The organism is Leifsonia sp. Y878 (assembly GCF_057669685.1).
This window is the reverse complement of the sequence record NZ_JBYHFS010000005.1, coordinates 114,274-223,754: the sequence shown is the minus strand read 5'-3', so window position 1 is coordinate 223,754 and position 109,481 is coordinate 114,274. Positions and strand designations below refer to the sequence as shown.

Below are 109,481 nucleotides of genomic sequence, written 5' to 3'. Positions count from 1 at the left end.
AGGGTCTCGAGACGCTCGCTGGCGCTCGCTCCTCGACCAGCGGGGGCGGCGAGCGCCGCGGCCTGTTCCGGTACGCGGCACAGTTGTAACGTTGATTGGGGCGGCACAGACAGCAGCGGTACGCAAACAGCAGCGGCACACAGACAGCAGCAGCACGCAGAGAGCAGCGGCACGCGGGGCCGCATCCGATTGCAGGCGATCGAGCGCACGCCATCCGAAAGGACGAGGACATGGCCACGGAACTCGTACTCCTCGGTACCGCCGGCGGACCAGTCCCCATTCCGCACAGGGCCGGCACATCCTCAGCGCTCGTCGTTGATGGCGTCGTCTATGTCGTTGACTGCGGCCGCGGCTCCCCCACCCGCTTCGCCGAAGCCGGTCTGCACTTCACCGCCCTGGGTGGCATCTTCCTGACGCACCTGCACGTCGATCATGTGGGCGACCTCCCCGGTATGCTGCTCTACCCATGGGGCACGTCGCCAACGCCCGTGACGGTGTGGGGTCCCGGCAGCCCGAAGACGCTCCCACAGGGCGAGCCGCCTTTCATCCGTCACACGCTGATGACTCCTGACCAGCCGGTGCCGGGTACGAGTGATCTCGTCGCCGGAATCCTCGCGGCCTACAGCTATCACCTGAACGTCATGCCCCTCGATCTTCAGCTGCCTGATGCAGCCACACTCGTGCAGGCCCACGAGATCCTGACTGACCGCCCGGACGAGCCTGCCGATGATGGGTCAGAGGAAGCCCAGGTGATCCTGCAAACGGATGCCGTCACCATCAGCGCCATCACGGTGGCCCACGGTCACGCCCACCCAGCCCTGGCCTACCGTTTCGATACAGCCGACGGCTCTGTGGTCTTCTCTGGCGACACTCGCGCTCATGGCAACCTCGTCACGCTCGCCCAGGGAGCCGACATCCTGGTGCACGAAGTAGTTGACCTCGATTTCCTGGCCGAGCACGGTACCCCTCCTGCCGGTCTCGCGTTGCTGAAGCGGTTGCACACCGACGTCAACGACATCGGCGCGATTGCGGAACGGGCGGGCGTCGCCACTGTTGTCCTCAACCACTACCTGCCTGCTATGCCAGGGACGGTCCCGGCCGACGCCTGGACCTCGCGAGCCTCCGCAGGCTTCAGCGGCAGTGTTATCGCCGGTGAAGACGGAATGCGGCTGACGCTGTAGCGCGCGTCTCACCCGCATCTCACCCGCATCTCACCCGCATCTCACCCGCGTCTCACCCGCATCTCACCCGCATCTCACCCGCAGGGCGGCCCCGTACGCGCAGCACTGTGCGCACGCCACAGTGGCGTGCGCACAGCTGATTCGTTGAAGAGTCGAAAAGACGTTAGTCGGTCAGCTTGTCCTTGATGTCTTCGCCGGCCTTCTTCACTTTCGCGCTCGCCTGATCGACCTTGCCTTCAGCGACTTTGGAATCGTCATTCGTGACGTGGCCGACTGTTTCCTTGGCCTTTCCCTTCAGCTCTTCGGCCGCGTTCTTGATCTTGTCCGTTCCGCTCATGACGTGCTCCTTTTCATTTTCGTGGTTGGTCTGTTGGCCCGAGCCAGTGGTCAGAGTCCACCAGGCAGATTCAACCGGCCCAGACGCCTTGCGTTCGTGTGGCAGAGCGTCTCCGACAGCCGGTCGGCACCGGCGATGCCCGTGTCACGCCACTTGGGGCAGGATCGCAGTGCCGTCCGCACAGGTACGGCGCACATCCTCTGCGCCGCCGTATGCACGATCAGGAAGCATCGCAAAAACAACCACATCGTCATCATGGAACCCGTCGCGAAGCGCCTCCCGAATCAGATCATCAGGATGCGCCGGGTACTCCATGGTCCACAAAAACGCACTCAAACGGCTGCCTGGTTTCATCGAACGACCTTTCAGTTCGCACTTGATACTCGGGGGCATGCACCATCACGGATTGTTCAACCGCGCCGGAGAATCTCACAGCGTCGGGAACCAAGCGTGGGGGCATAGCCCTTTACGTCAAGAACAGTAATCGGACTCCGAGCCCAGCGTTAGGGGGTTGCCGCTTCTTGTCAGTTGAGATACAGCAACCGAGATATATCGTGTGTCCCTAAGCTGGTCTGGGCGTGTTCGACGCCGCTCACGACAGTTCGCGCAACCAGGAAGAGCACATGCCCCACACATTCGTGAAGATCTGCGGTATCACCACGACGGATGCCGCCGAAACTGTCGCAGAGGCCGGCGCAGACGCGATCGGTTTCGTGTTCGCACCCGGCAGTGCGCGCGCGGTCAGTGCCGAGCAGGCCACGTCCCTGGTTGCCGCCGTGGCCGGCCAGCTGGAAACCGTTGGCGTCTTTCGCAACCAGCCCATCGACGAGGTGCTCAGAACCGCGGACCTGGCCTCGCTCACCACTGTCCAGCTCCACGGGGATGAACCAGACAGCGACGTCGACGTGCTGCGCTCTGCAGGGTTTCGCACGATTCGTGCGGTCTCCATCGACGCGTATCGTGCGCTGCGCTCTCGTGCGGAGAAGAGCACTGCCCGTGCGGCTGCAGATTCAGATTCAGATTCAGATTCAGGCGAGACAGATCCGACGCGAATCCTCATCGACGCCGTCTCCCCCGGCGGCGGAACCCTCTTCGACACGTCTGAGCTGGAGACCACGCCGCCTGCCGGCTTCTGGATCCTGGCCGGCGGCCTCACTCCAGACAACGTCGGCGCTCTCGTGAGCAGTCTGCGCCCTGGTGGGGTCGATGTGTCCAGCGGCGTTGAGTCACGCCGCGGGGTCAAAGACCTCGCACTCATCCGCGACTTCGTCCAGGCGGTCCGCTGATCGCAGCGGTGACTGCAGCGGTGACTGCAGCGGTGACGGCGACTGTGACCGCCGCGCGCTAACTCGTGAGCAGCTGGGTCAGCTCGGCATCCAGCTGGATGACGTCGGGTACAAACGAGGCCAGGGTTCCATCTATGTCGATGAGTTGGCCCCTGTCATCCTTCGCGTGACCCGGGATACTCAGCTTCACGTCGGTCTCGACACGATTCATGTGCAGCCCCTGGAGCACGGTGTGCAATTGGATAGCCGCCTTGCCGCCCCCGTGGGTTCCGTACGTGACGATCCCGCCGACCTTGCCCGCCCATTCCGCATACAGAAAATCGAGAGCGTTCTTCAGTACGGCGGGGTACCCCCAGTTGTACTGCGGGAAGACGAAGACGAACGCGTCGTACGAGTTCACCTGTGCACTCCAGGCTCTGGTGTGCTCGTGGACATAGACGCCAGTGGATGCCATCATCGGCTCGTCGAGGAATGGCAGGCCGACCTCGGCGAGATCGATGAGGTCGTAGGCGAGAGCGGTGTTCGGCTGGCTCACGCGGAGGTACCACTCGGCGATATCGACGCAAATGCGATCCGGTCGAGTGCTGCCGATAATCACCCCAGTGGATGCCGGGCTTCCAGCCACTGCATGGTCAGTCACTATGCCACTCCTCCCACACCGCGCTCTCACTACCGCGGGCAGCGGGCCCTAGCTCTCCAGCTGCGGGAGCACCTCGTCGCGCACGGTCTTTCGCAAGACCTTGCCGAGCATGGAGCGCGGCAGGTCGGCGATCTGCACGATTCGACGCGGCACCTTGTACGCGGCGACGAATTCGCGGCAGTGGTCGCGCAGTGCCTTCTCGTCGAGGGTGACATTCGGCATCAGTTCAACGGCTGCGACGACCATTTCACCACCGCGTTCAAGCGGCTTGCCGAAGACAGCGGCATCCACGACGTCGGGGTGCAGACGCAGCGCTGCCTCGACCTCAGAGGGCGACACATTGAAGCCGCCCGTGATGATGAGTTCCTTCGCACGGTCGACGATCGTCGTGAAGCCGTCTTCGTCGACCGTCACGATGTCTCCCGTGCGGAGCCATCCCCCAGGCAGAAGTGTCTTCGCCGTCTCGTCAGCGTTGTTCCAGTAGCCCTGGAAAATCTGCGGCCCCTTGAGCAACAGTTCGCCTGGCTCTCCCTGCGGCACGTCGACAGTGGGGTCGTCGAGTGTGACCACTCTCATCAGGGTCGACGGGAACGGCACGCCAATCGTGCCGGTGCGACGCGTGTGATAGAACGGATTTCCCATGGCAACCGGCGACGACTCCGTCATGCCGTACCCCTCGACGAGCAGGCCGCCAGACACCGATTCCCATAGCTCGACAACGTGGTCAGGCAGGTTCATCGCACCTGAGATGCAGAACTTGCACGAGCGCAGCGAGACGCCGCGTTCCTTCGCCGCGAGCGCTGTGCGCTCATAGATGGGCGGCACGGCGCAGTACACCGTCGCCGGCGACTTCTTCATGGCGTCGAGAATGAGCTTGGGCTCGAATTTCGGGAACAGCACGAGCATGGCCTGCTTGCGGATGCCATACGTGAGATAGAGCGTCATGCCGAACGCGTGGAACATCGGCAGGATCGCATAGAAGATCTCCTTGCGATACTCGGCCCCGTGCATCCACGCCTCACCCTGCAGGGCGTTCGAGTAGAGGTTGAAGTGGGTGAGCATGGCGCCCTTGGGGTGGCCCGTCGTTCCCGACGTGTACTGGATCGCCGCCAGGTCGTCCACGCTCGGACGCGGGTGCTCCGGATCGATGGGCCCGTGACTGAGCAGATCCTTCCACTGGATCGTCCCCGGGGCCGCCGCTGTCAGTGACTTCCGCGATTCGCGGAGGCTCTTCACCGGAAGGTGCATAGCGAGGCGCTTGATCGTCGGGAACGCGTCGAGAAGGTTCACCGCGACGACGTGGTCGATTCTGATATCGCCGGGGAATGCACGAACGGATGCCGCAGCCTTGTCCCATGCGATGACCACGCGGGCCTGGTGGTCCTCAAACTGGTGACGCAGCTCGCGCGCGGTGTAGAGCGGGTTGTGCTCGACGACGACGGCTCCGAGCCGGAGCACCGCGTAGAACGCGACCACGTGTTGTGGGCAGTTCGGCAGGATGAGCGCTACCCGGTCACCGGCGCGCACGCCAAGGGCACGCAAACCTTCTGCTGCGCGATCGACCTGATCACCCAGCTCTGTATACGTCGTCCGACGGCCGAAGAACTCCAGTGCGGGGTGGTCGCCGGCCTCGGCCACTGACCGTTCCAGCATGTCAACCAGTGACTCCGTCGGCAGCTCTATATCGGCGGGGACACCCGGCTGGTAGTTCTTCAGCCAGGGCCGCTCATCTGTAATCGCCATTGTTATATCCTGCCACTTGCCGGGACTGGTGACTCCGGCTACGCCTCAGCGAGAGCCTGTTCTCCCTGTTGCGTCTCATACGCCTGCTGCGCCTGCCGTGCCTGCCGTGCTCGCTTCACCAGGTACATCTCCGCATCCGCGAGACGGAGTGCGTCTTCCGCCGTCCCCGAGTTCACCGCGACAACGCCAACGCTGGCTCCGGAGTAGTCGACGGTGTGGCTGTTCAGCTCGTACACACCAATGGTGCAATCCTCGAGGCGCGTGGCCAGTGCTGCCGCGGCCTCCTGATCGGAGGTTTCTGCGCCGCCTGGCGTCGGGCCGAACCCGATCACGACGAACTCGTCGCCGCCGATCCTGGCCAGCAGGTCGCCCTCGCGAAGGATCGTGCCGAGTCGCTGCGCCATCGACACGAGGAAGTCGTCGCCGGCCTCGTGCCCGTGCCGATCGTTGATCGACTTGAAGCCATCGAGGTCGATGAAGCCGACGAGAATGCATCGAGCGTCTCGTTCACCGATGGCCAGCATCCGTCGCAGGGCAGTGAGGAGTGACCGTCGATTCGCCAGGCCTGTGAGCATGTCAGTTGAGGCATGCGACGCCAGTTCAGCGTTGGCGTCCTGCAGCCGTTGCATGAGGTGCTCGCGCTCAATGTGCTGGGCGATCAGTTTGGAGAACAGCGTGAGCACAAGCTCAGCATTGGACTGTTCTGGCAGCACCGAGGTGCTGACCCCGCACAGGGTTCCGTAGAGGTCACCGTTCTCGGTGGTGATCGGCATACTGAAATAGGTCTGGACGTTCAGCGCCACGGCCAGGCCGGCATCGGCCCACCGCGTCGCTGCGTCATCGCAGTACACGCGCCTCTCGTCATAGGCGCGGCTGCACAGGGTGTCTTCCCACGGCACATCAAGGCCTTCGGCGATCTGCACGAGTCCGACGTTCCGCGAGTACAGGATGTGTTGCACGCCAGCGCTGCGATCGATCGTGGTGAGGTAGGTGGATTCGAGCCCGGTCACCGCCTCGAGCATTTCAAGCATCGGGCGGGTGAGGTCCTCCAGCGACTGTGCAGCAGAGACAGTTTCAGAAATCTGGGCGAGCAGTGAATCCATCTTTCCATTCTGGCTCAATCCTCACCCACTCCGCGATGAGACCCCGCCGCCCCGAATGCCGGAGCACGGGTGCCGGAGCACAGATGCCGGGCGCGCTCAGTGCTTGCGGGTGCGCCAGGCCTTCCATGCCCCAGTGCTCCAGAGCGCCCACGCTACGAGAAGAGGCTGAAACAGTAAGCGGATGCCGCGAGCGCGGTCAGAGTCGAGACCGAACGCATCGCTGTGCGTGACGTACTGCGAGATGTTGCCGGGGAACACCGCAACGAAGAAGGCAGCCACCACCCAGCCAACGCCAATCCGGCGCTGCCGGAGCAACAGGAGGGCTGCCCCGAGCGAGATCTCGACGACACCCGACCCGACCACGACGACGTCATCGTTGGCCGGAAGCCACTCTGGTACCTGAGCGGTGAACTCCTGCCGAGCGAAGGTGAGGTGGCTGATCCCTGCGAACACCAGGAACACGCCGAGGACCACCCGGCCAATGGTGCGCGGGACTGAGCGTGCGGGGGCTGTCGTACGGTGCGTTCGACTCATCTACGGAGGGTAACACCGCACTTGCTCGAGGGAATAGCCAAGCGAGGGATCTAAAAACGACGTCGTCGCCCCGGCGTGACAGCCGCCGCGACGACAGCGGTCTTGGCGATCGGCGATGGCCCTGGGCTCACAGCCGCTCCCACTACTGCCGCGCGTGCGACGGGCGCACCAATGACTCCGACGCGGCCTACTCGTGCAGCTCTCAATGGCATCTCAGTCTCCTCTGCTCTCGGTGCCCGTGAGGACGTCATCCGCTTCATCAGCTTCATCCGCTTCGACGGCGGCGATGATGGCCTGGATGGGAATTCGGCCGTTGGCGATCAGCTGGCCGCCTGCGCGGCGCGCGGCGGATGCGAATGGCGCTGCCCACTGGTTCTCGTACACCAGAACGCCGCCGACGCTACCTGGTTCAAGCGCAGCTGCAAGGTGATCGATGTCTGCTTCTGCCAGCATGTCCCCCAGCTCGGCTTCCAGGACTTCAAGACCCTCTAGCTCTTCGAGGTCAGCGAGCTCGGTGACCTCAATGCCGCCGTCTGCGTCCTTGGCAACGATCAGGAGGTCGATGACTCGGATGATTCCGGCGTCGACAAGACGGAGGAGTTCGGCCGCCATTTCACCGCTGAAACGGGACTCGCCCGCCGGAAACTCAACAATGATGAAGTCAATCGGCCCCAACTCATCCAGTGATTTCTCCGCCATGATTCGTCCCTTCGCCTGGGTGACTCACGCTGGTTGGCAGAGTCTGCGGGCCACAGTACGCCGGGATCGCCGGCGCGAGGCCGAAAAAATCAATCATCGGTAATGGGACCCAGCGCGATCCCCGTCGGCTCACCGGCCGCAGCGCCCTTGAGTTCTATGAAAATGGTGTGCGTGGGCGTCTGGCCGATGTTTTCACCCGTATGGCGCTGGGCAGGAAGCCACACGGCCTGGCCGGCAGCGAGTGAGGTTTCGAACTCGCGACCGTCCAATGAAAGCCGCCGATCAAACGCGGAGAGCGTTACCATCACGCTGTTCGGATGCTCGTGCGGGCTGGTCTTGTCGCCCGGGTCATCGGTGTACTCCAATACCCGCACGAACTCGTTCTCCCAGAGCATCCGATAGTGGTCGGGGTTCGTCACCGTCGGATCGTCGCTGATCATGCGATGACACTACTCGCCACCTGGCCGCCGGGCCTAGATCCGGCGCAGCAGTTCTGAGCAGACACAATTCGTCAGGCAAACAATGGGCGTCGTCAATCATCACGCGCAGGCATCGGGTGAGATTGCCGATGCCTGCCTGCCTGGGGCAGCCTGGTTAGCCTGGGTCAGCCACCCGGATGACGACGTTGCCGACCTTCACTCCCGACTCCACGTAGCGGTAGGCCTCGGCGATCTCATCCAGTGAGTATGTGCGGTCGATGACCGGCCTGAATGCGCCGATGTCCATCAGACCCTTCAGGAAAACGATGTCGTCCCTGGTGTCTTTCGGGATCGGAAAGAGCACCTGTTTGCGCCTGAACAGTGGGGTGCTGAGTGCGAGTATCGGGTTCTGCCACCCTCTACCGAGATCCGTTGAGACGTAGTAACCGCGCGGTTTCAGCAATGCCTTGCACCGGCCGAATGAACTCTTGCCGACGGCATCCAGCACCGCGTCGAATTGCTCGTCGAGACGGGTGAAATCCTCCCGGGTGTAGTCGATGACCCGGTCTGCACCGAGCGACGTCACCAGGTCGAGGTTCTTCGTGTCGCAGACGGCAGTGACGCGCGCACCGAGGTGCTTGACGAGCTGCACCGCCGCCGTTCCGATGGCGCCGGTCGCACCGTAGATGAGCACGTTCTGCCCAGCGACGATGCCGGCTGCTCGAATGATGTTCAGTGCATAGTGGGCGCCCTCGGTACTGGGAACGACCTCGAGGTAGGTCATGCCTGCGGGGATGAGCGCCACCATGCCGGTCTCGCGGATCGTGGTGTACTCGGCCTGGCCGCCGAAGTTCACCCCGTCGTAGCCAAAGACGTCCTGGCCGACCGAGAATTCGGTCACGCCATCCCCCACCGCGTCAATGCGACCGGCAAATTCGTTGCCGAGCGTCTGCTGCTTCGGCGCCGTGAGGCCGCTGAACAGCTTGACGATCGCCGGCTTGCCCCGCAGGAATCCGCAATCGGTGCGGTTGACGGATGCCGCGAATACCCGGATGCGCAACTCACCGGATTGCGGACTCGGGATCTCGACATCCTCGACCCGAAGCACATCGGGTGACCCGTACCGCGTATGAATCGCTGCTCGCATGCGCACAATCTACTGCGGCCAGCGTTCGCAGGGCAGCGCCAGAGGGAACGCGTGTGAGTGAGCGCCACTCACCGCGGCACGAACCTACGCCGGGACGTCGATCCACTCGTACCCGGCGGCCTCGAGCGACGCTCCCCCGGCCGTGACGCCGGCGACGATCGTGGCCAGCTGGCCGGCATCCGCTGTGGCCAACTGGAGCACGGCGTCGCTGCCGTACTCCGTGCCGAGCACCAGCACGCCACGCTGTCGCAACTCTGACTCGATACGACCGGCATCCGCGTGGCCGAGTGAGAGCGTGAAGAGTTCCCGCCGCTCTCGCGCCACCACCAGCCCGTCAGCCTGCGCGGTGTCGATCGCCGTGAGGACGGCCTCGGAGTACGCCCGAACCAGGCCCCCTGCGCCAAGGAGCGTGCCCCCGAAATAGCGGCTGACCACCGCGACGCAGTCCACGAACGAGCGACCGGTGAGCGCTTCGAGCATGGGTCGGCCAGCGGTGCCTGACGGTTCGCCGTCGTCGTTGGAGCGTCGGACCTGTTCTGGGGCGGATGACGGACCGATCACGAAGGCAGAGCAATGGTGCCGCGCGGCCCAGTGTTCCTTGCGCGCGTCGTCGATCGCGGCACGGGCGGCGTCCTCTGTGTCCACCCGCACCAGCCGGCACAGAAACCGTGAGCGCTTGATCTCGATTTCGGCCTCGACCCGGCTGCCAATTTCACCGGAAAGTGTCAGGTCTGCCATCGTCCCAGTCTCGCGCATCCGCTCTCACCGAGTGCTGGCCCCACCGCTCCGGCCGATTCGACGGCGAATCTCGGCCAAAATCACCCGAATAGAGGGGGTGTTTCGTGCTTATTTCGGGGAATATGTTGTGATGTTGGTCATTAGGAGGTATACGCGCACCTGCGTCGGCTACCGTTAGAGGATGACGTCACCCGAAACATCCCCGCAGAGCGAGGCAGAAACTGCCCGCGAAGCGAAGCCCTTCTCCGAACTCGGGCTCTCCGACGCAGTATTGAAGGCGCTTAAAGACGTCGGCTACGAGACCCCCTCGGCCATTCAGGCCGCCACTATTCCTCCCCTTCTGTCTGGCCGCGATGTCGTAGGACTCGCCCAGACTGGAACCGGCAAGACTGCAGCGTTCGCGTTGCCGATCCTGTCGCGCCTCGACATGGCACAGAAGAGCCCTCAGGCTCTCGTGCTCGCGCCTACACGCGAACTCGCACTCCAGGTCTGTGAGGCGTTCGAAAAGTACGCGTCACACATGAAGGGCGTCCACGTGCTGCCGGTCTACGGCGGACAGGGCTACGGCGTTCAGCTGTCGGCCCTCCGTCGCGGAGTCCACATTGTCGTCGGTACGCCCGGCCGCATCATGGACCACCTCGAAAAGGGCACGCTCGACCTGTCGCAGCTGAAGTACCTGGTGCTCGACGAAGCCGACGAAATGCTCAAGATGGGCTTCGCCGAGGATGTCGAAACCATTCTCGCCGACACCCCAGAAGACAAGCAGGTCGCACTGTTCTCGGCAACCATGCCGGCACAGATCCGCCGCATCTCCAAGCAGTACCTGCACGATCCAGAAGAGATCACGGTCAAGAACAAGACCACGACCTCTGCAAACACGACCCAGCGCTACCTGATGGTGTCGTATCCGCAGAAGGTCGATGCGCTGACCCGCATCCTCGAGGTGGAGAACTTCGAGGGCATGATCGTCTTCACCCGCACCAAGAACGAGACAGAGACGCTCGCCGAGAAGCTGCGTGCGCGTGGCTACTCTGCTGCCGCGATCAACGGTGACGTTCCCCAGGTGCAGCGCGAGCGCACCGTCGAGCAGCTGAAGAACGGCAAGCTCGACATCCTGGTCGCAACGGATGTCGCAGCTCGCGGCCTCGACGTCGAGCGCATCAGCCACGTCGTCAACTACGACATCCCGATCGACACCGAGTCGTACGTGCACCGCATCGGCCGCACCGGCCGCGCTGGCCGCAGTGGTGCTGCTATCAGCTTCGTCACGCCGCGCGAGCGTCGCCTCCTCACCGCTATTGAGAAGGCAACCCGCCAGCCGCTGACGCAGATGCAGCTGCCGAGCGTCGAAGACGTGAACGTCACCCGCCTGGCTCGTTTCGATGACGCGATCACCGAGGCACTCGGCCAGTCCGAGCGCCTTGACATGTTCCGCGACATCGTCAATCACTACATCCAGCACCACGATGTTCCTGAGGCCGATGTGGCCGCAGCCCTCGCGCTCGTCGCACAGGGTGAGACCCCGTTGCTGCTGTCTGCTGAGGACGTACGCGCCGCACAGCGCGTCGACCGCGAAGAGCGCGACCGTCAGCGCGAAGCACGCGACGACCGCCCGGCTCGCAGCCGCGACGACCGCTGGGGAGACCGCAACGACCGTGGTTCAGACCGCGGTGACCGTGGTGACCGTGGTGGACGCCCAGAGCGCGCCGAGCGTCCTGAGCGTCGCTCGCGCGACCACTCACGTCCCATGGCCTCCTACCGCATCGAGGTCGGCAAGCGCCACAAGGTCGAGCCGCGCCAGATCGTTGGAGCGCTCGCGAACGAAGGTGGCCTGAGCCGCGAAGACTTCGGAGCGATTCAGATCCTCCCTGAGTTCTCGCTCGTTGAGCTGCCCGTCGACATGCCGAAGGACGTCTTCTCCAAGCTGGAGAACACCCGCATCAGCGGCAAGCTCATTGAGATGCAGCCAGACACCACCGGTGGGCCGAAGCGCGCAGAGCGTGCAGAGCGCACCGAGCGCGCACCGCGTCGCGAGTACGACCGCAACTAGCGCTCGAAGCTAGGGTTCGCAGCTAGGCGCACCACAGAAACCGCTCCCGGGATTGTCCGGGAGCGGTTTTTTGTCGTCGTGGCGGTTCAGCGCGGCATCCTGTCGCCGGGCGCCCTATGCGGCAGGTGCCGCCGAGACCAGCGTGCTGCTGCAAGGCTGTGCGACACGGCGCGCCAGCACTGCGAGGGCGATGACCACGATGAGCGCCACGACAATGCTGACAATGTCACCGGTGGCGGCAGAGCGCGGGATCAGCACGAAGCCGGCGAAGTCGAAGACGGCGTGCAGCACGATGGCCGGCCAGATGCTGGAGGTGAGTCGCACGACGAGCGACGCCACAATGCCGAACAGCAGCGCGAAGAGCACGGTGCGGGCAATGGCCATGGAGTCCTGATCGGGAGCCAACGCCGTCACAACGTGCGCGACGGCGAACCCCACCGATGGCACGAGCACAGACACGAGCGCGCTGCGTGAACGGAATGCGTTGTACAGCACACCGCGATACAGCGTCTCTTCGACGAAGGCCACCAGGATCGCGAATCCCGCGAACATGAGGATCTCCGTGCCTCGCGCAGACACGCCGCCGGCGGTGACCAGCACGCTCAGGGGCAGAGCGGCAGCCAGTGCCATCGCGACGAGCGCGGTCCGGTTCCGTTGCACGGGCCGGAAGCCGACAGCTCCCCAGGCGCGACGCCGGGTGAGAACGACCGCGATGACGATCGCGACCGGGATGAAGCCGAAGGCGAGCGGCGCGTATCCGTCGAGACCGATCAGGTAGCAGACGGTGCCGACCAGTCCCATGAGAACCACGAGGCCAAGCGTGATGCCAACAAGCAGAAGGTATGGCCTGGCCGTGCTGCGCGTGTGAGACAACTGAACTCCTAAATTCTGCGAATACGACTGTATTCAGCAGTTGAGAAGATACAGTTGTATTCACGTCGCTGCAACCCCCAGTTTTTTGCCGCGATCCACCCCGCACATTTCTCGGAGGCACAGATGACGAGCAGTCCCCGCCAGACGGAGTTTGCCGATGCCGCGCTCCGCATCGTTGCGCGCGACGGCCTTGCGGCGCTGTCCTTCCGAGCGGTGGCGAGCGAATCGGGCTGGTCACTTGGCGCCGTGCAGAAGGCATTCGCCACCAAGGGTGCGCTCTTGCTGGCCACGCTCGAACGCGCGCAGGAACAGGTCACGAGCGTCGCATCCGCTGAACCGGCGAAGCCGACGCTCGAACGCTGGCTGGTCGGCCTCGTCGTCGCGACCCTCCCGCTTGACGCCGAGAGGCGCGCTGCCGTGATCGTTGGCGCCGCATTCGCTGACCGGGCACCGTTCGACCAGACGATCGCGGAGCGTTTGACGGCGTCGGATGAGGCTATTCGTGCCCTGCTCGTTCGGCTCTTCGCCTGGCGGAGGGCCGAGGGAGAGCTCACCACACGGCTGGATGACCTCTCCCTCTCCCGTGCCATCCTGGCCTTCGCGGCGGGACTGGCCGGGCAGCTCCTCTATGACCCGCAGCCGGCTCCGGAGGTGGAGGAACTCGTCTCAGAGACGATCGGCGCGCTGCTGTCGGCGTAGGCGCTGGCCGGGTGCCCAGGCAGCTGCAGCTAGTCGGAGTGGGCCGCACCCGACGTCGCCTTGGTATGGATGCGCACGCCATCCTTATGGAAGATGCCCAGAATCTCGGTTGAGCCTGGCCCCGCGCCATTCAGCGAGTGCGGAACGCGGGTGTCGAACTCAGCCGCCTCCCCGGGCTCGAGGATGAGGTCGTGTTCAGCAAGCCTCAGCCGAAGGCGGCCAGAAATGACGTAGATCCAGTCGTATCCGTCGTGCACCCGGCGTTCAGGCGGGTGCTCCTGAGCGGGAAAGACCATCTTGTACGTGTGTGCCGGAGAACTCGCCGGCGACAGCGCCGTGAACTGAACACCATCACGCCGGACCGGCTTCTGGAGTACCCGCGGGTCAGGAACAGCGGCGGGGATCAACTGGTCGAGGCTGATACGCAGCTCGCGCACAATGGGCAGCAGCAGTTCCAGGTTCACCTGTCTCTTTCCACTCTCCAACCGAGACAGGGTACTGACCGACAGCCCGGCTCTCGTCGCGAGCTCCGCCAGGGTGAGACCCTGCTTGACCCTGGCAGCACGGAGACGCGGTCCGACTTGCTCCAGCACAGCATCCACCGGTCCTCCTGTTGCCATTTCCGCAAACCTATTTGCTCATTCGTAATCCTATGCGCAAAGTTGGTGACATGGAATCAAGCACATGGGACGTCGTAATCATCGGTGGCGGAGCGGCAGGGCTGAGCGCGGCCCTGACCCTGGGACGCGCACGCAGACGCGTCGTCGTGATCGACGCCGGATACCCGCGCAACCGCTTCGCCGCACACATGCACGGAGTGCTGGGTCATGACGGATTGCCGCCCTCGGAGTTGCTCAGCCGAGGACGCAAGGAAGTGGCCGAGTACGGTGTGGAGATCCACCCGGGCACTGTGCGCGACGTGACGATCGACGACACGCACGCGACGGTGCTCACCGAGGGCGGTGAGCGATTCATTGCTCGCCGGGTGCTCATCACCACCGGGCTGAGCGACCGGCTTCCGGATGTCCGTGGCCTTGACGCTCGCTGGGGAAGGGATGTGTTCCAGTGCCCGTACTGCCACGGCTATGAGGTGCGCGACCAGCGGATCGGCGTCATCGCCACGAGCCCTGCCAGCGTGCATCACGCGCAACTGCTCCGCCAGTGGAGCGACCGGATCACCTACTTCAGCAGCCGCGGCGGGGATCTCTCGGATGACGACCGAGCCGCGCTCGTTGCGCGCGGGATCACAATTGAGACGGAGCCGGCCGTGCAGGTCATCGTGCGGGATGACATCCTGGTGGGCCTCGAAGTCGACGGCGGGCGGGTCATCGACGTCGACGCCATTGCGACGGTTGGAGTCTTCGTTCCAAACGACGGTTTTCTGGCACGGTTGGATGTCGAGCGCGCGGAAGCGCCGTTCGACACGTTCATCGCAGTCGACCGAATGGGAAAGACGAGCGTCGATCGCGTCTACGCCGCCGGCAATGTGACGAACCCGGCCGGGGCCGTTGCCTCGGCGATCGCCGAGGGCGTCACGGCAGGGGCCGGGCTCAATATGTCACTCGTCGCCGATGACATCGAGGCTGCGCTTCGGCTGGTCAGCGCCTGACCTGAGACTGTGGTGCAGGGCGGCGGCAAGCCGGGTCTGAAGAATGCAGCGGATGCCGACAGGGGCGTCTACGGCCAGAGGCGACGCGAGGCCCATCCATCGTCACCACGCTGGTAGTGCACCCGAAGGTGGTTGCGACTCTGGTCACCCTGCCAAAACTCAATGGACTCCGGCCGGAGCTGCCACACGACCCAGTCCCCGACAGCCAGATCGGGCTCTCGCTCCAGGCGGTCACGGGCGGCCTCCAGCAAATCATGACGCTCTGCGGCATCGCCGAAGGGCTCGCTTTGCGTTCCAGCGAGCGCAAGCGCTTTGGCCGTCGTTCCACGCTCACGGAAGTCCTTAGCGCTTTCGGCCTGCGGCGCGGCTTCGACCCGCCCGCGAATACGGACTGATCGCACCTGTTGCGACCAGTAGAACGTCAGAGCGGCCGACGGATGCGCCTGGAGCTGCCGCCCCTTCTCACTGTTTCGTCCGCTCGCAAATGCCCACAGTCCGTCATCCGTCACGTCCTTCAGTATCAGGACTCGAGCATCTGGCATGCCGTCGGTCCCAACGGTGGAGAGCGTCATCGCATGAGGCTCCGGCACTCCAGCGGCAACGGCTTCCCTGAACCAGGCGACGAACAGCTCAAGGGGATCCGCTGGAATGCTCTCCACATCAAAGGCTGGCGCGGTTCCAACCAGGCTCTTCACAGCGCTCAGTTCTGCTCGCAAATCCGTCATTTCTTGATAGTCGCACACGCCGTAGGCGACTACAGTCGGGGCTAGCCGCAACGTGGGTAAACCTCGTGCCTCGGGGTAGTCCCACCCTGGGAGGTTCACATGTCTGACACTTCGCATCTTCCCCCCGCCGGATGGTACACCGACCCATTCAACGCAGCACTGTGGCGTTACTGGGACGGCACCCAGTGGACGGAGCACACGTCACCACGGGCCGGCCACGCCGCCCGCCCGGGTGAATCGACCGCTGGTACGCCACAGAAGTCGTTCGTGGCTACCTGGCTCTTCGCCTGGCTACTCGGCTTCATTGCTGTCGATCGCTTCTATCTGGGCAAGATCGGCACCGGCATACTCAAACTGATCACGCTCTCCGGGCTCGGCGTGTGGTGGCTTGTCGACCTGATCCTCGTTTTGGCTGGGAGCCAGCATGACAAGCAAGGCCGACCGCTCGTCGGCTACGAAGAGAACAAGAAGGTCGCCTGGATCGTCACCGCTGTCGGAATCGCCGTGTCGATTATCTTCTCCAGTATCTCCACCGCGCTGCAGGCCGGGTTCGATCGCTGGTATGACATGGTGCCGCACTAACCGCACCGACTTCATCAGCCACACCGACTTCATCAGCCACACGCACTTCATCCGAATAGGATGACGCCGACTCCACCAGCCCGCGCTACGGTGTGCGACGCATTCACGACGCAACGCCGACGCACAGGCAGGTGGAGGACAGAGAAATGAGCACAGTCAAGCAAACGGGCTGGGTGGGCTGGGGTCGGTTCGCGGCCGTCATCCTGCTCCTGAATGGCGCATTCAGTTTGATGCACGGAATCGTGGCGATTTTGGCCCCCGACCGCTACTTCGCGACTGGCGGGGGCGCTCTCTTCATCCTGGATCTCGATGGGTGGGGGTGGTGGTCGCTCATCATCGGCATTCTGCTCATCGCCACGGGAGCCGCGCTCCTCACCGGAGCGATGTGGGCACGCGTCATCGCGATCATCCTCGCTTCTCTGAGCGCGATCGCGCAGCTGCTTCTCATCCCGGTGCAGCCATGGTGGGCGTTGATCATCATCGCCGTTGACATCCTCGTCATTTATGCGCTCACGGCCCACGGCCGTGAACTCGAGTCCGACATCTAGCCGGGAAGAACCTGACATGAATCCTGATCGCCACGCGCGCTCCATGCTGCCGATTCCTGACCGACCAGCGCCTGGTCTCACGACCTATGACGCTAAGGATCCCGACACTCACTACCCGCCGATCGAGCCCCTCCGCCCACCGGCCGGTGCGCCCAACGTGCTCGTCATCCTCATCGATGATGCGGGCTTTGGTGCCTCGAGCGCGTTCGGCGGGCCCTGCGCGACCCCCAACGCCGAGAAACTCGCCGCCGGCGGTCTCAGCTACAACCGGTTCCACACCACAGCGCTCTGCGCCCCCACCCGACAAGCGCTGCTCACCGGCCGCAATCACCACTCCGTCGGCATGGGCAGCATCACTGAGACAGCGACCTCTGCGCCGGGAAACAGCTCTGTGCGCCCGAACACGAAGGCGCCGCTGGCGATGACCCTGAAACTGAACGGGTATTCCACCGCCCAGTTCGGCAAATGCCACGAGGTGCCGGTCTGGCAGTCCTCCCCCATGGGTCCGTTTGACGCATGGCCGTCAGCCGGCGGCGGATTCGAAACGTTCTACGGCTTCATCGGCGGCGAGAACAACCAGTGGGATCCGGCGCTCTACGACGGAACGACACCTGTCGAACCGCCGGCGACCCCCGAGGAGGGCTATCACCTGACAGAGGACCTCGCCGACCACGCCACCAACTGGATGCGCACGCAGAAGGCCCTCATGCCCGACAAGCCCTTCTTCGTCTATTTCGCCCCAGGCGCAACCCACGCGCCGCACCACGTTCCCAAGGAATGGGCCGACAAGTACGCTGGCGCATTCGCCGATGGCTGGGATTCGCTGCGTGAGCGCACGTTCGCCAGGCAGAAGGAGCTCGGGGTGATCCCGGCTGACGCAGAACTCACCCCGCGCCACGCGGAGATTCCCGCCTGGGATGAGATGCCCGCCGAGTTGAAGCCCGTGCTTGAGCGTGAAATGGAGGTGTATGCCGGGTTCATGGAGCACACCGACTACCAGATCGGCCGCGTGATCGACACGATCACAGACCTCGGCATTCTCGATGACACGCTCATCTACTACATCGTCGGTGACAACGGCGCCTCAGCAGAGGGAACGCTCAATGGAGCGTTCAATGAAATGGCCAACTTCAACGGAATGGCCGCGCTTGAAACACCGGAGTTCATGGCATCCAAAATAGATGAACTCGGGAGCCCGACCTCGTACAACCACTATGCGGTTGGCTGGGCGTGGGCGATGGACACCCCGTTCCAGTGGACCAAGCAGGTCGCATCGCACTGGGGCGGTACCCGAAACGGCACGATCGTGAGCTGGCCGAACGGGATCACAGAAAAGGGCGGGCTGCGCTCGCAGTTCACTCACGTCATCGACATCGCCCCCACCGTTCTTGAGGCAGCGGGACTTCCAGAACCGACAATGGTCAACGGCGTGCAGCAGTCCCCGATGGAGGGCACCAGCATGCTGTACAGCTTCGACGACAAGGAGGCCGTCGAGCGGCATGACCTGCAGTATTTCGAGATGTTCGGCAACCGTGGCTTGTACTACAAGGGCTGGAGCGCCGTCACCAAGCACCGCACTCCGTGGGTGATGGTCGGCGGAAAGCTCCCGGCATTCGACGACGACGTGTGGGAGCTCTACGACGGTCATTCCGACTTCAGTCAGGCCCGAGACCTGGCCGCAGAGAATCCGGAACGGCTCGCGCAGCTGCAGCGGCTCTGGCTCATTGAAGCAACCAAGTACAACGTGCTTCCGATCGATGACCGCGGGGTGGAACGCGCAACTCCGGAGGTCGCGGGTCGACCAACGCTCATCAGGGGGAACACCCAATTGCTGTTCGCCGGCATGGGCCGTTTGTCGGAGAACAGCGTGGTGAGCATTAAGAACAAGTCGTTCTCGGTGACGGCGGAGATCACTGTGCCAGAGGGCGGAGCTGAGGGCGTGATCATTGCCCAGGGCGGCCGTTTTGGCGGGTGGAGCCTCTACGCCACAGAGGGGAAGGCGAAATTCGTCTACAACGTTCTCGGCATCCAGGAGTTTGCAACGGAAGCTGAGAAAGCGATCCCTGCCGGCAAGCATCAGGTGCGGATGGAGTTCGCCTATGACGGCGGAGGCCTGGGCAAGGGCGGGGACGTCACGCTGTATTACGACGGCACGCTTGTCGGGTCTGGCCGCGTCGGCGCCACCCAGGCCATGATCTTCTCTGCCGATGAGACGACCGATGTCGGCTACGAATCCGGCACCGCGGTCTCCGCCGACTACACGCCGGCACGCAGTCGCTTAACGGGCAAGATCGGCTGGGTTCAGATCGACCTCGGCGACGATGACCACGACCACTTCATCGACCCAGAAGAGCAATTCCGCATCACGATGGCCCGGCAGTAGGCCTGCCGTTCGTGAGGGACCGCGCCCGCACTCGGCTGGCGCGGTCTTCTCGCGCCACGCGCCTGTGCACGAAGCGCACGACCTCGATCAGGGCAACGGATGCCGCCGCAACGCTGGCCACGAGAACCTGGGTCTGCGTCGAGAGGTGAACGAGCTGCAGGAAGTTCGCAATGAGGGGCACCACAAAGATGAGCACCAGCCCGATCACCATGGCAGCGATGATGACAGCTTTGAACAGGGTGACTGGCCGTGACAACACCACGAGAATCCACAGTCCGATGACGGTGAGAAGCAGCGTCGTACCGGTGCGGATCTCAGCTATCGACGTTCCCGTGTTCACCGAGATGAGAGCAAAAACGCTGAGGCCGACAGCCACCACAATGCCCGCCGGGACCGCGAAGGTCAGTGATCGTCTGAGGAAGCCAGGGTAGTAGCGCTGGGTGTTGGGCAACAGCGCCAGGAAGAACGCGGGGATGCCGATGGTGAGCCCGTCGATCGCCGAGAGTTGTCGTGGCAGGAACGGGAATGGCAGCACCAGGACGCCGAAGATGACGGCGAGCAGAGTTGCGTACGCCGTCTTCGTGAGGAACAACATGGATACCCGCTCGATGTTCGCGATGATCTGGCGCCCCTCGGCCACTACTGCCGGCAGATGAGAGAACTTTCCGTCGAGCAGAATGAGCCGGGCGACGGCCTTGGTCGCATCCGCTCCTGAGTTCATCGCAATGCCGATATCCGCTTCCTTGATGGCGAGCGCATCGTTGACACCGTCTCCCGTCATCGCCACCGTATGGCCGGCCGATTTCAGTGCGAGCACGATGCGCTTCTTCTGCTCTGGGGTGACCCTGCCGAAGACGATGTTGTCCTCGAGCACACGCGCCAGCTCGTCCTGGTCGTCTGGCAGGTTGCGGGCGTCGTAGCCGTCGGGGGTGTCGAGGCCGACGTCGCGTGCGATTGCCGCGACGGTACGCGGGTTGTCGCCCGAGATGATGCGAACGCTGACCTCCTGTTCTGCGAAGTAGCGGAGCGTCTCCGCGGCATCAGAGCGGATGCTTTCCCGAAAGGTCAACAGAGCAATCGGAACGGCGTCGGCGGGGACGGTGACATCATTCGTCGGGGTGCCGTGAGCCAGCACAAGAGTCCGGTTTCCAGCCGCCGCGAGCTCTGCGGCGCGCTGGGCGAGCCGCTGCTCCCCCGCATCCGTCGGGGTGCGGTTGGTGAACACCATCTCCGGCCCGCCCAGAATCCACATGCCGTCGTCGAACGTGACGGCGCTCCACTTGCGGGCGGAGCTGAACCGAACAGTGCTGATGGGTGCAGCGGACGGCGGCTGCGTGAACGTGGCGCGCAGGCTGCGCGCCGTCATGTTGGCGTCGGGCTGGGCACCGAACCACGCGAGCGCCTGCTCCCACCCCTCGCGTTCTGCAAGCGGCCACGCGGCATCGAAGCTGATGTCGCCCTGGGTGAGCGTGCCGGTTTTGTCGAGGCAGATCAGGTCGACGCGCGCCAGGACTTCGACGGCGGCAAGCTCCTGAACCAGCACCTGTTCGCGCGCGAGCTTTACAGCTCCGACGGCAAAGGTGATGCTTGTCATCAAGACGAGGCCGAGCGGCACCATGGCGACGACGGCGGCGATTGTCGACACTGTCGCGTCGACCCAGACGCCGGTGGATAAGACGTAGGTCCAGCCGCCGAGCACCATGACCTGGGCGTTCAAGACCAGGAGGGTGATCGGCCCGATGACCCAGGCGACCCACCGCAAGACGCGGTCGATCGATGAGCGCAATTCAGACGTGACCAGTGAGAACTGCTTCGCCTGGCTGGAGAGGGTGTTGGCGAATGATTGCGCCCCCACCCGATCCACCCGTGCGCGCCCCTCACCCGCGACCACCACCGATCCGGAGAACACGCGGTCGTCGTCCGCCTTATCGACGGGTTCGGACTCCCCCGTGAGCATGGACTCGTCGACTTCGAGGTCGTCGGCGCTGAGTATCACGGCATCCGCTGGAACCTGATCGCCCTGGCGCAGGACGATCACATCGTCCATGACCACCTGGGCGACGTCGATCGTGCGTTCCTCCGCGCCTCTGAGCACACGGGCGTTCGGCGCGTTGAGCACAGAGATACGGTCGAGCGTGCGCTTCGCGCGATACTCCTGTGTCGTGCCGATCACCGTGTTGGCGAGAGCGCTCACCCCGAATAGCGCGTCCTGCCAGCGCCCGACGGCGAGAAGGATCACAAAGCACGACAGGATGATGGCGTTGAACAGGGTGAAGAGATTCTCGCGGACGATGCTCCAGAGGCTCCGACTCGTCGGCTGCGTGAACGCGTTCGTGAGACCCTGACTCACACGTTCGGCGACCGCGGCGTCGTCAAGACCGGTGACGTGAGACACGGTCTCCTCCATTCGCGATCGCCATCCGCGGCAGGCGAGTCAGCACCCAACCCAACGGAGTCACATCCGTATCAAACCAGCACGTAGACGCACCGACGACCCTACAGTGAAGCGTTGCGCCTCAGGAGAGTTCGCGGTCGCCCAGATGATGTCCGTAGAAGTTCGATTGTTTTTCCATGAGGTCAGCCATGGTGGCGTCAGGACCAGCCCCATAAACGGTGCCGACAAAATCGAGGGTGCGCTGGATCGCCCAGATCTCCTCATGTCGATCCGGGGAGAAGAGCTGCGCTGGGGCTCCAACGGCGACCCACCCGATCGGTACGACCGCCGACTCCGCCACCGTCGTGTTGACCTGAACGACCGCGTTGATCCGCACTTCGGCACCGGCTCCTACGATCGAGCCAGGGAACAATGACGCTCCGGTTGCGATGAACGCCCCGTCACCCACCGTCGCTCCGTTGATGTGCGTGTGCGGTCCAATCATCACTGCGTCGCCGATGCGCACGGTGTGCCCGACGCGTCCGCGAATGACCGCGTGTTCCATCACAACGGTGTTCTTGCCGATATGGATCGCTCCATCCTCGGCGCTCAGGATGGCGCCATGGAGCACGCGGGCGCCCTCGCCGATCACCACAGCCCCACTGAGAACGGCCGTGGATGCGACCCAGGCAGAAGACGCAACAGTGGGCTGGCATCCGCGGTGTTCAATCAGCATGAGTTCAGCATAGGCACCGGCTGAGGAACCCTCGGCGCTTACCGCTGCCCGGCAGAGTCCGATAGACATGAGGGATGCAAACCTCGCGATACCGGCGCGACACCTGCCAGGCTCGGAGATGATTTAGTGAAACGTGGTGTCGTAATTGCCCTGGCGGTGGTTATTCTCGTGCCGGTAGTGGTGCTCTCTGCCCGCGCCATCATCGCGACGATGCAGCCGTCGTCTGCGACCAGCGAGGAACAGACGGATCAGCCGTCACCGGCACACGACAACGTCTTCGCTGACTACCCGCCATATCAAGACCCGTCGTACCCATCGGTGGCGGCCGCGAAGTCGGCCCGCGCCGACGGCCGCTATGAAGACGCTGCCCAGCTCGACAAGATCAGCGCTTATGCAGGGTCGAAATGGATCGGCGAATGGGATTCCGCTGGGCACCCCACCCAGGTGGTCGCTGACTACGCGCAGGCCGCCATCGACACAGGGCAGACCGGCGTGCTCGTTGTGTATGCAATCCCTGGTCGATCCTGCACCGGCTATTCAGCTGGCGGATTCTCGTTCGGCGACTACGAACCGTGGATTGATGAAATCGCGGCGGGCATCGCCGGGAAGCGCCTGGCCGTCATCCTCGAACCGGATGCACTCCTGCAGCTGGGCCGCTGTCCAGACCTGGAGGGCGACAGGCTGGCGCACCTGCGCTACGCCGCAGAGAAACTCGCCGCTGCCGGCGGGACGGTGTACATCGACGCCGCATCATCGAACGTTCCTGGAGGGGCCGCTGTCATGGCCGGCCGGCTCGAGGCGGTGGGAATCGAGAACGTCCGCGGTTTCGCCGTGAACGTCTCCAACCACAAATGGGATGTCGAATCGAGAGCGTACGCCGATGAGCTCTCCGCGCTGCTTGGCGGCGCGCACTACGTCATTGACACGTCAAGGAACGGCGTCGGGTCCGTTGGCGGTGACTGGTGCAACAGCCGCGACCGTGCCCTCGGCGCAGTACCAGGCGCCGTGCAATGGGAGAACCAGGACGCGAGCCTGTGGATCAAGACGATCGGCGCCTCAGACGGCACCTGCGGTGGTGGGCCGGTGGCTGGTCAGTGGTGGAATGAGATCGCGCTCGAACTGGCACGAAACTCAGACATCTCCGGTACGAGCACGTCTCCGACAGCGATGATCACCGAATGGAACGTCGGAGCAGCCGGGTGCGAGACGATCACCGTTCCCGTGCACGGCACGATCAACGCGACGATCGATTGGGGCGACGGCACGACGGAGCCGATTGTCGGCGAGCGTCCGTCGCATACGTACGCCGCAGCATCCGGTCACCGCACCATCACCGTCGACGGCTCGTTTTCCGAGTGGGGCGGAGCATCCGGGTGGAGCGCCGCGTGCATCACCAGCGTGACGCGGTGGGGAGCCACCGAGACCACGAGCGCGGCGCACGGCTTCGCCGGTGCCACACGCCTCACCGACATTGCTGAGTTCGCCCCGACCATCACCGACATGAGCTGGCTGCTGGCTGGCAACACCACGTTTGCGGCGGATGTCGCTGCCTGGCGCCTCGGTGCCGTGACGAACACCAGCCACATGTTCGACGGCGCAACCGCATTCAACCGTTCGGTGGTGGGGTGGGATGTCAGCCACGTCACCGACATGTCTGGCATGTTCGCCGGCGCGACAGCCTTCAACCAACCGATCGGCGGCTGGAACACCGAGCGAGTCACCGATTTCTCTGCCATGTTCACGGGCGCCGTTGCCTTCCACCAGCCGATCGGGTCGTGGAACACGGGCTCTGCGACGACGTTCGCCGGCATGTTTGAGGGCGCGACGCGCTTCAACCATCCGGTGAAGGAGTGGAAGACATCCGCTGTCACCAACATGGAGCGGATGTTCGCCGGCGCGACAACCTTCACCCAGACGCTGAGCACCTGGAACACGTCTGCCGTCACCACGATGGCGTCGATGTTCGACGGTGCAGCAACGTTCAACCAGCCGCTGGCCACGTGGGACGTGTCGCGCGTCACCGACATGACACGGATGTTCGCGGGCGCGAAAGCACAGAATCAGGGGCTCAGCTCGTGGAACGTTGCACGAGTGGCCTCGATGCGCGAAATGTTTGCCGGCGCCACCGCGTTCGACCGGAATCTCCGCGGGTGGAATGTGCAGAAGGTGACGGACAGCCGGGACTTCAGCACGGGCTCAGCGCTGTCGACGTCGAATCTCCCGCAGTTCCGCACCCGGTAGCGAGTGTGCCGGCGCTCTTCCCGCGGGACGTCTGCCGGTCCTAACATCGTGTCACCGAGTCGAAACGGAGACGATCGATGGAATCCACGGACATTGGTACCGCATTCTCGCCAGACGGACGGTACTTCCAGTTCACGGCACCGACCACGTCCGCGTCGCGCGCCGGAGACGTCGTCACGCTCCGCTCGCGCGACGGCCTCTCGCAGGTAGGGCAGGTCGACGACGTCTCGTTCACTCCTGACGGGGCGTTGAGTGGCTTCGGCCGGGTGCTCGGCTCGCTGTCGGCCGGCACATTCGACGGCCTTCAATCTTTCGCCTTCACCGATGCGGTGCTGAGCCACGCGGATGCCGACACCATCGAGATCCTGCACGCCAGCGTGAAAGCGACCATGGAGATCGGCACGTATCTGGGGGCGGATGACGTACCAGCGCGCCTGCTCCCCCACCGATTCAACCGTCACACCTTCTGGTGCGGGCAGAGCGGCTCGGGAAAGACCTACGCGCTCGGTGTCGTACTTGAGCAACTCCTCATCGACACCGGCCTGCCCATCGTGATCTTCGATCCCAACGCCGACTTCGTGCGCCTGGGTGAACTCAATGACCGCGGCACGGCGAGCGCAGCCGGCGCGGTGCTGGCGAGCAGGGACATCCGGGTTCTTCGCCCCTCGTCGCCCAACCCGCAGTCACTCCGGGTGCGGTTCACTGATCTGCCATTGCGGGCGAGAGGAGCCGTCCTTCGCCTGGATCCGCTGCTCGACAACGCCGAATACAACGAGCTCTTGCATCTGGAGGAGACGCAGGGGGCGCTAACCCAGGAGAACATCGTGCTACACCTTCGCGAACGGGGCACTCCGGCCGCCGTCGCACTCGCCGCCCGCATTGAGAACCTCACGGTGACGGATTGGTCAGTCTGGGCCGGGGGGCAGTACGACGCGGTCACCGACATCATCGAGACGCGTCCAGACGCAACTGTGCTCGACCTCGGCGGCTTCTCCTACCCCGATGAGTCGCTGGTCGTGGCGATGGCCGTGCTCGATGACCTGTGGGAGAAGCGCGAACAGCGACGTCCAGTGCTGCTCGTGATCGACGAGGCGCACAACCTCTGTTCCCCCGACCAGGACAGCCCGCTTCACATTGCGGTACGCGAGCGGATCATCCAGATCGCCGCTGAGGGACGGAAGTTCGGCCTCTGGCTGCTGCTCTCGACCCAGCGTCCGTCCCGCGTGCACCCGAGCATCGTCTCGCAGTGCGACAACCTGGCCCTCATGAAGATGACGTCGCCGGTCGACCTGGCTGAGCTCGGGACGATCTTCGGATTCGTTCCCGGCGCCATGCTGGCGCGCTCGCCTAGTTTCCGGCAGGGCGAGGCCCTGTTCGCCGGTGGATTTGTGCCGACTCCCACCATGGTGAAAATTGGTGCGCGGCTCACCCAGGAGGGTGGGGCTGACGTGGGGGTTCCGCTTCGTTGAGGAGCGCACGCTGGTTGAGACGGCTGGCGGTGCTAGGCCGCGATGTGCTGGGCGGTCGGGACGTGGTGGGCCTCGATCTAGCTGGCTGAGATCGTTGCGGTCTCCTCGGCGACCGGTTCGCTGCCGGTCGGCGACTCTGCGGCGATCCGCTCTACTTTGCTGTACACGACCATTGATGGCCCGCGCAGGAAGCCGACAATGGTCAGGCCGATCTCTGTGCCGAGTTCGACCGCCAGAGACGACGGTGCCGATACAGCGGCAAGAATCGGGATGCCGGCCATCGACGCTTTCTGGGCCAGCTCGAAGCTGGCGCGGCCAGACACCATCAGCACCATTCCCCGCAGGGGCACCCTGTCGTTCGTGACGGCCCACCCGATGACTTTGTCGACAGCGTTGTGGCGGCCGACATCTTCCCGAAGCACGAGCAGCTCGCCGGTCGCAGCGTCGAAGAGGCCGGCGGCATGCAGTCCCCCGGTCTTCTCGAACACGTCCTGACCGGCACGCAGCGCATCGGGGAAGGTCGCCAGCAACGCTGCCGGCACGCGCACCGGATCGTCGGCGACCGGAAACCGTGAGAGCGTGCGAACGGCGTCGATGCTGGCCTTGCCGCACAGCCCACACGAACTGGTGGTGTAAAAGTTGCGTTCGAGACTGGGGTCTGGGGCTGGCACTCCTGCGCCGAGCGTCACATCGAGGACGTTGTACGTGTTCTCGCCGTCCACCGTCGCACCGGCACAGTAGCGGGCTGTCGCAAAGTCGTCGCGCCGGGAGATCACCCCTTCGGAGACGAGAAACCCGGCCGCAAGCTCGAAGTCGTGTCCTGGGGTGCGCATGGTGATGGCCATCGCCCTGCCGCCGACGCGGATCTCAAGCGGCTCCTCGGCTGCGAGCACGTCGTCGCGGCGCGTGGGTGGCGACCCCACGGTGATTCGAGTGACTCGGCGTCGTACCGTTACCCTGCCCATGGTTCATGCTTAGCATCCGGCGTGCATGGGCACAATGAGCCACCTGGCTCCGTGTTTTCGCCCATGACCCACGCGCAGCTACGTAGCCCGTGTGATCGGCGCAGCTGGACGCCCCCGCGCGCACAGCCGCGACACGCTCTAAGGTTGCTCGCATGTACGTAGCCGCCATCGTGCTCGCGGGCGGCCGCTCCAGCCGTCTGGGCGGAGTGGCCAAGTCGGGCCTGCTCGTCAACGGTCAGACACTCCTCGCCCGCACTCTCGCTGCGGTGTCGGCGGCGCAGCAGGTCGTCATCGTCGGGGATGTGACCGTGCCGGGCGCCGTGGCTGCCGGCGCCGTGGTTCCAGGCGCTGTGTCCTCGGGTACCTCGCCCCCAGGCGCCGGGGCTCCAGGTGCCGTGGCTCTGGCCGCCGAGTCTGCTGACATCCCGGCATCCGTTCTCGTGACGCGCGAAGATCCGCCATTCTCCGGACCAGCTGCAGCCATTGCGGCTGGGCTCGACGCGCTGGTGGCGACGGGCGCCGGGCTTCCCGCCTTCGTCGTGGTGCTCGCCTGCGACATGCCGGGCGTAGCGGATGCCGTCACCCCACTGCTCGACGCGGCAACCCGCACCCTCGCGGAGGAGAGCGCCGGCGTCATCGCCATCGATGAGCATGGCCAACGGCAGTTTCTCGTCGGCCTGTACCGCGGCGCGGCCCTCCTGCGCGCGGTTGAACTGGCCAGGGCGTCTGGATCGTTGGAGAACCTGTCGGTCAGGCGGTTGCTCGCGCCGCTCGCCCTCACCGAGCTGGAGCTGCCGGCCCATGCCACCGCCGATATCGACACCTGGGAACAGGCCAGCGCCTATGGCATCGCCCTGCCGCCGGACGTCTCCGGACTCCCCGATAACGGAGGGCACTCGCCCCGCAGGGCGCCGGAATCCGGGCCCAGCGCCATGTCCGGATCAGGAACGGGATCAGGATTAGGACCACGACCAGGGCCGGGAGCGGGATCGGGATCGGAATCGGGAACGGGAACGCCACCAGATCCACTGAGTTGGCGGGACGCAAGACGGCTGGCGGCTGAAACGCTTGCGCCGAACGATGCAGAATCTGTGCCGCTGCCCGACGCGTGCGGCCGGGTGCTCTCCGCCGACCTCACCGCTCCGCAGGACGTGCCGCACTACCCCTCTGCCGCGATGGACGGCTGGGCGGTTGCTGGCCACGGGCCGTGGAGCATCGTCGCCGCGAGCGACGTCGATGCAGATGGGCTGGAGTCGGGCACGGCCGCACCCATCGTGACGGGCGGCCTCGTGCCGCGGGGCGCGACGGCGGTGCTCCGGAGCGAGCTCGGCACAGTCGACCCCGCGACCGACGGTGACCGGGTGGGCGCTGGGCCGGCATCCGCTCGCCTGCGGGTGAGCGAGGATGCTCGGCCAGGAGAACCGTTTGACGGCCAGCACATTCGGCCAACCGGAGAGGAAACGCGCCGAGGTGAGGTCATCATTGCGACGGGTGCCCTGCTCAACCCCGCGCATATCGCGGTTGCCGCGTTGGCCGGGTATGACGAACTGAGCGTGACGCGGCGTCCACGGGTGAGGTTCGTGTTCACCGGTGACGAAGTCGAGGAATCAGGAGTTCCGTCAGCCGGCAGGGTGCGAGATGGCTTCGGGCCGCAGTTTCCCGGGCTGCTGCGCCTGATGGGTGCCGAGGTACTCGGGCAACGGCGAGCTGCAGACACGCTCGCCAGCACTGTGACCACCCTGCGCGCGAGCATCGCCGATGCACAGGTGGTGATCACCACGGGTGGCACGGGGCATTCATCGGCCGACCACCTGCGCGGCGCACTTCATGAGATCGGCGCTCAGATGCTGTTCGATGGCATCAGCATGCGCCCAGGTGGTCCGACGCTGCTCGCCGAGGCGCCTAACGGTTGCCTCGTGGCCTGTCTCCCCGGTAACCCGCTCGCTGCCATGATCGGGCTCCTGACCGTGGTGGAGCCCATGGTGCGCGCGGCATCCGGCCGTGTCCAGCGCGAGCTGCACGAGGTCGTCGTGGACAGTGACCTCGTCGGCCGGCGGGGAACCACCATTCTCGTTCCGTACACCGTGGTCAGTTCGCACGCGCATCCGAGCGCCTGGCGCGGCTCAGCGATGATGCGCGGCCTCGCCGACGCTCAGGGGGTCATTGAAGTGACAGAGCACGGACTCGTTGCCGGTGATCACGCCTGGGCGATCGCCCTGCCATGGATGTAGGCGCGGCGTTGCCGTTGGGTTCAGTGCGAATATGCGCGGATCGGTGCTGGTCTGCTGCGCTGCTGGGCTCTCGGGTTGCTCGGCTGACTCGGCTGCTCGGGTTGCTCGACGCTTAGGCGCCGTACGACTCGATGACCTCGCGCATGTGCGGCATGCCGAACTGGTCGGCAATCTGCAGGCCGGAGTGGGAGCCGAGGCTCGGATCGGCGCCGGCATCCAGCAACGCACGCAGGATCTGTTCGTCGTCGCGGAATACGGCACACGAGATCGCTGTCTGCCCCATCCCGTTCACGACTGAGGTGTCTGCACCGCGACGCAGCAGGTCGGCGACCGTGTCGGCGTTCTGCTGGTACGCGGCCACGATCAGGAGCGTGTCGCCACGGCCGTTGCGGGTGTCGATCGGCACGCCAGCGTCGATCATCTCGCCCAGCTGACTGGTCTCTCCTTCGCGGGCGAGGTCGAAGACTCCCTCAACGACCTGGGCGCTGAGGTTGTCGCCGGGCAGTCCTGGTGTGTCATTCGTCATGAATCCATTATTCAATGGTTTCGCACGCGCAGTCGTGCTGAGGGCGCAATCCCCTGTCGGTCGAGGCATCGCGGCGAGCTCGGCAGTCCTTCTAGTCGCTGAGAATCGCCGTTAGCGCCGAGAATCGCTGTTGCAACGGCGACTCTCGGTCGAAACAGCGACACTCGGCGAGCGGATGTCCGTTCCGCGTCCGGAAGTTCGAGGTCGAATCCGGGGCCCACGAGAACGGTTACGTGGGTCTCGAGACGCTCGCTGGCGCTCGCTCCTCGACCAGCAGGTGAGTTCAGGCGGAGAAAATGCGAAACGCCGCGGGAAGGCGCCCGTTACACGCGGCGTGTTGCAAAAACTCCGCCTGGAGTTGCGTCGGCCGGCGGGGCACGGGGGTGCGAGGTGCGGAGGTCTCGAGACGCTCGCTGGCGCTCGCTCCTCGACCAGCGAGGGTGACACTTCCTGAGGGTTTTCGGGGCGGATGTTGAGTGTCCCCTTAAATGTCGACTGGTCGCATCCGCTGTGCGTCCCTAGCCTCCTAATACCGTCCCGGCCCGTTTCACAGCGGGTCAGCCGCCCAGGATCAGGAGCACGATGTTCACTCCCCCCACTCGTACACACCCCAACCGCAGGCGCGGTCTCGCTGCCGGCGTCGCATTGACCGCCGCACTCTGTGCAACAGTTCTCGTGCCAAGCGTCGCGAACGCCGCGCCGGAATCGAAAGGCAAGCCGCCGGTCATCCAGCCGGTTCCCGGCCCGCTCATGAACTACGCCGTCAACGTCACCAAGGCCAACCGCGGCCAGACGCTCAAGGTTGAGCGTGCGGTCGAGGCTGCCGGTGGAGCTGTCATCGAGTCATACGCTGAGATCGGCGTGGTCATCGCGCAGTCCAGCAACGCTGTGTTCTCCCAGATGGTTGCCACAGAGAAAGCCGTGGAGTCCGTCGGTGCCACCCGCACGGCAGCTGTGAGCGAGACCGACGCGACGTTCGGCGTGAGCGACCCGCTGGCCCCCGGCGAATCAGGCCACGGCCGCGCGGCCACCGACGCTGCCGCCGAACAGGCCGCTAGCCAGGCAAAGGATGCCGGTGTCGAAGCCCTCGTCAGCGTCGTCCCCGACCCGTCGGAGAGCCGCCAATGGGACATGACGGCGATCGGTGCCGACAAGGCGCATGAGATCACCGATGGCAGCCGCGACGTGCTCGTTGCGGTCATCGACTCCGGTATCCAGGCCGATCACCCCGACCTGGCGGCGAACATCGACGTCGCCGCATCGGCAAGCTGCCTGAGCGGCGTGGCCGACAGCAGCTACGCGTCATGGCAGCCCACAAACAGCTCGCACGGCACCCATGTGGCAGGCACAATCGCCGCTGCCCGCAACGGCGTTGGCATTGTCGGCGTCGCCCCGAACGTTCGCATCTCGGCCGTCAAGGTGGTCAACGACGACGGGTTCATCTACGCCGAGTCGGCCATCTGTGGCTTCATGCACGCCGCCGCAACCGATGCGGATGTCACGAACAACAGCTACTACATCGACCCGTGGGAGTTCTGGTGCGACAACAACGCTGACCAGGCTGCCGTGAAGACGGCCGTCGACCGCGCCGTGCAGTACTCCCAGAAGATGGGCGTGCTGAACGTCGCCGCTGCGGGCAACTCGAACATCGACCTTGCCAACAAGACGGTCGACACCGGCAGCCCCAACGACACCGTGCCGACCACGCGCGATGTGTCCGCCGGGTGCGCCGACATCCCCGCTGAGCTCGATGGTGTCGTCACCGTCTCCTCCACGACGTCGACCGGCGCTCGCTCGAGCTTCTCGAACTACGGGCTCAACTCCATCGACATCGCCGCTCCCGGTTCGTCGATCCTCTCCACGATTCCTGGGAACGGATACGGCACCTCCTCTGGTACATCGATGGCCTCCCCACACGTGGCCGGCGTTGCAGCGCTGCTGAAGTCTGCGCACCCTGAGTACTCCGGCCTGAAGCTCGCCGACGTGCTCTACGGCCAGGCCACCGACGTTGCCTGCCCGGTTGGCGTGGCGCAGTGCACCGGCACCACCGCCGACAACAGCTTCTTCGGCGACGGACTCGTCAACGCACTCAAGGCAGTGAACTGATCTAAAACGGATGGGAGGGGGCGTGTCGGCACCAGCCGGCACGCCCCCTCTTTATGTGCAGTCAGGTGCAGACGTGGAGCAGGCACAGCATCCGCCGCTCAGGCAGCCGGCGCCGACGGTGACGCCTCTTCGCTCGTCTGAATCCTGTCGGCAACGTCGCGCTGCTTCCTGCTGGCCAGCAGGAACGGGATGCCGATGAGTTCAACAACACCACCGATCACCAGCGACGTGCCGTAGCCCCAGAGGTCCGCAGAGCGGCCGAGCGCCGGCTGGATGAACACCCCGCCGAGGCTGCCGAACAGCGAGTCGAACGACAGCACCGTTGCGCGCTGCTTCGACGGGATCATGTCGTTGAGGTAGGCCTGCCGCACCGGCCCTGCGACGGCGAACACGAAGCCCCAGACCACCAGCAACACCGTCGCGAGCCAGAAGAGGCTGTTGATTCCGAGCAAGATGAGTACCGCGATGCTGGTGAGCGACGCCCCGATCACCGTGGTCGTCCGCTTGGCAAACAGGCCACGGATGCGCGGCGCGAGCACGCCACCGGCCACCTGCGCCAACGACAGGATGGCGGCCGCGAGCCCCGCTACGGAGTAGGCCGATTCGTCGCCGTACAGCTCGAGCAGGTACGGCTGCAGGGCGTAGAAGGCATAGATGCCGACCCCGGAGGCAAAGGGCGCCGAGAGGATGACGTACCGCACCGACCGCTTCTTGAGCCCGTGTTCGATCGACTCGCTCAGCACGTTTCGAGTGGCCTTGATCGGCCCCATCGAGCGATCCGGCGTGAAACCGAGGTCTTTCATCACGAACAACGCGAACACGAACATGACGATCAGCACCCCGGCTCGCAGGAGGAACGGAACCCCCAGGTTGGTCGCCTGCGCAATCACCCCGCCGAGGACAGAGCCGACGAACATCGCGACACCTGTCACGACCAGCCCGCGGCCGAAGATCGTCTCCAGGCTGCCGCTATAACGCGTCGCCGTCAGCGCGTCGACGAGCCAGGCATCCACTGCACCGGAGAAAAAGGTGAAGCCGAGACCCAGCAGCACAGACACGAGAGCCCACCAGCCGAAGGACGCGTGCCAGAGCCACAGCGCCCAATACAACGCGGTGGTGACGGCCAGGGTGATGGTGCCGAGCAGGAATGACATCTTCCGCCCCACGGTGTCCGCGACAACGCCGGTGGGAATCTCGAAGATCACCATGCCGGCGGTGAAGAAGGCGTTGGCGGCAAACGCCTCGAAGTTCGTCAGGCCGGCATCGAGCAGGAACAGCGTGTTGATGCCCCAGATCAGCGAGGCCGCCAGGGTATTGCCCAGCATCAGGGTGAGGTAGATGCGCTGCACCCGCCGCGACGCCGGGTTCATCCCCCGCGACCGATCCTTACGCTCCAGCTGCACATATCAGCAATCATCGACCCGCCGGGCGGGGATTGCTAGAGCGCGGATCGCCAGAGCGCGGACGGCTGGCGAACGCACCAGCCATCCGCGCCTGTCAGGAGCGAGCCGGCCTAATGGGTAGGGACAGTCGGAACAGTCGCCATCTCGTCGGCGACAGAAGCGGATGCCGGCGGCGCGCTGTGGGAGAGCGAGAGCCCGTGACCGAGGCGACGGAAGAGCAGCGCCGCCAGCACGGCACCGAACGCGAAGAACCCGGCGCACCACCAGTACGCGGTGGCGTAGCTCTGGATCGCCGCCTCTGCAGCGACCGTCGCCGACGGAGGAACATGCGTCGCGAGGTAGTTGGTCGCCGCGGTTGCCGCCAGCGTGTTCAGCAGGGCGGTTCCGATCGATCCGCCGATCTGTTGGCTGGTGTTGACCATCGCGGAAGCGACACCGGCGAAGTGTCCGTCGACACCGAGCGTTGCGGTCTGGATGGACGCGGGCATGATCGTTCCCATAGCGAAGCCGAGGATCATCAGCGGCGGCAGGATGTTGGCTGCATAGGTGCTGTCGAGACCCAGGCGAGTCAGATAGACCATCCCGATCACGCCAAGGGACATCCCGACGGGAACCATGATCTTCGGCCCGAACCGCGGTACGAAGATATTCGTCGACAGCTGGGCCGCCAGAACCAGCATCGCGATCATCGGGAGGAACGAGAGCCCGGTCTGCATGGGCGAATAACCCAGCGATGCCTGCAGGTAGTAGGTGACGAACAGGAAGATTCCGAACATCGCGGCCCCGGCGATCAGCACTGAGCTGTATGCAGCACCACGATTGCGATCGAGCACGATCGACAGCGGGAGCAACGGATGCCGTGCCCGCCGCTGCCAGAGCACGAACGCGATCAGCAGCACGGCTGAGGCGGCGAGCATCCCCCAGGTGAGCGGCGAATCCCAGCCATCCGTTTCCGCGTTCGAGAAGCCGAAGACCAGGCCGAACAGGGCTCCGGACACCAGCGCGGTTCCGGGAACATCCAGTTTGGGGCGGGGCCCGCTGCGCTGCACGCTCGTCACGAAGATCACGGCGCCGACGACGGCGATAGCCGCGATGACGACGTTGATGTAGAGATTCCAGCGCCAGTCGAAATACTCCGTCAGATAGCCGCCGAGGAGAAGACCGATGGCTCCCCCTGCACCGGCGATCGCGCCGAACACGCCGAAGGCGCGAGCGCGCTCCTTAGGAATGGTGAACGTCGTCGTCAGCACGGCAAGCGCTGTCGGAGCGAGCAACGCACCGAACGCGCCCTGCAGGGCACGCGCGCCGACGAGCATCTCGAACGTGCCCGCAGCACCGCCGAGAGCGGATGCCCCCGCGAACCCGACAAGGCCGATGATGAACGTTCGCTTGCGACCCATCAGGTCGGAGAGACGCCCGCCGAGCAGCAGCAGGCTGCCGAACGCCAGGGAGTACGCGGTGACGATCCATTGGCGCTGGCCGTCCGTGAAGCCAAGGTCGGCCTGGGCAGACGGCAACGCAATGTTCACCACCGTCGAATCGAGCACAACCATCAGCTGGGCAAGGGCGACAACGGAGAGCGTCCACCAGCGCCTGGATGACGGCGAAGGTGCAGTAGCTGCAGCCGAGGAAATGAGAGAAGTCTGAGGCATGAGCCGACTATATGCGATACTCTGGAGTTCCGGATATACCTAGTTCCTGAATCTACGTTCAGGCAATTCGGGCAGAATAGCGGAATAAATTCGGCAACATAGAAATGGAGATCGGCGCAATGACGCAGCTCGAACTCAACGACGGCCAGGCAGCCCAGCCCGTGAAGCTTGGCCGCAAGCGGGACCACACGCGCGACCCCGATATTTTGGATGCCGCCTTGGCCATCCTCGCCGAAACCGGCTACGACGGCATGACCATCGATATGGTTGCCGCTCGCGCGAAGGCAGGCAAAGCCACGCTCTACCGCCGCTGGCCCTCAAAGGCCGAACTCGTCATCGATGCCGTCGCCTGCATGAAGAAAGCCGACCTCGACGACTCTCGTCTGCCAGACACCGGCACACTGCGCGGCGACCTGCTCGCCATGATCAAGCCACATTCCATTGAAGATGGCGAGAAGAAGCTTCAGATCATGGCGGGGCTGATGTCGATGCTCTCCCGCGCCCCGGAACTCGCGGATGCTGCCAACGCGGCGATCGTCGAACCCCGCGCGGCGGCGAACCGCGTGCTGATGCAGCGCGCCATCGATCGCGGAGAGATCTCGGCGGACTGCGACATCGACACGCTGTCGCTCATCACGCCGTCGATGGCGGCGTACCGCACGCTGATTCTTCGGAAGCCCATCGACAGGGCCTTCCTCATCTCCCTCATCGACGGCGTCCTGATTCCTGCGGTGGGCCTTCGGCCCGAATAGTTCCGGCAGGCAATTCGCGAGGCTCGCGGCATCCGCTCGCTGCCCTCCTCGAGAATCGCAGAAACGTGTGAACGGATGTCGATTCCGTCAGCTCTCGTTCGACGTCATAGTAGAAGGACGCAGACCGCGACCTCCGCAGATGAAGGAGCAGACCATGAAGTACATGCTGATCATGCGAGCGACCGAAGCCGGCAAGAAGGCCTACGAGCAGGCCGACATCGAGGAACTCCTGAATTCCATGGGCACGTACAACGAGTCCCTCATGAAGGCGGGCGTGCTGCTCGGCGGAGAGGGCCTGTCCGATGACCTCAGCGACGCATTCGTTGTGGACTTTTCGACCGACCCACCCCTCGTCACCGATGGTCCATACGGTGAGGTCCACGAGCTGTTCAATGGCTTTTGGATGATCCAGGTGGCCAGCAAGGAAGAAGCCGCAGAGTGGGCGAGCAGGTGCCCGCTTGGTCCCGGCGCCAAGCTGGAGGTGCGCCGTGTCACCGATATGAGCGACTTCGAGGAGTTCGCCGACAACGAGTACGTCAAGAAAGAAGAAGGCTGGCGCGAAGAACTCGGGCAGCACTAGCAGCCAACCCCGAGTCCGCATTCCCGCCAGGGCTGTGATCTCATGACCGATATCCGCCGTGCGGTCGACGCCGTCTGGCGCATCGAGGGTGCACGCATTATCGCCACCCTCGCTGCGCTGACGCGCGATATCGGCCTCGCAGAAGACCTCGCACAGGACGCGATCGTCGACGCGCTCGCCCAGTGGCCGCAGTCCGGTGTTCCGCGCAATGCGGGCGCCTGGCTCACGGCTGTCGCCAAGCGAAAGGCCATCGACGTGTGGCGGCGCCGCGGTCGGCTCGACGACCGCTATCACGCACTGGCCCGCGATCTGGAGGAGGCCGGCGACGACGAGTGGGAGCCCATCGACGATGACGTGCTGCGCCTCGTCTTCACCGCCTGTCACCCCGCGCTCTCGCGGGAGGCGCAGGTGGCGCTGACCCTCCGGGTGGTCGGCGGGCTGACCACGGAAGAGATCGCACGCATGCTCTTCGTGCCGGTGGCCACGGTGCAGCAACGCATCGTACGAGCCAAGAAGACCCTGGCCGCGGCGAAGGTGCCGTTCGAGGCCCCGGATCCGAACGAATGGCCAGCACGCCTGGGGGCCGTGCTCGGCGTCGTGTACCTAATCTTCACTGAGGGCTACGCTGCGACATCCGGTGACCGATTGATCCGCACAGACCTGGCGAACGAGGCGCTGCGGCTCGGACGAATACTCGCCGGGTTGATGTCGAAGGAAGCTGAGGTGCATGGCCTCGTCGCGCTCATGGAGTTTCAGGCCTCGCGTTTCGCGGCCAGAACTGCCCGCGACGGGTCCTCGGTACTGCTGGCCGACCAGGATCGTTCCCGCTGGGATCACATCCAGATCGCGCGAGGGCGAGCCGAACTCGAGCGCGCGGATGCTGTCGGCCGGGGCCGCGGCAGCTACGGGCTGCAGGCCGCCATCGCCGAATGCCATGCCGTGGCGCCCAGCGTTGCCGACACGGATTGGGAGCGCATCGTGCTGCTCTATGAGGCGCTCGGCCGGCTCGCACCGAGCCCCATGGTGGAGCTCAATCGCGCTGTCGCAGTGTCGATGGCAACAGGACCAGCGAGTGCACTGCGCATCGTCGACACACTCTCCGCCGCCGGCGCACTGCGCGGTTCTTACCTGTTGCCGAGCGTCAGGGGCGAGCTGCTCGCCCAGCTCGGGCGCGCCACGGAGGCGAAGTCGGAGCTCTTGACCGCCGCAGGGATGGCGGCCAATGATCGGCAGCGCGACGTGCTTCTCGCGAAGGCTGCGGCGCTCTAGCTCACCGCCGTCGTCACACGCCCTGTCGCGACGAGCTGAGCTACCTGAGCGCTGACTTCGGCGGTAGGGTGGCGACACCCAACCGATTGGATGTGAGATGACAAACCACTCGAAATCGCGACGCCAGCAGCATTTTGCGCCGGGCCCCAACGCACGAGCCGCATTGGGCGTCGCCGTGGTGTGGACCCTGGCCTGGAAGTCCGCCTCGCTGTGGCGCGCTGCGAAGAACGGCAGCAAGCCGTGGTTTGGTGTGCTCCTGCTCTCCAACACGCTGGGCGTCCTCGACGCCATCTATCTCTTCGGCGTCAACGGCGCACGGCGTCGCGCGGAACGCACAGAGCGGAAGATTCTCGCTGGCACCGGCGAGTCACCGCAACTCACAAACAGCTACGAGATCTGATCCACGGCGCCGCCCGATTCACCCAGCGACGGTCAGCACCATCGACCCTGATGCATGCCCAGCCCGCAGGTCGGACAGCGCTGAATCGAGGCCATCGAACGGTATCCGCGTGACGCTCGGGGACAGCTTCAGATTGTGCGCGACCTGCAGAAAGCGGATGCCGTCAGCCCGAGTATTCGCTGTCACGGTGCGCAGGTCGCGTTCGTGGAAGAGCGTCGACGAGTAGTCCAACGGCGGAACATCTGACATGTGGATTCCGGCGAGCGCGACGGTGCCGCCGGCTTTGGTCGCCGCGAGCGCCACAGGCACGAGCCCGCCGGCCGGGGCGAAGACGATTGCCGAGTCAAGCGGCTCAGGCGGGGCATCCGCTTCACCACCGACGAAGGCCACGCCGAGCTCGGTGGCCAGCTTCTGGTTCTGCGCGCCGCGGGTCATCGCGAAGACACGCGCCCCCGACGCCATGGCGAGCTGCGCGGTGACGTGGGCGCTCGACCCGAAGCCGTAGATGCCGAGGATGCCGCCCGGTGGCAGATTCGCCCGCATGAGTGCCCGAAACCCGATGATCCCTGCGCACAGCAACGGGGCGGTCTCGTAGGGATCGGCGTCGGCGGGCAACCGGTAGGCGTACCCCTCCGGAACCGTGGCGAACTCAGCGAAACCGCCATCAGCATCCCAGCCGGTGTACTCGGAGCGCGGGCAGAGGTTTTCTCTGCCCGACCGGCACCACTCGCACACCCCACAGGTGCGACGCAGCCAGGCGATGCCGACCACGTCGCCGCGACTCAGCTGTGTCACCCGCTCACCGGTGTCGATGACCGTGCCGATCACCTGGTGGCCGGGTATCACCCCAGGGAGGTGCACCGGAATGTCATGGTCAATCACATGCAGGTCGGTCCGGCAGATGCCGCACACCGTGACCTGCACGAGCACTTCGTCGGCGGCGGGCACCGGCAGGGCTCGCTCCACTCGTTCGATGGTTCCTGCGTTGTCGCCTGCCGCCCAGGCGTGCATGGTGTCTGGCATTGTCGACCTCCCTCGTGACAGGCAGCCCTCCAGAAAGTCAACACCGAATACGCGCAGTATTCATCCGCTACGTGGAAATGTGTTCACACGCGGTCGGGCGCTGCCGACGCCCTACCCCTGTGCAGTGTCCCCGTGCGCACCCCGCGACGCGGCACTGATCACCGCGGCCGCGTGCGCGCCAGCACGGCGCCCAGCGAAGATACCGTCAGCCAGCGAGAGCCCGGACAGGTAGCTGTTGGAGCACACGCCGACGGCTGTGCGTCCCGCGGCGTAGAGGCCGGAGATCACTCCCCCGTCGCGGTGCAGTACTTCCCCGCTCTGGCCGTCAACCTGCAGCCCACCGAGGGTGAGGCCGGGGATCGGGAAGAATGGCGCGTTCACCACCGAGATGTTGAATGCGTAGAACGGCGCTTTGCGTACCGGGTGGCAGACATCCGCTGCCTTGTGCGCTGGGTCGCCGGCGCCGGAGGCAAGACCGGCGTTGTATGCGTCGACCGTTCGGCGGAGGCCCCCCGCATCGACGCCCATCTTCTTGGCGAGCGATTCGAGCGTTCCGGCCTTTTTGTGGCCGAGGGTGGCCAGGTAGAACACCTGCAGCTTCTGGAAGATCTGCGCCTGGCTCTTCACCTGCTTCAGGGCCTTGCGCCAGTTGTCAGCGTCGTAGACAGCCCAGCCGCTTCCGCCGAATTCACGCATCAACACGTTGCCCTGCGTGGCTCCGTAGAGGTCTTCGTTGATGATCCGCTTGCCGTTCATGCCGACGGTGACCCCTTCGATGAATGCGGACGGCGGAGAGAGGAAGCGCCACGCCGTGACGTTCCCCATGTGCGAGACGGTGCCGCCGGCCGCGAGCCCCGTTTTGATGGCCCAGCCGTCGTCGGCCGGCGTGCCGAGCGGGGAGATCTTCTCGAAGATCGGCGCGTGTTCCTTGACCATCTCGCGGTTGTAGATGAAACCCCCAGCAGAGAGGATGACAGCGCTGGCGCGTGCCTCGAACTCCACAGCGCCCTCGTTCCACAGGCGCTCGATCTTCTTCACTGTTCCGGCGACAAGGTCGGGCGCCCAGTTGCCGAGCTTGGCGCTGCTCTTGGTGAGCTTTGCGTGCTTGGCAGCGTTCGGGTGGCTCTGGTCCAGTGCACGGTAGCGCACGCCGACCACGCGCTCGCCGTCCATCACGAGATCGCTCACCTGGGCGATCGGAACGAAGGTGACGCCCTTCTGTGCAGCGGATGCCCGCAAGTGGTTCCACAACACCTTGCCTGAGGCGAGACCCTTGGCCACTGCGCGGTGGCCGCGGGGTGCCGGTTCCGCCGTCAGGTTGTAGGGATACGCCTTCTCATTGCCCGAGTAGTACAGGTAGTAGTCGTCCGTCGGGTACGACGTTTTATACGGGGCGACAGAGCTGGCGAATTCGGCGCCCTGCTGTTCGAGCCAGGTGATCATTCCGGGGCTCTCGGCACAGAAGCGGCGCAGGGTCGCCTCATCAACCGCGTCCCCGACCTCCTGCACCAGGTAGTTGTAGAGGTTCTCTGGGGTATCGCTGTACCCGGCCTCCTGCTGCTGGGCCGTGCCACCACCGGCATATACGACGCCGCCGGAGAGCGCGCTGGCTCCACCGCCGTACCCACGGTCGAGCACGAGAACCCGCGCTCCGTTGTCGGCTGCTTCGATCGCCGCTGCGGCACCTGCGATGCCGTAGCCGACGACGATCACGTCGAATGTCTGAATGTGGGCCACGGCCGACCTCCTTGTCGTAGTAAACAACCGGTGGTCGTCCTGAGCACCGGCGTATTTTTGACAGACTATGCCTAAATTCCCCTCGTGAGCAAGAGCGCTAATCTGGGCGGATGGCGGGTGAGACGGTACGGCGGGGGCGACCTCCACTGCACGACATGGCAGAGTTGCAGCGCCGCGCGCTCGACGTGATCGCTCGCGACGGCTACGCCGACGTCACGATGGGCCAGGTGGCGGCCGAGATCGGCGTGAGCCTCCGCACCCTGCACCGCCACTTCCCCACCAAGTCCGACCTCGTCTGGGGAGCCCTCGACGATACGTTCACCCGGCTAAGCGCCAACCTGGCTGCGGCCAGCGAGCATCCGTCTGTGATTGCCGCGATCGGGACAGCCATTGTCGGGTCGTTCTCCGACGGCCAGGCGGAGGATGTCGCCGGACGCGAGCGCATGCGACTCATCGCCACGACGCCCGCGCTGCAGGCGGCCAAGTCAGAGGCGTTCCGACGCTGGCAGGATGATCTCGTTGAATTCGCCGCCGCGCGACTCGGGCTGAGCGCTGACGACGTGATCCCGCTGGCCATTGCCGCCGCGGTGCAGAGCGCGACGATGGCCGCACTCGCCTGGTGGGCGACGCATGAGGATGCCGGCCAACCGGCCGATGTGGTGGCCAGGGCTTTACGCGCGCTCGATGCGGATGCGCGCACGCCCAACTGAGCCCCAGCTGGGCCCCAAACTGAGCCCCAGCTGAGCCCCAGCCGACGAGCGGCCGTGCTGGGTCGACAGAATTATGTCATTGCGCGCCATAATACTTCGGCTCTAGCATGCCCATCATGGACACTCGAGAACTGACTGATCGCGCAGGCATCACCGATCTTCTCTACCGCTACGCCAGGGGAATCGACTCGAAGGACTGGGCACTCTGGCGCACAGTCTTCACCGATGACGCGCAGCTTGACTACAGCTCAGCCCACGGCCCCACGGGAGACCGTGAGGCCGTCGGCCAGTGGCTGGAGGCCTCCTTCGCCCACATCGAGGGCGCGCACCACTACATCACGAACATCGAAATCACCGTGGACGGCGACGAAGCCGAGGCGATTGCGCTGTTCTGGAACCCCTTCCGCGCAGCGTGGCGCGAGGAGTTCAGCGCGGCCGGAGGTTACTACCGGCACAAGCTGGTGCGCACGAGCGATGGCTGGCGGAGCCGCGAACTCTACGAGGACAACCGCTGGATCCAGAACTCGCCTGGCCTGCCGCCGGGCATGTGAGCCAACGCCCTCGGAGCCCTCGAAGCGGACCGCATCACCAACCGCGCGTCAGGACGCCACCACGAGGAAGCCGAGCACAGCGCTCACAATCGACAGCAGCGCAAGCACCAACGCAATGGTGACGGGCTCGTGGCGACGGGCGTGCACCACGACCGCGCCCACCATCACGATAGCCAGGCACACGGCGGCGATCGGGGCCAGCGCCGTCGCGACGCCGGTTACCAGCGGAAGGATCAAGCCCAGCCCACCGACCACCTCAGCTGCACCGATCAGCTTGATGCTTGACCCGCCGAAATCATCGGTCCAGCCCATTCCGGATGCCGCAAGCTTCGGCTTCGGGCTGGCGACCTTCATCGCTCCGGCGCCGACAAACGCGAGGGCGAGAAGTGCGTTGATGATCCATAGCGCAATAAGCATGAGTACTCCAGGGTGACGCCGCGGACGCGGCATGGGTGGGGATGAATTGAGGGGAGCGGCTCGACATCTTGTTGCCGCGGCAACAAGTAGACCACAACTTTTGTTGTCGCGGCAACCAATTCGCAGCTACGCAGATACAATCGAGTGATGGGGTATCAAGTTCCACGAATGGATGCGAGCGAGTCACGTGCGTGGCTCGCTTTGGTGGGCGCCATCGAGCTGCTCCCTGCAGCCTTGGACGCACATCTACAGGCCGATTCTGGTCAGACCCATTTTGAGTTCATGGCGCTCAGCCTGCTCAAAAACGCGCCGCACAACGTGTTGCGACTCACGGAGCTGGCCACAGCGTCCAACTCGACGCTCCCCCGGCTCTCCAAAGTGGTCACCCGGCTGGAGTCACGTGGGCTCGTTGAACGAAACCCCTGCGAAAGCGACGGGCGTGCGATCAACGTGCACCTGACCACCGCCGGCCGGAAGGCGCTCGTGCTCGCCACGCCAGGTCACATCGCGCACGTTCGCCGGCTCGTGATCGACGACCTCACGCCCGACCAGCTCACGGCACTTGCCAGCGCCCTGGAACCGATCATCGAGAAGCTCGATCCGCACCGGCGGCTCGGCGCGGCAGCCTGCCCCGGCTGAGCGCCGCAACGCCGTAGCGCCGTAGCGCGACACCCTTGACAGGTGACTTTTTGGTCACATAAAGTCGCGGCATGAGCGATGGATTGGTGTTCAAGGCACTCGCCGACGAGACCCGTCGCGCCTTGCTCGACTCGCTGTTCTCTCGCGGAGGGCAAACCCTGGGCGAACTCGTCAATGAGCACACAGAGATGACCCGGTTCGGCGTCATGAAGCACCTCAAGGTGCTCGAAGAGGCCGGTCTGGTCGTCAGTGAACGCCTGGGACGCGAGAAGCTGCACTACCTGAACCCCGTGCCTATCAGGCTCATCCACGACCGGTGGATCGACAAGTACACGGCCGAGCGCGTGGGGGCGCTCACCGGGCTGAAGAGCGAGTTGGAGGACGAATCATGACTGACGAGTTTCCTGTTGTCGCACCGCGCCTGCGCGACGAGCATCTGGCCGCGGCCAACCGTCGCGGCACCACACAGATCTACCAGATTGACATTGCCGCCACCCCAGAGCGCATTTGGGAGGCGATCACGGACCCCGGCTGGACGGTCCGTTACGGGTACGGCGGTCGTGCGTTCGTCGAGCCGCGGGTAGGCGGGCGCTATCAGGTCGAGAAACCACCGAACCTGCTGGTTGCCACCGAGGCCGAAGACGGCGCCGGCGGCACGGTTCCGGCGCCAGACATCATCATCGAGGGCGTTGTCACGGCCTACGATCCTCCCCGACTCCTGGCAACGAGGCTGCGATTTCTCGTCGCTCCCGATACCGCCGCTGAACCGCCGACCGAGGTCAGGTACGAGATCGAGCGCCTCACCGATGCCCGCTCCCGCCTGACCGTCACACACGAACTCCGCGGTGCTCCGCGGCTGGCCGCCGTCGTCAGCGGGGAGCTGGAGCACCTGGGTGCCGGGGGCGGACATCCGCTCATGCTGAACGAACTGAAGAGCCTTCTGGAAACAGGACACACCCTGCGCGAAGGCCGAGGACAAGGAGGCCACTGATGCCATCCCCCGAAGAACTCCCGGGGGTAACAGCTCCCGGTCGCGTCCCGACAACCACCGTCGATCCGCGGCGATGGCGAGCCCTTGGGGTGCTGGCGGCTATGCAATTCCTCCTGGTTGTCGACCTCACGGTGGTCAACATCGCATTGCCGCGCATCGGCGCTGATCTCAACCTCGGACCCGCGAATCTGGTCTGGGTCGTCGATGCATACGCGCTTACCGCTGGAGGACTGCTGCTCCTCGCCGGTCGGATCGCCGACCTCGCCGGGCGGCGCAGGATGTTTCTCATCGGAGTGTCCGTCTTCTCCGTGGGCTCAGCTCTCGCCGGCCTCGCGCCAGCCGGGTGGGTCCTCCTTGTCGGCCGTGTCATCCAGGGGGTGGGCGACGCCATTGCTGCACCAGCTGCATTGGCCCTCATTGTCGTGTTGTTCCCTGAGACCGGGGAGCGCGCCAAGGCGATCGGCATCTGGGGTGCACTGGCTGGCATCGGGGGCGTGACCGGCACTGTCATTTCTGGGGTGCTGACCGATGTGCTGAGCTGGCGGTTCGTGTTCCTCATCGCACTGCCGGTGGTCATCGCGGTTCTCGTGATCAGCCCTCGCCTGCTGTCGGAAAGCAGGATGCCGCGCGCGTCCAGGCCGGAGTTCGTCGGCGTGCTCGCCGGAACGGTTGGGCTCGCCGGTGTCATCTTCGGGTTGTTGCAGGCCGCAGAGGAAGCATGGACCGACCCACAGGTCTTCATCCCCCTGATAGGCGGAGCGCTGCTCTTCGCATTGATGTTCGTCATCGAAGCGCGAAGTCGCGATCCGCTGATACCGCTCACATTCTTCGCGAGCCGCACTCGGCTGACCGCCAACGCCGTCACGCTCGTGAACGCCGCGGCCTTCACCACCTTCCTCTTCATCCTGAGCCTCTACGTGCAGCAAATCCTGCACTACACACCACTCATCGCCGGGCTCGCCTATCTTCCGATCGGCATCGCCATAGGCGCAGGACTCGCACTCGGATCTGCCCTGATTCCCAAGGTGGGCCTACGTGTCGTTCTCGTAGCGGGGTGCGCCGTCACCGCGCTCGGGCTGGGCCTGACCGTTGCCCTGTTGGCCCCAGACGCGGCCTACTGGTGGCAGGTCGCACCCAGCATGGCGGTGGTCGGCCTCGGGCAGGGCCTGCTCCTGCCCAGCATGACCACCACTGCGCTGACGGGCGTCCATGAACGGGATGCTGGACTCGGATCGGGTGTGCAGGCCACCATGACCCACGCCGGCGGCGCCCTCGGCCTCGCGATTCTGGTCAGTATTGCGGTTCGGCACGCGGCGGATGTCGCTGTGGGCACACCATCCGTCGACGCTGCACTCGCCGGCTTCGGTCTCGCGCTGGGTATCGCGGCGGCTGGCATGGCCGTTGCAGGTGTGGCGGCCGCGGTTCTCGTGAGGGATCCGGCAGGGCACACTGACGTCGATCATGGCTAGCCGCAGCCACCGCAGCGTTCGCCCGACCGGCCCGGAAACCTGCCGACCACTATGGGCTTATGCGCGTGCCGTGGCCACCTCGCCCGCGAAGTCCGGCGCGGTGACCCGCTCAATAACATCGCTCAGCACATAGCGTTCGTCGGCACCTGTCACGCGATGCACGCCGCCCGTGATGCTGATCTCCGCTTCCGTCTCCTTCTCTGCGCACGACGGGCCAACCCACAGCTCGACAATGCCCGGCTCGACGATGCGGTCGAAACGCAGCCCGGTGAACGCCAGTCGCGCCGTCGGAACCTGGAAACGCACGACAGCCTCCTCCCCCGGCGCCAGGTCGACTCGGTGGTAGCCGAGAAGCTGGGCAACGGGTCGCGTCACGCTGGCGTGCACGTCACGCGCATAGAGCTGCACGAGGTCGGTCCCTGCACGCTCACCGGTGTTGCGGATGCGCACGCTCGCCGAGAACGTGTCGCCAGCGGTGACCTTGGTGTCGGCATCCAAATTCGTTCTCTCGAATGTCGTGTAGGTCAGGCCGTGCCCGAACGGCAGTACCGGCGTGTTGTCGACGCTCGTCACGTCGGACGGTCCGCCGAGGATCGGGTGGAGGTAGGTGAACGGCTGCGCCCCTGCGGACCTCGGTAGCGTCACGGGCAGGTGCCCGCTGGGCGAGACGGTGCCAGCGAGAATCGATGCGATCGCACCGCCGCCCTCTTCGCCGGGGAAGAAGGCCTGCAGCACCGCGGCCGGCGGGTTCGGTCCGTCGACGGCCCAGCCAATGGCGTACGGACGGCCAGACATGACCACCATGACGACAGGCGTGCCGCTGGCCACGACGGCTTCCACCAGTGCGCGCTGGATGCCGGGAAGCTCGAGGCTCTCCACGTCGTTGCCCTCGCCCATGGTGCCGCGGCCGAAGAGTCCGGCACGGTCGCCGACAACGACAACGGCGACCTCTGCGCCGCGAGCCGCTTCGACGGCAGTGGCGATGGCGGAGGCGTCATCCCCTTCCACATCGCAACCCGCTGCGAACACCACGTCGGCGCCCGGGAGTTCTTCACGGATGGCGTCAAGCACCGTGGGCATGTCGAGCTCAGCCGGCACACCGGGGTGGTGGGCCAGCACGTGATTCACGAACGAGTAGCAGCCCATCAGCGCCTCGGTTGAATCGGCGTTCGGACCGATCACCGCGACCCGGCCAGGAGCCCGCCCATCGGCATCCCGCAACGGCAGCAGCCCGTCGTTGGTGAGCAGAATCAGGGATTCTTCCGCCAGGTGGCGCGCCACCCTGCGGTGTTCTGGGGAGTCCAGGTCAATCGAGGTCGGCGGTGTGGCGAACGTTTCATCGAGGAGTCCGAGATCCTCCTTTTGTGCCAGCACGCGCAGCACAGCGGGATCGATGAGCGACTCAGCAGCCACTCCGGCCCGTATCCGCTCGAGAAGGGGCGTGACGAAGGCGTCTCCCGTTGGGAGTTCGACGTCGATCCCGGCGCGAATAGCCAGCTCCGCCGCTTCGCCCCTGTCACGGGCGACGGCGTGCATCAGGTGCAGGAACACAACGGAGAAGTAGTCGGAGACGACGACGCCGTCGAACCGCCACTGCTCGCGGAGAATCTCAGTGAGGTATTCCGGAGTCGCGCCGACCGGTGCCCCATCAATTTCGGAGTATGAATTCATCACCGACCGCACGCCACCGTCGATCACCGCCATCTCGAACGGCGGCAGGAAGACATCGTTGATCTCGCGTCTGCCGGCATGCACCGGCGCGTGGTTTCGGCCGGCCTGGGAGGCCGAATAGCCCACGAAATGCTTCAGGGTTGCGTGGACACCGGCTGCCTGGAGCCCGGTGACGTAGGCGGTACCGATCGTGCCGACGACATAGGGGTCTTCGGCGATGCACTCATCCACTCGCCCCCAGCGCGGATCGCGAATGACATCGAGCACGGGCGCGAGTCCCTGATGGATGCCGAGTTCCTTCATGGACTGCCCGATCAACTGCCCCATCTCTTGGACGAGGTCTGGGTTGAACGCAGCGCCCCACGCCAACGGCGTCGGGAAGGTGGCCGCCTTCCACGCGGCAAGCCCGGTGAGGCATTCCTCGTGCACGATGGCCGGGATGCCGAGGCGAGTCGTCTCCGTGAGACGGCGCTGCTCCGCCCACAGCCAGCCTGCCCGCTCCACGGGGTCGACCGGACGAGTGCCGTAGACCCTGGTGAGGTGGCCCAGGCCATGGACGGTGGCTTCGTCATACCGGGTGGATGACGCCATCTCCCCCGACAGGGGTGCGACGACCTCTCCGCCCTGGTCGACCCAGTACCCGACGAGTTGGGCGAGTTTCTCCTCCAGGGTCATCCGGGCATGCAGGTCACGGACGCGGTCGGAGACCGGGGGCAATTCTGGGTTGGTCACAACGTTCTCTCTCTACTTCGAAAAAAATCAGGAGCTGACGGATTCGCGGCGGGCAGATCAGCCCTTGACCGCTCCGGTCAGGCCGCCGACGATGCGGCGTTCGAACAGCGCGAAGAACACCAGCGCCGGGATCATGGACAGGGAGGTGAACGCCAGCACTTTCGCGGTATCCACCGAGTACTGCGAGGCGAAGGACTGCACGCCGAGGGGCAGCGTGAACACCGCATCGTTGTTCAGGATGAAGAGCGGGAGCAGGTAGCTGTTCCAGCTGGCGATAAACGCCAGGATTCCCACTGTGATGACGCCGGGCATGGCGAGCGGCACGATCATGCGCCAGAAGAAGCCGAGTCTGCTGCATCCGTCAATGAATGCCGCTTCCTGGATCTCGTCGGGGATGGCGCGCAGGAAAGGCACCAGGATGATGATCGTCGTGGGCAGCGCGAACGCGATTTGCGGCAGGATGACACCGCCCAGCGAGTTCATGAGTCCCAGGTTCTTGATCACCAGATACAGCGGGGTGATGGCCACGGTCATCGGGAACATCAGCCCGGCGGCGAACATCGCATAGATCACGCCGCGGCCCTTGAATGAGTACCTGGCGAGCACGTAACTGGCCATCAGGCCGAGCAACACGACACCGAATGTCGTGGCGAGTCCGGTGATGAGTGAGTTCCCGACCAAGCGCCAAAAGAGCCCGCCGGTGAGTACGTCGAGATAGTTGCCAATGTGCCACACCGATGGCAACCCTGACGGGTCGACGGTGATCTCAGAGTTCGTGCGGAATCCGCCGATGATGATGAACAGCACAGGGGCCAGCATCAACCCGACGACCACGACGGCGACGACGTAGGTGACGGGAGTGCCCCAACGGCGTGGCGCCTTGAGTGGCAGCATCGTGCTGGCCGGCACGGTCTGTAGGGCGGTCATGTGCTTTTTCCTTTTCCGGTGATGGCGCCTTCGGTGTCTCTGCGCAGCACGAAACGCTGATAGATCAGGGCAACGACGAGCGAGATCAGGAAGAGCACAACGGCGACGGCGTTTCCATAGCCGTAGTTGCCGGCATTCCGACCGTTGGCGACGAGATAGGTCGCCATGGTGGATGTGCCAGCGGTCGAGGCAATGTACTGGCCCCAAATGATGTAGACGAGGTCGAACAGCTGCAGCGCCCCGATGATCGAGAGGAACGCCCAGATGCGAAGCGTGGGCGCCAGCAACGGCAGCGTGATGTGCCGCTGCACCTGCCAGAAACTCGCCCCGTCGATCGCGGCCGCTTCGGGGAGCTCCTCCGGGATCCCCTGCAGGCCGGCGAGGAAGAGAATCACGGCGAAGCCGACGTACTTCCAGGTGAGGATCAGCATCAACGTCCAGATCGCGATGTCGGGATTCGACAACCAGTCCTGTTGAAAACTGCCAAGGCCGATCTTCTCCAGAAATCCGTTGACCGCGCCGTTGGTCTGCAGCATCAGGCTCCAGCCGGTGCCGACGACAACCTCTGAGATGACGTATGGCACGAAGATGAGCACGCGGATGATGGACTGCCCGCGCAGCTTCCGGTTCAGAAGCAGGGCAAGGAGGATGGCGACCGGCCCCTGAAGCACAATCGACAGCACAACGATGATCCCGTTGTGGGTGAGAGCATCCTGGAACGTCGGGTCCTGGAAGATCGTGACGTAGTTCTTGAACCCGATGAAGTCTGTCGGCGGTCCGTAGCCCTGCCAGCTGAAGAACCCGTAGTAGGCGGCCATGACGACAGGGAAGATGACGAAGGCGAGGAAGACCACGAGCGCCGGTCCGACCAGGACGGCAATCTCGGCTTTGGCTCCCCACGTGATTCGTCCGCGACGCCGCACGGGCGGGGACGCGGGCACAGTGCCCACATCCCCGCCTTTCGCGAGATCCACCACTGGTCGCGTCGATGTATTCTCGCGAAGTGACATATCGCGACGCCTAGGCCTTCTTGGCCGCGTCGTTGACCGCCTGGATGAGCTGCTCAGGGCTGCCCTTGCCGGCCAGCAGGTCGACAACTCCGACGTTCAGCGCGTTTCCGACGTTCTGTCCGTAGACCGTGTCAAGCCACTGGGAGACGTACGGGGCCTTGTTGTATGCCTCGATGATCTGCTTCAGGTACGGCTCCGTGACGGCTTCCTGAGCCACGGTGTTCACGGGAGGCGCATTGAAGGCTGCGTAGTACGCCTTCTGCACGTCGGCGCTGCCGATGTAGTTGAGGAAGTCGACGCACTCTTTCGGTGCATCCACCGAGCAGGAGTAGCCATCGACACCGCCGAGGATCGAGCCGGGCTCACCATCGCCGCCGTCAATCTCGGGGAACGGGAACCAGGCGAGGTCAGCCAGCGGCTGGGCGTCTGGCGTCAAGGACGCGATCACGCCAGGGTTCCATGCGCCCATCAGCTCCATGGCGGCCTGGTGGTTGGCTACGAGACCGGCCGAGCTGCCGGCACCCTGCTGGGCTGCGGTGGTCAGGAAGCCCTGGTTGAACGGTTCGGTGTCCGCGAACTTCTGCAGGTCTTCGCCGGCCCTGATCCAGCAGTCGTCGGTGAACGTCATCGTGTCTGCCGCCTCGGCCAGTACGTCTGGGCTGCACTCGCGGAGGGCGAAGAAGTAGTACCAATGCGCGGCGGGCCATGCATCCTTGGCACCCAGAGCGATTGGCGCAACGCCAGTGCCCTTGAGCTTCTCCACGGCCACATCGAGGTCATCGATTGTTGTGGGCGTCTCGGTGATTCCCGCTGCGGTGAACAGATCCTGGCTGTAGAAGAGTCCGCCAGGGAGCACGGAGACCGGCATCGCATAGACCTTGTCGTCGAGGCTGTTGGCGATGAACGACCCCTCGGGGATCTCCTCCTTGACCTGGTCTGACAAGCCATCGGTGATGTCCATCAGCTGGCCGGCCTTGACCATGGCGGCCATCTTGCCGCCACCGCGCTGCAGGAAGATATCGGGCGCGTCGCCGGAGTTGAGAGCCGTCTGGAGCTTGCCGTCGAGGTCTTCGTTCTGGATGGGCTGGATCTTGATCGTCACTCCGGGATTGTCGGATTCGAAGTCCGCGACAGTCTTTTCCCAGAAGTCCTGGCCGGGGCCGGTGCTGGAGTTGTGCCAGAGGCTCATTGTCACGTCGCCGCCGGAGGACGAGTCTCCTGAGCCGTCAGCGCTGCAGGCAGAGAGCCCCAGCGTGCCAAGGACCAGGACCGTGGAACCTGCGAAGATCTTCTTCGCCTTCGTGCGGTTCAACATCATGTGGTTCAACCTTTTCTCTTCATTGAGGAACACCATCGGGTGCCGAGGTGGGTGTGGGGCTGTGCCCCGAGGGGAGTGTGCCCCGAAGGGCGGTGCTGCTGTTTCAGGCCGAGGAGACGCTCCGTGAAGCCATGCTCCCAGACTCGAATTAGGCATCAGTGTCACAGTCGAAAAAAGTTGTGTCAAACGTTTTCGAAAACAGTTTCCATGCCCCTATGCTGAGGCCATGACGCCCCGCCCCACCATCCATGACGTTGCCGCCGCTGCCGGCGTCTCAGTCGCGACGGTGTCGAAGGCCGTCAACGGTCGCTACGGAATCTCAAGTGCGACAGCCCAGCGGGTGCTCGATGTCGTGCAGGAGCTGGGTTACGAGTCGAGCCTCGTCGCCAGCAGCATGCGCGCCAGGAGAACGGGAGTCATCGGCATCCTGGTGGCCGATTTTGAGCCATTCAGCGCTGAGATCCTGAAGGGCGTCGGCGCCGCCCTGCAGGATTCCCGCTACGACCTGCTCGCCTATAGCGGCTCCCGCCAGAACGAGACCAATGGCTGGGAGCGGCGGTCGCTCAGTCGACTGAGTGGCACGCTGATCGACGGCGCGATCATGGTGACGCCGACGGTTGACACAGCATCGTCTGAGATTCCGGTTGTCGCCATTGATCCCCATACTGGGCGGGCTGATCTGCCCACCGTGGAATCCGACAGCTTCGGTGGGGCGCTGCAAGCCACGAGATACCTCATCGAGCTAGGGCATCGGCGAATCGGCTTCCTCGCGGGTCGCCCAGACCTGCGTTCGGCGGGACTCCGCGAGGCCGGTTATCGCCAGGCACTTGCCGATGCCCACATTCCGTTCAACCCTGCACTCACCAGGGTCGGACGCTACGAGCGCGAGTCGGCCAAGGCGCCAGCCGCTTCACTGCTGTCGATGGCCGACCGCCCTACCGCGGTGTTCGCCGCGAATGACCTCTCAGCGATCGCCATCATCCAGGTTGCTGCCGAACTCGGACTTGAGGTGCCAGGCGACCTGTCGGTCATCGGGTTCGATGACATTCCAGAGGCATCGCAGATGCACCCGGCGCTTACGACGATTCGTCAGCCCATGAAGAAGCTCGGCGCCACCGCCGCGAGCATGCTCGTCACCCTCCTGAACGGAGAGTCGCTGGCGCAGAACCATGTCCGGCTCCCCACCGGGTTGGTTCGCCGTTCAACGACGGCACCACCGCGATGATCGTGACACTCTTAACTGACGATCTGTTCGCGTTCCGCGTTGTCCGAAATCTTGCGCAGGAGTGCGGCCAGGGTCGCCTGTTCGTCGTCGTCGAGACCAGCCAATAGTCGACGACTCTGCTCAAAGCAACGCAGGATCTCCACTTCCACGAGCTGCCGGCCCCGCTCTGTCAGCTCCAGCATCACGACACGGCCGTCACGCTCGGTTCGTTGTCGAACGATCAACCCGGCGCTTTCCAGCCGTGCTGTCAGCTTGGTCGTCGCCGCACCGCTCAGCATGGTCTGCGCGGTGACTTCGCTGGCGCGCAGCGCATGTTCACTTCGGGCCAGAGCGCACAATACGTCGAATTCCGACCGTGACACCCCGCTCGGCGCCAACACTCGAGCCAGCTGCTGGGAAGACTGGGCGCTGATCCGGTCAATGCGCCCCACGAATTCCATCGGCGTCGTATCGAGATCGGGCAGCGTGCGCTCCCAGCTCGCCCGCAGGCGACTGATGAAGTCGCTGCTCTGGCGCCCATCGATGGTCACGCAATTAAGCATAGTTCGCGCGGTGTTTAAGAGAAGCTTTACCCGTGAGATATCCGGGTTTTGCGCTGAACGGCGGCTCAGCTGTCAGCTATCAGCTCTCGGCTCGCTCTCGGCCTTCAGAGGAAGTTGGCGCACGCTGGTGAAACGTCGCTCCCCGCCATCGATGGGATCGGTGAATGTCAGTTCGCTCGCCAGCAGCTGCAGCGGGGTGGAGAAATCGTCAACGGCCACCCCGCGAATGATGGGGTACAACGGATCGCCGGTGATAGGCGCGCCAAGACCCAGCATGTGCATCCGAAGCTGGTGGGTGCGGCCGGTTCGGGGCGTCAGCCGATAAATGGCCGAGTCGCCTATGACGAGCTCGCGCTCGATCAGCGATTCTGAATTGGCCGGAGCATCGGGGTCAACCTCGGCCTGCAGCTGACCGCGGTGCTTGATGAGGTGGTTGCGAACGGTGACCGGCTGCTCCAGCTCTGGCCGGTTCGGTGCCAGCGCGCGATACGTTTTGCTCATCTCGCCGCGCTGGAACATCGTCTGGTACTCCCCCCGCCAACGCCGTTCCGTCGCCAGCACAAGTAGACCGGATGTCACGCGGTCGAGTCGGTGGAGCGGCGAGAGTTCTGGCAGGCCCAGCTCCGCGCGGAGGCGCACCACAACACTTTGCTGCACGTGCTTGCCTCGCGGAATGGTCGAGAGGAACGGGGGCTTGTCGATGACGACGATCCGGTCATCTCGATGGACCACGTGGATGCGCCCGGGCACAACCTCCTCCGCCGACAAATCGCGATGAAACCAGACGAAGGTGTGCGGCTGATAGGCGTCGTGCCAGCCAACCGGTTCACCCGACTCGTAGACGATGCGTTCCTGCGTGAGGAAGGCCGGCACGTCGATGTGTTCCGACAAGCGCTCGTGCAACCAGCCACCAATGTGTGGCCACGGCAGGGGCTCTGCGCTGTCACGGTCTGGAGTACGCAGCCACGCGGCATCCAGCCCATTTCGTTGCGGCAGCGGAGAGCGTGGGGGCATCACACGATCGTACGTGACTCAGCAGCAGGGCGGCGCAGCCCTGAGCTGCTAGCATCGGCACCCTCGAGCCCATGCTCTCCGCACGTAAGGACGATGCCCGTGCCTGACCAGAGAACCAACGCAGACGCACGCGCCGCAACCGATGGCGCTCCATCGGAAGTGTCGGCGGCGAATGACAACGGGTGGTACGAGATTATTGCTGCGCTCCTGGTCATGCTGGGCGGCGCGATCCTTCCCGTTGTCGGCGTCGTTGCCGGCCTGGTCATGGTCTGGTTCTCCCGGGTCTGGACGCGTGCCGACAAGTGGATCGCGACGCTCATCCCGATCGCGGTCCTCGCCCTGGTGCTCGTTGGCGGCGCCGTGTCGTCCGCGCTGTCCGGATCGCCGCAAGCGGAGCCAGTCGGCGAGGTTCGGAACCCTCTCATACCCGCCTTTTTCGATGTCGTGTGGATGAGCATCGTGCTGGTGGGTGTGGTGCAGGTGGGCGTGGGGATCTGGCTGCTGGTGGCAGCACAGCGACGACGCACCCGACGCTAGACGGCGCCCGGACAGTTTCGACCGCCGAGAGTCGCCGAGAATCGCCGGTACTGCCGAGAGTCGCCGTTCCAACGGCGACTCTCGGTACGAACGGCGACTCTCGAGGGTTGAGGGGCGACTCCCGAGGGTTGAGAGGCGACTCCCGAGGGTTGAGAGGCGACTCTCGAGGGTTATTAGTCGGCCGGCGGCCGCTTCCGTTGTTGCTTCGTCTCCGAGCGCTGGCCCTTGGCCGCCAGCCGCCGCCGCTGTGATCCCTTGGTGGGCTTGGTCGGACGGCGCTTGGGCGCATCGGGCGCGAGGCCGGCGCTGACCAGGTCGGCAAGCTTGGCCAGCGCGATCTCGCGATTGCGCAGCTGCGAGCGCCGCTCCGACGCGGTGATGGTGACCACCCCGGCGTTGAGACGGTGTGCGAGGCGGGTGAGCAGCAGCATCCGCTGACCTGCAGAGAGCACCGAGGAGTCGGCGACGTTCCAGGAGAGTTCGACGCGGCTGTCTGACGTGTTGACGTGCTGGCCGCCAGGCCCTGAGGAACGCGAGAACCGCCAGTCGAGCTCAGACGCAGGAATGGTGAGCGCGGGCGACACCTCCAGATCCATGCATCAAGCGTGGCATGGACTGGACTTGACCGACACCACAGAACGTCGGACTGCGTGCCGCGCGACTTCGGACTCCGATCTTCGATGATGTCGGCAAAACGAAAGCCCGTGGTGTACTGTCAAAGGAACATACCGGCTGGTCGGTCTGCGAGAGTGCAGCGAACTCGAAGGGGAGTCAATGCAGAGATTTGAGGGCAGGGTCGCCCTGATCACAGGCGGCAGCCGCGGCATCGGCCTCGCCATCGCCCGCCGCCTCGTCGCCGAAGGGGCACACGTTGTCATCACGGGGCGAAATCAAGACTCCCTGGACGCCGCCATTGCCGAGCTCGGCAGCGAGCACGCCAGCGCGGTGGCCGGAAAAGCCGATGACGCGGCGCACCGTGCCGCGGTCTTCGCCCACATCATCGCGCGTCACAATCGCCTCGACCACCTCGTCAACAACGCCGGCATCAATCCGGCGTTTGGCCCGGTGCTTGAGATCGACGTATCCATTGTGCGCAAGATTCTCGAGGTCAACGTGGTCGCCGCCCTCGAGTGGACCAGGGACGCGGTGGCCGTCGGCCTCAGCCGTTCGGTCGTCAACCTCGCTTCGATCTCAGCCCTGTCCGCGAGTCCGGGAATCGCCTTCTATGGCGTCTCGAAAGCGGCGCTCATCAACCTGACCACCCAGCTCGCCTACGAACTTGCCCCGACAATTCGGGTCAACGCGGTCGCTCCGGCCGTGATCAAGACAGACTTCGCCCGCGCGCTCTACGAGGGCAAGGAGGCCGCCGTCGCTGCCGAGTACCCGCTCGGACGCCTCGGCGTGCCCGACGACGTCGCGGGTCCCGTGGCGTTCTTGCTCTCGGAGGACGCGGGCTGGATCACCGGCCAGTGCCTCGTGATCGACGGTGGCGGCAGCATCCGCCCAATTGGATAAAGGAAACACGCATGAGAGAAACCAGTGTCGTAGACGACATCACCAAGGCCGCCGTTGAGCTGTTCGCGGCTCACGGCTACGCCAACACCAGCGTGCAGCAGGTGGTCGAGACCGCCGGCGTCACCAAGGGCGCGATGTACCACTACTTCCAGTCAAAAGACGACCTCTTGTTCGCGATCTACGAGCGTATTCTCACGCTGCAGCAGGCCAACCTCGACGAGATCATCGCCCGCGGCGGGCCCGTCGACGAGGTGCTGCGCGCCGCCTGCATCGACGTCATCGAGACCTCGATCGACTTCTTGCCGGAAGGAACCGTCTTCTTCCGCAGCATGAACATGCTCTCGCAGCCCAGGCAGCACGAGGTCACTCGCCGCCGCCGCGCGTACAACGACGTGTTCAGCACGCTCGTCGAACAGGGGCAGGCCGAGGGCGTCTACCGCACCGACATTCCGCGCCCCGTGCTTATCGCCCATTTCTTCAGCGACGTGCACTACCTGTCGCAGTGGTATTCGCCGGAGGGCCCAGAGAGCAAAACTCTCGTGGCGCAGCAGCTCAGCGATCTCTTCCTCGTGAGCATTGCGGCGACTCATGCTTAGCCCCGAGCAGCTTGTCCCAGTGCCGCTCATCCCAGAGCGGATGCGGGCGTGGCGAGTTGTCCGCCACGGCGAGCCCGCAGAGGTCCTTGAGTTGCATGAGGTGCCGGTGCCGGCGCCTGCGGCAGGCGAAGTGCTCGTGCGCACGCGCGCCGTGGCCGTGAATTTTCCCGACGTGCTGCTTGCGCGCGGCGAATACCAGGTGCGTCCTGAGATTCCCTTCAGCCCCGGCATTGAGCTCTGCGGCGAGATCGTCGCCCTGGGCCAGGGAACGGATGATGACACCACCGGGCTCGTGGTCGGCGACCGTGTAGTCGGCTCAGCCATCGGGGTGCTCGCCGAGTACGCCGCGCTGCCTGCAGCCGCCGTGCATCGCGCGCCCGCGAACCTCGACGACGTGCAGGCCGCCGGGCTCACGATCGCCTACCAGACGGCGTGGTTCGGATTGCATAGACGGGCAGCGCTACAGCCTGGCGAAACCCTGCTCGTGCACGCAGCAGCCGGCGGCGTCGGCAGTGCGGCCGTGCAGCTCGGGGTGGCGGCAGGGGCACGCGTGATCGGCGTGGTGGGTAGCGCCGCCAAAGCTGAATCCGCGCGGGCGGCCGGCGCCGAGATCGTTGTCGTTCGCGGCGAAGAGGACTTTGTCGCTCGAGTCAACGAGGCGACAGGCGGCCGGGGCGCCGACGTAGTCTTCGACCCGGTCGGCGGTGAGAGCTTCGAGCGATCAACCAAGTGCATCGCCTTTGAGGGGCGCATCGTGGTGGTCGGATTCGCCGGTGGCGCGATTCCAGCGGTCAAGGCGAACCATGCACTCGTCAAGAACTATGGCGTGTTGGGCCTGCACTGGGCTCTCTACCAACAGCGCCGTCCCGAGCTCGTACGCGAGGCACACGATGCGCTGGTTCGACTCGCCGACGCGGGTGCGATCACACCACTCGTCGGCGGCATCGTCGGCTTTGACGATGCGCCTGCTGCGATCCAGGAACTGGCCGGCGGTCAGACAGTCGGACGTCTCGTCATCCGTTTCGACTGACGATTTTCGACTGACTTTTTTCGACTGACTTTTTTCGACTGAACACTTTCGACCGAACACTTTCGACCAATCCACACCGACACCTCTATAAGGAGCCACCGTGACGAATCTCGAAGGCCGGGTCGCTGTCGTAACCGGCGGGGCCCGCGGGCTCGGCGCAGCCTACGTGCGCGCACTGCACGCCGCCGGTGCCCGCATAGTCGTCGCCGATGTGCTCGTGGATGAGGGTGCGGCTCTGGCTGCCGAGCTCGGTGACGACGTGATCTTCGAACAGCTCGATGTCACGAACGAGGAGGATTGGACGCGCGTCGTCGATCGCTCGATCGAGGCATTTGGGTCGCTCGATGTGCTCGTCAACAACGCCGGTATCGCCAACGCCGCCCCGATCGAGCACTACACGACAGCCAAATGGGATGCCGTAATCGCGGTCAACCTCACGGGAACGTTCCTGGGCTGCCGGGCAGTCGTGCCCACCATGAAAAGCCAATCGGCTGGCTCGATCATCAATGTCTCATCGGTGGAAGGGTTGCGGGGCAGCCCGAGCCTGCATGGCTATACCGCGTCAAAGTTCGGGGTACGAGGGCTCACCAAGTCACTCGCCGTCGAGCTCGGGCCGGCCGGCATTCGTGTGAACTCGGTGCATCCGGGTCTCATCCTCACCGATATGACGACGCGCATCGACCCAGAGGCGCTCTCCATTCCGCTCGGTCGACCTGCCCTGCCTGAGGATGTCGCCGGTACCGTCGTATTTTTGGCGAGCGATGCCTCCGCATACACGACGGGCGCTGAGTTCGTAGTCGACGGCGGCATGACCACCGCCATCGCCCACCGCTAGCGGACTCTCCAGACAGCGGATGAGTGCTGCCGACCGGTCGCAAAAGTTACCATACCGGCTAGTCGGTATCTGTTGTAGAGTGAGCTAACCCCGACACGAAGAGGTGCCGATGTCCACGCAACAACCAGTCCAGCTGAGCGACCCTCGCGACGCAGACTCCCGCGAGACCGTTTCGCCCGACGCCGCTCCACGCCTGCAGATTATGGGGCTCACGGTGCGGTTCGGCGGCCTCACCGCCCTCGATGCCGTGTCGTTCAGCGTCGGGGTGGGCGAAACTGTCGCCCTCATCGGGCCGAACGGCGCAGGCAAGACCACCGTCTTCAATGCGGTCTGTGGCCTCGTCCGCCCGACCGCCGGCGCCATCCGCCTCGACGGGCGGCCAGCGCCAGCCTCGCCGACCAGCCTCATCCGTCATGGTGTGGCCCGCACGCTCCAGGGACTCGGACTGTTCGAGGGAATGAGCGTTCTCGAGAACGTGCTCGTACCGCTCGTCGCACCAGCCCGTTTCGCCAGGGGCGACCGCAGAGCCACCCACGCAACGACAGCCGCCCACAGCAGCCCCGTCACCAAACGCGCCCCCGCTGCCGACTCCGTGACACGCGCCACCGCGATGCTCGGCGAGCTGGGCCTCGTGGCCGACCTGCACCGCCCCGTCGCCTCGCTGCCGTATCCAGAGCGCAAGCGCGTGGCGCTGGCGCGCGCCCTCGTGACGCGGCCCGACCTCCTGCTGCTCGATGAACCGGCAGGCGGGCTTGGCGCCGGTGACATCGCCGACCTCTCAGCGATCGTGCGCGACGTCGCTGCGACGGGATGCTCTGTTTTGCTCGTCGAACATCACATGGACTTCGTCATGAACCTGGCCGACCGGGTCGCGGTTCTCGACTTCGGCCGCATCATCGCGTGCGGAACGCCGGCCGAGGTGCAGGCTGATCCGCACGTCGAAGAGGCCTACCTGGGTGTGGAGGCCGCCTCGTGACCGCGCTGCTGGAGATCGAGTCGCTCTGCGCCGGCTACGGCGGATCCCCCGTGCTGCGGGAGGTGAGCTTCAGTGTGCCGAGCGGGAGCATCGTCGCCCTGCTTGGGGCGAACGGCGCTGGGAAGACCACCCTGCTGCGCAGTATCTCTGGTCTCGTCTCCCCCACGTCTGGCGGCATCCGCTTCGCAGGCGCCGAACTCAGACAGGTAAGCGTCGAGGACCGCGTGCGGCGCGGACTTGCCCAGGTCCCAGAGGGGCGCAGCGTCGTGGCCGAACTCACGGTCGACGAGAACCTGCGCCTCGGTGCGCTGTGGCGCTACTCCGCCAGGGAGCTGACAGCGGCCGTCGACGAGATCTATGCAATGTTCGAACCGCTTGCCCAGCGCCGCACCAGCTCAGGCCATCAGCTCTCTGGCGGAGAACGCCAGATGCTCGCGCTCGGCCGGGCAATCATCGCCAGGCCACAGCTGCTCGTGCTCGACGAACCGTCACTGGGGCTCGCCCCGCGGGTGGTCGCCCAGATCATGACAGTGCTGCGCAGTTTGCGCGACACAACAGGGCTCACCGTGCTGCTGGCCGAGCAAAACGTGGTGAGCGCCCTCTCCATTGCCGATCACGGGGTTGTACTCGGGCTCGGCACGCTCGTCGCCGACCGGCCGGCGGCCGAGCTCACCTCCGACGACGCCCTCCGCCACGCGTACCTGGGGTTCTGATGGATCAACTCGTCTTCCTGCTCGCCACCGGCCTCGCCCGCGGCGCGATCTTCGCCCTGTTCGCCCTGTCGCTCGTGCTCATCTGGCGTGCAGCGCGCATCGTCAACTTTGCGCAGGGCGCGATGGCCCTGGTCACGACCTACATCGCCTTCGCCGTCACCGGCATGACCGGCTCATATTTCGCGGGCCTTGCCGCTGCCATCCTCTCCGGCCTCCTGGTCGGTTTCGCCATTGAACGCGGGGTGATGCGGTTCGCCCCTGCCGGGCAACCGCTCGCGGGCGTCATCATCGCCATCGGCCTCGTCATGGTGCTGCAATCGGCGCTCGGCATCCTGTTCGGCCCGCAATATCGCCCCATGGAGGCGCCATTCGACGAAAGTCCCATCGTGATCGGCGGCGTGCCGGTGCTCTCGCCGTATGACCTGTTCGTGCTCATCGTCGCTGTCGCGGTGATGTCGCTGCTCGCGCTGCTGTTCACGCGCACGTCGCTCGGGCTGCAACTACGGGCATCCGCTTTCGCCCCAGAGGTCTCGCGGCTGCTCGGCGTTCGGGTGTCGCGCATGCTCACGATCGGCTGGATGCTCTCCTCAGCCGTTGGCGCACTGGCGGCCCTGCTGCTCGTGCCGACCGAGCTCGGCCTGAACCCGCACTCCACCGACATGCTGTTCGTCTACGCGTTCACCGTCGCCGTCGTTGGCGGCCTCGATTCGCCGGTGGGAGCGCTCATCGGCGGCCTCGCCGTCGGCATCCTCATCACGCTCGTGACTGGTTATCTCGGCGCGACCGTCGCACCCATCGCGGTGCTTGTGCTTCTGGTCGGCGTGTTGCTCGTTCGCCCCGGTGGCATCTTCTCTGCACGAAAGGTAAGAGTCGCATGAAGCGGATGCTCCCCTCCCTCACCGGCACTCCGCGCCTCATCGTCGGAGCTGTCGCGCTCACGGTGCTCGCCATCGGCTGCACCTTTCTGCTCGACCCATACCGCAACTACCAGCTGGCCCTCGTGGCCGCGTACCTCTGCGCCACAGCAGGGCTGACATTGCTCATCGGGCTCACCGGCCAGCTGTCGCTCGGCCATGCCGCCCTCATGGCAGCCGGCGGCTATGGCTACGCACTCACGGCGAATGCACTAACGGATGCCGGCATCGACGGTCTCCCCCGCTTCGTCCTCGGCCTCCTCGCCGGAGTCGGGGCAGCCGGGGTGGTTGGCCTGTTGCTTGGGCTTGCCGCGGCACGCCTGCACGGACCATACCTGGCCGGCGTCACCCTCGCGCTCGTCATCGCGTTGCCCGCGTTCACGAGCGTCTTTGTGGGAATCTTCCGCGGTGACCAGGGCCTGCAGATCGCGTACGACGGCGTTCCGGAGGCACTCTCCACCCTCATCGCCGTTGAGCAGTGGCAGGCTTGGGTCGCCATCCTCGTCGCCGGGATCACCGTCACACTCCTGACGATCGTGCGGAACGGCAGCGCCGGCCTCCGCATGCGCGCCGTGCGCGATGACGAGGTGGCCGCACGCCTCGGCGGCATTCCGGCCGGTCGAGTGAAGGTACACGCCTTCCTGGTGAGCGCGCTCGGTGCCGGAGCCGGCGGCGCCGTGCTCTGCTTCGTCACCCAGTCGGTGAGCCCAGGGGCGTACACCCTGGCCTTCTCGCTGCTGCTCGTGGTCGCCGTGGTCGTCGGCGGCCTCGGCAGCATCCTCGGCGCGGCCATCGGCTCGCTCCTCATCGTGGCGCTGCCCTGGCTGGTGCAGAGCGCCACCTCTGCGCTGGCGTTGCCAAGCGAACTCGAGCAGCGGCTCTCCGGCAACCTCGCTGTGCTGGTGTTCGGTGCGCTGCTGATCGTCGTGACCGCCGTCTGGCCAGGCGGCATCCGCGGTGCGCTCCGGATCCGTCGCCGCGCCAGCACCAGCACCCCCGATGCCCCTGTCTCGCACCCTGCACCGCAATCCATCTCCACTGCACCCGTCCACACCGAACCTGTCCGCACTGAATCCATCCACACCGAACCCGTCCGCACCGAACCCATCCCCACCGAATCAGAGAGGTGACCCATGTCACACAACAGCGCACCACCCCGCCGCGCGATCGCGGTCGCCGCGGCATCCGCCATGCTCATCGCACTCTCCGCCTGCAGCACGCCGGTGCCGGCGGCCGAAGCCGTCGATGCCCCCGGTGTCAGCGACGACACCATCACCATCGGCACCCACCATCCGCTCACTGGGCCAGCTGCGGCCGGCTACGCCTCGATCTCTGCGGCGACCGCGGCCTACTTCGCCTACCTCAACGAGCAGGGCGGCGTCAACGGCCGCACCATCGACTACATCGTCAAGGACGACGGTTACAACCCCGCGAACACGCAGACCGTGGTGCGTGAGCTCGTCGAACAAGACGGCGTGTTCGCCATCCTCAACGGGCTCGGCACTCCGACCCACACGTCTGTGCTCGACTACCTCAACCAGAAGAAGGTGCCAGACCTGTTCGTGGCCTCCGGGTCGACGAGCTGGAACCAGCCGGAGAAATACCCGTACACCTTTGCCTTCAACGTCGACTACGTCACGGAGGGCGAGGCGCTCGCGCAGTACGCCACAGACGAGTTCCCCGGCAAGAGCGTGTGTGTGCTCGGCCAGGACGACGACTTCGGCACCGAGTTCACGACTGGGCTCGAAAATGTGCTCGGGGCCGACGGGCTCGCGAGTGTGCAGAGCTACTCGGTGTCCAACCAGGACGTTGTGGCGCAGATCAGCGCTATGAAGGCGGCCGGATGCGAGATCAACATGCTCGCGACCGTCAATGGCTTCACGGCACTCGCTATCGGTACAGCGGCCAAGCTCGGCTACGCCGCGCAGTGGTTCTCGTCCTCGTCGGGAGGCGACTACCCGACCCTCGTCAGCTTCCTCGGCGAAGACCTCGCCCCCAAGCTGCTGCAGGGATTCGTCAGCACCAACTACCTGCCGTTCGGCCAGAGTGACGACTGGCGCGCCCTGTTCGAAGAGATCAACACCGACTACAACAACGGCGCCACGTTCGACGGCAACACCGTGTACGGCATGAGCGTCGGCTATCTCTTCGCCGAGGCACTGGCCGCAGCCGGCGAGAACCCCACCAGGGAGAGCCTGCTCGAGGCGGTCAGCTCCGGCGACCTGAATGGCAACGGCATTCTGCCCTTGTCATTCGGCGCAGACAGTCACGCCGCCTTCATGGGCGTCGGCATCACCTCCGTCGAGGCCGGCGTGCAGGACTTCGTGGGTGCCACCTACGTCAGTGATGGCACGGGCAATGTCTCCGCGCACGACGCCGAGGCTGTGCCCCTCACCAACAAGGGCGTGCCGAAGGTCTAAGCCAGGCATACACAAAGCGGATGCCGCGGGCCCCTATGGGTGCGCGGCATCCGCGTTGTCGTGTTCACGGATCGCGCCGGACCTCCTCGTCTTGTCGCAGATCCCATGGGTTTCGAGACGTGCAGATTACGAGACACGTGTGCCTGCGGGGGGTAGGTCAGCCTCTGCGGATCGTTGATTCGATCACGCGGGACGGCCAAGATGGACGGAACCGAGAGTGGGGACGATGAGATCCAGCGCACCAATACCGGGAAACCCGTGGCCTCACGACATGATGATCACCGTCGAGGATCGACCTAACGCACTCCTGGAGTTGCTCTGGATCCGGGAAGCGTATGCGTTGCAGCTTCAAGGCGAAGACCTCCCGCCATTCCTGTCGGACACGCCCGCAACCGTCCAGAATGCTGCGATAAGCACCGATACTCGCGACGAGTGGGAGGGCGCCTGGCCCCGCATCTGGCATGCTGCAGTGGCACACGCTGGGCCGGACATTGATCCCGCACTGTTCGACGAGATTCAAGACACTGCAATCGGTTTGACCGAACGCGCCGATCTTCTCCACCGAATTGTCGGACCCAGCTGGCGTGACGAGTTCGGAGACAGCGCGTTCGACCACGACTCGTACAGCACCTGGTCACAAGTTGGAATGGATGCTCAGTTGGCAGTGCTGCCCACGCGACTCGAAGACCAACCGGAGCGACGCGATCTACCAGCACTGATCTCCGCGTGGCATGCAGGCCTGACCAAGATCGTGACCATCCCTTGTTCGGATGAGTTCACGCGCAGAGTCAGCGAGAACGCCCTTCTCATGACTGCTGCAACGCGTGAGGACAGTGACAGCTACCGGCGCGCGTTGAGCACCTTCATCTGACTGTCTTCGGGCCCCGCATGACTCCACGCGGCATCAGATCGGCGCCGCTTCCGGCGGGTCGGTTTCAGTCGAGTGCGGCAGAGCCAAGTGCCGGGTAATCGGGCGGGAGATAGTCCCTGACCGTAAGTGTGTATATTGCGGGCATGTCCCACGCGCCGGGGACCTCAATCTCTTGGGTCGATGCTCCTGGATCAATCGAGGCAATCTCGTAACCGTCCTCGGAGGAGCCCCAGTGGCCATCTGCATCCTGAACCAGTGCGTCCTGCTTCAGGTACAGACGAAGATCCGTCGCGTCTCCGGTCCGGAAGTTCTCGAGCACGATCCAAACCGAACCGTCCTCCCTGCGCTGGATATCGACGGTGCCGGTGGTTTCTGCTGCCTGCGAGACGAACTCCCCGCTGAGAGGCAGTTGCTGCTCGAACTCGCTCAGCTCAGGTGTTTCGGCGGTTGCGGATGTAATTGGAGAGCTTGAGGCGGGCGTCGATGGCGACGAAACAGGATTGGGCGAAAACGCGCATCCGCCCAACAACAAAGCGACCGGAATTCCGACTGCGCCAATCCATCGAAATGCCCGTATCCGCCCCATGCCGTCCACTCTAGATGCCGGCGCCGCATCAAAACAGCGATTCGACGCAAGCGAGGAAGCATCAATTGTTGGTAGAGGTTATGCCCCGGCTGCAGCCTGGCGAACACGCAAACATCAACGCCGCATTGTTTTCGGTAACCAGACACTAGATCGGTTCCACCGTCTCGTATCCCTTGGGTTATGAGGCACTTAGGTTACGAGACATCACACCGACTGTCGGGCGATTTTCCTCACCATCGGTGAGCGCCCCATTCTTTTCACTACTCGATTCGTTCGTCATAATCGGAGCTCCCACCTTGATCGCTGGCGCGGTTGCCGCAATTCGTTTCGCAATATCGGCAGCCTTTTGGTCTATCGAATCGGAGACGCGATTAACAAGTGCTGAAAGAAATGCTGACAGGAACAGCCGTCAGGATCAGTAAGTTCGTTATTGGAAGGATTCTTAGTGAATGGAAAAGAACGGCCGAACCGCGCACGTCTTATTGGCGAATGGGCACTTACCATCGTTTTTGGAATTAGTAGCGGCATAAGCGCAATTCAACTTGCCACGGGGTCGGCAGACCAAGGTGAATGGTTCGCGCTGGTTCTGTCCGTCATCGTATTCGCGTTGAGTCTGACGCTTGTGATTCGAGCCCATCGCGGTCATACGGACTTCTAGGAGCGTCTCTGTTCACGCGAGCACTACCGCCCCGGCACCGCCGTCACCATCAACGACGACCAACTCGCCTTCGACGTTGACGTGCCCCTGCCCGGCTACAAGAACGCGGTCACCTCTCTCGACCTCCACGGCCGCACCCAAACCGACCTCGAACTCCGCGACCTGCGCCTGGCCGCCAGCAGCCACCAAGGCGTCTCCGTCACCGGCGAGAACCTCTGGACCTCTTCGACGTGGCCCGACAGGTCAAGCAAAGACACGCAACCGAACGCATCGCCGCGGATGCCATCGAACAGCACAGCAACGTGCACCAATTGTGGCCAGCTACTCGTCTGGCGTAGACCCCAATTCTGACGCTCTCGCGCAATAACGTCTCCAAAAACTAAGGCGAGTTCAACGGGCGAATGCACCACGATGAGACGTGGAGGTGCGTATGGAGTTCACGGCGGAGCAGGAGCGGTTGATTTGGGAGGGGCGGCGTGCGGGTGAGATGGAGAATGCGGTCCGGGCTTGGGTACCGCACGTTAGCGGCAGAATGGTGCAGTGATAAAATCTAGGGCGCTACTGCAGTTAGCCATCGCAGTCGGAAGCACCACAACGGTGCTCGTCAGCGGATGGCGTTGGCTAGACGCTCCGGCTTGGGCGCTGCTCTTCGTCGGTTGTGCTGGTGTCGCATGGGTGGTTCGTGCGCTCGTCTTCGATCGAATTAGTTCGTTTGTCGATGGCGGTCTACTGCTCGTGATGCTGATCGGTTCAGCTGCGGCCGCCGGCCCCAGCTACAGCACCAGCGTCTACCCGATGGCAGGAAGCCTTGTGATCATGCTCGGCAAGACCGATATGCCTCACTGGGTGCGATGGATGTGGCCGATCGCGGCGATCATCGCCGCGACGTTCGGTTTTAGCAATGGGCACCGCGAACTCTGGTCGATCGCAATCACAATCCTAACGATCGCGATCGCCACCCTGGCCGGGCTGGCGCGCCGAGCAGCCGCTGACGACGTATCGCGCCGATTCGAGGGGCTCGACCGTGCCTACGCCTCAGAACTCTCGAAGGTACAAGCGTCCGCGGATCGGCTGCTCACCGTGAGGACCCTCCGCGACCGGTACCCGGCACTCACACCGCGCGAGGCAGAGACTCTCGCGCTCATTTGCCGAGGACGATCCAATGAAGAGATCGCGGGCGATCTGTTCATCTCTGTGGCGACGGTCAAGGGATACGTAAATTCCTTATTCGCCAAGATGCCTGCCGCGAATCGCTCGCATGCGATCGCACTCGTCCTAGGAACTACGCGCTCAGGGATCACGACATAGCATCGCGAGCGATCCTGTCGGCGTCCTTGCTGTGTTGCACGCGTCTTCCCCTTGCCACAAGAACAACGATGCGCACCAAAACGGTGGTGCCGGCCATCAGAACCAGTGCTGCCGGCCACACATCGTTGCTGATGCTGTTCTCGTAGTCGAATTGGCCGAGGTCTTGTTGGCCCACCCCCGTAGCCCACAGCTGGAAAGCCAGCCGCAGTCCCATAACCAGAATCCAGAGGCCAGCCGCGAGAAGACCGGCACGGGTCACGACCCTGCCAGCGGAAACCTGCACCTGGGTCAACCCGCCGATAGCGACGCCAAGCGTAGCGCCAACAAGAACAGCAAGGGCGAGAACGACCTGGCTATTCCTCTCAGAGGGAACCGAATGAACGAACGTGATGCTCGCCCAGATGACGAGAACGATCGGTAACAGGATCTGCACGAGAGTCAACGGGCGCTCTCTCACTTGAAGTACCACCAAAGCGATAAAGAGAAGGTCAAAAGCCCAAATAGTGAATGTCATGACCTCAGCATCGCGACGCACACCGACCAGGCCCACCACCCCAGAGCGGGTCTGAAGCTTTCCCACCCTAGGGTGGGGAAGCAAATCCGGATCTAATGAAAGCGAGACGGACTGTGGACGAAATGACTCGCGAACCTCGCGTCGACAGGGAGCGAAACCGTCTCCGACTGACGGAAGCAGCTGCGCGAGCGCTCCAGCACAACGGGGTGGCTGTGTCGATGCGGGCCATCGCCCGCGAGGCCGGGCTGGGCATCGCCACTGCATACCGTCACTTCCCAACGAAGAACGACCATATCGCCGGAATCTCGTAGCGCAGCGAGTCTTACAAATACGTCGCATATCCTCCTGCCTGAATCGCAGTAGTCACCGTTAGTTATGCAGAGCGACGAAGTGATCGCCTACGCGCGCGCATCGACGCGCCAGTAGTCCACCGACCGGCAACCGATGCGCGGATGGAACCATCCGCGCATCGGTACCTCACGCTGGTGGTCTGGCCGGGCAATCAGCTGTGCACGGCGCTGAACTGGTCGACCAGGAGCCGCTTCAATACCTTGCCGCTGCCGCCGATGGGCAACGCGTCGACGAGGTGCACCACCCGCGGGTATTTGTAGGCAGCGATGCGCTCCTTGCAGAAGGCGATGAGAGCGTCGGCGTCGAGCTCGTGGCCGTCGAGTGCGACGACCGCAGCGTGCACCTCCTGGCCGTGGGTGTCGTCGGCCAGACCGAACACGGCGGCCATTGCCACGTCGGGGTGCCGCGCAAGCACGGCCTCGACCTCTGTGGGGTACACGTTGTAGCCATTGCGCACGATCATGTCCTTCTTGCGGTCAACGATCGTGACGATGCCCTCCTCGTAGGTGCCAAGGTCACCTGTGCGAAACCAGCCGTCGACGACGGCTTCGGCCGAGGCATCCGCTCGCCCGAGATAACCCTTGAACAGGTTGTGGCCACGCACGACGATCTCCCCGAGCGACCCTGGCTGCACAAACTCGATGCGCCCCTCGACCTCTGCCTCGGCGATCATGACGTCGACGCCCCAGAGGGCGCGGCCCACTGTGCCGGGTCGGATGGGCTCGTAAACGGTGTTGAACGACACCGTCGGCGCCGTCTCTGTGAGGCCATACCCCTCGTGCACCTCCGCACCGAATGCCGCCTGGAAGGCCTCGAGCACGGCCACCGGCAGCGCCGCACCGCCGGACACTGCGTAGCGAAGCGGCGGACGCTCGGCACTGCGGCCGGCCGCCTGGATCATGCCAACGAACATGGTGGGCACGGCGGTGAAGACGGTCGCCTGGTGGGTGATGAGCAGCGCGAGGGCCTCATCAGGGTCGAACCGCGGCAGCAGGATGATCGAGGCGCCGCGACGGAAGGCGATGTTCATGACGGCGGTTTGCCCGAAGGTGTGAAACAGCGGCAGCCCGCCGAAGATCACGTCGTCTGTGCGCATGTCGAAGGAGTCGATGAGTGAGCAGTGCACCTGCTCGACGATCGCGAGGTGAGAGCCGACAGCGCCCTTCGGGGTTCCCGTCGTCCCACTCGTGTAGAGAATGGTCGCCGGCTCCAACGGGCTCATCGAGACGTGCCGTTCGATCGGCACTGATGCCGCCGCCTCAGCCTCGAGGCGCGGCAGTTCAGGTCCCCCGGCCTCTGGCGGTGGGGCGAGCACGGTGACGAGCGGCACTCCGGCGGTGCTGGCGGCCGGAAACGCCTCAGCGAGCAGCGGAGCAGCAGCCACCAGCAGGTCGGCACCACTGTCGCGCAGCACGAAGGTGATCTCCTCGGATTTGAACAGCAGGTGGATCGGCACCACGATCGCGCCGAGCGACAGCGCGGCGTAGTACACACGCGCAAAGTCGGGCACGTTGGGCACGAGCATCGCGACGCGGTCGCCGCGGCCGATGCCACGCTCACGCAGCGCCCCTGCGTACGCACGCGTCTCTGTCCAGAGCTGCCCATAGCTGATGGTGTTGCCGAAGAAGTGGATGGCAGGGCTGTCGGGGGCGCGGCTCGCGGTCTCGGCGAGAATGCTCGCGACCGAGAGTGTGCCGAAGCCGTCGCCGTCGATTGCGACGTCGGGTAGGTGTGCCATGAGGATCTCCTTTGATCAGTGACAGGGTGACAGGGATGGAGCTGGGGATGGATTGGAGTGGACGTGGGAACGGGAGCGGTGCGGGATCGGCGACCGTGCGGCGGCTCAGCCTCGCAGTTCTGCCTTGCCGAGGGCGGCGAGGTGCACTTCGTCTGGGCCGTCGGCCAGGCGCAGCGCCCTGGCGCCGGCGAACATCTCTGCGAGGGGCTGGTCTGACGACAGGCCGGCGCCGCCGAAGAGCTGCATGGCGCGATCGAGAATGGTTTGCACCGCTCGGGGAACGGCGATCTTGATGGCCTGAATTTCGGTCATGGCCGCCCGGTTGCCCGCGGTGTCCATGAGCCAGGCGGTCTTCAGCACGAGCAATCGCAGCGACTCGATGCTGATGCGCGACTCGGCCGCCCATTCGCGCACGACTCCCTGGCTGGCCAGCGGTAGTCCGAAGGCGACACGGTTGTTGGCGCGCTCCCGCACCAGGGCCATGGCCCGCTCCGCCATGCCGAGTGCGCGCATGCAATGGTGGATGCGGCCGGGCCCGAGCCTGGCCTGGGCGATGGCGAATCCGTCCCCTTCGGCCCCGATCAGGTTCGCAGCGGGAACGCGCACATCACGGAACACGATCTCCGCATGCCCACCGTGGTCGCGGTCGTCATAGCCGAACACCGTCAGCGGTCGCACGATCTCGACGCCCACAGTGCCGCGCGGCACCAGGATCATCGACTGTTGCCGGTGCCGCGAGGCCGCAGGGTCGCTCTTGCCCATCACGATCAAGATCTCCGCATTGGGATTCATCGCGCCCGTCGACCACCACTTGCGCCCAGAAATCACGTAGTCATCACCGTCGCGACGGATGCTGGTGGCGATGTTGCTGGCATCAGAGGAGGCCACGTCGGGTTCGGTCATACAAAAGGCCGAGCGGATGCGAGCATCCAGCAGCGGCTCGAGCCAGCGCTCCTTCTGCTCGGTCGTGCCAAAGTCGGCCAGCACCTCCATGTTGCCCGTGTCTGGCGCGGCGCAGTTGAGGGCGACAGGGGCGAGCCGCGGGCTCCACCCGGTGAGTTCTGCCAACGGCGCGTACTGCAGGTTGCTCAGCTGCGCGCCGTGCTCCCCCGGTATGAAGAGGTTCCAGAGCCCGCGCTCTCTGGCCAGAGTCCGCAGCTCGTCGACGACGGGCCGGAACCCCCAGTCATCTGGCGTGGCAGCAAGCTGGCGTTCGAGCTCAGGCTCGGCGGGAATCACGTGCTCGTCGATGAATGCGCGGAGCGTCGCGGTCAGCTCGGTCGTGTGGGCGTCGGCGGCAAAATCCATGTCAGTGTCCTCGTCTCATGTTCTCAAAGTCCTCTCAGGGCCGAACGGGTGAGCCCTTCTGCGGCAAGCGGCTCCACCAGCTCCCCAATGCGATCGAAGCCATCGCCGACGGTCTCGCCGGCCTGGTAGCGGCAGTGGATGCCCTCCAGAATGACGGCGAGCTTGTAAGCCCCGAAGGCGCGATACCAGCCGAGAGCGGGCGTCACGATACCGGCGCGTGCCGCGTAGGCATCCACCAGCTCGTCGAAGGTTGGGTAGCCGGCGCCCTGGTCGACGGCACTGGGAGCCAGGCCCCGGCCGCCGGGAAGCTCAGCGATGCTCCAGTAGAGGCCAAGCATGCCAAGGTCGACGAGTGGGTCCCCGATTGTCGCCATCTCCCAGTCGAGGATCGCGGTGATGCGCGGGGTGCTCCCCGGCACGGAATCGCCGCGGCCGCCGGCAACCAGCGCGTTGTCGAGTCGGTAATCACCGTGCACGAGCGCGGAACGCCCGGCCGCCGGCATCCGCTCGCCGAGCCCAGCCTGGAGCTCGTCCAGCCTCGGCACGTCCCGCGTCCGGGAGGAGTCGAGTTGCCGACGCCAGGTCTTCAGCTGCCGTTCGAGATAGCCGTCTGCGCGACCGAAGGTGTCGAGCCCGACGGATGCCGGCGGGATGCTGTGCAGCTCGGCCAGGATGCAGGCAAGGTCGAGGCCCAGGTCATGCAGCTCGCTCTCTGAAAAACCGGCATTCTGCGCCGGGTCAGACAGCACTCGGCCTTCAACGAGCTCCATGACGAAGAAAGGTGTGCCGGTGACCAGGCCAGCTGCCGAATCGTCGACCAGGTCTACCGTCGGCGGAACCGGCACTGCGCTGCCGCGCAGCGCACGAATGACGCGGTGCTCGCGGGCCATATCGTGCGCGCTTGACAGTACGTGGCCGAGGGGCGGACGCCGCACCACGAGCGGACGACGTGCACCGTCGACGCGATAGGTGAGGTTGCTGCGACCACCTGTGATGAGCGTGGCCGACAGCGGGCCGTCTGCGAGTTCTGGATGCGCACGTGCGAGCCATTCGGTGAGTCCCACGACATCGAGCCCGGGAGAGTCGGTCATCCTTGACCACCTTTCACGCGCGATTGCCGCGCAGCGCACGGCTCGATTCGAGCCGCGTGACGCCAGCATACCGCGTGGTCGGTATGTTGCGCAGGTGGCGATCGCAATCACCCGATCAGGTCTCGTTCGATCGCCGAGCGGATGCCAGCCGGAATCGGCATGGGCACGCGCTCCGCGGCGTCGACGAACACGTGCACGAAACGGCCTGTCGCGATCGCGTCGCCCTCCCCCGGCCGCAGGATTCCAAGCGCCCAGGTGACACTCGTTGTGCCGAGCCGCTCGATGCCTATGCCCACCTCGAGCGCGTCCGGAAACGATGCAGAGGCGCGAAACTCGCACGATGAGGCCGCGCACAAGGCGATGGTCTCTCCCTGCGGATCGAGGCCGCCATTGGCCATCATCCAGATATTGATCGCCGTGTCCATCGCCTCGTAGTAGACGGTGTTGTTGAGGTGGCCGTACTGGTCATTGTCGTTCCACCGGGTGGCGAACGGCGCTCTGGCTCCGTAATGCATCAGACCACCCTCAGCAGTACGCGGAACGCCACTCTGGCCCGCTCTGTGCTCGGTTCGTCGCCGGTGATGAGGTCGGCGTAGCTGAACGATTCGGAGATCCGAACCAGCAGGTATGCCAGCGCCGCCGGGTCGATGGCGCCGCCGAGCGGGGCCTCGCCAAGTTCTCCCCGCACGAGCCATTCGGTCGTGGCGACGTAGCGCCGCTGAATCTCGCTCTCGGTCGTGGTGAGCAACCGCAGCGCCCGCGCAGGCTCCCGACGCAGGAACTGCCGAAAGTAGGAGGCGCTGATGAGATCGTTGACGAAATGGGTGAGCACGGCAGCCACTCGCTCCTCGGCGCGCAGGCCGCTCGTGGCCTCCTCCGCCTGTAGCAAGGTCGGCACCGCGAGCGACCAGAGCACTTCGGAGAGCAGCGCATCGCGATTGCCCACCCAGCGGAACAACGAGGTGCGATCAACGCCGAGGTCGCTGGCGAGCGCGCTCATGTCGATGCGGCGGCCGGCGATGAATTCCTCGCGGGCCAGCGCGTACGCACGTGCGGAACCGTCGTGGGTGCCCTGGGCCAATCGCTCGGATAGCCACGACGGGGCGACCGCGAGGCCAACCGTTCCAATGGTGGTGGGCGTTGCAGGCGTGGTCGGTGTGGCGGACTCCGCGAGGGCGCCTGTCGTCGTTGGCATGCGGGAACTCTACCGCGTGTCTGAGAGAGCACGTGCAACATTCTGCAAAATGATGCATACTACGTGGAGTTCACCGCAGTGGATTTCACCGCAATGGAGTTCACCGCAGTTGAGTTCACCGACGAACGGAGATGCAATGACGCTCACCACCCCACAGATCGAGCGGGCCGAGATACTCGACGCCGATTTCTATGGATTCCAGGAACAGCTCACAGATGAGGAGCAACGCTCCGTTACCCGCATCCGCGCCTTCCTCGATGCCGAGGTGCGGCCCTATGCGAACGATTTCTGGGAGCAAGCCCGCAGCCCCCGCCACCTCATCCCGGGTTTCGCCGAGCTCGGCTTGTTCGGGCCGTCGTGGCCAGAGACCAGGCTGTTCGAGAACAGCGCGGTCTACCGCGCCTGGATCGCCCTCGAGATCGCCAGGGTCGATCCATCGACGGCGACCTTCATTGGCGTGCACAGCGGACTGGCGATGAACGCCATCGGCGTCGGTGGCTCCGCTGAACAGCGTGCTGAGTGGATGGCGCCGATGGGCCGCGGCGAGGTGATCGGCGCCTTCGGGCTCACCGAGCCGACGAGCGGATCAGACACGGCGCGCGGACTGCAGACCACCGCAACCAGACACGGCGATGAGTGGGTGCTCAACGGTGAAAAGCGCTGGATCGGCAACGCCACCTTCGCCAACATCGTGATCATCTGGGCGCGTGACACGGCCGACGACCAAGTCAAGGGTTTCATCGTTCGTCAGCCGGCGGCGGGCTTCACGGCCACCAAGATCGAACGCAAGCAGTCACTGCGCGCTGTGGAGAACGCCGATATCGTGCTCGAGAATGTGATCGTTCCCGAAAGCGACCGGCTGGCCAACATCCACTCCTTCCGCGACGTGGCCATTGTGCTGCGCCTCACCCGCGCAGAGGTCGCGTGGCAGGCCATCGGGGTCGCGGTCGGCGCCTATGAGGTCGCCCTCGCCTACGCCAAGGAGCGGATGCAGTTTGGCAAGCCCATCGCCTCGTTCCAGCTGGTGCAGGAGAAGCTCGCAATCTCACTGTCGAACATCACCGCGAGCATTGCCCTCTGCATGCGCGTCTCGGCCATGCAAGACGAGGGCGTGCAGAAGGACCACCACTCGGCAATGGCCAAGGCATTCGCCACCGCTCGGATGCGTGAGACCGTCGCGCTCTGCCGGGAGATCCTCGGCGGCAATGGAATCCAGCTCGATCACGGGGTGGCACGATTCTTCGCCGACGCAGAGGCGGTCTACACCTTCGAGGGCACGTTCGACATGAACACGCTCATCGTCGGTCGCGCTATCACCGGCATCCAGGCATTCGTTTAGATCCAGGCATCCGTTCAGAGAGGCACGACATGGCCGAAGCATACATAGTGTCCACCGCCCGTTCGCCCATCGGTCGCGCCCGCAAGGGCTCGCTCGCCGGCATCCGCCCAGACGATCTCGCAGCCCGCATGGTGCGTGATGCGCTGGCGAAAATCCCCACGCTCGACCCTGGCCGCATCAATGACCTCATGCTGGGATGCGGCCTGCCAGGCGGAGAGCAGGGCATGAACATGGCGCGCATCGTGTCGGTTCTGCTGGGGCTCGACGAGGTGCCCGGCACCACCGTCAACCGCTACTGCTCGTCGAGCCTGCAGACCACGCGTATGGCCTTCCACGCCATTAAAGCCGGCGAGGGTGATGTCTTCGTGTCGGCGGGCGTGGAGTCGGTCAGCCACGCAATGCGCGGCTCCAGCGACTACATTGCGGGTGAGACCCTCACGAACCCGCTGTTCGATGCGGCGCTCGAGCGCACCGAGGCCAGGGCTGCCAGCGGCGAAACCTCGTGGCGCGATCCCCGGCACGACGGGCGGTTACCGGATGCGTATATCGCGATGGGTCAAACCGCCGAGAACGTCGCCTCACTGAGAGGCATCACGCGCGACGAGCAAGACGCGTTCGCCGCGCGTAGCCAGCAGCGTGCAGAGGCGGCGAGCGCAAGCGGCTTCTGGGCCACGGATATCACGCCCGTCACGCTCGACGATGGCACGATCGTGGCGACCGACGACGGGCCACGCGCGGGCGTGACCATCGATGCGCTCGGTCAGCTCGACCCGGTGTTCCGACAAAACGGCACCGTGACGGCGGGCAATTGCTGCCCGCTCAACGACGGTGCCGCTGCCGTGGTGGTGGTGTCGGACCGCGTGGTCGACGAGCTCGGGCTCACTCCGCTTGCCCGCATCGTCTCCACGGGGGTGAGCGCGCTCTCGTCTGAGATCATGGGCCTTGGCCCTGTCGAGGCGAGCCGTCGCGCACTCGCGCTGGCTGGCCTCAGCATTGATGACATCGACCTGGTCGAGATCAACGAGGCCTTCGCCGCCCAGGTCATTCCCTCAGCGCGGGAACTCGGCATCGACCCTGAGAAGCTCAATGTCTTCGGCGGTGCGATTGCCGTTGGACATCCGTTCGGCATGACAGGGGCCCGCATCACCTCGACGCTCATCAACGGGCTGCGGGAGACGGGTGGCCGCTACGGCCTCGAGACGATGTGCGTCGGTGGCGGCCAGGGCATGGCCATGGTGCTGGAGCGCGTCTGAGCTTTCGGCCCGCAGCTTTCGGCCCGCAGCTTTCGGCCCGCAACCGCATCGCGGCGTGGTTAACCCGGCTGGCGCGCATTAGATCCTGCGCCAGCCGGGTTTCCCCGCACCCCGTTGAATCACCCCACGGAAGGGCCAGGCACGAAGAGCACAATCGTGTCGGCGACGAGGGCCGGTCGGGTGGCGCCCTCGATGTCGATCGTCACCGTGATCCCCGCGCGCACACCCTGCGGCGAGGGTTCGGCGCTGGTGATGGTTGAGGTTGCCCGCACGCGCGATCCGGCCGTGACCGGCTGCAGGAAGCGCACCTTGTCGAGCCCGTAGTTGACCACCAGCGCCGCGCCGGCCACCTCAACGAGTCCGGCGGTGAGTCGCGGAATGAGCGCGAGGGTGAGGTAGCCGTGGGCGATCGTGGCACCGAATGGTCCGGATGCCGCGCGTTCGGCATCCAGGTGGATCCACTGCCAGTCTTCGGTCGCGTCGGCGAACGCCTGGATGCGGTCCTGATCAATGGTGAACCACTCCCCCGTCGCTGACTGCCCGATGGCCTCAGCGAGGGCAGCGGGTGACGAGATGGTGAGGGTCGGGGTCGCGGTCATGCTCTCGGCCCTCCTGCCACGTACAGCACCTGGCCGGAGACGAAGCTCGCCTCCTCAGAGCAGAAGAATGAAATTGCCGCAGCGATGTCATCCGGCTGACCTACCCGCCCAACGGGGATCTCCTTCGCCGCGCCAGCCAGGAAGTCGTCGAATGCGACGCCCATGCGTTCGGCGGTCGCGCGGGTCATCTCGGTCTGGATGAAGCCGGGCGCCACGGCATTCGCTGTCACGCCATAGCGGCCGAGTTCGAAGGCGAGAGTCTTCGTGAAGCCCTGCATGCCGGCTTTCGCGGCTGCGTAGTTGGCCTGCCCGCGATTGCCGAGCGCCGAGGTACTTGACAGGTTCACAATGCGACCCCATCCCTCGGCAACCTGATGCGCCTGCACGGCGCGACTCATCAGGAACGCGCCACGCAGGTGCACGCCGAGCACGGCATCCCAGTCGTCTTCGCTCATCTTGAACAGCAGATTGTCGCGCAGGATCCCGGCATTGTTCACCAGGACCGTAGGGGCGCCGAGCTCTTCAGCGACCCGCGCGACTGCTGCAGCCACGGCATCCGCTTCGGCGACGTTCGCGCCGACAGCGATGGCGCTGCCGCCCTCCGCTTCGATCGCGGCAACCGTGTCGGCGCAGTGTTCGGCGTCGAGGTCGAGAACGGCGACGGAGTAGCCGTCGGCGGCGAGTCGTCTGGCGGTCGCGGCTCCGATGCCGCGGGCTGCTCCTGTGACGATGGCGGTTCGTGTCATACGGATGTCCATTTCGTTGTGGTTACGGTCTGTCGAAGGTGATGTAGTTACGGTCTGTCGAATGTGATGAGTTGGCGCAACTGCGTGCCAGTGGCGAGGCGGTCCATTCCCTCCGCGATCTCGTCGAGGCGAATGCGTGCCGAAACGAGTCGTTCGAGGGGCAACAGACCGGCGCGCCAGAGGTCGACATAGCGCGGGATATCCCGGCTCGGAACGGCCGAGCCCAGATAGCTGCCGATGATTGTCTTGGCCTGGGCAGTCAGAAGGAGCGGTGCAATGCTCGCCCTGGCATCAGGAGCGGGCAGACCGACAGTCACCGTTGTGCCGCCTTGCGCCGTGAGTGCAAGCGCGGTCTCGAAGGCGCGGGCAGAGCCGGCCGCCTCAATCACCAGCGGCGCCGTCAACGCGGCATCCGTTGCGGCAGCCGGTGCGAAGGTCGCTGACGCACCGAGCTCAGTGGCGAGCTCGAGCTTGGCCGACAGGGCGTCGACGCCGACGACCTCGTGGCCGAGTGCCGCAGCCACAAGCAGCGCGGCCATGCCGACGCCACCCAGCCCGACGACGATGACGCGCGAGCCCGGAGTCGGACGTCCGGCGTTGATCACCGCGCCGCCGCCGGTCAGCACGGCGCAACCGAGCAGCGCCGCGATCTCGGCCGGCACATCAGCGTCCACCGGCACCACGGAGGTTCGACTGACGACGGCGTGGCTCGCGAAGCCTGATACGCCCAGGTGGTGGTGCACGGCATTCCCGTCGCGATGCAAGCGGATGCCGCCGCCCACGAGTGTGCCAACGTTGTTTGCGGCACTCCCGACGCGGCAGGGAAGCCGGCCATCGGTGAGACACTCCGGGCAGGCACCGCAACGGGGCAGGAAGGTCATCACGACACGCGTTCCAATCGCGACGTCGTCCACGCCCTCGCCCAGCATCTCGACTATTCCCGCGGCCTCGTGCCCAAGCAGCATGGGGGTCGGCCGCACGCGGTTGCCGTCGACGACACTGAGATCGGAGTGGCAGAGCCCCGCGGCCTCTATCCGCACGAGCAGCTCACCGTGACCGGGAGGGTCCAGCTCCATCGGTCCCACAGTGAACGGGCGGGACACGGCGAACGGCGTCGGCCCGCCCGAACGCTCGAGCACTGCGCCGATGATCTGCATGTGACCTCCTCGTCGAGGTGAACGGGCGTGAGCCCGGCATCCGTTTCCGATGCAGGGCCAGCATACCGACTACGCGGTATGTTGGCGAGTGCGAATACTGAGGCCGCCGCTGCGCAGCCTGGTGCTGGCCGAGAATGGCGGTTCACTCACGGTAACCAAATCCTGGCGCGCGAAAACGCGCCAGGCGCGTGCTTTATCGCGCGCCAGGCGCGTTTCCGCGCGCCCACGTGAAATCCACGAGGCCATTCGCCCATTAGACGGCCGAAAACGGCCTCCTCGACGAACGGGGAGCGAGCTAGCGGATGCCGAGCTGCGCCTGAATGACGGCGCTCGCCCCACCCAGGATCACGAGGTCTGGGTCCTGCTCGTACACCTGCACCCGGATGCTCTCGGCGTGCGCTGGCAACAGTCGCTCGCGGATGGACGTGAGCACGGCATCCGCGTAGAGCCCCTGGACGAGTCCAGAAGGGCCGACCAGTGCGACGTCGGTGATGTTGAGCATGCTCACCACGGGTGAGAGGAAGCCGCCGAGCATCGTGCCAGCGCTCGACACGAGAGCGTCCCGTTCGCCGGCTGGGCTGCTCTCGATCCGGTGCAGCAAATGCGAGGCTCCGGTGACCTGCTCCAGGCAGCCGCGGCGTCCGCAGACGCATTCCTCACCGTTGGGGTCCACGGTGACGTGACCGATCTCCCCCGCGGCGAATTGCTCGCCTGGGACGAGGTCGCCGTCGAGGATCACCGCACCACCAACGCCGTTCTCAATGGTCACGACGAGCAAGTCACGAGTTGTGCGGTCTCTAAACCGACGGATGCCGAGGGCGATCCAGTTCACGTCGTTCCCGACCACAACGCCGAGGCCCGTCGCGGCAGAGACCGCGTCGGCCACATCGATGTCGCGCAGGCCGAGGCGGTCGGAGACGCGGATGTTGCCGACGTCGTCGACGAGTCCAGGAGATGCAATGCCGATCCCCCGCACGCGTGCCGAGGTCGCGGCGACGAGTACGTCCACCGTGCGCACAGCGAGCTCGATCACCTCGTCGCCGGTCGCGCCACCCACCTCGATGCTCGTGCGCGCGATGATCTCGCCCCGCAGGTTCACAAGCGATCCGGTGAAGGTCTGGCCGCCACTCAGGTCGACGACAACGGCCGCGTTGCCCAGGGCGTCGATCTCCACCTGCGCGGCGGGCTTGCCCACGCGCGCTTCAGCCACGACGCCGAGGTCGCGCAGCATGCCGTCATCGAGGAGGTCGGCTACGAGCGCGGTCACGGTGGGCTGCGAGAGTTTCGTCGCAGTCGCCAGCTGCGGCCGAGTCATGGGTCCGCTCGAGTAGAGCAGGCCAAGAATGAGTGAGAGATTGTGGGCGCGGGCGTCTTGAGCGACGGCGGCCCGCAACGGCGACGGCGTACGCCGCACTGCCCGCAGCTCTGCTGACGTCAGCGACAGTGTGTCGTTTCCTCGCACTCCCCGGCCTCCCCTCCCGCTCACTGTAGCGTGCGGGAGGGGAGGGACCTGCTCATGCGTCATGCCACCGGCTCGTCGGCGTCAAACGCACGGGTCAGCTCGGCGACCACGGCCTCACGCTCGGCCAGGGTCTGCTCCCGCCCGCGCACGCCGGGGCGCTGCTGCCACGGCTTCGGACCGTCCGCGTGCCGGTACTCCACGCCGAACGCGTCAAGCCGGCCGAGGTGGGCGTTCAAGCGCACCTCGAACTCGGTGTCGTCGGTCACCGGTCCAGCCCACAGTGCTTCGCTGAGCCCGCAGGCCCGCGGCCACAGCATGTAGTCACGATTGCGCGGCCCATCAAGGTGCTCCGCCCACAGGTTTCCCTGTCCGCCCCTAATGAGCGCGCGAGCGCTTTCCTCGACGCCAGCGGGCATCGGGTCGAACCGGGCGACATCAGTAGCCGTCACGACGACCCCCACCGGAACCGGCTCACGGGGATCATCTGACTGGCGGTAGTCGAAATAGACCAGGTGGTCGGGGCAGGCAACGACCTCAAGGCCGGCGCGCAACGCGGCGCGAACGCCGGCCTCGCCTCGCCAACCCAGCACAACAGCATCCGGTCTGGCAGTGTGCTCAAGCAGGTCATCCCAGGCCAGCAGCTCACGATTGTGTGACTGCAGGCGTGCGTCGAGCTGCATGAGGAACCAGGCCTGCAATTCACGCGGATGCGACAACTCGCGCTCAGCGGCCAACTCAACGGATCGCGGATCTGCTTCCCACGGCGCAGACGGGCACTCGTCACCGCCGAGACCGATAACGCGCGACGGGAAGATGTCAACCAACTCGTCAATCACCGTGCAGAAGAAGTCGACCGTGGCCTGTTCCATGTTCAGGGGGAAGTCAGACACCCCGAATCGCGGCCAGACCGCGGGAGGGAAGCCCGGCGAGGTACTGATCCCGAGTTCTGGGTAGGCCGCGATAGCTGCCTGCGAATGCCCGGGAACGTCGATCTCCGGCACGATCGTCACGCCGAGGTCGGCGGCGAACGCCACCAGGTCGCGGAGTTCGTCCTGCGTGTAGAAGCCGCCGTGCGGCCGGTCGAGCTCCCCCGCCGTGGCATCGTCGGCGCCGATTTGTGTCGAGGCGCGCCACGACGCAATCTCGGTCAGCCGCGGAAACGCCAGCACCTCAAGGCGCCAACCCTGGTCATCCGTCAGGTGCAGGTGCAGCGTGTTGAGCTTGTGCATCGCCATCAGCTCGACGATGCGGCGCAGCTCACGAACCGGCAGGAAGTGCCGGGCGACGTCGATCATCAGACCGCGCCAGGCATATCGCGGTGCGTCTTCAATACGCACGTGCGCAATCTCCAGCGCACGGGGCACGGCGGCGCCGGAACGCCAGACGTCGTCGCCAGAGAGCTGCAGCAGTGTGTGCGTCGCTGCAACGAAGCCGGCGGCGCTCGATGCAGCGACGGCTGCACCCGAGTCGTCGACGGTGACCTGATAGGCCTCCTCCGCAAGCGACTCGTCGAGAGTGAAGCGGATGTCGGCGGTGTCCGCCGATCCGTCGCTCGCGTGAAGACGCAGTCCAGACCAGAGCCGAGAGCGCAGCAGAACCGACGCGGGGAGCGCGGCATCCGCTGCATGGACGGACACTGAACCGATCGGACGCCAAACGCCGGAGCCAGCTTCGACGAAACGTGGTTGGGGAATCAGAGTGATTGCCATGACTATCCCTTCACCGCCCCTGCTGACATGCCGGAGACGAGCTTGCGCTGCATCAGCACGAAGAACACGACGACCGGCAGTGAGAACAGTACCGATCCGGCCATCTGGCCGCTGATGTCGGTTCCGGTCACCGGTGAGCTGAAGGACGCCAGCCAGACCGGCAGGGTGTACATCGTCTGGTCACGCATGAACGTGTAGGCGATGAGGTAGTCGTTCCAGGCCGTGATGAAGGTGAACACGCTCGTCGCGATGACACCGGGAAGCACGAGCGGGAAGAGGATGCGGGTGAGCACCTGCCAGCTCGACGCACCATCCAGCTGGGCCGCTTCTTCAAGCTCGGCGGGAAGCGCGAGGAAGAAGCCGCGCATCACCCAGATGGCGAAGGGCAAGGTGAGTGACACGTACGCCAGGATGAGGCCGATGTAGTTGCCGAGCATGCCCGTCGCGTTGAAAACGAGGAACTGCGGCACCAGCAGGGCCGTCGGCGGGATCATCTGCAGGATGAGGATGGCGACCAGGATCGTGCGACGACCGCCAAAGCGGAACCGAGAAAGCGCAGCGGCAGCGAGCATGCCGACAACGATCGCGACGAGCACGGCGGCCAAGACGACGATTACCGAGTTGCGCAGGTTCGTGAAGAAGCCCGACTGCAGCATCGCGTTGGCGAAGTTGTCGAAGGTGAAATTCACCGGCAGGAACGACGGCGTCGTGCTGAGCGCATCGGCGCGCGGCGTGAACGCGGTCTTGACCATCCAATAGGTCGGGAAGAACCACACTATGGAGAAGACAACGGCGATCGTTGACGATCCCCAGTTGATGTTCTTGAACCGGCGAGTGCGGGGGGTGGGCATTGGTGTGCTTGTGGCGCGTTTAGTCATCACAGGTCCTCTCCGGAACGCACGAGGCTGCGGATGTAGAAGGAGGTCACGACAGCGAGCAGGATCGTCGTGATGACGGCGATCGCCGATCCACCACCGATATCGAAGCTGACGAACGCGGTGATATAGGTGAACACCCCGAGCGTGGCGGTCGCGCCATCGGGTCCGCCATGGGAGACGAGCCAGATCTGGTTGAAGATGTTGAAGTTCCAGATGGTCGACAGGATCGTGACGAGCATGATCGTGGGGCGGAGGAACGGCAACGTGACCGAGCGATAGACCCGGGAGTCGGTGGCGCCGTCGAGCTTTGCAGCCTCGATGTATTCGGCCGAGACCTGGGTCTCTGCCGCGTAGACGGTCAAGGCGATGAAGGGAACGGCCTGCCAGACGATGAGCAGCCAGATGGCGATGAAGGCGTGGAAGGGGTCAGCCGACCAGTCGGTGTCGGTCATATCGCCAAAGATGCCCACCTGGGTGAGCAGCCAATTCACGACGCCATAGCCGGGCTGGAACAACCAGTTCCAGACCAGGGAGGCGGCGACGTTGGGCATTGCCCAGGCGAAGATCAGCACGATCGTGACGATGGTGCGCAGCGCTGCGTTGATGCGGGTAAGGACGTGCGACATGCCGACGCCGATCAGCACAGAACCGAGCACGAGCGCGGCGGTGAAGAGGATCGTACGCACGAATGACGCCCAGAACTCAGGATTGCTGAGCACCGCTTCGAACTGGTCGAGCCCGACCATGTCGTAGGCGCCCGTGAAGAGCGAGCGCTGGTTGAAGTTCGTGAAGGAGGTGAAGACCATCACCACGATGGGAACGATGGTGACCGCGAGGATCACGATCCCAGCGGGAGTGAGCAGCAGCGCCGCCACACTTCGCCGGTCGGCGAATGCGCGCGCCGAGCGTTTGGAGCCGGACATCGGTGCTCTCTTTCTGTCTTGCTGATTGAGCGTGGCCCGTCAGGCGCGGGGGCGCCGGACGGGCCACAGGTATTGCGTCAGTGCTTCAGTTCCGTGCTGCGTTACGTGAGTGCTGCGTTACGTGAGTGCTGCGTTACTTGAGTGCTGCGTTGACCGCGGTGTTGAAGGTCGCGGCAGCGGCCTTCGTCGTGGCACTGCCGCTGGCAACCGAGGAGAACAGCTCCTGCAGGGAGTTGCTGCCTTCAATCGCTGACCAGCCCGATGAGGCCGGCGTTGCGCGTGAGTTCAGTGCGGCCTGGAAGAATCCGACCTTTGAATCGCTGAGCGTCGCCTGTGCGGCTTCGATTCCCTCTGCGCTGTTCGGGATCCAGCCGCTGACGCCGAAGACGTAGTCGTTCTGGATCTCAGGGCTCGCAGCGATCTGCGTCCAGATGAGCGCGAGTTCCTGGTTGGAGCTCTTCGCAGCGATTCCCCAGTCAGATCCACCGAGCATGACGGGCTGGGTCTTACCGGACTGGCCGGGCAGAGCGAAGGTTCCGATGTCGTCGGCGGTCAGGCTGGGGTTGGCCCCCAGGATGACATCGACGGCGCCGTTGCTACCCACGATTGCGGATGCCTTGCCGTCGGCGAAGATCTGCTCCTGCTCGGGGCTGTCGGTGCTCACCGTGCGGGATGATGCGGCCGAGTAAGTGTTCTGGAATTCCTTCCAGGCAGCCAGAGCATCCTGCGCCTTTGCGCTGTCAAGCGCGCCGGTCCAGGTTCCGTCGGTGTCGACGGCGATCTCTCCACCCTGATCCCAGACGAACTGCATGCCCACGTACCAGTGCTGGCCGGGAAGGTACAGCGACGAGAAGTCAGCGGCGGGGTTCACGGCCTTGACCGCGTCGAGGTCCGCGGTCAGTTCGTCCCAGGTGGTCGGAGTGGTCGTGATGCCAGCTGCGGCCCACGTTGCCTTGTTGTAGATCACCGAGCGTGCGCCAGCGAAGCCAGGGATCGCGTACAGCGAACCGTCAACGGTCGCCGGGTCAACCAGGCCGTCAAGCCAGGTCTGACCCTGCTCGAGCTGGTCGCGGTACTTCGTGACATCCATCAGCGCGCCGTTCTCGGCGTAGCTGGAGACCTGGGTGTTTCCGATGTCGACGACGTCGGGCGGGTTGTTGGTGCTGAGGGCCGTCGACAACTTCGTCGTGATGCCGTCCCACTGCTGAATCTGGACATCGGCTTCTGCGCCGGTCCGCTCCGTGAAAGTCTTGTTGATGGCGTCCAGGGTGTCCTGGCTGTAGTCATCCTGCATCACCCAAACGGTGACCTTGTCGCCTGCGGCGTCCACGGTGTCCGGGATGGATGCCGGAGCACTGCTGTTTGCCGTCGAGCTGCCGCAACCGGCGAGCGCGAGCATGAGAGCGGCGGATGCCGCGACTGCTGGTACCACTCGAGTTGTCGAGTGCATGGTGTACTCCTCATTTTCTGTGATGCGTGTGACGCTCTCAGCTGTGGGGGGACAGCACCACCCGATCGTTGGCGACCGTGCCTGGCTTCTCTCTCATAGCGAAGACGATAATTAATAAAGAATGCAGGCTTATTAAAGAGATTGCAAGTTGAGCGCCCTCTTCCCCGAAGGGGGGCCGCGCGCACAATTACCCCGCTGCCAGACTGAACGGATGCCTTCACGCCGCTCTCGCCGCACGCTCGCTGCCGCCATCGCCACGATCACGCTCACCGCCGCCACCGGCCTCTTCGTGACGGCGCCAGCTTCGGCTGCCCCAGTGGAACGCGTGAGTGCCACCAGCACGGGACTCCGCACCGGTGTTGCCGCCGACTACCTGGACCATGTCCAAGCCTTGTATGTTGCTTACTTCAACAGGCCAGCGGATGCGGCCGCCCTCGCAACCTGGCAACTGGCTCTGTCAGGGGCCGGGATCGGGATCGTCGACATCGAGCAGGCGTTTGAGGCCACCTACGCGGGCACCGATGCGACCTACGCCGGGACGGAGATTTACCTGAGTCTGTTCGGTCGCACCCCGTCGTTCCTGTCATGGTCCGCGCTGTTGGCGGTCCAAACCGCCGCAGATGAAGAGATAAAGCGTTGGGAGGGCGTGAGGGCCGAGCAGGCGAAGGCCGATGCGGCCAGCGCACTCGCACAGGCCGCCGCGGTCGATGCCACTACGGCGAGCGCAACACTGGCCAGTAGCCAGGGCGCCCTGGCCACGGCCGCGCAGGCGGCGACGACGGCGACCGGCGAGGCCAGTGCTGCTCGCGCTGCAGCCGACGCAGCCCAGACCGCCGCTACGGACGCCGCCGCGAATCCCAATCCGTCCCCCGAACTCCAAGCGACTGCCGACCGACTGGCCGCGGCCGCGCTGGTCGCAGAAATCGCAGCCACCGCCGCACGTGATGCCGAGGCCGTCGCAGCCGCCATCGCAACCGCCGCCGCGACAGCAGCCTCCGTGGCCCAGCAGAATGCCTCCGATCTGGCCGCGGCTGCGGCATCCGCCCTGGCCGCTGTGACACAGGCCAAGGCGGCGTATAGCGCCGCAGACGCTGCGACGCCGCCGGCCGTACCCGCGACACTCCCGGCCCGCGATTCCGCAGCTGTCACCGCGCCAGTGGCGACCGACGCCGGCCGAGCCCTGCTGCTGATCGCCTCCGGTTTCGCGCCAGGAACGGATGTCGCAATCGGCATCCATTCCGACCCCCTTGCGATCGCGCCGATCACCGCTGACGCCAGCGGACTAGCGGCCACCCTGTTCAGAATTCCTGACTCGTTCACCGGCGACCACAGCCTCGTGGCGGTCGGCACCGGAACCGACGGTTCGCCACGCACCGTGCGTCTGGATATCGTCGTGTCGGCCCCCGCAGCGGCCGCGTCGCCCGTCGCCGTGTCGGCCGCCCTGGCCGAGACGGGAATCGACCCGGCACTCCCGCTTGGCGCCGGCATCCTGCTCCTCATCGCCGGCTCCTTCGTCGTCTACCACCGACGCACGGTCACCGTCGCGCGGGCTAGCTAGTCGACATCCGCCCAACACTTAGCCCTTGACCTCAGTGTCGTCGCGGCATAACTTAGCTGCATGGCTCAGTATTCAGGGCAGCTTGACGCCGTGTTCCAAGCCCTCGCTGACCCCACTCGGCGCGCAGTGCTGGGCAGGTTGGGCAGGGGCTCTGCGAGTATCGGCGAACTCGCGGAGCCGTTCGACATGGCGTTGCCCTCATTCATGAAGCACATCCGCTACCTCGAGACCGCGGGCTGGATACGAACTCGCAAGACCGGTCGCGTGCGCATGTGCACACTCGAACCGGAGTCATTCGGCGCGATCGAGACCTGGCTCAGCGAACAGCGGAGCATCTGGTCGGGCCGCACTGATCGACTCGAACATTTAGTCACCACCATTCACGACAAGGAGACACTCGAATGACCACCCTCGATCTGACTTCCCTTCATCCTGAACTCGACCTCACCGTTTCCCGCGTCATCAGGGCTCCGCGCTCTGCCGTGTGGAACGCGTGGACCGATCCGACGCTCTTCGAACAATGGTGGGTCCCGGCCCCAGAGGTCTGCCGCGTTCTGGACATGGACCTGCGCCCCGGCGGGTCATTCCGCACAGAGATCAGCCAGGACGGTACCGGGTTCGCCCCGCACATCACGGGATGCTTCCTCGCGGTCGACGATCTCGAGCGCATCGTCTTCACCGACGCGCTTGTCGCCGGCTGGCGGCCCGCCGAGGCGTCATTCATCACCGCCGTCATTGCCATGCGGGATCACCCGGACGGCACCGAATACACCGCCACCGCAATGCACCGCGACGTCGCCGACCGCGACCAGCACGAACAGCTTGGCTTCCACGATGGCTGGGGCACCGTCACTCGGCAGCTCGCCGAACTCGTCGAGCCGGGTGCCTAGGCAGACCGCAACTCTGCCACCGGTCGCAATCGGAACAGCCGAACGTTACGCCCCGACTGCCGTTCGTACGAGCGATACCCCGGCCACTGCTGTTCAATCCGTCGCCAGACGTCATCACGCTCGGCATCGGGGATGAGGGTCGCGCGCACGCTGAGGCGGCGACCTCGAACACTGATGACGGCATCCGGATGTGCGATCAGATTGTAGGTCCAGGCCGGATGCCGCTCGCGGCCGAAGCTGCTGCCAGCCACTATCGCGCTGCCGTGCCCGTCCGGGGTGTACATCAGTTCGGTATCGCGCACGACGCCCGACTTCGCCCCGGTCGAATGCAGCACCAGCGACGGCACGAGCAGCCCGCTCAGCTGGACCCGACCCCCGCTGAGACGGGTGACCAAACGCTCCAGCATCGGCAGCACCGTCGGAGCGATCCGGCGAAACAGTCGCGTGTGGGTGATCGGCGCTACGACAGATCGAACGATGTGAAGAATGCTCGGCATGAAGCCATGCTGCCATCTATTGCATTGCCCGTCTTTAGCCGCGCGCGCAGACCTCACGTCTTAGGCTGAAACCGACACGCGACGAGCCGGAGACTGAGGTGACCCAGACGACGATGAACGAGACAACGGTGAATGGAACGACAGCGGCCCAGCTGACGGTGGCCGAGGTGATGGCCGAACTGGCCGCGCTTGAAGACCCGCGCTCCCGCGAGGTGAACGCGAATCACGGTGACGACCACGGAGTGAACCTCAGCAAGCTCCGCGCGGTGGCCAAGCGGCTGAAGACCCAGCAGGAGCTTGCGCGCGAGCTGTGGGACACCGGCGACACCGCGGCGCGGCTGCTGGCGATTCTCATCTGCCGCCCGCAGGTATTCGAGCAGGGTGAGTTGGACGCCATGTTGCGTCAGGCGCGCACTCCCAAGGTGCAGGACTGGCTCGTGAATTACGTGGTGAAGAAGAATCCGCATGCTGAAGAGCTGCGCCTTGCCTGGTTAGCCGACCCAGACCCCGTGGTCGCGAGCGCCGGCTGGGCGCTGACCACCGAACGAGTGGCGAAACGGCCAGAAGGCCTCGATCTCCCAGGCCTGCTCGACACCATCGAAGCAGAGATGACGGATGCCCCTGATCGCCTGCAGTGGGCAATGAACCATTGCCTGGCTCAGATCGGCATCGAGCACGCGGAGTACCGCGCTCGTGCCATCGACATCGGCGAGCGCCTTGAGGTACTCAAGGACTATCCGACTCCCCCGAACTGCACCTCGCCGTTCGCGCCCATCTGGATCACCGAAATGGTGAAGCGACAGCGGGCGTAGGAAGCGAGCCTGTTCTCGCGAGCGCAGCTCCCGTATCGTGACACCATGACTACCTCGCCCCAGACCACTGACCGAGTCAGGCAAGCCATCGTCTTCGTTCTCGCGTTGCTGGCGATCGCGGGCGCAACGTTCGGCTCTGGGGCCTTCGGAGGCACACCGATTCAGGATGCCGCGGGTGGCGCACTCGCGGCCGACGCCACCCTGATAGCACCGGCTGGCCCAGCGTTCAGCATTTGGTCGGTGATCTATCTCGGGCTGCTTGCCTATGCGGTGTGGCAGCTGTTCCCCAGCCAGGCAGCACGCGAGGTTCATCGCAAGGTCGGGTACCTCATCGCGCTGTCCATGCTGCTCAATGCGGCGTGGATCGGGAGTGTGCAACTCGGCCGGGTTGGGCTATCCGTCCTGACGATCATCGTTTTGCTTGCGGTCCTCGGAACCACATTCGCCCTGCTGCAGGGAACACCGCGGGGCGTCACGTCCAGAGCAGCTGGCATCGCGGAGGCCATCATCCTCGATGGAACCGTCGGCTTGTACTTGGGCTGGGTGACGATCGCCACCGCCGCGAACGTGACGGCGTGGCTGACAGAGCTCGACTTCACCGGCTGGGGCATCCAGCCAGACGCATGGGGCGTGATCGTCGTCATCGTTGCCGCGGCCATCGGTATTGCAACGGCAATCGCGAGCCGTGGGCGCCTCACCCCGGCAATCGCGTTGGCCTGGGGGCTGGGCTGGCTCGCCGTCGCCCGACTCAGCGGTGAGCCGGAATCACAACTCGTCGGCATCAGCGCGGCGTTGGCGGCGATTGTCGTGCTCGTTGCGGCGGTTGTCACGCGCGTCGTTGCCCAGCGGTCAGGTTACCGACCCGCAGACAAAGCCATGCCGCTGGGCGCGAGTAGGGTCGGCTAGGTGCCCAAACGTCAGCGAGCCACACGCCGATAGGTATTGACCAGTACGCCGGCGGCCAGTGCACGGCTCTCGACGAGGGCGAGCGTGGTGAGCGGGAACCCGTCGGCGAACAGCTTCTTTCCCGTGCCAAGCACGATCGGGTAGATGACGAGACGGTACTCGTCGATCAGGTCGTGCTCGGCCAATGTTTTGATCAGCTCTGTGCTCCCCCACACCCGGATCTCGCCGCCCGGTTCGGCACGCAACTTCGCCACGGCGGCCGGAACGTCGGGACCGAGAAGGTGCGTGTTCTGCCAGCCCACCTCGGTGAGCGTGCGTGACGCGACGTATTTGGGGATGCGGTTATATCTCCTGGTCAACTCCCCCGTCAGTCCCTCGGCGTCCTCAGGCCACACTCCCCAAGCGCCGGCCCAGATCTCGTAGGTCTTACGACCGAGCAGCAACGCCTCTGTCTTGCTCTCCCATTCCGCGATGATGTTGTTGCCTTCGGCACCTGCATCGACGTACCTGTCCTGCCAGCCGCCGTGTTCGAATCCCTCCTCCGAACCGCCAGGTGCCTGGGCGACGCCGTCGAGTGTCATGAACATTTGCACCACAATGGAGCTCATATCTGTTCTCCTTCCCTGAACTCGGGCTCAGTGAGATCGTGAGGGATAACAGCACAAAGGTCAACGGCACAGAGGTAAACAGCACAGAGGTCATAAGCACAAGGAGGCACGCGATGAAGCCACGATGGGAACCCATCCCGTTCACCAGCGACGATTACGCAAACCGGATGGCTCGGCTGGTTGATGATGCGCGTGAAGCGGGACTTGACGGCGTCATCGTGACGCCTGGGCCCGACCTGTTGTGGCTCACCGGCTACCAACCCCCAGCCATCACCGAGAGGCTGACCATGTTGGCCCTCGCTCCCAACGCGCGCCCGACGCTGCTTGTGCCCGTGTTGGAGAGACCCGATGCCGAAGCCGCCGAAGGAGCAACCGGCGTGCAGGTCATCGACTGGGTCGATGGGACAGACCCCTATGAGGCGGCTCGTCGCTTGCTGCAGCCGGACGGGCGATTCGGGATCTCCGACTCTGCGTGGGCGATGCATCTGCTCGGCCTGCAGACGGCGCTGCCCGGCACCCTCTTCGAGGCTTTGGGGCACAGCCTCCCGATGATGCGAGCGGTCAAGGACTCCAACGAGCTCGAACGCCTCGCCATGGCGGGCGCCGCTGCGGACGCGACATACGGCGAGATCGTACACGTGCGGTTCGCCGGTCGGCGCGAGAAGGAGGTGGCGGCAGACCTGGCCAGGCTCTTGCGGGAGTTCGGGCATGAGCAGGTCGATTTCACCATCGTTGGCTCTGGCCCCAACGGTGCCAGCCCGCATCACGAAGCGGGCGATCGGGTGATTGAGCAGGGAGACGTGGTCGTGCTGGACTTCGGCGGCCTGATGAATGGCTACGGGTCTGACACGACCCGCACAGTGTGCGTCGGCGAGCCGTCGGCCGAGGCGCAGGAGGTCCATGAGGTCGTCAGACGTGCACAGCAGGCGGCATTCGAGGCTGTCGGCCCTGGAGTGCAGTGCCAGGAGATCGACCGGGTGGCCAGAGCTGTGATCACCGAAGCGGGGTACGGCGAGAATTTCATCCATCGCACTGGCCACGGAATCGGTATGACGACCCATGAGCCGCCATACATGGTCGAGGGTGAGGAGCAGCTGCTCCAACCGGGGATGTGCTTCTCGATTGAGCCGGGAATCTACCTCGCCGGGCGCTTCGGAGTTCGCATCGAGGACATCGTGACGGTCACCGACAACGGTGGTGTGCGACTCAACAACACCGACCACGCCCTCCGCATCGTCGAGTAGTCGGCCCCCGCAGGACGCACGACGATAAGCTGTGTTCCCGTTGCGGCTGCTGTGGGCGGCCCCACGGAATGGGTGGAGCGGATGACATACCTGCGGATCAATGACGTTGACCTGTACTCAGAGGTCGATGGCACAGGCGATCCCGTCGTCCTGCTGCACGGCGGCTTCTGCTCTGTGGAGCACTTGCGGGCGCAGTCAGATGCCCTCGTCCCCAACTACGAGGTGTTCGCCTTCGAGCGCCCAGGCCACGGCCGATCAGCGGATGTCGATGCCGAGTTCAACTACGAACGCGGCGTCGCAGACACCCTCGCCTACCTCGACGCCAACGGCATCGAATCGGCCAACGTGATCGGCTACAGCGACGGCGCCATCATCGGCCTGCTGCTCGCACTGGAACACCCGCACCGCGTCCGTTCGTTGGTCGCCATCAGCGCGAATCTCGATCCGTCGGCATTCACGCAGTCCGAGGGCGCCCACGGTCCTGTCCTCGACGCGCTCGCGCCGGCTGCGGCATCCGCTGAACCGAAGCCGGATGTCGAGCGGATGCACTACGAGACTCTGTCTCCCGACGGCCCTGAGCACGCCGACGTCGTGCTCGATAAGCTGTTCAGGCTCTGGACGACAGAACCCAGCATCGACCCGGCCGACCTCGCGAAAATCACGGCGCGCACCCTCGTGATGTCGGGAGACCGCGACACGATCCGGCCAGACCACAGCCTGCTAATCGCCGCCTCGATTCCGGGCGCGCAGTTGTGCATCGTGCCAGGAACGACCCACAATCTGATCGCAGAACGACCAGAACTGGTCAGCACCCTCATCAGGGAGTTCCTGCAGTAACGCTCGCCTCGTGCGCCTATTCGCGCGCCCGGCGAAGCAACCAGACGAAGTAGGGCGCGCCGATCAGGGCGATCATCAGCCCGGCCGGAATCTGGGCCGGCGCGATAAGCGTGCGGCCGAGCGTGTCCGCGACGCACACCAGGAGCGCGCCGAGCAGCATCGAGAGTGGGATGAGCCGGCCGTGTCTGGCGCCAACCATGGCACGGGCCAGGTGCGGGGCGACGAGGCCGACGAAACCGACAGCACCGATCGCGACAACGCTGAGCGCCGCGAGCACCGCTGCGATCGCGAGCAGGGTGAGACGCGTCCGTTCCAGCCGCACACCGAGGATGCGTGGGGTGTCCTCGTCGATGGCCAGCAGGTCCAGCTGGCGGCGCATCCCGAGCAGCAGCGGAACGGCGATGACCAGCGCCACCGCCACCGGCAGCACGTCGGGAAGGGTGCGCCCGTAGGTCGTGCCGGAGAGCCACGTCAGAATGCGCGGCGTGTTCCACGGGTCGGCGCGGAGCAGCAGGAAGGTCGTGAGGGCGCTCAGGCCGTATCCGCAGCCAATGCCGATGAGCACGAACCGGTCGGGAAGGAGACCGCCCCGCCATGCGAGCAGGGCGATCAGGGCAAACGTGGCCAGGCCCATCACAACCGCCATGATGATGAGCAGCGGTCGTCCTCCGCCCATGGATGTCACGACGCTCACCGCCCCGAGACCGGCGCCGGCGGAGATTCCGAGCACTCCCGGTTCTGCCAAAGGGTTCCGCACCGTGCCCTGCACGACGCATCCGGCCAGCGCAAGCGCAGCACCGGCGAGCACGGCTGCGGCGACACGCGGGGTGCGCTCGTCGAGCGCCCTGCCGATCAGGTCGGGAGCGGCGCCCTGCAACCAGAGCCCGATGTCGCCTGTGCGCAGCCAGAGGCTCCCCGCCAGCAAGCCGACCACGATCGCGACGAGCAGCAGTGCGGCAGCGAGGGCCAGGGCAATGAGGAACCGGCGACGCGAGTGGATGCCAATCCGCGCCTGCGGCGGCTGTTTGATCGGTCCAGAATCGCGCATGCGTCGCGCCAGGATGACGATCACCACCGCCCCAAGCAAGGCGGTTGGCACACCCGTGGGAATCGAGGCGGCTCCCTCCGCGCCGAGGATCGCACGCAGTGTGGCGTCTGCGAGCAAAATCAGCAGCGCGCCAAGCAACCCGGAAACGGGGACGAACAACAGGTGCCGGTGAAGCGCACGAACCCGAGTGGCGATCAGGCGGGCCAGGACCGGCGCGCCGAGCCCGACGAAGGCGATCGGCCCGGCCAGTGTCACCGAGATGCTGGTGAGCACGACGGCGCAGATCACCGCCAGGATGCGAGTCGAGCGGATCGGCACGCCAAGGGATGACGCGGCGTCGTCGCCGAGACCGAGCACATCGAGCCGCCGGCAGAGCAGCAGCGCCCCACACAGTACGACGATGATGACCGGAGCCGCACGCACAGACGCGTCAATGTTCAGCTGGGCAAGCGAACCGCTCCCCCAGGCGAACAGGCCAGTCGTGTTCTCTTTGAACAGGATGAGCAGCATCGCGGTCGCGGCGTCCAACGCCATCGCCGTGGCCGAACCGGCCAAGATGAGCCGCGTCGTTCCGCTCCCCGCTCCGCGCCCGACGAGACCCAGCACGAGCGCTGCCGCGACCACGCCACCCACGAAGGCGACACCGCTCGATGCCCACAGCGGCACAGCGAGTCCCAGCGCTGCGACGAGAGTGAGCGCGAAGTACGACCCTGCCGTGACGGCGAGGGTGTCAGGCGAGGAGAGGACGTTCCTCGTAATGGACTGCAGCAGTGCTCCGGCAACGCCGAGCGCAAAGCCCACTCCAATTCCGGCCAGCAGGCGCGGCAGGCGAGAGCCGGTCAGCACGTCGCTGACCGGTACACCATTCACGTTTTCCGTCGCCCCGGCGAAAAGACGCCGCAGCTCCCCCAGTCCAACGCCGGAGGTGCCCTGTGTCAGGTGCCAGATCGCGACCAGGGCGATGGCGACGAGCAGGACGGCCAGCACGGCCGCCCCGCTCGCACCTTTTCGGAAGCTGATGTCATCTACCGGTTGCCCAGCGGATGCGACGCGACTCCCCGTGTTCAACCCTTCAGGCGTGATCAACCCTTCAGAAGGGCATCGACGTATGCGTCGATCGCCTGCTGGCACGAGAGCGGTCCGCCGGCACCCCAGACGCCTGCAGGGAATGCATAGGCGCGTTCCTCCTGCACGGCAGGAAGTGCCGTCCAGATGGGGCTCTTCTCCAGTTCGGTGACGTAGCTGCCTTCTTCTTCGTCGTTGGAGTAGAACAGGTTCGCCGTGCCGACGGCCGTGAGTCCTTCAATGTCGGTCTGTCCGAGCCCGTATGCCGGGTCAACTCCGCCGCTGCCGTACGCCGCATCAATCGCGTCTGTCCAGGCCGTCGTCATCCCGAGCTCTTCGCCGAGCGCGGTGAACAAGGCGCCCTTGCCGTACGGGCGGATGGTGACGTTGCCGCCCTCGATCCAGCCGTCAAAGAAGAGGAACTCGGAGGTCGGCAGAGCTGCGGCCACGACCTGTTCCTTCGCGTCCGCGAGGTACGCGTCGAACTCCTGCAGCACCTGGTCGGCGCGCTCAGTGCGACCGGTCGCCTCGCCGATCATCTGGAAGACGGTCTTCATGTTTCCGATGGGGTCTGCGCCATCGGCGCCGAGCGTGGCGAGCACGGGTACGCCGCGCTTCTCCAGCTGGGTGATGAGCTCATCGTCTGCGCTGAACGCCTCCACGATGATGAGGTCGGGGTTCGTGGCGTAGAGCGTGTCGAGGTCGGGCTCGCCTCGCGTGCCAATGTCGGTCACGCCGTCGGGAATCGTTTCCGCGCTCACATACGTGCTGTACCCCTCAGAGTCCGAGACGGCGACGGGGCTGACACACAGCGTCAGCGCATCCTCGATCTGCTGCCACTCAAGAACCGCGATGCGCTCCGCTGGCTTGTCGAGCTTCACCTGGCGACCGACGCCATCCGTGAAGGAGACCGGGCCCGTCGAGGTCGTCGTCGTGTCTGCGGCGCAGCTCTCCGACGTCGGCGAGGCCACACCATCGCTTGCCGCGTCAACGGTCGTGGTGCCGCAGCCCGTGAGGGCGAGCGACGCAATAGCGAGCGTCGCAGCGATAGGCGCGAAAGTACGGACGCGGATCATGAAAGGTCCTCTCGAGTGGTGCTGGGAGACGGAGCAGAAGCTCCGTGTGAACGCCGGGCAGGATGCCGCCCGACGGGGTCGATACGGAGGCGATTAGTGCGGTGATCAACGCTGACCTCGACACGGATGTCGTAAACCTCGTGGATGTTCTTCGCGGTGAGGACTTCGATGGGGTCCCCCGCGGCGTGAATGCGACCGGAGGCCATCATGAGCAGGTTGTCCGCGACGCGAGCGGCTTGATCGAGGTCGTGCAGCACGATCCCGACCGCGACGCCGTGCTCTTCAGCGAGATCGCGCACCAGGTCGAGCGTCTCGATCTGGTACCGCAGATCCAGGTGATTCGTGGGTTCATCCAGCAGCACGACGCCGGTTTCTTGCGCAACGCAGGCGGCGAGCCACACTCGCTGCACTTCTCCGCCAGAGAGCTCGCCGACGGAACGGCTGGCCATGTCCAGCACCCCGGTGGCGCTCATCGCGTGGTCGATCGCCCGGCGATCGTGGGCGGAGAGCCCCGCGAATCCACGCCGGTGCGGATGGCGTCCGAGTGCAACGACCTCGCTCACCGTCAGGCCCTGCGGTGCAGGCCGTGACTGCGAGAACAGGGTGACCTCCCTGGCGAACTGACGCGCAGTGAGCAACGACGTCGAACGCTCGTCTTGCCCGTGGCTCCCCCCGAGCGTCACGTGCCCTGTGTCAAGCGGATGCAGCCGGGCAAGCGAACGCAGCAACGTGGACTTACCGCTGCCGTTCGGTCCCACCAGCGCGGTCACACGTCCGGGCTCGAGCGCTATCGAGACGCCGTGAACGACCGCGGCCTTGCCGTACCGCATCACGAGCTTCTCGCCTCGCAGCGCGGTCGCCGGCACTACGTTCCGCGACAGAGGTCTGTGCGATTCGCGCGGATCAGCGTCCGGGGCGTGTGTCGTGAGCATGGGGAACCTGGGTGACAGTGAGGAAGTGGAAACGGGCGTGGCACACGCCGAGCGGGCAAGCCACACCGCCAGATTCTCTGAATCCGAGCCCGGCCGCACGCGACACGCGCGAAGTTAGGACTGCCTTGCCTTAGTTAGTATATGGGCCGCGTCACAAGGCCAGCAATCACGATTTTAGGACTCGTGATACGGCATTTCGGACACCTCGGGCGCCTGCTGCTGCGTGTGCTGCCGAGCCGGCTGCTGGGCCTGCGCTCCCGTGAAATTGCCGGGCGTAGTGCCCATGACTCTCCGAAATGCGGCGATGAACGTGCTGGGCTGCGCGTAGCCGAGCATTTCGGAGGTGTCGTGCACATCGCATCCGCTCGCGAGCAGTGTCAGCGCCTGGTGAACGCGCAGCACCCGCCGCCACTGCACGAACGACAGCCCGGTGGAGCGGCGGAACGCGCGCGTGATCGTGCGGTCGCTCTGCCCCAGAAGCTCTGCCCACTCCTCCAGGGTGCGATTGTTAGCTGGGTCCGCCAGCAGTGCCTCAGCAATCGCGTCGATCCTGGCGTCGCCGGGCAGTTGGAGTGCGAGCTGTCGCTCCGACGGCTCCAGCACGTCGAACACCACCGATTCGGCTCGCGCTCTCGCCTTCGCGTCGAGATCGGTGCGGGCCAGATGCGTCAGCAACGACTCCAGCAGCGGAGTCATCGCAATGGCTGTCGGACCGTCGAACGCGAGTGGAGTGCGATCGGGGGCAAAGAAGGCATCGGAGAACTCGACCATCGCCGTCAGCCGGCCGGCGTGCACCTGCCCAGCTGGCAACCACAGACCGTGCCCCTCAGAGACGGTGAAGATGCGGTCATCCACGCGCGCCGTCAGCGTACCGCCGCGCACCCACACCAACTCGTGCATCGGGTGCGAGTGAGGCTCCCACTCCATCGGCGCCCCTGGCACTTCGGACTCTGCGATGATGACGAACGACTCCGGCGTGTTCCCCGGCAGCATCGCGGCCTGACGCATCACCGTGCTCGGCTCGCGCCGCAAGGCTCCGATGCCGACACCGATGCCGACATCATCACGCACTGACAGGGCCATGCCACGAGTGTACGGGAGCCGTGCGCGCGGCCGACCCTGGTGCTCAGTCGCTGCTCAGTCGCTGCTCAGTCGCCGTCGCGAGCGGGAGTCCAGCACCGCGTCGTGACGCCGATGCCGTTCCAGAGGTTGATCGTGAGGATGAGGGCCACGAGAGCGGCGGTCTCCTCTGCACTGAACACGTCACGCGCGTCGGCAACGATGTGTTCGGGAACGTGGGTCTCTGAGAGCCGGGTGACCGACTCGGTGAGCTGCAGGGCGGCGCGCTCCCTGGCGGTGAACAGCGCCGAATCAGGCCAGATCACGACGGCGTGGAGACGCTGCTGGGTCACGCCTTCCTTCGCTGCTGCCTTGCTGTGCATGTCGACGCAGTATGCGCACCCGTTGATTTGCGAAGCGCGCAGGCGTACCAGCTCGCGCAGCGACGGCTCGATGCCTGCGCGATCCAATTCGGTCACGCAGGCATCGTCGAGATCACTGACGGCGCGTGAGAACGCGGGCGCGAGCGCGTCAAAGTCCAGGCGTTGAAGGATGGGAACGAACATTGCTGATGTGGTCATAGCACCCGACACTACGAGTTGATTGGCCAGGTGATAAGGTCCGATTCTATGAGCGAATTGTGGGCCATTTCGGGCACGGACCTCCATATCGCTGTCGCATCGACCGGCAGAGTCCGATCATTGGAAACGGAGTTGCGGGCGGCAATCCACGACGGGCGACTCATGGCAGGAACTCGGCTGCCGGCAACGCGCACGCTCGCACTCGACCTGGGCATCGCGCGCAACAGCGTCGCCGGTGTGTATGCGCAGCTGGTTGCCGAGGGGTGGCTGGAGTCTCGAGTGGGTGCTGGCACCTGGGTAACGTCCCGCCCGACATCCGCTGACGCGCCTGAGCCGCCTGCCATGGCGAAAGTGCCTGAACTGGATCTGCGCGGCGGCATCCCCGACGCATCGTCCTTCCCGCGCGCGGAATGGGCGACGGCCTCTCGCCGCGCGCTGAACTCCGTCGCCGCCGACGAGCTCGGATATCCCCCGGTGCAGGGAGTGCGCTCTTTTCGCGACCCTCTGGCCGACTACCTCGCCAGGACGCGGGGAGCCATCGTGAGCCCGGAGACGGTTGTCGTGACCCGTGGATTTGGGGACCTTCTCGCCCTCACCGGCCGCGCGCTCGTGGCACGCGGAGCACACTCGATCGCCGTTGAGGAGTATGGCCACGAAACGCACCGTGCGATCCTGGCCGCCGCCGGCCTGCAGGTCGTCCCCGTTTCCGTCGACGAGCACGGACTTGTCGTGTCCGACCTCGAGGCTCTCGGGGTTGACGCCGTGCTGCTGACCGCTGCCCACCAGTTTCCGACCGGCGTCCCCCTCTCGCCGCAGCGGAGAGTCGAGGTCGTGCGCTGGGCCGAAACGGGACATCGCCTCATCATCGAGGACGATTATGACGGCGAGTTCCGCTATGACAGACGCAGCATCGGCGCGCTTCAGGCTTTAGCGCCCGAACACGTGCTCTATGCCGGAACAGCGAGTAAGAGTCTCGCGCCGGCCCTCGGCCTCGCCTGGGGCGTGGCACCCAACTGGCTGCTGCCGCGACTCATCGAGCAACGCCGGCTCCTCGGCGGCGGCGCCGACGCAGTCACCCAGTTCGCACTGGCCGAATTCATGACCAGCCACCACTACGACAGGCATCTGAGACGCCTGCGTGCGCTGTACAAGGCGCGTCGCGAGGCAGTGGATGAGGCGATCGGGATGCTCGCCCCAGGTGCACACGTCACGGGCCTGTCCGCCGGACTGCACTGCCTCGTTGAACTCCCGAGTGGGATCAACGAAGAACAGGTCTTCGCAGAAGCATCGGCCAGGGGCCTCCGCCTGGAGGGCCTGGCAACGTACCTGCCGGCGGAACGGCACAACACTCGACGTCCCGCCATGGTCATCGGATACGGCGCACCGCGACAGCACCGGTATCACGACGCGCTCACGACGGCGGCCGAGGCGATTCGAGCCGCATCGGCATCCGTTTCGTCATCCGTTTCGGCATCCGTTTCGTCCGCATAATCTGGTGAGTCGCACAATCCGAGAATTTAGTATCCAAAGACTTTATGTCTATGTACACTATTTCCATGGACGACCGACACTACGCGCCGACTCCCGGCTACCTGCTCTGGAAAGTGGCGGGAAAGTGGCGAGTCGCCGTTGACCGTGCGCTTGAGCCACAAGGGCTCACTCACGCCCAGTACATCGTGCTCTCGACCCTCTACGGGATGCAGGGCGGCACCAGCAGCGACGATCCTCGTCCCAACCAGCGCGAGTTGGCCGATCGCGCTGGGCTCGAGGCGCTCTACCTCTCCAGGCTCGTGCGGTCGCTTGAGGCCAACGCCCTGGTCGAACGCACCCGCGATCACGAAGACGCGCGCACTGTTCGTATTGCACTCACCGACAGCGGTCGTGCTGTCGCGCGCCCGGCGATGGCGGCCGTTGAAGAACTCGTTGACCAGCTGATGGCGCCACTCGGCGGACGAAAGAGCGATCGGTCCCTCGCATTCACGAACGACCTCATTGCCCTGCTTGACACCCCACTCAGCGATCCGCACTGACCGAACTCACGCGAAGGACCTGACGATGCCAGAGATATCCATACTCGACTCCACCATCCACTATCAGGAATCTGGCGAGGGAGTGCCTGTGGTCTTCCTCCACGGCAACCCGAGTTCGTCGTACATGTGGCGCGACATCCTTCCCCATGTCGGTGCGGGCCGGCTCCTCGCACCCGACCTGATCGGTATGGGTCGTTCCGGCAAGCCGAATATCTCATACCGCTTCGACGATCAGGCACGTTATCTGGATGCGTGGTTCGATGCTCTCGAGCTGGACAGAGTCGTGCTCGTCGGACATGACTGGGGAGGCGCCCTCGCCATGGACTGGGCTCGCCGGCATCCGGATCGCGTGCTCGGCATCGCGTTCTTTGAGAGCGTGATCAAGCCAATCGACGGAAGCGACGTCTCGGAGCAGTCGCGGGCGCGCACCGCCCTGATCCGCACACCAGGAGCCGGCGAAGACCTGATACTCGACCACGACACCTTTGTGCGCCAGGCGTTCACGGGCGGGGTGCTCACCCCGGTCGCTGACGACGTGCTGCAGCGATATCTCATGCCCTACCGCACCCGAGAGAGCCGACGTCCACTGCTCGCGTGGGCACGACAGCTGCCCATCGATGGTGAACCGAGCGACGTTGTGGAGCGAATCCGGGCGTACGACGAGTGGCTGGCGTCCAGCGCCTCCGTTCCGAAGCTCTTGATCACCTTCGAGGGTTCACCAACCCTGCTCATCACTCCACGTGTTGCCGAATGGTGCGAGGCAACGATCTCGCATCTGGAGACGGAGCACTGCGGCACTGCCGGCCACCATGCGGGCGAAGACCGTGCCCGCGAGATCGCAGCGGCTGTCTCAGCCTGGATGGACCGCAACGAACTGCGTGCCGCTGCGTTCGCAGCACACCGATAACGGCCCGACTCGGCCACTCGCAACAGGATCGACAGGCAATACAACCGGGCTGACAGGCAATAGCAGTGGCGCCGCTGCGCGACATGGTGAAATGCACAAGTGCCCATTTCGGCCCGCAGCCGAGTCTGGGCTAAATAGCGACCGCCACCTAATAGACACTCGCTGGCGCTCGCTCCTCAATCAACGGGGGCTCGCGCTCCTACTTCGTCGGGTACTCGGTGTCGCTGAGCTTGGCGCCCCACACGGTTTCCGGCTCACTGCTGTCGAGTGGTGCTTCCCAGAGGGCGAGATGGCACATGAAGTTGTCGGCGGTCGCGCCGTGCCAGTGCCACTCCCCGGCGGGCGTGAAGACGGTGTCCCCCGGGTGCAGTTCGATCAGCTCCTCGCCGCGTGATTGCACGTAGCCCAACCCTTCGGTGACGTGCAGCGTCTGGCCGACCGCGTGCTTGTGCCAGGCCGTATGCGCGCCGGGAGTGAATCGCACCAGGTTGAGCCGGGCGTGAGACGGTTCCTGGCCGGCGTAGTAGGAGTTGAAGTAGACGTCGCCGGTGAACCAGTCCTCTGGTCCCTTGACCGTGGGCGTTACGGGTTGCTTCTGCGTGCTCATGTTGATGCTCCTTCTCCGGCGAGCGCCGGGTTGGGTTGGACTGCCGAGTGCGGGCGCGCTCAGCGGGAACGATTCAGACAATCGACACCGCAAGACCGAGACCAAGAAGCACGCTACCCGCGGTGAGCGCAGCTGACATCTACTCGGTCATCTGGGTTGCGGCCGGGGCATCCGCTGTACCGGCGGCTCGGCGAGCTGAACCAGACTGGATCAAGATCAGGCTGAAATCCAGCCACGCGACTTAGCCTGATGCCATGAATCCCACGCGTCAGCAGCATCGTCGGATCGAGCCAGGACCTGGCGAGGAATCAGTTTGGGACTACCCAAGACCGCCGCGCGTCGAACGGGTGAACCAGCGGGTCACGATCGATGTCGATGGGCAGCGCATTGTCGACACCAGCGACGTTGTGCGCGTGCTCGAGACGAGCCATCCGCCGGTCTATTACCTGCCGCGGAGCGCGTTCGCGCCGGGCGTGCTGCAGCCGGCACCGGGGCGAACCTTCTGCGAGTTCAAGGGCGAGGCGCACTATCTCTCTGTGGGAAGCGCCGTCGGCGCGGCGTGGTTCTATCCGAAGCCGACACCGGGGTACGAGCAGCTCATCGACCGAGTCGCGGTGTACCCGGGCGCTATGGAACGCTGCACGGTGGACGGGGAAACAGTCACGGCCCAGGACGGTGACTTCTACGGTGGCTGGATCACCTCACGGATCGTTGGCCCGTTCAAAGGTGGATCCGGAACGTGGGGCTGGTGAATCGCCACGCTCAAGGATTGCTGACAACGACCTTGCCGCGGATGCCGCCCTTGTCCAGTTCCTGAAATGCCTGGATCGTCTGTTCGAACGGGAGAACCCGCCCGACGATGGGGCGCAGCGCACCGCTGTCGACGAGGGAAGTGATCTGGCGCAACTGCTCGCCACTGGCGTGCATGAACATGAACTCGTAGACCACGCCCAGCTTCCTGGCTCGGCGACGGACGCCAGCGCTCAAGCCAGTGATCGCCAGACGAAGCATCGGGTTCAGCCCGAGCTCACGGGCGAAGGCCGGGTCGGGAGGTCCGGAAATCCCGATCACCTTGCCGCCGGGCCGCAGTACCCGCAGAGACTTCTCCAGGTTCTCGCCGCCGAGACTGTCCAGCACCAGGTCATATCCGCTCAGCAGCTGTTCGAAGTCCTGGCTGCGGTAGTCGATGACGATGTCGGCGCCGAGCTCGCGCACGAAGTCCGCGTTGGCAGAACTCACCGTTGTGGCCACGGTCGCACCGAGGTGCTTGGCGAGCTGGATGGCGATCGATCCCACACCGCCGGCGCCAGCGTGAATGAGTACCTTCTGCCCGGCCTGCACCTTGCCGCGTACGACGAAGGCTTGCCACGCGGTGAGCGCCACCAGAGGCAACGCGCCGGCCTCCTCCATGCTGAGCGACCGGGGCTTGAGCGCCGCGTCGGCTTCAGCGATGGCGATGCGCTCCGCAAGCGTGCCGATGCGGTCCTTGTTGGGCCGGGCGTAAACCTCGTCGCCGGGTGTGAACCCGCGCACGAGAGCGCCGACGCGGATGACGGTTCCGGCGACGTCGTGGCCAAGGATCAGTGGCAACGTGTACGGCAGGATCTGCTTGAATTCGCCCGCCCGGATCTTCTCGTCAAGCTGGTTGAGGCCGGCGGCGTGCACCTGCACGAGCACGTCCCGCTCCCCCACCGTGGGCTCTGGGACGTCAACTTCCTGCAGCGGCCCTTTGTAGCGTGTGACGACAAAGGCTCTCATAGCTTTTCCTTCTCCGGTACCCGTTCCCCTGCATCCACACTACGTCGACCACGTGGGCCTGCGCCGCGCAGGAATCGCCACCGTACCGCCCGGGAGCTAACTACCGTCGCGGAAGTCCGCCGCGATCTCCTCCGACAAGATGATGTGGTCAAACGTGGCAACACATCGATCGCCAAACGGCGCCTGGGAGAGGAATCCCACGGAGAAGGGCTTGTCAGTATCGAGTCTGAACAGCCGAACGAAGCGCCAGGTATCGCCGTCCGCGGAGTCGTGGAACGCCCATCCGCTTCCCGTCCGAGTCACCCGCAGGTAGGCGGAATTGGCTGACACAACGGATGAGTTGCAGTCGTCGGAGTATCCGTTGGTGACGACGCTGACGATCATCCGCTCGCCCTGTGGGGAGAATTCGAAGCACAGCTTGGCCCAGTGGTCGGCGTCCGCCCAGATTGCGAGAGCACCGGCATCAAACGTCGTCCGTTCGTGATCGATGGTCACGCGTGCGGAGAGGGCGAACTGGGCCGGCGCATCGAACGCGAGCGCTGTTGCCCGATGCTGTCCTTCGCCACCCAAGGCGTCATTCGACCAGTCAACGCCCGCGGCGGCCGTGAGCTCGAGTGCACCTCGTTCGGCATCGACAGCGGCAATTCCAGTTTCGCCCGTCCAGTGCAGGGGCGGCAGCGCGGGATGAAAAGTGTTCACCGCGCGATAGTACCGGGACATGGCCGCTTGGCCTCGGCAACCGCGCTGGCGTGTACGGGGTCGTTGCCGTGTACGAGGTCACTGGCGTGTACGGGGTCGCTGCCGTGTGCGGGCTACTGCGGGGACCCAACGCGACGGCCACGTCGCAGGCCGAGCATGTACGGCATACCAAGTCCCGCCGCCGCGAACGTTCGACCGAGGCGTCCACGCCAGGACGGCGCAGGCAGCGGAGGGAGCAACCCCTCGAGGTCCACCACGTCGACGAAGTACGCGCGCACGGTTCCGATTCCCTCGAGCTCCGGCGAGATCTCGTGCACGGAATCGGGCAGCACACTCTCACCGGCGTTGTAGAGCTCATCGGATAGCAGCACGTACTCGGGTATCGTCACCGGGTTCTTCAGCATTCGATGCACATGGATGACGTCGATCCCGACGAGCTTGTGCCGCTGCCGAATGGTCTGCCTGGCCACATCGCCGACGTGCGCCACGAACTTCAACGTCAAGTTGCCCGCTTCTTTGCAGCCCCCGCACGGGCAGAGGTTCGTCGCCACGTTCTGGCGTTCACGGTGGAACGCCCGGTGCATGGCGACTGCAACCTGCAGGATCTCCGTGACGGTGGTGTTCGGCTCTCGATGATCAGCCCGACGCGAGAGGAAGGCTGCGTCGCCTTCAATCTCAATGAGGTCGAAGCCGGGCGCCGCGTCGATCATCTTGTCGAGCATCCGTGCGGTGTTGACCTGGGCGTGCGCGAGACTCAGCCGATGGGAACTCATGTAGTCGGTGTAACCACCGATATCTGCGATTAGCAGAACAGCCCGCCCAGACTCCATTCCCTAGGCATACCACTAGAACACGGGTTGCTCAAGCGTGGAGGTTGCTCACGGTGACGACGGCAATTCTCCAGTCGGGTCTGTGGGCTCGTAGCGATCCAGCATGTCGGTGACGGATGCCGCGGCGTGCTGAGCGCTTGGCGTGTACCCGAGGACGACGGGGATGAACCGGTCTGAGTCCAGCGCCTGCAGTCGGAGATCGCTTCTGGCCACCACGGTGGCCGTTCGGCGCGTGCGGCGAAGTAAGGCGATTTCGCCGAATCCTTCGCCGGGGCCAAGCGTTGCAACGACCCGTCCGTCGCCCACCACCTCGACCTCGCCAGACTCGATCAGGTAGTACCGGTCGCCGAGGTCGCCCTGCGTGAACACCACGTGGCCTGCGGGCAGAGTGACAGGTTCGAGGCCGCGGGCAAGCCGCTCGACCGCGGGTAGCGGCAGGGTGCGAAACATGGGGATCCGTTGGAGCAGGCCAGCCTCCAGGTCACGGACACCCACCGATCTGTCGAGACTTCGCAACCGCCGCCACGATGCCACCGCGAAGACCGGGCACACCAGCCCGATCATCACGAGGGCTGCCTGAATGCCGAGCCACTCCACCAGCGCCGACGCCGCGATAGCCCCGAGCCCGATGCACACTGTGACCAGACTCTCCAGCACTCCGAAGACGCGTGCCAGCACCTCGTCGGGGGCCATCCTGCCGATCAGCGTGAACCCCGCGACATCGATCAGCGCGTTGCCGACTCCGACGAATGCCAGCAGCGCCAGCGCCGCCGACTGCTGCGGAACGACGCCGATCAGGGCGATAGGCAATCCCCACAGGCCGACTCCCACGGCAAACCACGCGCCCAGTCGACCCGTTCCCACCAGGAGTGATGCCGCGAGCGACCCCAGAACCGCGCCCACCCCGACCGCGGCCATCAGGGCGCCGACGCCGGGCTCACCGGTGCCGAGCAGCTCGATTGCAACCACCACGGAGAGCACGGTGAGCGCGCCCCTGGTGAGGGACTGCACTGCGGCGAGACTGAGGATGAGCGTCAGTCCACGATTGTGCGTGACCGCACGTACGCCATCCGCTGCCTCCCTCATCAAGTTGGGGCGCCGCGGTGCTGGCGGACGCGGTGGAGCGTCGTATGTGAGTCGCATCAAGAGGGCGGCAGACCAGAACGAGGCGGCTGCTGCGACCGCGAACACGACCCCAACGCCGGTGAACTGGAGCAGCACCGCGGCCAGCAGCGGGCCAACGAGTGTGGCTGCGGAGTCGAGCAGCCCCCGCACCACATTGGCGCTGGCGAGCTCATACCCGGTACGGCACAGCGACGGAAGGAGCGCGGAGTGCGCAGGGCGGTAGAGCGTGGCTGCGATCGTTGACAACACGGCGAGCGCGTAGATCACCATCGCCGGCCCCGCCATCAACGCGACCACAGCGGCGGCAGCTGTCGCGACTCCACGCACGGTGGACACCAGGATGAGCACGCGCTCTCGGCGTCCCCTGTCGGCGATGGCCGACAACAGCGGGGCGAGGAGCGCGGAGGGCAGCATCCGGAGAAGGCCCACCAGGCCGAGAGCTGTCGCGCCGCCGTCTCGGTACGCAACGATTCCGAGCGCCACGGTGAAGGCCCACTCTGCGGTCCAGGCGCCGAGAAAACTGAGCTGGGCCCGGCGAAGGTTGGGGTTGCGTGCGTTGCTCGTGAAGGCAGCGGCGGCCTGACTGAGCCTGCTCCGGTGCCCGTCAACTCCCATGGGGTGATTCAACTCTAAAAAGGAGGTTCCCGCGAGAGCCGCGTCGACTTCCAGCTGCGCTGAGAGACGCGTTGCGCGGTGGATGAGGTACCGCTGTTCTGCGAGATGTGTTGACAGTTAGATACCTAATGGTTAGAGTTCTAACCATGGACGCACAGGAGACACCCCTCACGAGCACCCTCGACCAGCTCCGCTGGATCGGGTGGGCGCAGCGGAAGGTTGGCGAAGACTGGATCCGCGAGCGCGAACTCACCCATGAGCAGGGCTTCGTGCTCGGCTATCTTGCCCAGAACCCGGGTGCGATCCAGCGCGACATCGCGCAGATGACCCGAACCAGCGCGGCGAGCGTCTCGAGCCTCCTGCAGGGGCTTGAGCGCCGCGGCCTCGTCGAGCGCCGAACGGATGGCAGCGACGTGCGCAGCAAACGTGTCTATGCGACACCGGCCGGCATTGAGCTCATCTCTGGGTTCGACGCTGCGATGGCCGACATCGAAAAAACCCTCCTCGCCCCGTTGAACCAGACCGAGCGGGACACCCTCCACGCTCTCCTCACGAAGATCACCGCGGAACTGCCGCAACCGACCCGCTAGCCGGGAACGCGCGGGCACTCACCCGTCGCATCCAAAACATCATTTCCCTCGCCGTGCCGGCGTCCGTTGGCGCGCGCTCGAGCCTGCCTAAAAAGGGAGCAGTCATGAGCATCACGAATACAGAATCCCCGGTGGTTGACGACGCGGTCGGCACCAACCGCTGGTATCTCTCCACCGCGCCGATCGCCCGCGCTCTCGTACACCTCTGTGTGCCGATGGCCGCCGCGATGATCGTCGGCGCCGTCTATAACGTCATCAACGGTGGCTTCATCGGCTCGCTCCACGACACCGCACTGCTCGCCGCAATCATGTTCGGCACGCCTGTGCTCGCCCTCGTTATGGCGGTGGGCGGCGTATTCGGAGTCGGCGGCGGCACCCTCATCTCACGGCTACTTGGCGCAGCGGAGCATGATCCCGCGAAGGCGAACGAGATCAAGCACGTCTCGTCATTCGCTGTCTGGGGCGCGGTTATCACCGGAGCTGTGTTCGGCGGCGTTGGATTGCTCGCACTGCACCCGCTCGTGTCGTTGCTCGGAGCGGATGCCGCTGCCGTGCCGGCAACGAGCGCCTACGTGGCCGTCATGCTCGCCTTCGTTCCCGTGCTCGCAGCAGCATTCTGTCTCGAGCAGATCGTGCGAGCAGAGGGCGCAGCGCGCCAGGTGATGATTGGGCTCATCGCATCCACTATCGCGAACATCCTGTTCGACATTCTCTTCATCCTCGTGTTGCGGTGGGGCGTTGCCGGTGCCGCACTGGCAATGGGCCTGTCGAACCTCGTCGTCATTGTCTACTTCGCCATCTGGTTGCATCGGCACAGCGAGCACGTGAGCCTCGCGCCACGCTGGTTCACGCTCTCGCCCACCGTGCTGAAGCCCGTTTTCGGCGTCGGCATCAGCGAGTTGCTCCAGTCCGCCTTCATGATCCTCACCACACTGGTGCTCAACAACCTCGCTGTCGCGTACGGCGATGGTCCACTCGCTGCAATGGGCATCGCGGTCCGCATCGCTCAGGTGCCGGAGTTTCTCGTGATGGGCGTCACGATCGGGATCCTGCCGCTGCTCGCCTACTCGTACGGCAAAGGAGACCGGAGTCGTCTCAGGTCGGCGCTGCGCGCATCCGTCTTCACAGTGGGCGGCATCGTCCTGATCTTTTCGACCACGGCATTCGTCTTCCGCGAGCAGTTGTTCTCGGCTTTCGTGGCCGATCGGTCGGTTCTCGCGATCGGGGTCACGATCCTCACGGCGCAACTCGTGGCCATGATCGCGAACGGATTCACGGGCATCATCACGTCGCTGTTCCAGGCCACGGGGCGTGCGCTTGCTGCCACCGTGATGTCGGTGACGCATGGTGTGCTGTTCATCCCGGTCGTGCTCCTCGGCAACCTGTGGTTCGGGCTGCCCGGCATCATCTGGTCGCTGACCATCACCGAAGGCGCCGTGCTCGTCGCCGGAATCGTGATGTGGCTCGCGTCCCGTCGCGCGATCGACCGCGGTCTCGCCGAGGGCAGCCAGGAGCGCGCCGAAGTGGTGCTCACCGCGGCCTGATTCCGGCCGCGGCGAGCACCTCAGTCGATCAGATACAAGCTCGCCGACGGCATCCGCTGGATTATGCGTGACTCGCGCTGACGAAGGAGGCGCTCCAGCTTTCTGCGGAGCCAATGGTGGGGGCGTTTGTCATGAGTTCTCTCCACCGTTTGCGACGAGGGGCCTCAAGACCTCGACCCATGCTCGATAGCCAGCACCATTGAGATGCAGGCCGTCACGGGTGAAGTCCTGCCGGAGTTCACCTTTGACATCCTCAAAAGTGGGAGTGAGGTCGAGGTAGCTCGCTCCATATTCGTTCGCCAACGACTCGGCGTTCTGGTTGAGTTGCGCGATGCGCTGGCCATACTTCTTGACGTTCTTGCGCGGCAACACGCTCTGGATGTACAACTGGGCTCCGCTTACGGCGATCGCTGCGACGATGGCCCGCTGGTTGGCGAGCACGTTGTCCATCGGTCGGCGGAAGGCGAGATCGTTGGTTCCGATCAGGAGGAAGACCTGAGACGGCCGGGCAATCGCTGAGTCCAGTCTCTCCAGCACGCCATCGGTGGTGTCGCCACCGATTCCCCGATTGACGACCGGCAGACCGGGAAACCACTCGTGCCACGCACCGCCCTCTGTGATGCTGTCACCGAGGAAGACAATCTCCCCGCCGCTCAGTGACAGCTCGTCGAAGAGCGATGCTTTCATCCGTCGCTGCGGGTCCATGAACCGGCGCTCGATGAAGCTCACGCGTAGTCCTCGATCCGCCATTCGTCGAGCCAGTCGATCCGCGGCACGTCGCCGTCGAAGCTGATGGGAAGCCAGACGTAGTCGGCGATAGCCGTGTTCTCCCCAGAACCCGCCGCCATCACCGCGGCCATGTCCACTGCGTCATCCGCCGATGTAACCCGGTCGGGAAGCGATTCTCCCACGGCTCGCGCCGCGACGCTCTCGTACACGTTCGGCATCGAATCCGGAAGCTGCGGCAACCAGCGGTCAGCGAGCGCGATGTACAGGTCCTGCTTGAGCGGATGCT

At 65.0% G+C, this 109,481-nt stretch carries 112 protein-coding genes (1 of these 112 running past the window's edge); 52 read left to right on the top strand and 60 right to left on the bottom strand.

Features of this window, described 5'->3' with window-relative positions:
• The first annotated feature begins 230 nt into the window (after nucleotides 1-230).
• Nucleotides 231-1,181 (top strand): MBL fold metallo-hydrolase, encoded by a 951-nt coding sequence (locus AC25Y4_RS16205; RefSeq protein ID WP_488121468.1) that lies wholly within the window; start codon nucleotides 231-233, stop codon nucleotides 1,179-1,181.
• Between the two features lie 163 nt (nucleotides 1,182-1,344).
• On the opposite strand, the gene AC25Y4_RS16200 is transcribed toward AC25Y4_RS16205, so the two are convergent.
• Together AC25Y4_RS16200 and AC25Y4_RS16195 are read right to left on the bottom strand one after the other, a co-directional pair.
• Nucleotides 1,345-1,518 carry a CsbD family protein gene (locus AC25Y4_RS16200; RefSeq protein WP_488121467.1) on the bottom strand — a complete coding sequence of 58 codons (174 nt, stop codon included), beginning with the start codon at nucleotides 1,516-1,518 and terminating at the stop codon, nucleotides 1,345-1,347.
• A 144-nt stretch (nucleotides 1,519-1,662) separates the two neighbouring features.
• Nucleotides 1,663-1,872, bottom strand: a complete 210-nt coding sequence (locus AC25Y4_RS16195) for a DUF2795 domain-containing protein (RefSeq protein WP_488121466.1) — start codon at nucleotides 1,870-1,872, stop codon at nucleotides 1,663-1,665.
• 269 nt (nucleotides 1,873-2,141) lie between these two features.
• Between AC25Y4_RS16195 and AC25Y4_RS16190 the strand changes: the two genes are divergently transcribed.
• The gene (locus tag AC25Y4_RS16190; protein WP_488121465.1) at nucleotides 2,142-2,804 is read left to right on the top strand and encodes a phosphoribosylanthranilate isomerase; all 663 of its coding nucleotides are present in this window, start codon (nucleotides 2,142-2,144) and stop codon (nucleotides 2,802-2,804) included.
• Nucleotides 2,805-2,862: 58 nt separating this feature from the next.
• On the opposite strand, the gene AC25Y4_RS16185 is transcribed toward AC25Y4_RS16190, so the two are convergent.
• The 9 genes from AC25Y4_RS16185 to AC25Y4_RS16145 form a co-directional block, all read right to left on the bottom strand.
• Nucleotides 2,863-3,444: an NADPH-dependent FMN reductase gene (locus AC25Y4_RS16185; RefSeq protein WP_488121464.1), complete on the bottom strand. Its 582-nt coding sequence runs from the start codon at nucleotides 3,442-3,444 to the stop codon at nucleotides 2,863-2,865.
• A gap of 48 nt (nucleotides 3,445-3,492) precedes the next feature.
• A complete protein-coding gene (locus tag AC25Y4_RS16180) occupies nucleotides 3,493-5,187 on the bottom strand; it encodes a long-chain-fatty-acid--CoA ligase (RefSeq protein ID WP_488121463.1) in 1,695 nt (564 codons plus the stop codon).
• Nucleotides 5,188-5,225: 38 nt separating this feature from the next.
• Complete coding sequence (locus AC25Y4_RS16175; RefSeq protein ID WP_488121462.1) at nucleotides 5,226-6,290, bottom strand: diguanylate cyclase domain-containing protein; 1,065 nt, start codon at nucleotides 6,288-6,290, stop codon at nucleotides 5,226-5,228.
• A 96-nt stretch (nucleotides 6,291-6,386) separates the two neighbouring features.
• Complete coding sequence (locus tag AC25Y4_RS16170; protein ID WP_488121461.1) at nucleotides 6,387-6,824, bottom strand: DoxX family protein; 438 nt, start codon at nucleotides 6,822-6,824, stop codon at nucleotides 6,387-6,389.
• A gap of 50 nt (nucleotides 6,825-6,874) precedes the next feature.
• On the bottom strand, nucleotides 6,875-7,036 hold the full coding sequence (locus AC25Y4_RS16165; protein ID WP_488121460.1) for a hypothetical protein: 162 nt from the start codon (nucleotides 7,034-7,036) through the stop codon (nucleotides 6,875-6,877).
• Between the two features lies 1 nt (nucleotide 7,037).
• The gene (locus AC25Y4_RS16160) at nucleotides 7,038-7,523 is read right to left on the bottom strand and encodes a DUF6325 family protein (protein WP_488121459.1); all 486 of its coding nucleotides are present in this window, start codon (nucleotides 7,521-7,523) and stop codon (nucleotides 7,038-7,040) included.
• Nucleotides 7,524-7,612: 89 nt separating this feature from the next.
• Nucleotides 7,613-7,963 carry a cupin domain-containing protein gene (locus AC25Y4_RS16155; RefSeq protein WP_488121458.1) on the bottom strand — a complete coding sequence of 117 codons (351 nt, stop codon included), beginning with the start codon at nucleotides 7,961-7,963 and terminating at the stop codon, nucleotides 7,613-7,615.
• A gap of 154 nt (nucleotides 7,964-8,117) precedes the next feature.
• Nucleotides 8,118-9,089, bottom strand: coding sequence for an NAD(P)-dependent alcohol dehydrogenase (locus tag AC25Y4_RS16150; protein ID WP_488121457.1), 972 nt, complete (start codon nucleotides 9,087-9,089; stop codon nucleotides 8,118-8,120).
• 84 nt (nucleotides 9,090-9,173) lie between these two features.
• Nucleotides 9,174-9,827 (bottom strand): IMPACT family protein, encoded by a 654-nt coding sequence (locus tag AC25Y4_RS16145; protein WP_488121456.1) that lies wholly within the window; start codon nucleotides 9,825-9,827, stop codon nucleotides 9,174-9,176.
• Nucleotides 9,828-10,008: 181 nt separating this feature from the next.
• On the opposite strand from AC25Y4_RS16145, the gene AC25Y4_RS16140 reads away from it, so the two are divergent.
• A complete protein-coding gene (locus AC25Y4_RS16140; RefSeq protein ID WP_488121455.1) occupies nucleotides 10,009-11,877 on the top strand; it encodes a DEAD/DEAH box helicase in 1,869 nt (622 codons plus the stop codon).
• Nucleotides 11,878-11,991: 114 nt separating this feature from the next.
• Here the strand turns inward: AC25Y4_RS16140 and AC25Y4_RS16135 are convergent, their stop codons facing one another.
• A complete protein-coding gene (locus AC25Y4_RS16135) occupies nucleotides 11,992-12,750 on the bottom strand; it encodes a CPBP family intramembrane glutamic endopeptidase (RefSeq protein WP_488121454.1) in 759 nt (252 codons plus the stop codon).
• 123 nt (nucleotides 12,751-12,873) lie between these two features.
• On the opposite strand from AC25Y4_RS16135, the gene AC25Y4_RS16130 reads away from it, so the two are divergent.
• The gene (locus tag AC25Y4_RS16130) at nucleotides 12,874-13,449 is read left to right on the top strand and encodes a TetR/AcrR family transcriptional regulator (protein ID WP_488121453.1); all 576 of its coding nucleotides are present in this window, start codon (nucleotides 12,874-12,876) and stop codon (nucleotides 13,447-13,449) included.
• A 29-nt stretch (nucleotides 13,450-13,478) separates the two neighbouring features.
• On the opposite strand, the gene AC25Y4_RS16125 is transcribed toward AC25Y4_RS16130, so the two are convergent.
• On the bottom strand, nucleotides 13,479-14,069 hold the full coding sequence (locus tag AC25Y4_RS16125) for a helix-turn-helix domain-containing protein (RefSeq protein ID WP_488121452.1): 591 nt from the start codon (nucleotides 14,067-14,069) through the stop codon (nucleotides 13,479-13,481).
• A 50-nt stretch (nucleotides 14,070-14,119) separates the two neighbouring features.
• Between AC25Y4_RS16125 and AC25Y4_RS16120 the strand changes: the two genes are divergently transcribed.
• Entirely contained in the window at nucleotides 14,120-15,058 is a 939-nt protein-coding gene (locus tag AC25Y4_RS16120) for an NAD(P)/FAD-dependent oxidoreductase (RefSeq protein ID WP_488121451.1), read from the top strand.
• A 68-nt stretch (nucleotides 15,059-15,126) separates the two neighbouring features.
• On the opposite strand, the gene AC25Y4_RS16115 is transcribed toward AC25Y4_RS16120, so the two are convergent.
• The gene (locus AC25Y4_RS16115) at nucleotides 15,127-15,783 is read right to left on the bottom strand and encodes a pyridoxine/pyridoxamine 5'-phosphate oxidase (RefSeq protein ID WP_488121450.1); all 657 of its coding nucleotides are present in this window, start codon (nucleotides 15,781-15,783) and stop codon (nucleotides 15,127-15,129) included.
• Between the two features lie 99 nt (nucleotides 15,784-15,882).
• On the opposite strand from AC25Y4_RS16115, the gene AC25Y4_RS16110 reads away from it, so the two are divergent.
• The 3 genes from AC25Y4_RS16110 to AC25Y4_RS16100 all read left to right on the top strand — a co-directional run bounded on the left by AC25Y4_RS16110 (nucleotide 15,883) and on the right by AC25Y4_RS16100 (nucleotide 19,296).
• Complete coding sequence (locus AC25Y4_RS16110) at nucleotides 15,883-16,365, top strand: NINE protein (RefSeq protein ID WP_488121449.1); 483 nt, start codon at nucleotides 15,883-15,885, stop codon at nucleotides 16,363-16,365.
• 146 nt (nucleotides 16,366-16,511) lie between these two features.
• Nucleotides 16,512-16,913 (top strand): DUF7144 family membrane protein, encoded by a 402-nt coding sequence (locus tag AC25Y4_RS16105; protein WP_488121448.1) that lies wholly within the window; start codon nucleotides 16,512-16,514, stop codon nucleotides 16,911-16,913.
• A 16-nt stretch (nucleotides 16,914-16,929) separates the two neighbouring features.
• Nucleotides 16,930-19,296, top strand: coding sequence for an arylsulfatase (locus AC25Y4_RS16100; RefSeq protein WP_488121447.1), 2,367 nt, complete (start codon nucleotides 16,930-16,932; stop codon nucleotides 19,294-19,296).
• Here AC25Y4_RS16100 and AC25Y4_RS16095 read toward each other — a convergent pair.
• Nucleotides 19,277-21,703: an HAD-IC family P-type ATPase gene (locus AC25Y4_RS16095; RefSeq protein WP_488121446.1), complete on the bottom strand. Its 2,427-nt coding sequence runs from the start codon at nucleotides 21,701-21,703 to the stop codon at nucleotides 19,277-19,279. The genes AC25Y4_RS16100 and AC25Y4_RS16095 overlap by 20 nt on opposite strands.
• 109 nt (nucleotides 21,704-21,812) lie before the next feature.
• A complete protein-coding gene (locus AC25Y4_RS16090; RefSeq protein ID WP_488121445.1) occupies nucleotides 21,813-22,406 on the bottom strand; it encodes a gamma carbonic anhydrase family protein in 594 nt (197 codons plus the stop codon).
• Between the two features lie 126 nt (nucleotides 22,407-22,532).
• On the opposite strand from AC25Y4_RS16090, the gene AC25Y4_RS16085 reads away from it, so the two are divergent.
• Together AC25Y4_RS16085 and AC25Y4_RS16080 are read left to right on the top strand one after the other, a co-directional pair.
• Nucleotides 22,533-24,647, top strand: a complete 2,115-nt coding sequence (locus AC25Y4_RS16085) for a BspA family leucine-rich repeat surface protein (protein WP_488121444.1) — start codon at nucleotides 22,533-22,535, stop codon at nucleotides 24,645-24,647.
• A 77-nt stretch (nucleotides 24,648-24,724) separates the two neighbouring features.
• On the top strand, nucleotides 24,725-26,116 hold the full coding sequence (locus tag AC25Y4_RS16080; protein ID WP_488121443.1) for an ATP-binding protein: 1,392 nt from the start codon (nucleotides 24,725-24,727) through the stop codon (nucleotides 26,114-26,116).
• A 77-nt stretch (nucleotides 26,117-26,193) separates the two neighbouring features.
• On the opposite strand, the gene fdhD is transcribed toward AC25Y4_RS16080, so the two are convergent.
• Nucleotides 26,194-27,081, bottom strand: a complete 888-nt coding sequence (gene fdhD, locus AC25Y4_RS16075) for a formate dehydrogenase accessory sulfurtransferase FdhD (RefSeq protein ID WP_488121442.1) — start codon at nucleotides 27,079-27,081, stop codon at nucleotides 26,194-26,196.
• Nucleotides 27,082-27,233: 152 nt separating this feature from the next.
• Between fdhD and AC25Y4_RS16070 the strand changes: the two genes are divergently transcribed.
• Nucleotides 27,234-29,312, top strand: a complete 2,079-nt coding sequence (locus AC25Y4_RS16070; RefSeq protein WP_488121441.1) for a molybdopterin-binding protein — start codon at nucleotides 27,234-27,236, stop codon at nucleotides 29,310-29,312.
• 112 nt (nucleotides 29,313-29,424) lie between these two features.
• Here AC25Y4_RS16070 and AC25Y4_RS16065 read toward each other — a convergent pair whose 3' ends face one another.
• Entirely contained in the window at nucleotides 29,425-29,838 is a 414-nt protein-coding gene (locus AC25Y4_RS16065; RefSeq protein WP_488121440.1) for an ankyrin repeat domain-containing protein, read from the bottom strand.
• 582 nt (nucleotides 29,839-30,420) lie between these two features.
• Between AC25Y4_RS16065 and AC25Y4_RS16060 the strand changes: the two genes are divergently transcribed.
• Entirely contained in the window at nucleotides 30,421-31,944 is a 1,524-nt protein-coding gene (locus tag AC25Y4_RS16060) for a S8 family serine peptidase (protein WP_488121439.1), read from the top strand.
• Between the two features lie 98 nt (nucleotides 31,945-32,042).
• Here the strand turns inward: AC25Y4_RS16060 and AC25Y4_RS16055 are convergent, their stop codons facing one another.
• Both AC25Y4_RS16055 and AC25Y4_RS16050 read right to left on the bottom strand, forming a co-directional pair.
• A complete protein-coding gene (locus tag AC25Y4_RS16055) occupies nucleotides 32,043-33,314 on the bottom strand; it encodes an MFS transporter (RefSeq protein WP_488121438.1) in 1,272 nt (423 codons plus the stop codon).
• Nucleotides 33,315-33,457: 143 nt separating this feature from the next.
• Nucleotides 33,458-34,999 carry an MFS transporter gene (locus AC25Y4_RS16050; protein WP_488121437.1) on the bottom strand — a complete coding sequence of 514 codons (1,542 nt, stop codon included), beginning with the start codon at nucleotides 34,997-34,999 and terminating at the stop codon, nucleotides 33,458-33,460.
• Between the two features lie 119 nt (nucleotides 35,000-35,118).
• On the opposite strand from AC25Y4_RS16050, the gene AC25Y4_RS16045 reads away from it, so the two are divergent.
• The 4 genes from AC25Y4_RS16045 (at nucleotide 35,119) to AC25Y4_RS16030 (ending at nucleotide 38,000) form a co-directional block, all read left to right on the top strand.
• Nucleotides 35,119-35,751: a TetR/AcrR family transcriptional regulator gene (locus tag AC25Y4_RS16045; protein WP_488121436.1), complete on the top strand. Its 633-nt coding sequence runs from the start codon at nucleotides 35,119-35,121 to the stop codon at nucleotides 35,749-35,751.
• 154 nt (nucleotides 35,752-35,905) lie between these two features.
• Nucleotides 35,906-36,331 carry a YciI family protein gene (locus tag AC25Y4_RS16040; protein WP_488121435.1) on the top strand — a complete coding sequence of 142 codons (426 nt, stop codon included), beginning with the start codon at nucleotides 35,906-35,908 and terminating at the stop codon, nucleotides 36,329-36,331.
• A 42-nt stretch (nucleotides 36,332-36,373) separates the two neighbouring features.
• Entirely contained in the window at nucleotides 36,374-37,600 is a 1,227-nt protein-coding gene (locus AC25Y4_RS16035; protein ID WP_488121434.1) for an RNA polymerase sigma factor, read from the top strand.
• A 97-nt stretch (nucleotides 37,601-37,697) separates the two neighbouring features.
• Entirely contained in the window at nucleotides 37,698-38,000 is a 303-nt protein-coding gene (locus AC25Y4_RS16030; protein WP_488121433.1) for a DUF5652 family protein, read from the top strand.
• Between the two features lie 18 nt (nucleotides 38,001-38,018).
• On the opposite strand, the gene AC25Y4_RS16025 is transcribed toward AC25Y4_RS16030, so the two are convergent.
• Both AC25Y4_RS16025 and AC25Y4_RS16020 read right to left on the bottom strand, forming a co-directional pair.
• Nucleotides 38,019-39,023, bottom strand: coding sequence for a zinc-binding alcohol dehydrogenase family protein (locus tag AC25Y4_RS16025; RefSeq protein WP_488121432.1), 1,005 nt, complete (start codon nucleotides 39,021-39,023; stop codon nucleotides 38,019-38,021).
• Nucleotides 39,024-39,134: 111 nt separating this feature from the next.
• The gene (locus AC25Y4_RS16020) at nucleotides 39,135-40,907 is read right to left on the bottom strand and encodes an FAD-binding protein (RefSeq protein WP_488121431.1); all 1,773 of its coding nucleotides are present in this window, start codon (nucleotides 40,905-40,907) and stop codon (nucleotides 39,135-39,137) included.
• Between the two features lie 8 nt (nucleotides 40,908-40,915).
• On the opposite strand from AC25Y4_RS16020, the gene AC25Y4_RS16015 reads away from it, so the two are divergent.
• Both AC25Y4_RS16015 and AC25Y4_RS16010 read left to right on the top strand, forming a co-directional pair.
• Nucleotides 40,916-41,470: an acyl-CoA-like ligand-binding transcription factor gene (locus AC25Y4_RS16015; RefSeq protein ID WP_488121430.1), complete on the top strand. Its 555-nt coding sequence runs from the start codon at nucleotides 40,916-40,918 to the stop codon at nucleotides 41,468-41,470.
• Nucleotides 41,471-41,586: 116 nt separating this feature from the next.
• Nucleotides 41,587-42,021 carry a nuclear transport factor 2 family protein gene (locus AC25Y4_RS16010; protein ID WP_488121429.1) on the top strand — a complete coding sequence of 145 codons (435 nt, stop codon included), beginning with the start codon at nucleotides 41,587-41,589 and terminating at the stop codon, nucleotides 42,019-42,021.
• A 48-nt stretch (nucleotides 42,022-42,069) separates the two neighbouring features.
• Here AC25Y4_RS16010 and AC25Y4_RS16005 read toward each other — a convergent pair whose 3' ends face one another.
• Nucleotides 42,070-42,438 carry a DoxX family protein gene (locus tag AC25Y4_RS16005; RefSeq protein ID WP_488121428.1) on the bottom strand — a complete coding sequence of 123 codons (369 nt, stop codon included), beginning with the start codon at nucleotides 42,436-42,438 and terminating at the stop codon, nucleotides 42,070-42,072.
• A 168-nt stretch (nucleotides 42,439-42,606) separates the two neighbouring features.
• Here AC25Y4_RS16005 and AC25Y4_RS16000 point away from each other — a divergent pair, with 168 nt between their 5' ends.
• The 4 genes from AC25Y4_RS16000 (at nucleotide 42,607) to AC25Y4_RS15985 (ending at nucleotide 45,537) form a co-directional block, all read left to right on the top strand.
• A complete protein-coding gene (locus tag AC25Y4_RS16000; RefSeq protein ID WP_488121427.1) occupies nucleotides 42,607-43,077 on the top strand; it encodes a MarR family winged helix-turn-helix transcriptional regulator in 471 nt (156 codons plus the stop codon).
• A gap of 71 nt (nucleotides 43,078-43,148) precedes the next feature.
• Nucleotides 43,149-43,469 carry an ArsR/SmtB family transcription factor gene (locus tag AC25Y4_RS15995; protein WP_488121426.1) on the top strand — a complete coding sequence of 107 codons (321 nt, stop codon included), beginning with the start codon at nucleotides 43,149-43,151 and terminating at the stop codon, nucleotides 43,467-43,469.
• The gene (locus tag AC25Y4_RS15990) at nucleotides 43,466-44,068 is read left to right on the top strand and encodes an SRPBCC domain-containing protein (RefSeq protein ID WP_488121425.1); all 603 of its coding nucleotides are present in this window, start codon (nucleotides 43,466-43,468) and stop codon (nucleotides 44,066-44,068) included. Before AC25Y4_RS15995 ends, AC25Y4_RS15990 begins: the two co-directional genes overlap by 4 nt.
• The gene (locus AC25Y4_RS15985) at nucleotides 44,068-45,537 is read left to right on the top strand and encodes an MFS transporter (RefSeq protein WP_488121424.1); all 1,470 of its coding nucleotides are present in this window, start codon (nucleotides 44,068-44,070) and stop codon (nucleotides 45,535-45,537) included. The genes AC25Y4_RS15990 and AC25Y4_RS15985 overlap by 1 nt, the downstream gene beginning before the upstream one ends.
• Nucleotides 45,538-45,594: 57 nt before the next feature.
• Here the strand turns inward: AC25Y4_RS15985 and AC25Y4_RS15980 are convergent, their stop codons facing one another.
• The 4 genes from AC25Y4_RS15980 to AC25Y4_RS15965 are packed head-to-tail and all read right to left on the bottom strand — an operon-like array spanning nucleotide 45,595 to nucleotide 51,192.
• Nucleotides 45,595-47,940: a beta-xylosidase/alpha-l-arabinosidase gene (locus AC25Y4_RS15980; protein ID WP_488121423.1), complete on the bottom strand. Its 2,346-nt coding sequence runs from the start codon at nucleotides 47,938-47,940 to the stop codon at nucleotides 45,595-45,597.
• A 57-nt stretch (nucleotides 47,941-47,997) separates the two neighbouring features.
• Nucleotides 47,998-48,867 (bottom strand): carbohydrate ABC transporter permease, encoded by an 870-nt coding sequence (locus AC25Y4_RS15975; RefSeq protein WP_488121422.1) that lies wholly within the window; start codon nucleotides 48,865-48,867, stop codon nucleotides 47,998-48,000.
• Entirely contained in the window at nucleotides 48,864-49,877 is a 1,014-nt protein-coding gene (locus tag AC25Y4_RS15970) for a carbohydrate ABC transporter permease (protein WP_488121421.1), read from the bottom strand. The genes AC25Y4_RS15975 and AC25Y4_RS15970 overlap by 4 nt, the downstream gene beginning before the upstream one ends.
• 10 nt (nucleotides 49,878-49,887) lie before the next feature.
• Nucleotides 49,888-51,192, bottom strand: coding sequence for an ABC transporter substrate-binding protein (locus AC25Y4_RS15965; protein ID WP_488121475.1), 1,305 nt, complete (start codon nucleotides 51,190-51,192; stop codon nucleotides 49,888-49,890).
• Nucleotides 51,193-51,421: 229 nt separating this feature from the next.
• Between AC25Y4_RS15965 and AC25Y4_RS15960 the strand changes: the two genes are divergently transcribed.
• Complete coding sequence (locus AC25Y4_RS15960) at nucleotides 51,422-52,420, top strand: LacI family DNA-binding transcriptional regulator (protein WP_488121420.1); 999 nt, start codon at nucleotides 51,422-51,424, stop codon at nucleotides 52,418-52,420.
• An 11-nt stretch (nucleotides 52,421-52,431) separates the two neighbouring features.
• On the opposite strand, the gene AC25Y4_RS15955 is transcribed toward AC25Y4_RS15960, so the two are convergent.
• Both AC25Y4_RS15955 and AC25Y4_RS15950 read right to left on the bottom strand, forming a co-directional pair.
• Complete coding sequence (locus AC25Y4_RS15955) at nucleotides 52,432-52,950, bottom strand: MarR family winged helix-turn-helix transcriptional regulator (protein ID WP_488121419.1); 519 nt, start codon at nucleotides 52,948-52,950, stop codon at nucleotides 52,432-52,434.
• A gap of 84 nt (nucleotides 52,951-53,034) precedes the next feature.
• Nucleotides 53,035-53,976 (bottom strand): pseudouridine synthase, encoded by a 942-nt coding sequence (locus AC25Y4_RS15950; protein WP_488121418.1) that lies wholly within the window; start codon nucleotides 53,974-53,976, stop codon nucleotides 53,035-53,037.
• 99 nt (nucleotides 53,977-54,075) lie between these two features.
• Here AC25Y4_RS15950 and AC25Y4_RS15945 point away from each other — a divergent pair, with 99 nt between their 5' ends.
• Complete coding sequence (locus tag AC25Y4_RS15945; protein WP_488121417.1) at nucleotides 54,076-54,513, top strand: hypothetical protein; 438 nt, start codon at nucleotides 54,076-54,078, stop codon at nucleotides 54,511-54,513.
• A 173-nt stretch (nucleotides 54,514-54,686) separates the two neighbouring features.
• Here AC25Y4_RS15945 and arfB read toward each other — a convergent pair whose 3' ends face one another.
• Nucleotides 54,687-55,109, bottom strand: coding sequence for an alternative ribosome rescue aminoacyl-tRNA hydrolase ArfB (gene arfB / locus AC25Y4_RS15940; RefSeq protein ID WP_488121416.1), 423 nt, complete (start codon nucleotides 55,107-55,109; stop codon nucleotides 54,687-54,689).
• Nucleotides 55,110-55,287: 178 nt separating this feature from the next.
• On the opposite strand from arfB, the gene AC25Y4_RS15935 reads away from it, so the two are divergent.
• From AC25Y4_RS15935 to AC25Y4_RS15890, 10 genes are all read left to right on the top strand, one after another.
• Nucleotides 55,288-56,028: an SDR family oxidoreductase gene (locus AC25Y4_RS15935; RefSeq protein ID WP_488121415.1), complete on the top strand. Its 741-nt coding sequence runs from the start codon at nucleotides 55,288-55,290 to the stop codon at nucleotides 56,026-56,028.
• Nucleotides 56,029-56,039: 11 nt separating this feature from the next.
• The gene (locus AC25Y4_RS15930) at nucleotides 56,040-56,624 is read left to right on the top strand and encodes a TetR/AcrR family transcriptional regulator (RefSeq protein WP_488121414.1); all 585 of its coding nucleotides are present in this window, start codon (nucleotides 56,040-56,042) and stop codon (nucleotides 56,622-56,624) included.
• Nucleotides 56,617-57,654 carry an NADPH:quinone oxidoreductase family protein gene (locus tag AC25Y4_RS15925; protein WP_488121413.1) on the top strand — a complete coding sequence of 346 codons (1,038 nt, stop codon included), beginning with the start codon at nucleotides 56,617-56,619 and terminating at the stop codon, nucleotides 57,652-57,654. Before AC25Y4_RS15930 ends, AC25Y4_RS15925 begins: the two co-directional genes overlap by 8 nt.
• Before the next feature lie 100 nt (nucleotides 57,655-57,754).
• Entirely contained in the window at nucleotides 57,755-58,489 is a 735-nt protein-coding gene (locus AC25Y4_RS15920) for a glucose 1-dehydrogenase (RefSeq protein WP_488121412.1), read from the top strand.
• A gap of 109 nt (nucleotides 58,490-58,598) precedes the next feature.
• Nucleotides 58,599-59,465 carry an ABC transporter ATP-binding protein gene (locus AC25Y4_RS15915; RefSeq protein WP_488121411.1) on the top strand — a complete coding sequence of 289 codons (867 nt, stop codon included), beginning with the start codon at nucleotides 58,599-58,601 and terminating at the stop codon, nucleotides 59,463-59,465.
• Nucleotides 59,462-60,178: an ABC transporter ATP-binding protein gene (locus AC25Y4_RS15910; protein ID WP_488121410.1), complete on the top strand. Its 717-nt coding sequence runs from the start codon at nucleotides 59,462-59,464 to the stop codon at nucleotides 60,176-60,178. The genes AC25Y4_RS15915 and AC25Y4_RS15910 overlap by 4 nt, the downstream gene beginning before the upstream one ends.
• On the top strand, nucleotides 60,178-61,056 hold the full coding sequence (locus tag AC25Y4_RS15905) for a branched-chain amino acid ABC transporter permease (protein ID WP_488121409.1): 879 nt from the start codon (nucleotides 60,178-60,180) through the stop codon (nucleotides 61,054-61,056). The genes AC25Y4_RS15910 and AC25Y4_RS15905 overlap by 1 nt, the downstream gene beginning before the upstream one ends.
• On the top strand, nucleotides 61,053-62,222 hold the full coding sequence (locus tag AC25Y4_RS15900; RefSeq protein WP_488121408.1) for a branched-chain amino acid ABC transporter permease: 1,170 nt from the start codon (nucleotides 61,053-61,055) through the stop codon (nucleotides 62,220-62,222). Before AC25Y4_RS15905 ends, AC25Y4_RS15900 begins: the two co-directional genes overlap by 4 nt.
• 3 nt (nucleotides 62,223-62,225) lie before the next feature.
• Nucleotides 62,226-63,512, top strand: coding sequence for an ABC transporter substrate-binding protein (locus tag AC25Y4_RS15895; RefSeq protein ID WP_488121407.1), 1,287 nt, complete (start codon nucleotides 62,226-62,228; stop codon nucleotides 63,510-63,512).
• A 271-nt stretch (nucleotides 63,513-63,783) separates the two neighbouring features.
• Nucleotides 63,784-64,383, top strand: a complete 600-nt coding sequence (locus tag AC25Y4_RS15890) for a hypothetical protein (protein WP_488121406.1) — start codon at nucleotides 63,784-63,786, stop codon at nucleotides 64,381-64,383.
• Nucleotides 64,384-64,447: 64 nt separating this feature from the next.
• Here the strand turns inward: AC25Y4_RS15890 and AC25Y4_RS15885 are convergent, their stop codons facing one another.
• Nucleotides 64,448-64,978, bottom strand: a complete 531-nt coding sequence (locus tag AC25Y4_RS15885; protein WP_488121405.1) for a hypothetical protein — start codon at nucleotides 64,976-64,978, stop codon at nucleotides 64,448-64,450.
• Nucleotides 64,979-65,639: 661 nt separating this feature from the next.
• On the bottom strand, nucleotides 65,640-65,816 hold the full coding sequence (locus AC25Y4_RS15880) for a hypothetical protein (protein WP_488121404.1): 177 nt from the start codon (nucleotides 65,814-65,816) through the stop codon (nucleotides 65,640-65,642).
• 351 nt (nucleotides 65,817-66,167) lie between these two features.
• On the opposite strand from AC25Y4_RS15880, the gene AC25Y4_RS15875 reads away from it, so the two are divergent.
• Nucleotides 66,168-66,935, top strand: coding sequence for a helix-turn-helix transcriptional regulator (locus AC25Y4_RS15875; RefSeq protein ID WP_488121403.1), 768 nt, complete (start codon nucleotides 66,168-66,170; stop codon nucleotides 66,933-66,935).
• Here AC25Y4_RS15875 and AC25Y4_RS15870 read toward each other — a convergent pair.
• Entirely contained in the window at nucleotides 66,925-67,449 is a 525-nt protein-coding gene (locus AC25Y4_RS15870) for a hypothetical protein (protein ID WP_488121402.1), read from the bottom strand. The two genes, AC25Y4_RS15875 and AC25Y4_RS15870, sit on opposite strands and share 11 nt — an antisense overlap.
• A gap of 122 nt (nucleotides 67,450-67,571) precedes the next feature.
• Here AC25Y4_RS15870 and AC25Y4_RS15865 point away from each other — a divergent pair, with 122 nt between their 5' ends.
• Nucleotides 67,572-67,760, top strand: coding sequence for a helix-turn-helix domain-containing protein (locus tag AC25Y4_RS15865; protein ID WP_488121401.1), 189 nt, complete (start codon nucleotides 67,572-67,574; stop codon nucleotides 67,758-67,760).
• 191 nt (nucleotides 67,761-67,951) lie between these two features.
• On the opposite strand, the gene AC25Y4_RS15860 is transcribed toward AC25Y4_RS15865, so the two are convergent.
• From AC25Y4_RS15860 to AC25Y4_RS15840, 5 genes are all read right to left on the bottom strand, one after another.
• Entirely contained in the window at nucleotides 67,952-69,538 is a 1,587-nt protein-coding gene (locus AC25Y4_RS15860; RefSeq protein WP_488121400.1) for an AMP-binding protein, read from the bottom strand.
• Between the two features lie 105 nt (nucleotides 69,539-69,643).
• Nucleotides 69,644-70,846: an acyl-CoA dehydrogenase family protein gene (locus AC25Y4_RS15855; protein ID WP_488121399.1), complete on the bottom strand. Its 1,203-nt coding sequence runs from the start codon at nucleotides 70,844-70,846 to the stop codon at nucleotides 69,644-69,646.
• Nucleotides 70,847-70,869: 23 nt separating this feature from the next.
• Complete coding sequence (locus tag AC25Y4_RS15850; RefSeq protein WP_488121398.1) at nucleotides 70,870-71,937, bottom strand: phosphotransferase family protein; 1,068 nt, start codon at nucleotides 71,935-71,937, stop codon at nucleotides 70,870-70,872.
• Between the two features lie 107 nt (nucleotides 71,938-72,044).
• Nucleotides 72,045-72,452 (bottom strand): acyl-CoA thioesterase, encoded by a 408-nt coding sequence (locus AC25Y4_RS15845; RefSeq protein WP_488121397.1) that lies wholly within the window; start codon nucleotides 72,450-72,452, stop codon nucleotides 72,045-72,047.
• Nucleotides 72,452-73,132: a QsdR family transcriptional regulator gene (locus tag AC25Y4_RS15840; protein ID WP_488121396.1), complete on the bottom strand. Its 681-nt coding sequence runs from the start codon at nucleotides 73,130-73,132 to the stop codon at nucleotides 72,452-72,454. The genes AC25Y4_RS15845 and AC25Y4_RS15840 overlap by 1 nt, the downstream gene beginning before the upstream one ends.
• A 136-nt stretch (nucleotides 73,133-73,268) precedes the next feature.
• Here AC25Y4_RS15840 and AC25Y4_RS15835 point away from each other — a divergent pair, with 136 nt between their 5' ends.
• Both AC25Y4_RS15835 and AC25Y4_RS15830 read left to right on the top strand, forming a co-directional pair.
• Nucleotides 73,269-74,471 (top strand): acyl-CoA dehydrogenase family protein, encoded by a 1,203-nt coding sequence (locus AC25Y4_RS15835; RefSeq protein ID WP_488121395.1) that lies wholly within the window; start codon nucleotides 73,269-73,271, stop codon nucleotides 74,469-74,471.
• A 29-nt stretch (nucleotides 74,472-74,500) separates the two neighbouring features.
• On the top strand, nucleotides 74,501-75,724 hold the full coding sequence (locus tag AC25Y4_RS15830) for an acetyl-CoA C-acetyltransferase (RefSeq protein ID WP_488121394.1): 1,224 nt from the start codon (nucleotides 74,501-74,503) through the stop codon (nucleotides 75,722-75,724).
• Nucleotides 75,725-75,843: 119 nt separating this feature from the next.
• On the opposite strand, the gene AC25Y4_RS15825 is transcribed toward AC25Y4_RS15830, so the two are convergent.
• The 8 genes from AC25Y4_RS15825 to AC25Y4_RS15790 all read right to left on the bottom strand — a co-directional run bounded on the left by AC25Y4_RS15825 (nucleotide 75,844) and on the right by AC25Y4_RS15790 (nucleotide 84,648).
• Nucleotides 75,844-76,323: a MaoC family dehydratase gene (locus AC25Y4_RS15825; RefSeq protein WP_488121393.1), complete on the bottom strand. Its 480-nt coding sequence runs from the start codon at nucleotides 76,321-76,323 to the stop codon at nucleotides 75,844-75,846.
• The gene (locus AC25Y4_RS15820) at nucleotides 76,320-77,069 is read right to left on the bottom strand and encodes an SDR family oxidoreductase (RefSeq protein ID WP_488121392.1); all 750 of its coding nucleotides are present in this window, start codon (nucleotides 77,067-77,069) and stop codon (nucleotides 76,320-76,322) included. The genes AC25Y4_RS15825 and AC25Y4_RS15820 overlap by 4 nt, the downstream gene beginning before the upstream one ends.
• 47 nt (nucleotides 77,070-77,116) lie before the next feature.
• Entirely contained in the window at nucleotides 77,117-78,226 is a 1,110-nt protein-coding gene (locus AC25Y4_RS15815) for an alcohol dehydrogenase catalytic domain-containing protein (protein ID WP_488121391.1), read from the bottom strand.
• A gap of 295 nt (nucleotides 78,227-78,521) precedes the next feature.
• A complete protein-coding gene (locus tag AC25Y4_RS15810; RefSeq protein ID WP_488121390.1) occupies nucleotides 78,522-79,688 on the bottom strand; it encodes an ROK family protein in 1,167 nt (388 codons plus the stop codon).
• A 59-nt stretch (nucleotides 79,689-79,747) separates the two neighbouring features.
• A complete protein-coding gene (locus tag AC25Y4_RS15805) occupies nucleotides 79,748-81,397 on the bottom strand; it encodes a beta-N-acetylhexosaminidase (protein ID WP_488121389.1) in 1,650 nt (549 codons plus the stop codon).
• A 2-nt stretch (nucleotides 81,398-81,399) separates the two neighbouring features.
• Nucleotides 81,400-82,275: a carbohydrate ABC transporter permease gene (locus AC25Y4_RS15800; protein ID WP_488121388.1), complete on the bottom strand. Its 876-nt coding sequence runs from the start codon at nucleotides 82,273-82,275 to the stop codon at nucleotides 81,400-81,402.
• Nucleotides 82,275-83,198, bottom strand: coding sequence for a carbohydrate ABC transporter permease (locus AC25Y4_RS15795; protein ID WP_488121387.1), 924 nt, complete (start codon nucleotides 83,196-83,198; stop codon nucleotides 82,275-82,277). The genes AC25Y4_RS15800 and AC25Y4_RS15795 overlap by 1 nt, the downstream gene beginning before the upstream one ends.
• 133 nt (nucleotides 83,199-83,331) lie before the next feature.
• Complete coding sequence (locus AC25Y4_RS15790; RefSeq protein ID WP_488121386.1) at nucleotides 83,332-84,648, bottom strand: extracellular solute-binding protein; 1,317 nt, start codon at nucleotides 84,646-84,648, stop codon at nucleotides 83,332-83,334.
• 211 nt (nucleotides 84,649-84,859) lie between these two features.
• Between AC25Y4_RS15790 and AC25Y4_RS15785 the strand changes: the two genes are divergently transcribed.
• The 3 genes from AC25Y4_RS15785 to AC25Y4_RS15775 are packed head-to-tail and all read left to right on the top strand — an operon-like array spanning nucleotide 84,860 to nucleotide 87,096.
• Nucleotides 84,860-86,206 (top strand): hypothetical protein, encoded by a 1,347-nt coding sequence (locus AC25Y4_RS15785; RefSeq protein WP_488121385.1) that lies wholly within the window; start codon nucleotides 84,860-84,862, stop codon nucleotides 86,204-86,206.
• A 60-nt stretch (nucleotides 86,207-86,266) separates the two neighbouring features.
• Complete coding sequence (locus AC25Y4_RS15780) at nucleotides 86,267-86,611, top strand: ArsR/SmtB family transcription factor (protein ID WP_488121384.1); 345 nt, start codon at nucleotides 86,267-86,269, stop codon at nucleotides 86,609-86,611.
• Nucleotides 86,608-87,096, top strand: coding sequence for an SRPBCC family protein (locus AC25Y4_RS15775; protein ID WP_488121383.1), 489 nt, complete (start codon nucleotides 86,608-86,610; stop codon nucleotides 87,094-87,096). Before AC25Y4_RS15780 ends, AC25Y4_RS15775 begins: the two co-directional genes overlap by 4 nt.
• On the opposite strand, the gene AC25Y4_RS15770 is transcribed toward AC25Y4_RS15775, so the two are convergent.
• On the bottom strand, nucleotides 87,093-87,593 hold the full coding sequence (locus AC25Y4_RS15770) for a nitroreductase family deazaflavin-dependent oxidoreductase (RefSeq protein ID WP_488121382.1): 501 nt from the start codon (nucleotides 87,591-87,593) through the stop codon (nucleotides 87,093-87,095). The two genes, AC25Y4_RS15775 and AC25Y4_RS15770, sit on opposite strands and share 4 nt — an antisense overlap.
• 113 nt (nucleotides 87,594-87,706) lie before the next feature.
• On the opposite strand from AC25Y4_RS15770, the gene AC25Y4_RS15765 reads away from it, so the two are divergent.
• Entirely contained in the window at nucleotides 87,707-88,405 is a 699-nt protein-coding gene (locus tag AC25Y4_RS15765) for a DNA alkylation repair protein (protein WP_488121474.1), read from the top strand.
• A 45-nt stretch (nucleotides 88,406-88,450) separates the two neighbouring features.
• A complete protein-coding gene (locus AC25Y4_RS15760) occupies nucleotides 88,451-89,311 on the top strand; it encodes a TspO/MBR family protein (RefSeq protein WP_488121381.1) in 861 nt (286 codons plus the stop codon).
• Between the two features lie 11 nt (nucleotides 89,312-89,322).
• Here the strand turns inward: AC25Y4_RS15760 and AC25Y4_RS15755 are convergent, their stop codons facing one another.
• Nucleotides 89,323-89,919, bottom strand: coding sequence for a dihydrofolate reductase family protein (locus AC25Y4_RS15755; protein WP_488121380.1), 597 nt, complete (start codon nucleotides 89,917-89,919; stop codon nucleotides 89,323-89,325).
• Between the two features lie 113 nt (nucleotides 89,920-90,032).
• On the opposite strand from AC25Y4_RS15755, the gene AC25Y4_RS15750 reads away from it, so the two are divergent.
• Together AC25Y4_RS15750 and AC25Y4_RS15745 are read left to right on the top strand one after the other, a co-directional pair.
• The gene (locus AC25Y4_RS15750; protein ID WP_488121379.1) at nucleotides 90,033-91,163 is read left to right on the top strand and encodes an aminopeptidase P family protein; all 1,131 of its coding nucleotides are present in this window, start codon (nucleotides 90,033-90,035) and stop codon (nucleotides 91,161-91,163) included.
• An 81-nt stretch (nucleotides 91,164-91,244) separates the two neighbouring features.
• The gene (locus AC25Y4_RS15745; RefSeq protein WP_488121378.1) at nucleotides 91,245-92,000 is read left to right on the top strand and encodes an alpha/beta fold hydrolase; all 756 of its coding nucleotides are present in this window, start codon (nucleotides 91,245-91,247) and stop codon (nucleotides 91,998-92,000) included.
• A gap of 16 nt (nucleotides 92,001-92,016) precedes the next feature.
• Here the strand turns inward: AC25Y4_RS15745 and AC25Y4_RS15740 are convergent, their stop codons facing one another.
• The 5 genes from AC25Y4_RS15740 to AC25Y4_RS15720 form a co-directional block, all read right to left on the bottom strand.
• Nucleotides 92,017-94,134, bottom strand: coding sequence for an iron ABC transporter permease (locus tag AC25Y4_RS15740; RefSeq protein WP_488121377.1), 2,118 nt, complete (start codon nucleotides 94,132-94,134; stop codon nucleotides 92,017-92,019).
• Complete coding sequence (locus AC25Y4_RS15735; protein WP_488121376.1) at nucleotides 94,131-95,189, bottom strand: iron-siderophore ABC transporter substrate-binding protein; 1,059 nt, start codon at nucleotides 95,187-95,189, stop codon at nucleotides 94,131-94,133. The genes AC25Y4_RS15740 and AC25Y4_RS15735 overlap by 4 nt, the downstream gene beginning before the upstream one ends.
• Nucleotides 95,186-96,019, bottom strand: coding sequence for an ABC transporter ATP-binding protein (locus AC25Y4_RS15730; RefSeq protein ID WP_488121473.1), 834 nt, complete (start codon nucleotides 96,017-96,019; stop codon nucleotides 95,186-95,188). Before AC25Y4_RS15730 ends, AC25Y4_RS15735 begins: the two co-directional genes overlap by 4 nt.
• A 276-nt stretch (nucleotides 96,020-96,295) precedes the next feature.
• The gene (locus AC25Y4_RS15725) at nucleotides 96,296-97,204 is read right to left on the bottom strand and encodes a helix-turn-helix domain-containing protein (protein WP_488121375.1); all 909 of its coding nucleotides are present in this window, start codon (nucleotides 97,202-97,204) and stop codon (nucleotides 96,296-96,298) included.
• A 65-nt stretch (nucleotides 97,205-97,269) separates the two neighbouring features.
• Nucleotides 97,270-97,761, bottom strand: a complete 492-nt coding sequence (locus AC25Y4_RS15720) for a carboxymuconolactone decarboxylase family protein (RefSeq protein WP_488121374.1) — start codon at nucleotides 97,759-97,761, stop codon at nucleotides 97,270-97,272.
• A 48-nt stretch (nucleotides 97,762-97,809) separates the two neighbouring features.
• Between AC25Y4_RS15720 and pdxR the strand changes: the two genes are divergently transcribed.
• The 3 genes from pdxR to AC25Y4_RS15705 all read left to right on the top strand — a co-directional run bounded on the left by pdxR (nucleotide 97,810) and on the right by AC25Y4_RS15705 (nucleotide 100,698).
• Nucleotides 97,810-99,252, top strand: a complete 1,443-nt coding sequence (pdxR, locus tag AC25Y4_RS15715) for a MocR-like pyridoxine biosynthesis transcription factor PdxR (RefSeq protein WP_488121373.1) — start codon at nucleotides 97,810-97,812, stop codon at nucleotides 99,250-99,252.
• A 65-nt stretch (nucleotides 99,253-99,317) separates the two neighbouring features.
• Nucleotides 99,318-99,791, top strand: a complete 474-nt coding sequence (locus AC25Y4_RS15710; protein ID WP_488121372.1) for a MarR family winged helix-turn-helix transcriptional regulator — start codon at nucleotides 99,318-99,320, stop codon at nucleotides 99,789-99,791.
• The gene (locus tag AC25Y4_RS15705; protein WP_488121371.1) at nucleotides 99,754-100,698 is read left to right on the top strand and encodes a haloalkane dehalogenase; all 945 of its coding nucleotides are present in this window, start codon (nucleotides 99,754-99,756) and stop codon (nucleotides 100,696-100,698) included. The genes AC25Y4_RS15710 and AC25Y4_RS15705 overlap by 38 nt, the downstream gene beginning before the upstream one ends.
• A 199-nt stretch (nucleotides 100,699-100,897) precedes the next feature.
• Here the strand turns inward: AC25Y4_RS15705 and AC25Y4_RS15700 are convergent, their stop codons facing one another.
• Nucleotides 100,898-101,305, bottom strand: coding sequence for a (R)-mandelonitrile lyase (locus AC25Y4_RS15700; RefSeq protein WP_488121370.1), 408 nt, complete (start codon nucleotides 101,303-101,305; stop codon nucleotides 100,898-100,900).
• A 122-nt stretch (nucleotides 101,306-101,427) separates the two neighbouring features.
• Here AC25Y4_RS15700 and AC25Y4_RS15695 point away from each other — a divergent pair, with 122 nt between their 5' ends.
• Together AC25Y4_RS15695 and AC25Y4_RS15690 are read left to right on the top strand one after the other, a co-directional pair.
• Nucleotides 101,428-101,550, top strand: coding sequence for a hypothetical protein (locus AC25Y4_RS15695; RefSeq protein ID WP_488121369.1), 123 nt, complete (start codon nucleotides 101,428-101,430; stop codon nucleotides 101,548-101,550).
• Nucleotides 101,551-101,559: 9 nt separating this feature from the next.
• On the top strand, nucleotides 101,560-102,057 hold the full coding sequence (locus tag AC25Y4_RS15690) for a DUF427 domain-containing protein (protein WP_488121368.1): 498 nt from the start codon (nucleotides 101,560-101,562) through the stop codon (nucleotides 102,055-102,057).
• Between the two features lie 10 nt (nucleotides 102,058-102,067).
• Here AC25Y4_RS15690 and AC25Y4_RS15685 read toward each other — a convergent pair whose 3' ends face one another.
• The 4 genes from AC25Y4_RS15685 to AC25Y4_RS15670 form a co-directional block, all read right to left on the bottom strand.
• Nucleotides 102,068-103,063, bottom strand: coding sequence for an NADP-dependent oxidoreductase (locus AC25Y4_RS15685; protein WP_488121367.1), 996 nt, complete (start codon nucleotides 103,061-103,063; stop codon nucleotides 102,068-102,070).
• A 96-nt stretch (nucleotides 103,064-103,159) separates the two neighbouring features.
• Nucleotides 103,160-103,762 (bottom strand): DUF1349 domain-containing protein, encoded by a 603-nt coding sequence (locus AC25Y4_RS15680; protein ID WP_488121366.1) that lies wholly within the window; start codon nucleotides 103,760-103,762, stop codon nucleotides 103,160-103,162.
• A 113-nt stretch (nucleotides 103,763-103,875) separates the two neighbouring features.
• Entirely contained in the window at nucleotides 103,876-104,535 is a 660-nt protein-coding gene (locus AC25Y4_RS15675) for a DUF2652 domain-containing protein (RefSeq protein WP_488121365.1), read from the bottom strand.
• A 105-nt stretch (nucleotides 104,536-104,640) separates the two neighbouring features.
• Nucleotides 104,641-106,332: an MFS transporter gene (locus tag AC25Y4_RS15670; protein WP_488121364.1), complete on the bottom strand. Its 1,692-nt coding sequence runs from the start codon at nucleotides 106,330-106,332 to the stop codon at nucleotides 104,641-104,643.
• Between the two features lie 146 nt (nucleotides 106,333-106,478).
• Between AC25Y4_RS15670 and AC25Y4_RS15665 the strand changes: the two genes are divergently transcribed.
• Nucleotides 106,479-106,922 (top strand): MarR family winged helix-turn-helix transcriptional regulator, encoded by a 444-nt coding sequence (locus AC25Y4_RS15665; protein ID WP_488121363.1) that lies wholly within the window; start codon nucleotides 106,479-106,481, stop codon nucleotides 106,920-106,922.
• A 104-nt stretch (nucleotides 106,923-107,026) separates the two neighbouring features.
• Nucleotides 107,027-108,466 (top strand): MATE family efflux transporter, encoded by a 1,440-nt coding sequence (locus tag AC25Y4_RS15660; RefSeq protein WP_488121362.1) that lies wholly within the window; start codon nucleotides 107,027-107,029, stop codon nucleotides 108,464-108,466.
• A gap of 129 nt (nucleotides 108,467-108,595) precedes the next feature.
• On the opposite strand, the gene AC25Y4_RS15655 is transcribed toward AC25Y4_RS15660, so the two are convergent.
• Nucleotides 108,596-109,195 (bottom strand): GDSL-type esterase/lipase family protein, encoded by a 600-nt coding sequence (locus AC25Y4_RS15655; protein ID WP_488121361.1) that lies wholly within the window; start codon nucleotides 109,193-109,195, stop codon nucleotides 108,596-108,598.
• Nucleotides 109,192-109,481 carry the final stretch of a family 43 glycosylhydrolase gene (locus AC25Y4_RS15650; RefSeq protein ID WP_488121360.1) on the bottom strand. Its footprint extends 790 nt past the window's final position, so 290 of the gene's 1,080 nt are visible here — the last part of the coding sequence; its start codon lies beyond the right edge, outside the window — the gene reads right to left on this strand; it ends in the stop codon at nucleotides 109,192-109,194. The genes AC25Y4_RS15655 and AC25Y4_RS15650 overlap by 4 nt, the downstream gene beginning before the upstream one ends.

What these genes read in the sequence shown, in the direction of transcription:
- AC25Y4_RS15790 (WP_488121386.1), bottom strand. Translation starts at nt 84,648, where the DNA reads ATGCACTCGACAACTCGAGTGGTACCAGCAGTCGCGGCATCCGCCGCT.
- AC25Y4_RS15675 (WP_488121365.1), bottom strand. Translation starts at nt 104,535, where the DNA reads ATGAGTTCCCATCGGCTGAGTCTCGCGCACGCCCAGGTCAACACCGCA.
- AC25Y4_RS16205 (WP_488121468.1), top strand. Translation starts at nt 231, where the DNA reads ATGGCCACGGAACTCGTACTCCTCGGTACCGCCGGCGGACCAGTCCCC.
- AC25Y4_RS15970 (WP_488121421.1), bottom strand. Translation starts at nt 49,877, where the DNA reads ATGTCACTTCGCGAGAATACATCGACGCGACCAGTGGTGGATCTCGCG.
- AC25Y4_RS16065 (WP_488121440.1), bottom strand. Translation starts at nt 29,838, where the DNA reads ATGACGAATGACACACCAGGACTGCCCGGCGACAACCTCAGCGCCCAG.
- AC25Y4_RS15830 (WP_488121394.1), top strand. Translation starts at nt 74,501, where the DNA reads ATGGCCGAAGCATACATAGTGTCCACCGCCCGTTCGCCCATCGGTCGC.
- AC25Y4_RS16060 (WP_488121439.1), top strand. Translation starts at nt 30,421, where the DNA reads ATGTTCACTCCCCCCACTCGTACACACCCCAACCGCAGGCGCGGTCTC.
- AC25Y4_RS15960 (WP_488121420.1), top strand. Translation starts at nt 51,422, where the DNA reads ATGACGCCCCGCCCCACCATCCATGACGTTGCCGCCGCTGCCGGCGTC.
- AC25Y4_RS16195 (WP_488121466.1), bottom strand. Translation starts at nt 1,872, where the DNA reads ATGAAACCAGGCAGCCGTTTGAGTGCGTTTTTGTGGACCATGGAGTAC.
- AC25Y4_RS16000 (WP_488121427.1), top strand. Translation starts at nt 42,607, where the DNA reads ATGGATGCGAGCGAGTCACGTGCGTGGCTCGCTTTGGTGGGCGCCATC.
- AC25Y4_RS15870 (WP_488121402.1), bottom strand. Translation starts at nt 67,449, where the DNA reads ATGACATTCACTATTTGGGCTTTTGACCTTCTCTTTATCGCTTTGGTG.
- AC25Y4_RS15750 (WP_488121379.1), top strand. Translation starts at nt 90,033, where the DNA reads ATGAAGCCACGATGGGAACCCATCCCGTTCACCAGCGACGATTACGCA.
- AC25Y4_RS15965 (WP_488121475.1), bottom strand. Translation starts at nt 51,192, where the DNA reads ATGTTGAACCGCACGAAGGCGAAGAAGATCTTCGCAGGTTCCACGGTC.
- AC25Y4_RS16145 (WP_488121456.1), bottom strand. Translation starts at nt 9,827, where the DNA reads ATGGCAGACCTGACACTTTCCGGTGAAATTGGCAGCCGGGTCGAGGCC.
- AC25Y4_RS16095 (WP_488121446.1), bottom strand. Translation starts at nt 21,703, where the DNA reads ATGGAGGAGACCGTGTCTCACGTCACCGGTCTTGACGACGCCGCGGTC.
- AC25Y4_RS16005 (WP_488121428.1), bottom strand. Translation starts at nt 42,438, where the DNA reads ATGCTTATTGCGCTATGGATCATCAACGCACTTCTCGCCCTCGCGTTT.
- AC25Y4_RS15825 (WP_488121393.1), bottom strand. Translation starts at nt 76,323, where the DNA reads ATGACCGCGACCCCGACCCTCACCATCTCGTCACCCGCTGCCCTCGCT.
- AC25Y4_RS15855 (WP_488121399.1), bottom strand. Translation starts at nt 70,846, where the DNA reads ATGGATTTTGCCGCCGACGCCCACACGACCGAGCTGACCGCGACGCTC.
- AC25Y4_RS15765 (WP_488121474.1), top strand. Translation starts at nt 87,707, where the DNA reads ATGAACGAGACAACGGTGAATGGAACGACAGCGGCCCAGCTGACGGTG.
- AC25Y4_RS15700 (WP_488121370.1), bottom strand. Translation starts at nt 101,305, where the DNA reads ATGAGCACGCAGAAGCAACCCGTAACGCCCACGGTCAAGGGACCAGAG.
- AC25Y4_RS16170 (WP_488121461.1), bottom strand. Translation starts at nt 6,824, where the DNA reads ATGAGTCGAACGCACCGTACGACAGCCCCCGCACGCTCAGTCCCGCGC.
- AC25Y4_RS16105 (WP_488121448.1), top strand. Translation starts at nt 16,512, where the DNA reads ATGAGCACAGTCAAGCAAACGGGCTGGGTGGGCTGGGGTCGGTTCGCG.
- AC25Y4_RS16160 (WP_488121459.1), bottom strand. Translation starts at nt 7,523, where the DNA reads ATGGCGGAGAAATCACTGGATGAGTTGGGGCCGATTGACTTCATCATT.
- AC25Y4_RS15755 (WP_488121380.1), bottom strand. Translation starts at nt 89,919, where the DNA reads ATGAGCTCCATTGTGGTGCAAATGTTCATGACACTCGACGGCGTCGCC.
- AC25Y4_RS16035 (WP_488121434.1), top strand. Translation starts at nt 36,374, where the DNA reads ATGACCGATATCCGCCGTGCGGTCGACGCCGTCTGGCGCATCGAGGGT.
- AC25Y4_RS15935 (WP_488121415.1), top strand. Translation starts at nt 55,288, where the DNA reads ATGCAGAGATTTGAGGGCAGGGTCGCCCTGATCACAGGCGGCAGCCGC.
- AC25Y4_RS16010 (WP_488121429.1), top strand. Translation starts at nt 41,587, where the DNA reads ATGGACACTCGAGAACTGACTGATCGCGCAGGCATCACCGATCTTCTC.
- AC25Y4_RS15745 (WP_488121378.1), top strand. Translation starts at nt 91,245, where the DNA reads ATGACATACCTGCGGATCAATGACGTTGACCTGTACTCAGAGGTCGAT.
- arfB (WP_488121416.1), bottom strand. Translation starts at nt 55,109, where the DNA reads ATGGATCTGGAGGTGTCGCCCGCGCTCACCATTCCTGCGTCTGAGCTC.
- AC25Y4_RS16130 (WP_488121453.1), top strand. Translation starts at nt 12,874, where the DNA reads ATGACGAGCAGTCCCCGCCAGACGGAGTTTGCCGATGCCGCGCTCCGC.
- AC25Y4_RS15865 (WP_488121401.1), top strand. Translation starts at nt 67,572, where the DNA reads ATGACTCGCGAACCTCGCGTCGACAGGGAGCGAAACCGTCTCCGACTG.
- AC25Y4_RS16120 (WP_488121451.1), top strand. Translation starts at nt 14,120, where the DNA reads ATGGAATCAAGCACATGGGACGTCGTAATCATCGGTGGCGGAGCGGCA.
- AC25Y4_RS15735 (WP_488121376.1), bottom strand. Translation starts at nt 95,189, where the DNA reads ATGATCCGCGTCCGTACTTTCGCGCCTATCGCTGCGACGCTCGCTATT.
- AC25Y4_RS15860 (WP_488121400.1), bottom strand. Translation starts at nt 69,538, where the DNA reads ATGGCACACCTACCCGACGTCGCAATCGACGGCGACGGCTTCGGCACA.
- AC25Y4_RS15670 (WP_488121364.1), bottom strand. Translation starts at nt 106,332, where the DNA reads ATGGGAGTTGACGGGCACCGGAGCAGGCTCAGTCAGGCCGCCGCTGCC.
- AC25Y4_RS16040 (WP_488121435.1), top strand. Translation starts at nt 35,906, where the DNA reads ATGAAGTACATGCTGATCATGCGAGCGACCGAAGCCGGCAAGAAGGCC.
- AC25Y4_RS16070 (WP_488121441.1), top strand. Translation starts at nt 27,234, where the DNA reads ATGTACGTAGCCGCCATCGTGCTCGCGGGCGGCCGCTCCAGCCGTCTG.
- AC25Y4_RS15815 (WP_488121391.1), bottom strand. Translation starts at nt 78,226, where the DNA reads ATGCAGATCATCGGCGCAGTGCTCGAGCGTTCGGGCGGGCCGACGCCG.
- AC25Y4_RS16125 (WP_488121452.1), bottom strand. Translation starts at nt 14,069, where the DNA reads ATGGCAACAGGAGGACCGGTGGATGCTGTGCTGGAGCAAGTCGGACCG.
- AC25Y4_RS15930 (WP_488121414.1), top strand. Translation starts at nt 56,040, where the DNA reads ATGAGAGAAACCAGTGTCGTAGACGACATCACCAAGGCCGCCGTTGAG.
- AC25Y4_RS16200 (WP_488121467.1), bottom strand. Translation starts at nt 1,518, where the DNA reads ATGAGCGGAACGGACAAGATCAAGAACGCGGCCGAAGAGCTGAAGGGA.
- AC25Y4_RS15760 (WP_488121381.1), top strand. Translation starts at nt 88,451, where the DNA reads ATGACTACCTCGCCCCAGACCACTGACCGAGTCAGGCAAGCCATCGTC.
- AC25Y4_RS15950 (WP_488121418.1), bottom strand. Translation starts at nt 53,976, where the DNA reads ATGCCCCCACGCTCTCCGCTGCCGCAACGAAATGGGCTGGATGCCGCG.
- AC25Y4_RS16180 (WP_488121463.1), bottom strand. Translation starts at nt 5,187, where the DNA reads ATGGCGATTACAGATGAGCGGCCCTGGCTGAAGAACTACCAGCCGGGT.
- AC25Y4_RS16090 (WP_488121445.1), bottom strand. Translation starts at nt 22,406, where the DNA reads ATGCTGATTGAACACCGCGGATGCCAGCCCACTGTTGCGTCTTCTGCC.
- fdhD (WP_488121442.1), bottom strand. Translation starts at nt 27,081, where the DNA reads ATGGGCAGGGTAACGGTACGACGCCGAGTCACTCGAATCACCGTGGGG.
- AC25Y4_RS15895 (WP_488121407.1), top strand. Translation starts at nt 62,226, where the DNA reads ATGTCACACAACAGCGCACCACCCCGCCGCGCGATCGCGGTCGCCGCG.
- AC25Y4_RS16115 (WP_488121450.1), bottom strand. Translation starts at nt 15,783, where the DNA reads ATGACGGATTTGCGAGCAGAACTGAGCGCTGTGAAGAGCCTGGTTGGA.
- AC25Y4_RS15890 (WP_488121406.1), top strand. Translation starts at nt 63,784, where the DNA reads ATGATGATCACCGTCGAGGATCGACCTAACGCACTCCTGGAGTTGCTC.
- AC25Y4_RS15805 (WP_488121389.1), bottom strand. Translation starts at nt 81,397, where the DNA reads ATGGCAATCACTCTGATTCCCCAACCACGTTTCGTCGAAGCTGGCTCC.
- AC25Y4_RS15845 (WP_488121397.1), bottom strand. Translation starts at nt 72,452, where the DNA reads ATGCATTACGGAGCCAGAGCGCCGTTCGCCACCCGGTGGAACGACAAT.
- pdxR (WP_488121373.1), top strand. Translation starts at nt 97,810, where the DNA reads ATGAGCGAATTGTGGGCCATTTCGGGCACGGACCTCCATATCGCTGTC.
- AC25Y4_RS15725 (WP_488121375.1), bottom strand. Translation starts at nt 97,204, where the DNA reads ATGGCCCTGTCAGTGCGTGATGATGTCGGCATCGGTGTCGGCATCGGA.
- AC25Y4_RS16030 (WP_488121433.1), top strand. Translation starts at nt 37,698, where the DNA reads ATGACAAACCACTCGAAATCGCGACGCCAGCAGCATTTTGCGCCGGGC.
- AC25Y4_RS15785 (WP_488121385.1), top strand. Translation starts at nt 84,860, where the DNA reads ATGCCTTCACGCCGCTCTCGCCGCACGCTCGCTGCCGCCATCGCCACG.
- AC25Y4_RS15840 (WP_488121396.1), bottom strand. Translation starts at nt 73,132, where the DNA reads ATGCCAACGACGACAGGCGCCCTCGCGGAGTCCGCCACACCGACCACG.
- AC25Y4_RS15985 (WP_488121424.1), top strand. Translation starts at nt 44,068, where the DNA reads ATGCCATCCCCCGAAGAACTCCCGGGGGTAACAGCTCCCGGTCGCGTC.
- AC25Y4_RS16015 (WP_488121430.1), top strand. Translation starts at nt 40,916, where the DNA reads ATGGCAGAGTTGCAGCGCCGCGCGCTCGACGTGATCGCTCGCGACGGC.
- AC25Y4_RS15660 (WP_488121362.1), top strand. Translation starts at nt 107,027, where the DNA reads ATGAGCATCACGAATACAGAATCCCCGGTGGTTGACGACGCGGTCGGC.
- AC25Y4_RS15690 (WP_488121368.1), top strand. Translation starts at nt 101,560, where the DNA reads ATGAATCCCACGCGTCAGCAGCATCGTCGGATCGAGCCAGGACCTGGC.
- AC25Y4_RS16190 (WP_488121465.1), top strand. Translation starts at nt 2,142, where the DNA reads ATGCCCCACACATTCGTGAAGATCTGCGGTATCACCACGACGGATGCC.
- AC25Y4_RS15900 (WP_488121408.1), top strand. Translation starts at nt 61,053, where the DNA reads ATGAAGCGGATGCTCCCCTCCCTCACCGGCACTCCGCGCCTCATCGTC.
- AC25Y4_RS16110 (WP_488121449.1), top strand. Translation starts at nt 15,883, where the DNA reads ATGTCTGACACTTCGCATCTTCCCCCCGCCGGATGGTACACCGACCCA.
- AC25Y4_RS15770 (WP_488121382.1), bottom strand. Translation starts at nt 87,593, where the DNA reads ATGCCGAGCATTCTTCACATCGTTCGATCTGTCGTAGCGCCGATCACC.
- AC25Y4_RS15990 (WP_488121425.1), top strand. Translation starts at nt 43,466, where the DNA reads ATGACTGACGAGTTTCCTGTTGTCGCACCGCGCCTGCGCGACGAGCAT.
- AC25Y4_RS16165 (WP_488121460.1), bottom strand. Translation starts at nt 7,036, where the DNA reads ATGCCATTGAGAGCTGCACGAGTAGGCCGCGTCGGAGTCATTGGTGCG.
- AC25Y4_RS15730 (WP_488121473.1), bottom strand. Translation starts at nt 96,019, where the DNA reads ATGCGGTACGGCAAGGCCGCGGTCGTTCACGGCGTCTCGATAGCGCTC.
- AC25Y4_RS16150 (WP_488121457.1), bottom strand. Translation starts at nt 9,089, where the DNA reads ATGCGAGCAGCGATTCATACGCGGTACGGGTCACCCGATGTGCTTCGG.
- AC25Y4_RS16175 (WP_488121462.1), bottom strand. Translation starts at nt 6,290, where the DNA reads ATGGATTCACTGCTCGCCCAGATTTCTGAAACTGTCTCTGCTGCACAG.
- AC25Y4_RS16045 (WP_488121436.1), top strand. Translation starts at nt 35,119, where the DNA reads ATGACGCAGCTCGAACTCAACGACGGCCAGGCAGCCCAGCCCGTGAAG.
- AC25Y4_RS15975 (WP_488121422.1), bottom strand. Translation starts at nt 48,867, where the DNA reads ATGACCGCCCTACAGACCGTGCCGGCCAGCACGATGCTGCCACTCAAG.
- AC25Y4_RS16025 (WP_488121432.1), bottom strand. Translation starts at nt 39,023, where the DNA reads ATGCCAGACACCATGCACGCCTGGGCGGCAGGCGACAACGCAGGAACC.
- AC25Y4_RS16155 (WP_488121458.1), bottom strand. Translation starts at nt 7,963, where the DNA reads ATGATCAGCGACGATCCGACGGTGACGAACCCCGACCACTATCGGATG.
- AC25Y4_RS16050 (WP_488121437.1), bottom strand. Translation starts at nt 34,999, where the DNA reads ATGCCTCAGACTTCTCTCATTTCCTCGGCTGCAGCTACTGCACCTTCG.
- AC25Y4_RS15925 (WP_488121413.1), top strand. Translation starts at nt 56,617, where the DNA reads ATGCTTAGCCCCGAGCAGCTTGTCCCAGTGCCGCTCATCCCAGAGCGG.
- AC25Y4_RS15915 (WP_488121411.1), top strand. Translation starts at nt 58,599, where the DNA reads ATGTCCACGCAACAACCAGTCCAGCTGAGCGACCCTCGCGACGCAGAC.
- AC25Y4_RS15780 (WP_488121384.1), top strand. Translation starts at nt 86,267, where the DNA reads ATGGCTCAGTATTCAGGGCAGCTTGACGCCGTGTTCCAAGCCCTCGCT.
- AC25Y4_RS15820 (WP_488121392.1), bottom strand. Translation starts at nt 77,069, where the DNA reads ATGACACGAACCGCCATCGTCACAGGAGCAGCCCGCGGCATCGGAGCC.
- AC25Y4_RS15835 (WP_488121395.1), top strand. Translation starts at nt 73,269, where the DNA reads ATGACGCTCACCACCCCACAGATCGAGCGGGCCGAGATACTCGACGCC.
- AC25Y4_RS15775 (WP_488121383.1), top strand. Translation starts at nt 86,608, where the DNA reads ATGACCACCCTCGATCTGACTTCCCTTCATCCTGAACTCGACCTCACC.
- AC25Y4_RS15850 (WP_488121398.1), bottom strand. Translation starts at nt 71,937, where the DNA reads ATGACCGACTCTCCCGGGCTCGATGTCGTGGGACTCACCGAATGGCTC.
- AC25Y4_RS15685 (WP_488121367.1), bottom strand. Translation starts at nt 103,063, where the DNA reads ATGAGAGCCTTTGTCGTCACACGCTACAAAGGGCCGCTGCAGGAAGTT.
- AC25Y4_RS15710 (WP_488121372.1), top strand. Translation starts at nt 99,318, where the DNA reads ATGGACGACCGACACTACGCGCCGACTCCCGGCTACCTGCTCTGGAAA.
- AC25Y4_RS15800 (WP_488121388.1), bottom strand. Translation starts at nt 82,275, where the DNA reads ATGACTAAACGCGCCACAAGCACACCAATGCCCACCCCCCGCACTCGC.
- AC25Y4_RS15720 (WP_488121374.1), bottom strand. Translation starts at nt 97,761, where the DNA reads ATGACCACATCAGCAATGTTCGTTCCCATCCTTCAACGCCTGGACTTT.
- AC25Y4_RS15905 (WP_488121409.1), top strand. Translation starts at nt 60,178, where the DNA reads ATGGATCAACTCGTCTTCCTGCTCGCCACCGGCCTCGCCCGCGGCGCG.
- AC25Y4_RS16100 (WP_488121447.1), top strand. Translation starts at nt 16,930, where the DNA reads ATGAATCCTGATCGCCACGCGCGCTCCATGCTGCCGATTCCTGACCGA.
- AC25Y4_RS16140 (WP_488121455.1), top strand. Translation starts at nt 10,009, where the DNA reads ATGACGTCACCCGAAACATCCCCGCAGAGCGAGGCAGAAACTGCCCGC.
- AC25Y4_RS15665 (WP_488121363.1), top strand. Translation starts at nt 106,479, where the DNA reads ATGGACGCACAGGAGACACCCCTCACGAGCACCCTCGACCAGCTCCGC.
- AC25Y4_RS16080 (WP_488121443.1), top strand. Translation starts at nt 24,725, where the DNA reads ATGGAATCCACGGACATTGGTACCGCATTCTCGCCAGACGGACGGTAC.
- AC25Y4_RS16055 (WP_488121438.1), bottom strand. Translation starts at nt 33,314, where the DNA reads ATGAACCCGGCGTCGCGGCGGGTGCAGCGCATCTACCTCACCCTGATG.
- AC25Y4_RS15995 (WP_488121426.1), top strand. Translation starts at nt 43,149, where the DNA reads ATGAGCGATGGATTGGTGTTCAAGGCACTCGCCGACGAGACCCGTCGC.
- AC25Y4_RS15795 (WP_488121387.1), bottom strand. Translation starts at nt 83,198, where the DNA reads ATGTCCGGCTCCAAACGCTCGGCGCGCGCATTCGCCGACCGGCGAAGT.